Source organism: Microbacterium sp. X-17 (genome assembly GCF_039615055.1).
This window is the reverse complement of record NZ_JBDHNI010000012.1, coordinates 1-87620: the sequence shown is the minus strand read 5'-3', so window position 1 is coordinate 87620 and position 87620 is coordinate 1. Positions and strand designations below refer to the sequence as shown.

Genomic DNA, 87620 nt, shown 5'->3' with positions numbered 1-87620 from the left:
GGTGTCTGGGTTCACGACATAGGCGACAGTTGATAGGTGACACATGAGTCGCGTCATAGGCGACAGTCGCTCTCGTGTCGAAGAACCGGGTCGCCGTTTTGAAGGTCGTTTCCAAGCAGCTCACCGTCGCCGCGGCGTCGGCTGAGTATGGGATGAGCCGCCAGCATCTACATCGACTCCTTGCCCGTTATCGCCAGGGCGGCTTGGACGCGGTCGAGCCGCGCTCTCGGGCACCACATACCAGCCCGCAGCAGACCGCCCCCGAAGTCAGGGAGCGGGTCGTGCAGCTGCGGCAAGAGCTGATCGGGAACGGGTTGGATGCCGGCCCGGCCACCATCGCATGGCACCTCGAGCACGAGGGCCTACCCGCACCATCCACCTCGACCATCCGGCGCATCCTCCACGAGGCCGGGCTCGTGGTGCCCGAGCCGCGCAAACGACCACGCTCCTCCTATATCCGCTTCCAAGCCGCGCAACCAAACGAGACCTGGCAGTCCGACTTCACCCACTGGCGCCTGGCCGACGGCACCGATATCGAGATCCTGAACTGGCTGGACGACCACTCCCGCTACCTGCTGGCCTGCACCGCCCACCGCCCGGTCACCGGAGACGATGTCGTCGCCATCTTCTTGAACACAACCGAGAACTACGGCGTCCCGGCCTCCACCCTGACCGACAACGGACGCGTTTATACCGCCCGCTTCGGCGGCGGCCGCAACGCCTTCGAATACCTGCTCCCGCTCCTGGGCGTCACCCAGAAGAACGGCTCACCAGGCCACCCGCAAACCCAGGGCAAGATCGAACGCTTCCACCAAACGCAGAAACGGTGGCTCGCAGCCCGCCCCGCCGCCCACGACCTCGCCGAGATGCAAGCCCAGCTCGAAACCTTTCGCGACCACTACAACGAGCAACGCCCCCACCGCGCCCTGAACCGATCAACACCCGGGCAGGCCTACCGGGCAACCCCGAAGGCCCTCCCCGCTGAACCCCGCACCCCTGGCCACTACCGGATCCGCTACGACCACGTCGACCAGCACGGCAAAATCAGCCTCCGCCGCGCCGGCCGCATGCACCACCTCGGCATCGGCGCCGACCACCGCGGCACCCGCGTCCTCGCCCTCGCCGACGACGCCACCATCACCGTCATCGCCCTACACACCGGCGAGGTGCTCTCCACCCACACCATCGACCCCACCCGCAGCTACTGGCGCAACCAACAGAAGGAGCCCGGCCGATGGCCGGGCTCTCTCTGAGTAACCAATGTCGCGACTCATCTGGAACACATGTCCCGACTCATCACATACGTGGCGAGTGAGGGATTCGAACCCCCGAAGGCTACGCCGGCTGATTTACAGTCAGATCCCTTTGGCCGCTTGGGTAACTCGCCAGTGCGCCGCAAAGGCGCCATGTAAGGATACTCGGCGCGCGCCGTCTCACGAAATCGGCCGGACCGCACCCACGACCGCACATCTGCCTCCCGCGAATTCGCACCCAGCAGAACCACGCGACAAACGGCGACCCCCGGTCGCAGGATTGCGCCATGACCACTCCTGAGACCATCTCCCCCGTGCAGCGGCTGCTGGAGGAGCGCATCGTGTTCCTCGGCACCGAGGTGAACGACGAGTCGGCCGGCGAGGTCTGCGCGCAGCTCCTGCTGCTCGACTCCATCGCCTCCGATCGCGACATCTTCCTCTACATCAACTCGCCGGGCGGCTCCATCACCGCGGGGTTCGCCGTCTACGACACGATGAACTTCGTGCGCGCCGACGTCGCGACCGTCGCGTTGGGGTTCGCGGCCTCGATGGGGCAGTTCCTGCTGTCGTCCGGCGCGCCAGGCAAACGCTATGCGCTCCCGAACTCGTCCATCGTGATGCACCAGCCGCACGGAGGCTTCGGCGGCACGAGTGCCGACATCCAGACCCAGGCGAAGCAGATCCTGCACTTCAAGCGCAGGATGGCGGAGCTGACCAGCGAGCAGACCGGCAAGACCGTCGAGCAGATCATCGAGGACGGCGACCGCGACCGCTGGTTCACCGCCGACGAGGCCAGGGACTACGGCTTCGTGGACGAGGTCATCGGCTCGACGCGAGCGCTCGCCGGCTGAAAGCGTGTCCGGAAGCTCAGGCAGCCAGCAGCACAGGCCGCGCGACGTCGGACACCGCGTGCTCCGCCACCGTCTCCGCCTGAACCCGCTCAGGCACCAGGCTCAGCACCTCGACGCGCGCGAACTCCGACACGACCTCCGACAGCAGCTCCCCCTCCGTCACGTCGAGCACCCGGCACAGCGCCGCGAGGATCTCCGACGACGCCTCCTTGCGGCCGCGCTCGATCTCCGACAGGTACGGGATGCTGATGCGCGAGGTCTCCGAGAGCTCGCGCAGCGTCGCGCCCCGCTCGGTCCGCAGCCGGCGGAGCACGGAGCCGATCGCGTGCCGCATCAACATGCCTGAAGCCTAAGCCGGACGCCCGCGTCCGCGCCGATCCGATTTTCGGATTCCGCCCACAGCAGAATCCGAACCGCCCCGCGCGACTTCGCGACACTCCCCGGCGCCTGCCGCCGATGTCGGTGGCCGCGCGCACAATCGGGGGCATGAGAACGTTGGAGATTTGCGAACGATGCGACGGGACGGGCGCCGACCCCCGTCAGCACTCCGAGGAGATCGCCGTCTGCGTCGAGTGCAACGGTGACGGCTGCCACGTCACCTACTACGCCGAGCTCCAGCAGACGGCCTGACCGGCAGGACGCGCGCCGCGCGTCGCCCGTAGACTGGATGCCGTCCGGCCCGCTCCGATCGCCGGACACCTGCGCGGGAAGGAACAGTACAGTGGCAGACTCCTCGTTCGACGTCGTCAGCAAGGTCGACAAGATGGAGGCGGACAACGCCGTCAACCAGGCCCGCAAGGAGGTCGAGCAGCGCTACGACTTCAAGAACGTGGGCGCATCGGTCGAGTGGAGCGGCGAGCAGATCCTGCTCAAGGCCAACACCGAGGAGCGCGTCAAGGCGGTCCTCGAAGTCGTCGAGTCCAAGTTCATCAAGCGCGGCATCACCCTCAAGTCGCTCGACACCGGCAAGCCGTACGCGTCGGGCAAGGAGTTCCGCATCGAGGTCGGGCTCAAGAACGGCATCGAGCAGGACGCCGCCAAGAAGATCAACAAGCTGATCCGCGACGAGGCGCCCAAGAGCGTCAAGTCGCAGATCCAGGGCGACGAGCTCCGCGTCAGCTCAAAGAGCCGGGACGACCTCCAGGCGACAATGGCCCTCTTGAAGGGCGCCGACCTGGACGTGGCCCTGCAGTTCGTGAACTTCCGCTGAGCGCCCCCCGCAGCCAGCGGGCGACCTGCCCGTAGGCCGCCACGCGCGCCTGCTCCTGCGACAGGAACACGTCGTGCAGCGCGCCGTCGATGCGCGCGACCGTCACGGTCGGCGCGAGCCGCAACGACCGCACGGCGATGTCCTGCACCAGCAGCACGACGTCCGAGCTCAGCATGTCCGTCGTCCAATACGGCAGCAGCGTCGAGCGGGCCGACAGCAGCGTGAGCACCGGGACGTCGATCGCGAGACCGGCCGCGACCCGCGTGTGCCCGGCGAGGATGGCGGTGAGCCACGCGGGATGCACCGCGAACCCGCGCACGGGACGCCAGGTCAGGTCGTAGTCCCACTCGCCGTCCAGCGTCCGCGACACCGACCGCGTATAGAAGCCGAGGTCGACGTTCGGCATGGCGGCCTTCGGCTCCAGCCGCGACTGGAGGTCCATGAGCGGCGCGAGCATCGCGCGCCCGGCCGAGTGCGCCTGGAACTCCAGCCACGGGCTGTTGAGGATGAGCGCCGACGCCCGGCCGGGATGCCGGTCCGCCCACAGGCTCAGCGTGAGGCCTCCCGTCGAGTGGCCGAGCAGGATCAGCCGGCGGTGCGGGCGCTCGCCCTCCGCGTGGCCCATCGCACTCAGCGCCGCCTCGATGTCGGCGTCGTACGTGTCGAGCGAGTCGATGAACCCGGGAGTCTGGCCGGGGCGGAGGCTGCGGCCGTACTTGCGCAGGTCCAGCGCGAAGAACCGCGCCCCCTGGTCGTGCCAGAAGCGCGCGAGCCCGGTCTGGAAGAAGTAGTCCGACCAGCCGTGCACGTACAGCACGTCGGTCTCGTCGGCCGGACGGCCGGGCCGGAGGTCGGCCAGGTGCGGCCACGGCTCGTAGCGCACGAGCGTCGCGACGACCTCGCCCTCGGCGTCGTGGCCGAGCGGGAGCGTCGCCTGCTGGAACCCGGCGCCGAGGACGTCGGGGCGCCACTCCACTGGGCCGACCATGCCTCCAGCGTGCCAGATGGGAGGGCCGGGACGCGAGAGGCGTCCGCCGCGACGCCGGCCTACTCCGCCGCCGTCGCCTCCACCGCCGCGCCGTTGGACGCGCGCAGCATGTCCTCGCGCGGGACGACCTTGATCCGGGCGCGACCGCGCTCCGCGCCGAGCGCCTGCTCGTGCGCGTCGAGGTTGTGCCAGCCGTTCAGATTCGTGTACTCCACACCTCGCTCGCGAAGCAGGTTCTCCACAGATTCCTCGGAGGGGTCTGCGGGAGACCACCAGTTGCCCTGATCGTTGATCACATGCTTGATCGTCTCCATCGCATCCGACTTCGTGTGACCGATGAGGCCCACCGGGCCCCGCTTGATCCACCCCGTCGCATACACGCCGTACATCCGCTCGTTGTCGCGGTTGCGCAGCACCTGGCCCTCGTGGTTCGGGATGACGCCGTGCTTCTTGTCGAACGGGATGCCGGGAAGCGGCGAACCGAAGTAGCCGACCGCGCGGTAGATCGCCTGGATCTCCAGCTCCCGGATCTCGCCGGTGCCGCGCACGCCGCCCGCGCCGTCCGACTCGGTGCGCTCGTACCGGATCGCGCGCACGTTGCCGTCCTCGTCGGCGAGCACCTCCAGCGGCTTGGCGTAGAAGTGCAGGTGCAGGCGCCGGGAGGCCGCGCCCACCTCGCGCTGCCGCCACTGCTGCAGCACGCGGTCGATGACCATCACCTGCTTGTTGCTCGCGATGGCGTCCTTGGAGTGCTCGTCGTACTCGAAGTCCTCGTCGTAGACGATCATGTCGACGTCGCGCAGCTCGCCGAGCTCGCGCAGCTCCAGCGGCGTGAACTTCACCTGCGCCGGGCCGCGGCGGCCGAAGACGTGCACGTCGGTGACCGGCGACTCCTTCAGGATGTCGTAGACGTTGTCGGGGATCTCCGTCGGCAGCAGGTCCTCGGCGTGCTTCGCCAGGATGCGGGAGACGTCGAGCGCCACGTTGCCGTTGCCGATCACCGCGACGGACTTCGCCTCCAGCGGCCAGGTGCGCGGCACGTCGGGGTGGCCGTCGAACCAGCTCACGAAGTCGGCCGCGCCGTACGAGCCGCCGAGGTCGATGCCCGGGATGTCGAGGGCGGAGTCGTGCACCGCGCCGGTGGCGAAGATCACCGCGTTGTAGTGGTTCTTGAGGTCGTCGAGCGTGATGTCGACGCCGTAGGTGACGTTGCCGAAGATGCGGATGTCGCCGCGGTCGAGCACCTCGCGCAGCGCCGTGATGATGCCCTTGATGCGCGGGTGGTCGGGGGCGACGCCGTAGCGCACCAGCCCGTACGGCGCCGGGAGGGCCTCGAACAGGTCGATCGAGACGTCGAAGCCGCGCTCCGCCTTGAGCAGGATGTCAGCGGCGTAGATCCCGGCCGGGCCGGCGCCGACGATCGCCAGTCGCAGTTTGGTCATGCGTTGATTCCTTCGTGCTCAGCTCGAACGTTCGACGATCGTGTCGGCGAACCGCACGAGCGCCTTCTTCACGGGGCCGTCGGGCAGCGGATCGAGCGCCTCCACGGCCTCCCGGGCCCAGCGGTGCGCCTCCTCGAGGGTCTCCGCCGTGACGGGGTGCTCCCGGAGCGCGGCGATGGCCGCGGTGGCCTCCGGAGTGATCTCGCCCTCCTCGGCCGTGCCCATGACGTCGCGCTCGAGCCGTTCGAGCAGGGCGCGCGCCTCGGGGTCGGCGTCCGCGCGCTCCCGGAGCTTCAGCACGGGGAGCGTCGCGACGCCGGCGCGGAGGTCGTTGCCCGGGGTCTTGCCCGTCTCGGCCACGCCGACGGACGAGAGGTCGATGACGTCGTCGATGAGCTGGAACGCGACCCCGATCTTCTCGCCGAAGGTCACGACGGGCTGCTCGTACGCGGTGTCGGCGTTCGAGAACGCCACGCCCATCTGGGCGGCCACGGCGATGAGGGAGCCGGTCTTGTCCTGCAGCACCCGGACGTAGTGGGCGATCGGGTCCTCGCCGTCCTGCGGGCCGATGGTCTCGTGGAGCTGGCCGAGGCACAGCCGCTCGAACGTGTCGGCCTGGAGCTGGATGGCGCGCTCGCCCAGCGCGGAGACGAGCTTGCTGGCCCGGGCGAACAGGAGGTCGCCGGTGAGGACCGCGACGGAGTTGCCCCAGACGAACTGCGCCGTGGGCACACCGCGCCGCATCTGCGAGTCGTCCATGACGTCGTCGTGGTACAGGGAGGCGAGGTGGGTGATCTCGACGGCCTGCGCGGCCTGCAGGACCCGCGGGGTGTTGCCGTCGCCGAGCTGCGCCGTGAGGAGGGTGAGCATCGGGCGGACGCGCTTGCCTCCGGCCTCCAGGAGGTACCGGGTGGTGACGTCGGCGAGGTTGTCGGCGAACCGCATCTCGCGGTGCAGCGCCTCCTCGACCTGTGCCAGGCCGTCGTCGACGGCGTTGGCGACCTGCCGGTCCTCGCCGCGGACGAAGATCCGCTCGGTCAGGCCGAGCTGGCTGCTGAGCGACGCGGGGCGCCGCACGGCCGGAACGCTGCGTGCCACTTACTCCCCCTCGGATGGGACGGCGGACGTGGGCTTCTTCGCTGCGGGCTTCGTCGCTGCGGGCTTCGTCGCGGCAGACTTCGTCGCGGCAGGCTTCGTGGCCGCCGGCTTCTTGGCCGCCGGCTTCGCCACCTCCACCGGCTTCCACCCGCGATGCAGCGCGACGATCCCCGCGGTCAGGTTGCGCCAGGCCACGCGCTCGAAGCCGGCCTCGCGCATCCACGCCGCCAGCGCCGGCTGGTTCGGCCACGCCTCGATGGACTCCATCAGGTACTCGTACGCCGCCGGGTTCGAGCTCGCCACGCGGGCCAGCACGGGCATCCCGTAGCGCAGGTAAGCGCCGTAGCCCGCACGGATCGCCGCCACCGGAGGCTGGGAGAACTCGCACACCACGACCCGGCCGCCCGGCTTGGTCACCCGGTAGAACTCGGCGAGCGCCGCCCGCGGGTCGACAATGTTGCGCAGACCGAACGAGATGGTGACCGCGTCGAACGTGTCGTCGTCGAACGGGAGCTTCGTGGCGTCCGCCTGCACGAACCGGACGAACGGGTTGCCGGCCTGCCTGCGCCGGCCGACCTCGATCATGCCCTCGGAGAAATCGGCCGCGACCACGCTGGCCCCGTTGCGCGCCAGGGACGCGCTGGAGGTGCCGGTCCCGGCCGCGACGTCCAGGATCGTCTCGCCGGCGCGCGGCCCGACGGCTCGCGTCGTCGCCAGCCGCCACAGCGTCGCGTTGCCCATCGAGAGGACGGTGTTGGTCCGGTCGTAGTGGGTCGACACCTCATCGAACATGGCGGCGACCTGGGAGGGCTGCTTGCTGAGGTCGGCCTTACTCACCCCCCCAGCTTAGGCTGCGCCGACATGCCGTGCATTTCGGGGCGTCGCACAGCGCCTCCGGCACCGGGCCAACGCCCAGCGGCCGCGCAACCGGCGCCCAGCGGCCCGGGCGTAGGCTGGTCCGGTGACCGCACCCTCGACCACCCGCCGGGCTACGGGCGTGACCGCCCTGTCGGTCGAGACCACCCCCCTCGACGACGTCCGGCATCTCGTTCCCTTCCTCGACTCCCGCCGGCCCCTCGTGTGGATCCGCAAAGGCGAGGGGATCGCCGGCATCGGGGAGGCGCTGCGGCTGGAGTTCCGCGGCCCGGACCGCATCCGGCAGGCGTCGGACGCGTGGCGGGCGACCGTCCAGGCCGCGACCGTGACGGACGCTGTGCGCACGCCGGGCACCGGCCTGGTCGCGTTCGGGACCTTCGCGTTCGACGACGAGAGCACGGCCACGAGCGTCCTGATCGTGCCGCAGGTCGTCCTCGGTCGCCGTGGCGGCCGCAGCTGGATCACGCGGATCACGCCGGTGGACGACTCCCCCGCGGCGGCGAACGCAGCCGACCCGCGGACGCAGCGCGGCACCGCCCGGGACCTCCCGCGGCCGATCGCGTTCGGCGACGAGTACCGGCTCAGCCTCCTCCCCGCCGGACTGGACGAGGGCGGCTACGAGTCCGCCGTCGCGACCGCGGTGGAGCGCATCCGCGAGCACGACCTCTCCAAGGTGGTGCTGGCCCGGGAGCTGTCGGCGCACCTGCCGCTCGAATCGGACGTGCGGCGCGCGCTGGTGGAGCTGGCCCTCGGCTACCCCGACTGCTGGACGTTCGCCGTCGACGGTCTGGTGGGGTCCTCCCCCGAGACGCTGGTGCGCGTGCACCACGGCACGGTGACCGCGCGCGTGCTCGCCGGCACGATGTCCCGCGGCCGCGACGCCGAGAGCGACCGCGCGTCGGCGCTCGCCCTCGCGGGTTCACCGAAAGACCAGGACGAGCACCGCTTCGCCGTCTCCAGCGTGCTGGACGCGCTCCGCCCGCACAGCGCGGACCTCGGAGCGAGCGACGAGCCGTTCACGCTCAAGCTGCCGAACCTCTGGCACCTCGCGACCGACATCGCCGGCACCCTCAGCGACGGGTCGAGCTCGCTCGACCTCGCGGACGCCCTCCACCCGACGGCCGCCGTCGCCGGCACGCCGACACCAGAGGCACTGGCGCTGATCCGCGAGCTGGAGCCGTTCGACCGTGGACGGTACGCCGGACCGGTCGGCTGGGTCGGCGGCGACGGCGACGGCGAGTGGGCGATCGCCCTGCGCTGCGCGCAGCTCGACGAGACCGGCGACCTCACCGCCTATGCGGGCGCGGGCATCGTGGCCGACTCCGACCCCGCCAGGGAGTACGCGGAGACGACCATGAAGTTCCGCCCTATCGTCGAAGCCTTCGGCTGAACGCTAGCTCGCCGCCAGCCGCGCCTTCTCGACCTGCACGTCGTAGTCCGGCGCCGGCCACTCCAGCTCCAGGTCCTCCAGGGCGTGGATGAGTAGGTGCTGGACCGCGAGCCGCGCGTACCACTTGCGGTCGGCCGGCACGACGTACCAGGGCGCGTACGCCGTCGACGTGCGGTCGAACACCACCTGGTACGCGTCCTGGTAGCTGTCCCAGAGCAGCCGCTCGTCCACGTCGCCGGTGGTGTACTTCCACTGCTTGTCGACGCGCTTCAACCGGTCGCCCAGGCGCTTCTTCTGCTCGTCCTTGCCCAGGTTCAGCATCACCTTGATCAACGTCGTCCCCGACTCCGCCAGCTCCAGCTCGAAGTCGTTGATCGCGCTGTAGCGGCGCTCGATCTCCTCCTCCGGAGCGAGCTTGCGGACCTTGCCGATGAGGACGTCCTCGTAGTGCGAGCGGTCGAAGACGCCGACCTCGCCCGCCGCCGGCACATGGCTCCAGATCCGCCAGAGGAAATCGTGGGCGAGTTCCACGTGCGTCGGCTTCTTGAAGCCCGCGTACCGCACGCCGCCGAGGTTCATCTGCCCGACGACGTGGGTCACGATGCCGCCCTTGCCCGCCGTGTCCATCGCCTGCAGGACGAGCAGCACGCTGCGCCGGTCGCCGAGCGTCCCCGCCGCGAACAGGCGCTCCTGGAGGTCCGCGAGGATCGCGGCGCCCTCGGCGAGCGCCGCCGCGCCGTCCTTCTTGCGTCCGTCGAAGCCCGGCGTCGCCGCGGTGTCGCTTCCGGCGAGCAGGAAGCCCTCGCCGACGCGCAGCAGCGGGTCCGGGTCCTCGGCCCAAAACGTCTCGCGTCCCATGTCCCCTCCTCGCCCCTGGATCGCACCTTCCTCGGTGGACCGTCCCGCCGATCGTACGACGCGATCAGACTCCTGCCGCGTCGAGCACCGGCTCGAACGCATCCGGCCGGTGCAGGACCACCCGCGTCCTCACTCCGTCCGGGAACAGCCGGGACACGTCCTCCGGCCGGGCGCGATCGTCCACGATGACGTCGATGGTCTCCCGCCAGCGCCCGTCCGGCATCCGCTGGAGCGTGGCCTCCCACGTCAGTCCCGGTGTCTCGCGGGCCTGCAGCCGCAGGTGGATGCCGACCGCGCGCCTCCGGCCGAGCAGCGACAGCAGGCCGCGGTAGATCGCCGCGCGCCGGGTCGGGGCGAGCCAGGGTCCGAGCGCGCGGACCAGCACGTCCGCGCTCCACAGGATCGTCGTCGCGAGGCCGCCGCGCGACTGGTAAACGTCCACCGCGTAGACGCCCGCCAGCCGGCGCAGCGACTGCCGGAGCGCGCCGCGCGTGATGCCCTCGTCCACCGTGCTGTGCAGGTACAGCGGGACGGCGGGCTGCGCCGTCAGGCTCCCCGCCCGCAGCGCCGAGCGGTCGTGGACGCGCTGACCGGGGCCGAAGAACGGCCGCAGCTCGCCCAGGAGCACGGCCACGGCGTCGCCCGGCGGATCGGTCTCGATCGCGCCGGCGGTGTCGGCGTACGCGATCGCCTGGTGCAGCGCGCCGAGCCGGAAGCCGGGCGCGAGCGCCGGGCCGGCCTTGACGGTGACCAGCACCCGCGCGCCGTCGAGGTCGAGGCGCACCGGGTTCTCCCGGCCGTCGATGCGCGGGACGAGGTCGAGCACGTGCTCGATCGCGAGGGTGCGGATGCCGGCCGGGATGGGCAGGCGCCCCAGCGGCGTTCCGGCGACGACCAGGTGCGTCACGGCGAACCCGGCGGCGTGCGCCCGCACCGCGACCTGCGAGGCGACCATCCCGCCGAGGCTGAACCCCGCCAGCACGACGGGCTCGCCCGGGCGGATGCCGGCCTCCCGCATCGCCTCCAGCGCCGCCCGCGTAATGGTCGCCTCGTGCTCGCCGCCGATGACGAGGTCCGCCGTCAGGTCGTTCGGCGCGATGCCGGGCCGCGGACTCCAGGACTTCGTGCTCGGGAACTGCACGATCCAGTGCCGGACGCCCTCGTGCTCGCGCTCGACCAGCCGGATGACGCCGGTGTCGATGCGCTCGTCCAGGTCGGGGTCGCAGAGGTCGTCGATCTCGCGCTGGCTGAGCAGCAGGTCGCGGAGCGTGTGCACGGACCGGCGCCGCATCGCCCCGGCGGCGAGCCCTGGCTGGCCGAGCGGGTCCGGCGACGGGCCGAGCTCCAGGCCGAGCAGCCCGGCCGGCACGTCGGGGAGGCCGGGCGTCGGCGTGTAGTCGTCGCCGCGCCCCGGGTCGCCCCACCAGGTCAGGAAGTCGTGCAGGAGCGGGAACCGGCGCTCCAGGAGGTCGTCGTAGCCGAGCAGCACCGCGTCGTGCCCGTCGCGCAGCAGTCCGCGCCTCCGGCCGAGGGCGACCGTCTTGCGCAGCAGCGCCGGGAGGGTGAAGACGGCGAGGTAGGGCCGGGCGCGCCAGCGCGGCAGGACGATACCGACCAGCCCGATCAGGAGGGCGACCGGCGCGAGCACCCAGCCTGCGAGCCTGGCCAGCCCGCCGGTCAGCCGGGGCGCGGCCGTGAGGTAGAGCGCGCTCAGCGCCGTGCGCCGGGCGCGGCGGCGGCGCGGCGCGGGCACGGGGAACGGATACATCACGCGCGACGCGCGCTGCACGGCGAACCAGCTCCACTCGGCGGCGAGCGCGAGCAGGGCGACCGCGGCTCCGACGACGACCGCGACGGCGCCGAGCGCCAGCAGCGCCAGCCCCGCCGCGAGCGCGACGGGGACGCCGACGATCAGGCCGATCACGAGGGCCGCCCAGCCGCCGGGCGTCCTCCCCCGCCACACGCGAGGGGGCAGCTGGCTGAGCATGCGGTCAGCCTAACCGCGCCCACCGTCGCGACGGCCGAGCACTGCCGTCTAGCCAGGTGAGCCACGGCGCGGCTACGGTGTGCACACCGATCGAGAGGAGCCCGTCGTGAACGGTTTCTGGAACTTCATCTGGCTGATCTTCTGGGCGTTCGCCTTCGTCGCCTACCTGATGGTGCTGTTCACGATCCTGGTCGACCTGTTCCGCGACGAGAAGCTCAACGGCTGGTGGAAGGCCGTGTGGGTGATCTTCCTGATCTTCGTGCCCTTCCTCACCGCGCTTGTGTACCTGATCGCGCGCGGTCGCGGCATGGCGGAGCGCAACGCCCGGGACCGCAGGACCGTCCCGGAGGACACCGACTACTACACGCACCCCACGCCGTCGGCGACGCCGGCCGCCGACATCGAGCAGGCGAAGGCGCTCCTGGACAAGGGCGTGATCAGTCAGAACGAGTTCGACGCGCTCAAGGCGAAGGCGCTCGGCAACCGTTTCTGAGCGCATCCCGGGGCGATTTTGAGCGGAACTCAGCCGCTTTGTGAGCCCGGCAGGCTATCCTGCGATACGACACGCCTGACTTCATCACGCGATGGCCTTGCATCCGACGCAGGTGGATGTAATATTCATGTATGCCTGTACCCATCGCAGAGGCCGTCAGTCCCCGACGGCTCATCCGGGACGAAGTTTTCGTCCGTCTACTCGACGCAATCGTCGACGGGGACCTCACGCCAGGAGAGCAGCTCTACGACGCTGAGATCGAGAAGTGGGTCGGGGTCTCCCGCACCCCCGTCCGCGAGGCCCTGAACCAGCTCGCGGCCATGGGGCTCGTGGAGATCATGCCCCAGAAGCGCACCCGCGTCACGCCGATCGACCCTGTGCGCCTCCGCGCGCTCATCGACACCGTGGGCAGCCTCCTCGTCGGCATCGTGCGCGACGCGACGCCGCTCCTCACCGACGACGACAAGGATGCCCTCCGCGCCTGCAAGGAGCAGCTGGGCGACGGCGACGACATGGCGCAGCTCGTCAAGGACCGCGTGCTCACCGACGGCTTCGTCAACGTCTTCCTCCGCCGCCTCGACAACCGCACGCTCGCGAAGCTGTTCACGCGCCACCTCCCCGAGGTGCGCCGCGCGCTGATCGCGGCGCCGTCGTCGAAGGCGTACACGAAGGGCGCGCCGCACCTCGCGTCCGCCGTCGACGCGGCCATCGCCGGCAACGGCGCCAAGGCCGCCAAGGGCGTGTCCGAGTTCTGGAACAAGGGCCTCGTCACCGTGGTGGACGAGTTCGCAAAGGAGACCCGCTGATGCCGCTCCCCGTCAAAGACTCCGCCCCCGTCGAGCGCCAGCTCCTGCGCGACGTCGTCTACAACCGCCTCTACGAGGGCATCCTCGACGGCACGCTGGAGCCGGGCGAGACCCTGCTGGACGAGAAGCTCACCGCCTGGCTCGGCGTCTCCCGCACGCCGATCCGCGAGGCGCTGATGAAGCTCGCCGACATCGGCCTGGTCGAGATGGCGCCGAACCGCTACACGCGCGTCGCGCCCATCGACCTCCGCGCCATCGACGAGGCGATCTACACGACCGGCCTCCTGCACGAGTACGCGGCCCGGACCTCGGTCCCCGGCCTCGACAGCGCGGCGCTCGGCCGTCAGGACAAGGCGCTCAAGGAGATCCGCAAGGCCGCCAAGTCGAGCAACCTCCCGGCCCTCGGCCGCGCGGTGAACGACTTCTTCCTGGAGTTCGAGCGCAACAGCGGCAACGACGTGCTGCTCGCGATCAGCGAGGGTCTGAGCCCGCAGGTGCTGCGCTACGTCGCCGTGTGGAAGCGCCCGTTCGACACCGACGAGCTGCCCGCGCGCGTCACCGAAATCCACGACGCCGCCAAGGCGCACGACGGCGAGAAGGCCGGCGACCTGGTGCGCGCGCTGTACGCGCCGACGCTCGCGCAGTTCCTCTCGGACTACCGCCGCAGCGACGAGGACATCGAGGAGAGCCCCGTCGTCTGAGCGACACCCGTGACGTGCCCGGCGCCTGTCTCAGGCGCCGGGCACGCGTGCGTGAGGGGTCAGTACTCCGCGTCGACGGCCGCGCGGCCGGAGACCACCGACCGGATGTACGACGCGACCTTCTCGTGCTCCGGGTGCACGACGTAGCGCTGGAGAGCGGCCTCGTCCTCGAAGTCGCTGACGAGCACGACGTCGAACTCGTTCACCGGCAGGGAGTTGATCCCCACCTCGAAGCGCAGGATCTCCGGGACGACGGCGGGCAGGGACTCCAGCCCCGCCTTGATGCGGGCGGCCTGGTCGGCGCGCTCCGCCTCCACGGTCGACGCGAGCTTCCACATGACGACGTGACGCAGGGTCAACGGGCCTCCTCCAGCAGGGCGGTGCGCAGGCGCGCCTGGTCGACGCGCCAGTAGGTGTGCTGCCGGCCGTCCACGAGCACGACCGGGATGTCCTCCACGTAGCGCTCGTGCAGCTCGGCGTCGTCGAGGATGCTGAGCTCCTCCACGCGCACCTCGGGGGCGCCGGCGGGGAGGTCGCCGATCACGGAGCGGATCGCCTCCCGTGCGTCGTCGCAGAGGTGACAGCCCGGCTTGCCGATGAGCGTGATGGTGACGGTGGACACGTGATCCAGCCTAACCCGCGGGCGCATGCAGGCTGCGCCCTTGGGCATGCAGAAAGCGCCGACCCTCACGGACCGGCGCTCGAGCAGCAGACGCTGGGGTCTACTTCTTGTTGCGACGCTGGTGGCGCGTCTTGCGAAGAAGCTTGCGGTGCTTCTTCTTCGCCATACGCTTGCGACGCTTCTTGATAACGGAACCCACGTAGACCTCACAAAGTTAGGGGTTTGCCGCGAAAGACGCGGCGACACGAGCAGCCAGTCTACCCGACTTCACGCCGAGTCCGCGACGCCGCCGTCCAGGTGGGGCCGCACAGCCTCCAGCGTCTGCGCCACGGCGGACTCCGGAACGCGGAACGAACGGCCGAAACGGATCGCCGGGAGCTCACCGGAGTGGACGAGCCGGTAGACGGTCATGCGGGAGACGCGCATCATGTCGGCCACCTCGGCGACCGTCAGGAAGCGCACCTCGCGAAGAGCGTTCGAGCCCCCATCGTGAACCATGCGGTGTCCCTTTCTTGCCCGTCATCGTACTCGGGTCGTGACGACGGGGAACTAGGGAACTCTAGTCTCTGCGCAGGCTCCGACTCCAGCGCCGGATCAGTCCCTGCGCCACTTCTTCGGGGTGACGCGCTCCACCCGGCGGCGGGTGTCGGCGAGCACCTTGCCGACCGTGCTGGCGAACTCGCGCGTCTCGTCGGCGAGCTGCACCGAGTAGGCGGACAGGTCGACATCGGACGCGGTGAACGGGATGACCCAGTCCTCCACGGCCTCCAGCGGCGTGGGGTCGAGGCGGTAGTAGCGGTGCTGCCCCTCCTCACGGACCGCGACCAGTGACGCCTCGCGCAGCACCTTGAGGTGCTTGGACACGGTGGGCTGGCTCAGCTCCAGCGTGGCCACGATCTCCGACACCGAGATCTCCCCGACGGGACGCGCGTCATCCGAGTTGCGGTCGAGCAGCACTTTGAGGATGTCGCGCCGCGTCGGGTCGGCGATCACGTCGAAGATGTCGGCCATTGCACCAGGCTAGTCGTACGGGTGTCGGAGTACCATGTCCGAAGCTGTCGGTCCGAGACTGTCGGGAGGAACGGACGATGCGCACGACGTCGCCGGTCCGGCGCGGGCCCGCTGCCGCCGGTGGTCGTTTCCGGGCGGCGCTGAACGGCTTCGCGCAGCGCAGCCCGTCGCGGTTCGCGATCCTCGTCTTCACCCTGCTGATCCTCGTCTTCACCCTGCTGTTCTCGCTCCCGATCGCGTCGGCGTCCGGCACCTGGACCGGCCTGGCCGACTCGCTCTTCACGGCGGTGTCGGTGATCTGCGTGACCGGGCTCGCGACCGTGGACATGGCGACGCACTGGTCGGTGTTCGGCCACCTGCTCGTGTACCTCGGCGTGCAGGTCGGCGCGGTCGGCGTGCTGACGATGGCGAGCATCCTCGGGATGGTCGTCTCGCGCCGCCTGGGCCTGCGCGCCAAGCTCATCGCGGCCAGCGACAGCAACCCGCTGCGCATCCACGCCGGTCCCGTCGCCGAGGGGCAGGCGGTGCGCCTCGGCGACGTGGGCAGGCTGCTGCGCACGGTCGCGATCAGCATGGTCGTGATCGAGGGCGGGGTCGCGTTGCTGCTGTTCCCGCGCATGCTGATCGCGGGGATGGACGTCGGCACCTCCATCTGGGAGAGCCTGTACTACTCGGCGATGGCCTTCACCAACACCGGCTTCGCGCCCAACACCGAGGGGCTGACGCCGTTCGTGGAGGACTACTGGTTCCTCGGCGCGCTCATGATCGGCGTGTTCCTCGGCTCGATCGGGTTCCCGGTGATCCTGGCGCTGGCCTCCAACCTGCGCAAGCGCCGCCGACGGTGGTCCATCCACGTCAAGCTCACGCTGCTGACGTCGGCCATCCTGCTCGTCGCGGGAGCTGTGCTGTACATCGTGCTCGAATACGACAACCCCAAGACGTTCGGGCACCTGGACGCCGGGCACACGGTGTTCCAGTCGTTCTTCCTGTCGACGATGACGCGCTCGGGAGGCTTCGCCACCATCCCGATCGCGGACCTGCACGGGTCGAGCCTGCTGGTGACCGACATGCTGATGTTCATCGGCGGCGGCTCGGCCTCCACCGCGGGCGGCATCAAGGTGACGACGCTCGCGGTGCTCTTCCTCGCGGCGTTCGCCGAGGCGCGCGGCGTGGAGTCGATGGACGCGTTCAAGCGGCGCATCCCGATCGACGTGCTGCGGCTGTCGGTGGCGGTGGCGCTGTGGGGCGCGACGATCGTGGCGGTGTCGAGCATCCTCATCCTGCAGATCACGAAGGCGCCGCTGGACCACGTGCTCTTCGACGTCATCTCCGCGTTCGCGACCTGCGGCCTGTCGACCGGGCTGACCCAGGGCCTGCCTGACCCCGGGGTCTACGTGATGGCGGCCACGATGTTCTGCGGGCGCGTTGGTACAGTGACTCTCGCCGCGGCGCTGGCGCAGAGCCAGCGCAAGCAGCTCTACCAGAACCCCGAGGAGAGGCCGCTCGTTGGTTGACCGGATCAAGCACAACGCGCCCGTCCTCGTGATCGGCCTCGGCCGCTTCGGCGCCGCGACGGCCGGGCAGCTCGACCGGCTGGGCCGCGAGGTGCTCGCGATCGACACCGACGCCGCGCTGGTCGGGAAGTGGGCCGACCGGGTCACCCACACCGTGCAGGCGGACGCCCGCTCGATCGAGGCGCTGCGCCAGCTCGGCGCGGAGGACTTCTCCATCGCGGTCGTCGCGGTCGGGTCGTCGATCGAGGCGAGCGTGCTCATCACCGCGAACCTGGTCGACCTCCACGTCCCGCAGATCTGGGCGAAGGCAATCTCCCAGTCGCACGGCAAGATCCTGGAGAGGATCGGCGCCAACCACGTCATCTACCCGGAGGCGGAGGCCGGCGAGCGGGTGGCGCACCTGGTCTCGGGCCGGATGCTCGACTTCATCGAGTTCGACGACGACTTCGCCCTTGTCAAGCTGTACCCGCCCAAGCCCATCCAAGGCGTCGACCTCACCACCTCCGGCGTGCGCAGTCGCTACAACATCACCGTCGTCGGCGTGAAAAGCCCAGGCAAACCCTTCACCTACGCCACCGCCACCACCGTCCTCACCCCCCACGACCTCATCATCATCTCCGGCACCTCCACCGACATAGAACGCTTCGCCGCCCTCGACACCTAACCCCCCCCTCCTCACCCCCCTCCAACAATTCCGGAGTTGTGTACGCCTGCAACCGGCGTGTTGCGTGCATAACTCCGGGAGAGATGGCGGGGCTGTGGAGAAGTCGGAAGCGCGATCGCCGGCGCGGCAGGGTGTTGGGATGGAGACATACGACGGGCTGGTGGAGCAGACGGGGTTCACGGTCGAGCAGGGCCGCGCAGCAGGGCTGACGCGGCGACAGCTCGATGGCGGCGGACTGCAGCGACCGTTTCGGGGCGTGCGCACTGTCGGCGTCGAGTATCGCGACCACCGCGACCTTTGCCGCGCCTACGCAGCGTTCGAGCGTGGGCAACACACGTTCAGCCACCAGTCCGCAGCAATGATCCACGGCTTTCCCCTGCCGCACTGGGCCGTCCCGAAAGAAATCCATGTCGCCGTGTTCGCTCCGGCGAAGCCTCCGCAGATGGTGGGGGTCGTCGGCCACGAGTTGCGCGCGGCGGGCCACAAAGTGGTCAACGTCGATGGCTTGCGCGTGACTGCCGCCGAGGACACGTGGGCGCAACTCTCGCGGACCCTTCCGTTCGAGGATCTGGTCGTCATCGGCGACTGGCTCGTGACCGGCGACGAGCCGCACTCGAACATCGCGTCAGCGTGGGCGATGGCCGATCTCGATAGGGCCGTCCGCCACCACGCTCGGCGCCCGGGCATCCGTCGGCTACGTCTAGCTTTCGAGGCCGTCCGGTACGGGCCGCTCTCGCCTCAGGAGACACGCCTCCGTCTGCTTCTGGTCAGCGCAGGACTGCCTGAGCCCGAGTTGAACTACCGCGTCCTCCGCGACGGTAGGTCAGTCGCAATGGTCGACCTCGCTTTCCCGGAGCGACGTGTCGCGATCGAATACCTGGGCGACATCCACCGCACCGACCGAAGCGCATTCCGCGAGGACATCGCGAGAAGAGAGCGCCTCACGGAGTGCGGCTGGAACGTCGTCTTCCTCACTGCAGACGACCTGAAACCTCCCGTACCCCGCGCCCTCCTCACCGTCCGCCGAGCACTAGCGCGATCAGTTCCGGAGTAATGCACGCCCCCAACCGGCGTGTTGCGTACACAAATCCGGAACGGATTGCTCGCGGGCTAGGAGGCGGCGAGTTCGCGGGCTCGGGCGAGGGCGGCGGAGGTGGCGCGGGTGAAGAGGGCGGGGAGGTCGGCGTCGGCGAGGACCGCGATGGCGCGCTCGGTGGTGCCGTTGGGGCTGGTGACTCGGCGGCGGAGCTCGGCGGGGTCCTCGCCGGAGGAGACCAGCAGCTCGGACGCGCCGAGGAAGGTGCCGTTCACGAGCGTCCGCGCCTGCTCGGGCGTGAAGCCCTTCTCGATCGCGGCGGCGGTCAGCGCCTCCACCAGGAAGAACACGTAGGCCGGGCCCGAGCCGGAGATGGTGCTGAGCGCGTCGAGCTGCGACTCCGGCACCTCCACGACCTCCCCGACCGTCTCGAACAATGCGCGGACCAGCGCGAGGTCGTCCGGCTCGGTGCGGGTGCCCGGGCTGATCCCGGTGACGGCCTTGCCCACGACGGCGGGCGTGTTCGGCATCGAGCGGACCACGATCACCGACGGCGGCAGCAGCGACTCGAAGGTCTTGATGGTGACGCCCGCCGCCACGCTCACGACGATCGCGCCCGGCGTCAGCGAGTCCGCGATCTCGTGCAGGAGGTCGGGCACCATCCCGGGCTTGACGGCGACGATCACGAGCTCGGCGCCGTCCACCGCGGCACGGTTCGCGTCACCGTCGTGCTCGGTCGAGTACGCGGTCACGCCCGGGATGCCGGCGAGCTCCGCAGCGCGCGCCTTCTTCCGGTTGGTGACCCGGATGCCGCCGTCCACCGTGACTCCCGGCGCGGTCAGGCCGGAGAGGATGGCGCGCCCCATCGAGCCCGCCCCGAGCATCGCGATGGTGGGCAGCGTGACGTTCTTCGTGTCGCTCATGCGCCCCATCCTAGGATGAGGTCATGAGCGCAGAAGGTGGCACCAGGGCGATCGTCGCGGCCTTCGCCGCCAACCTCGGGATCGCCCTGACCAAGTTCATCGCGTGGGCGTTCTCCGGCTCCTCCTCGATGCTCGCGGAGGGCGTGCACTCGGTCGCCGACTCCGGCAACCAGCTGCTCCTGCTGCTCGGCGGACGCCAGGCCAAGAAGAAGGCGGACAAGGAGCACCCGTTCGGCTACGGCCGCGAGCGCTACGTGTACGCGTTCGTCGTCTCGATCATCCTGTTCTCCGTCGGCGGCGTCTTCTCGCTCTACGAGGGCGTCGAGAAGCTGACCCACCCGCATCCGCTGGAGAACTGGTGGCTCCCGCTGCTGGTGCTGTTCATCGCGATCGGCCTGGAGTCGTTCTCGCTGCGCACGGCGGTGAAGGAGTCGAACCCGCTCCGCAGGGGGATGTCGTGGCCGCAGTTCATCCGCCGCGCCAAGGCCCCCGAGCTGCCGGTCGTGCTGCTGGAGGACGTGGCCGCGCTGACCGGCCTGGTGTTCGCCCTGATCGGCGTCGGGCTCACGATCATCACCGGCAACGGCGTCTGGGACGGCGTCGGCACCGTCCTGATCGGCCTCCTGCTGGTCGCGGTCGCGATCGTCCTGGGCATCGAGACCAAGAGCCTCCTGGTCGGCGAGGGCGCCTCCGACGTGGATGTCGCCGCCATCGAGCAGGCGATCCTGGCCGGCGACGAGGTCGAGCGCATCATCCACATGCGCACCCTCTACCTCGGCCCGGACGAGCTGCTCGTCGGCGCCAAGCTGGCCGTCGCGGGCGAGCAGAACATGCTGGAGGTCTCCGCCGCGATCGACACGATCGAGCGCCGCATCCGCGACGCCGTCCCCGTCGCCCGGGTCATCTACATCGAGCCGGACGTCTGGGTCGACCCGAACGAGCAGCACCCCGCCACCGACACCATCATCGTCAAAGGACTCGAGTGACCCGCACCGCGCTGATCCTGCAGCACGACCCGTCCATCCACCTCGGAAACATCGGGCCGGTCCTCGTGGAGCACGGGTACGACCTGCGCATCGTCGACGTCACGACGCAGGATGTGTCCGCGCTGGACCCGCAGGAGGCCGACATCGTCGTCGTGCTCGGCGGCGAGATGGGCGCGTACCAGACCGACGAGTTCCCGTTCCTGGCCGCTGAGCGCGACCTGCTTCGCTCCCGCCTCGACGCCGAGCGGCCGACCCTCGGCGTGTGCCTGGGCGCGCAGCTCATGGCCGGCGCCCTCGGCGAACGCGTCTACAAGGGCGACACCATGCAGATCGGTTACCGCCGGGTCGAGACGACGGAGGCCGGCGCGGCGTCGCCCATCCGGCACTTCGACGGCGTGCCGGTGGTGGAGTGGCACGGCGACACGTTCGAGTTGCCCGAGCGGGCGACCCGGCTGGCGTCCTCCAGCGACTACTCGAACGAGGCGTTCGCGATCGGGGGCTTCGCGCTGGCGGTGCAGTTCCATCCCGAGGTGACGGATGAGATGCACGAGCAGTGGGTTGCCGACGGCTACAACGAGCTGGACGAGCACGCCCTCGATCCCGAGGCTCTCCGCGAGGACCGCGAGCTGTACTCCGCCCGGATGCAGGAGGCCTCCCGCGCCGCCTTCTCCGAGTGGCTGGAGGCGCTGCCCCGCTAGCCAAAGACCAATCAGCGCCGTGCGCGGAAGAAGTCGAGAAGGAGGTCGGCGCACTCCTCGGCCAGCACCCCGGGGTACACCGACACCTGGTGGTTGAGCCGCCGGTCGCGGAGCACGTCGTAGACCGAGCCGGCGGCGCCGGCCTTCTCGTCCCAGGCGCCGAACACGACGGTCGGGACGCGCGCGGCCAGCACCGCGCCGGCGCACATCACGCACGGCTCCAGCGTCACGACCAACGTGCAGCCCTCCAGGTGCCAGTCGTCACGCGTCGCCGCCGCCGCGCGCAGTGCCAGGATCTCGGCGTGCGCGGTCGGATCGCGGTGCAGTTCGCGCTCGTTGCGTCCCGTCCCGATGACCTCGCCGTTCTCGTCCAGCACGAGCGCCGCGACCGGGACATCCCCGGTGTCGAAGGCGAGCCGGGCGTCGGCGACGGCGCGGCGCATCCACATCTCGTAGTCGGCGGGGACTGCCAGGCTCACTCGTCCTCCTCTGGCGGGTTCGGGTCACGGCGGGTTCGGCTAGCCTTGAGCCTATGCGAGTGCACGTAGCGGACCACCCCCTGATCACCCACAAGCTCTCCGTGCTCCGCAACAAGGAGACCCCGTCGCCCGTGTTCCGGGCGCTCACGGAGGAGCTCGTCACCCTGCTGGCCTACGAGGCGACCCGCGCCGTGCGCGTCGAGCCCGTTCAGATCGAGACGCCGGTCACCACGACCATGGGCGTCACCCTCAGCCAGCCGCGTCCGCTGGTCGTCCCCATCCTGCGCGCCGGGCTCGGGATGCTGGAGGGCATGGTCCGGCTGATGCCGACCGCCGAGGTGGGCTTCCTGGGGATGGCGCGCAACGAGGAGACGCTCGAGCCGACCACCTACGCCGAGCGCCTGCCGATGGACCTCTCCGACCGGCAGTGCTTCGTGCTCGACCCGATGCTGGCCACGGGAGGCTCGCTGGGGGCCGCGATCGACTTCCTGTTCAAGCGCAACGCCGTCGACGTCACGGCCATCTGCATCCTCGCCGCGCCGGAGGGCCTGGAGGCCCTGGAGAAGGCGACGGTGGGCCGCGACGTGACCATCGTGCTGGGCGCGCTGGACGAGCGATTGAACGAGAACGGATACATTGTGCCCGGTCTCGGCGACGCAGGAGACCGTCTGTACGGCACTGTGTAGGGTGTCGAGCCCCTCCGCAACATTCCGTAACGATTTGACACGACGTGTCACGGGACGGTTTACTTCTCAACATGACTGACAACTCGCGCACCCTGACCTCCTTCGAGGCCCCTGGGGATGCCGGCATGATGATGCCCGGCCGCGACTCGGTCATGTGTTGCCGAATGTGTCGCTAATCTGACGACCCTTTCGCCGAGCGGTCGCCCTCCGACGCAGACGAGCGTCGGCTCCGGGCACAGCTCCCCGGGCGCGCCACACGAACGCACCCGTGCATCAGTCCCTTTCTGAACAGGGACACCTCGTCACACCGGAAAACCCGCATCCGGCGCACCCTCCTCGGCAGATCGCCGCAGGAGAGCAGCCGCACCCGGGTCCGGACGCATCATCATCACCGAAGGACTCCCCTCCCATGTCTCTCGCAACCGTCGACACCTTCCGCCCCGCCACCCCCGTCGTCCCGGCCGCCGCTGCCGCTCCGGCACCCCGCCTCCGCGCCGTCCCCGAGGGGACCGAAGCCCGCGGCTTCGTCCTCTACGTCGGCATCGACGAGCTGAAGGCCGCGGCCTCCGGCACCGACCTCGGCCGCATCGTCGAGGCGCTCAAGCAGCTGACCGCCGAGCTGGCCCCGGCCTCCGAGACCTACGCCGCCGTCGCCCTGGCCCCTGCCGGCGCCGGCGGACGCGATGTGGATGTCGTCCGCCTCGCCCTGCAGGACCCGGCCGCGATCGCCAAGCACCGCCACACCGCGACGGTCGACGAGGACGAGGACCGCGCCGCCTCCGGCGTCGTGGTCGACATCTCGCGCAAGCGCCTCATCCTCGACAACCAGACCGTCTCGCTCACCTACAAGGAGTTCGAGCTGCTGCAGTACCTGGTGCTGCGCGAGGGCCGCACCATCGAGCGCGCCGAGCTGATCTCCTCGCTCTGGTCGAACGCGGACGAGGACGAGATCCCGAACGAGCGCACCATCGACGTGCACGTCCGCCGCCTGCGCGCCAAGCTGGCGCGCTACGAGGACATCGTGCGCACGGTGCGCGGCGTCGGCTACCGCTTCGATCGCCACGCGGACGTCTCCATCCGCCACGCCAGCGCCCCGTCCCCCGACCTCTTCTGAAACCAACAGTTCCGGAGTTGTGTACGCTTGCCGACGGCGTGTCGCGTACACAACTCCGGAACTGATGGTGGGGGTCAGGGGGTGCGTTGGTAGGCGCGGAAGGCGGTGGTGGCCAGGGCGGCCATGAGGACCGCCAGGGCGGCCAGGAGGGCGACGTGCGCCCAGAGGGCCGCCCAGTCGGGCGCGGCGCTCAGGGCCTCGCGGCCGACGATCACGGCCCACTCGAACGGGTTGTAGGCGGCGACGTTCCGCACCCACTCCGGCGACAGCTTCGTGTTCATGATCGCCGAGCTGAGGAACATCAGCGGCAGCGTGATGAGCTGCGAGATGCCGATCAGCGCGGTCTGGTCGCGAGCGAGGAGCGCCACCGCGTTCGAGAACGAGCAGAACACCGCCGTGAGCAGCACCACCCCGAGCAGGAGGAGCAGCATCCCGCCCAGTCCGCCGTCGAACCGAGCGCCCGCCCAGAAGGCGATCCCCACCACGATCAGCGACTGCACGACGGCGAGGATCGACTGGTAGACGAGCGTCGAGACGATCATCGCGCCGCGGTTCGTCGGCGACGTGAGGAAGCGGTCCATCACCCCGCGGTCCATGTCCTGGATGTACACGGTCCCGGACCATGCGCTCCCGAACAGCGCGAGCATCATCACGACACCCGGCGTCAGGTACTCCAGGTAGCTCTGCCCGACCCCGAACCCGGGGATCTCGATGACGGACTTGAAGAGCTGCCCGAACAGCAGCAGCCAGATCACCGGCTGCACCAGGTTCATCACCAGGAAAGCGGGCATCCGGATCACCCAGCGGAGCTGACGCGCGGTGAGCAGCAGCGTGTGGGTCAGGAATGTCGGGCCGGGGCGGCGCGCGGTGCGCACGGGCGCGGTGGCGATGGCGGTCATGATGCGGTCTCCAGAACGTGCTCGGCGGACTCCTGCGCCCGCGTGAAGGTGCGGCCGGTGTGCCGCAGGTAGACGTCGTCGAGGCTGGGCCGCGCGACGGTGGCGGAGGCGACGGCGACCGCCGCGGCCTCCAGTGCGGCGAGCGCGGCCGGGAGGGTGGCAGCGCCGTTGTCCGCGCGGGCGCGCAGTGTCCGGCCGTCGCCGCCGACCTCGCGGAGGGCGTCGACCCGTTCGAGAGCCGTGAGGGCGGCGAACGGGTCGGCGTCCGGCGACAGCTCCACGATGACGGCGTCTCCGCGGAGGCCGTTCTTGAGCTCCTCGGGAGTGCCACCCGTGACGATGCGGCCGTGGTCCACGATCGCGAGCCGGTCGGCGAGGCGGTCGGCCTCGTCCAGGTAGTGCGTCGTGAGGAGGACCGTGAGGTTCTCGGCTCCCGTCATCCGCTCCAGCTCCGCCCACAGCTCGGCGCGAGCCTCCGGGTCGAGCCCGGTGGTGGGCTCGTCCAGGAAGAGCACCTCCGGCCTGTGCATGAGGCCGATCGCGACGTCCAGCTTGCGCGCCATGCCGCCGGAGTACGTCTTCACCTGGCGCTTGGCGTGCTCGGCGAGGCCGAAGCGGTCGAGCAGCTCGCGGGAACGGGCCTTGGCGTCGCGGCCGCTCATCCCCTGCAGCCGCCCGGCGAGGACGAGGTTCTCGGCGCCGGTGTCGTTGGGGTCGGAGACCGGCTTCTGCGCCACGAAGCCGATCGCACGGCGCACCCGGCCCGGGTTGCGGTTGACGTCGATCCCGGCGACGAACGCAGTGCCGGCGTCGGCGCGCGCGAGCGTGGACAGGATCTTCATGGTGGTGGACTTGCCGGCGCCGTTGGGGCCGAGCAGTCCGAAGACGGTGCCGGAGGCGACCTCGAAGCCGAGGTCGTCGACGGCGCGGACGGTGGGCTTGCCCCGGCCTCCGCTGTAGGACTTGACGAGGTGCTCGGCGGCGATCGCCGAGCCGTTCTGTGGTGCCACGGGTGGCTTCCTTTCATCTCGGGCAGCCACCGTGGCGGGCATATCATGGGAAAAGCCCTCGGTGACTGTTGACGCAGGTTCCGCAAGGAACGAATCGAAGGTGTGGATGGCCGGAGAGTTGCCGCTCTCCGGCCATCGTTCTGTCATCACGACCCCAGCAACTCGGTCACCTCCTGCCCGAAGTCGCCTGCCGCGATCCGCTCACGGATCTCGGCCATGTCGTGGCCCTGGCCGAACAGCTCCCAGAGCCGCTCCCACCAGTCGACGCCGCCGAGGGACCGGTCGCGGATGCGCGCGGCGAGGTCGGCGACGAACGCCCGCTCGGCCTCCATGATCGCGACCCGGTAGCGGGACTCGATCATGAACAGCTCGGGGAGGGGCATGGCCAGCGCCGCCTCGTAGACCCGCGCCCGCTCCGCCAGCTCGGCATCGAGCAGGTCGCGCCGGCGTTCGAGGAGGTCGGCCGCGACCTCCGGCGAGAGCATGGGCAGCAGCGACAGCCCGGTCTCGATCGCGGGGTACTCCTTGACCGGGAACGCGATGAGCTCCCGCATCCAGTCGTCGGCCTCCGCGCGCCCGGCCTCAGTGATCTCGTACACGACGCGCTCAGGCCGGTTGCCCTCCCGCTCGGTCTGCGCGACGCGCACGAAGCCGTGCTTCTCCAGCGACTTGATGACGGCGTAGAGGGAGCCGAAGTTGAGGCGGATGCTGTCCTCCTTGCCGCGCTCCCGCATGGTGGTCGTCATCTCGTACGGGTACATCGGCTTCTCCCAGAGGCAGGCCAGGACGGCCAGCGCCAGGGGGTTGGACACCGCACGCTTCGCCATTACTCACCTCCGAATACTTTGGTTAGAGTATTCGGTTTGGAGTGGGGAGTCAAGCACTCCTCTCAGACCGACCTGTCCACCCTCAGGAAGGGGATAACCGCCCCAAAGCCAATTCGCAGCAAAAATAACGACTTGATAACTAGCACCCGTTACCTCTTCGTTATATAGTTCAAGAGCAATGGTTGTTTGCTGTGGCAGCCATCGCGGAATGTGATTGCAGGACACTCTTGGTGCAAGGGAGAGGGCCGGCCGCTAGCCTCTGCGGCCGGCCCTCAATCTTTTGAGATCGACCGTCCTCTCCCTGCCCGAAACGAATGCTCGCGCGAATGCCGTGCTGGCACGGATGAGCGCTGTCGGCGCATGATGAGAAGATGCGAACGCATCGACTACTCGAGCGCGAAGGGGTGGCGTCATGAGCACGGGGACGACCGCGGCCGGTTCGGCCAAGCGATCCAGAACGACCGCGGTCTCGGCATGGGAGTCGCTGTTCCGCGCGCAGGTCGCCGTCATGCGGACGCTGGCGGCCGAGTTCCCGACCAGGGACATCTCCTTCAACGAGTACGACGTCCTCTTCAACCTCTCCCGGCAGGCCGACCGCTCGCTGCGCCTCCGCGACCTCAACAAGCACGTCCTCCTCACCCAGCCGAGCGTGAGCAGGCTCGTCGACCGACTGGTCGACCGCGGGCTCGTCACAAAGGGACCCGAGCCGTCCGACGCGCGCGGGACGGTCATCACGATGACCGACACCGGGTTCGAGATGTTCCGCCGCGTCGCGTTCGACCACATGCGCTCGATCGCCGAGCGGGTCGGCACCCGGCTCGACACCGAGGAGCTGGAGCAGCTCGCCGCCCTGTGCGACAAACTGCGCGGCGACGCCTGACGGCCGCTTCTCCTCCACATGCTCGTTCCTGAATAAGTTCTCCACAACGCGGGCGGACCCTCGGGGACCCGACATGGGGCGCGCGTATCATTGCGCGCATGACGGCTGACGGACGCAGAAGATGGAAGTGGGCGCCCGCGCTGCTCGGATTCGTGGCACTGAGCGGTGTCGCCGGGCTCCTCGCCGCCGCGGCGGTCACTCCCGCCGTCGCCCTCACCGGATCGGCCGCGGACTCGACCATCAGCGTCTTCGACGGCCTCCCGGAGTACATGAAGGTGGAGCCGCTGGCGCAGGCGTCCACCATGTACGCGACCTCCGGCGGCAAGCCCGTGCCGATCGCCACCTTCTACTCGCAGAACCGCGTGGAGGTCGGCTGGGACGCCATCTCCCAGAACCTCAAGGACGCGGCGATCGCGACGGAGGACCCGCGCTTCTACGAGCACGGCGGCGTCGACGTCACCGGAACGCTCCGCGGCGCGGTGCTGACCGCACTGCACAAGTCGGTGCAGGGCGGCTCGTCCATCACCCAGCAGTACGTCAAGAACATCCTGGTCCAGCGCTGCGAGAACAAGCAGCCCGACCCGACCGCGACGGACGCGGTCCAGAAGAAGCAGTACAAGGTCTATCAGGCCTGCTACAACGACGCGACGGCGGTCGACCCGGTGCGCAAGCTCAAGGAGATGCGCTACGCGATCGGGCTGGAGAAGGAGTACTCGAAGAACGACATCCTGCAGAGCTACCTCAACATCGCTCTGTTCGGAGGCCGCGTCTACGGTGTCCAGTCGGCGGCCGAATACTACTTCGGGGTGTCCGCAGCGGACATCTCGCTCCCCCAGGCCGCGACGCTCATCGCCATCCTGAACAACCCGGACAACCTGCGCATCGACCAGCCGGCCAACAAGGACAACGGCGCGGCGAACGGCTACGCGGCGACCCTCGCCCGGCGCAACTACGTGCTGGACCGCATGCTGGTGAACGGCAAGATCACCAAGGAGGAGCACGACGCGGCGAAGGCGACCAAGATCGAGCCCAAGATCAGCCAGATGTCGAACGGCTGCATGACGGCGCAGCAGTTCAACGCGGCGTTCTTCTGCGACTACGTCGAGCGCACCATCGAGCAGGACCCGATCTTCGGCAAGACAGCCGACGACCGGTCCAGCTACCTGACGCGCGGCGGGCTCAAGATCTACACGACGCTCAACCTCGACCTCCAGACCCAGGCGCAGCAGGCGGTGTCGTCGTACATCCCGCCGACCAGCCCCAACCTCGACCTCGGCTCGTCCAACGTCTCCGTGGAGGTCGGCACCGGCCGGATCGTCACGATGGTCCAGAACAGGCCCTACGACAACACCGCCGCGCCGGCCGCAGGGACCACGGCGGTCAACTACAACACCGACTACGACTACGGCGGCTCCGAGGGCTTCCAGACAGGTTCGTCGTACAAGGCGTTCGACCTGCTCGAATGGCTGAAGGAGGGCCACACCCTCAACGAGTCGGTGAACGGGACGGTTCACACGTTCCCGCAGACCGCCTTCCACGAGAGCGACCCCTGCAACGACATCGGCGGCTCACCGTGGAACGTCGCGAACGACGAGGGTGAGTCGGTGACCTCCACGTCCGTCATGCAGGCGACGGCGGCCTCCATCAACTCGATCTTCGCGATGATGGCCACCAAGCTGGACCTCTGCGGCATCAAGGAGGGCGCGCAGGACCTCCTGGTCCACGGCGCGGACGAGGCCACCAACCGGTTCATGGCCAACCCCTCGTCGGTGCTCGGCACGAACTACATCGCCCCCATCACGATGGCGACCGCGTATGCGGGCATCGCCAACAACGGCAAGGCCTGCAGCCCGGTCGCGATCGACAAGATCATCACCACCGACGGCGCCGAGCACGCGGTGCCCAAGACCCAGTGCTCGCCGACCCCGATCGATCCGGGAGTGGCGGCGGCCGCGATCTACGCCCTGCAGGGCGTGCTCCGCGGCGGCGGCACCGCGGCCTCGGCCAACCCGAACGACGGCGTGCCGATCTTCGGCAAGACCGGAACGACGGACAACTCGGTCGAGAACTGGCTGGTGACGTCCACGACGAAGGTCGCGCAGGCCACCTGGGTCGGCAACATCTCGGGCGGCGTCGCCCTCCGCGGCCAGACCTTCCAGGGCATCGGCGGCGGCAACGTCAAGTTCTCGATCGTCAAGCGCATCCAGACGGCGCTCGACGCCGCGTACGGCGGGTCGGCGTTCCCGGCGCCGCTCGCGAAGTACCTCGGGGCGACGACACCGCCGAAGGCCGCCGCGCCCAAGGCGCCTGCCGCGCCGGCGCCTAACCCGGCTCCGGCGCCCCCTGCGCCCCCGGGGGGCAAGGGCAAGGGCGGCGGACACGGCTGATCGGCTGAGCCCGCGCCTGCTCCAGCGGGCGGGGTCAGGCCGGCCGGCGCTCCCCTGAGCGCTCGGCGACCGTCTTGACGCCCTGCAGCATGGCGACCCAGTTGTCGCGGGAGTGCCGGGCGGCCTCCACGGTCGGGTTGTTGTCCTGATCGAGCGTGACGTGGGTGCCCTCCGGGGTCGCATCGAGCTCGAAGTGCAGCGCATGGTAGTTCTCCGGGATGTCGGGCAGCCCGCTCAGGGGGCTGAAGTGCGTGAGCACGATCCGCCACGGCTCGTCACGGTCGTCCAGTTCGATGACCCGACCGTGGTCCTCGAACGTCTTGCCCTGCCACTCGCCGCGCCAGACGATGCGCGAGCCGAGCCTCCAGTCGGAGACGACCTCCGCCCCGAACAGGATCTCGGGATGGGAGCCGCTGGTCGTCAGCAGGTTCCAGACCTCCCGTCGAGGCGCGCGGATGTCCGCCTCGGCTCTCGCGACGTAGTTCCCCATGACGCGCCACTCCCGCTCCCGTCGCCGCCTCGGGCGACGTTGACGCCCATCACACACCTCACGGCGCGGGGAGCACAACCCCGCGGCTCAGGCGTCTCCGAAGACGAGCGCCTCCCACGGCTCCACCGAGCCGGACACACCGCGGCCGGCCGAGTCGGCGAGATTGCCGAGCACGAGGGCCGCGCCCGCCCAGCCGTCCAGCTCTGCCGGGTCGTAGCGCGCGGGCTCGCCGGTCAGGTTGACGAGGACCAGCAGCCGGCGGCCGCCGCGCTCGCGCACGTACGCGAACAGCTGGGGATGGTCGGCCAGCACCAGGGTGAAGTCGCCGTCCGCGACGACGTCGGACCGGTGCCGGAGGTCGATCAGCCTCCGGTAGTGGGCGAACACCGAGTCGGGGTCCTGGCGCTCGGCCTCCGCGTTCACCTGCGCGTAGTCCGGGTTGGCCTCGATCCACGGCGTGCCGGTGGTGAACCCGGCGGCCGGCGCGGCCGACCACTGCATCGGCGTGCGGGCGTTGTCCCTGCTCGTCCGGCGCAGCGCCGCCATGACCGTGCCGGCGTCCTGGCCCTGGATATCGACGGCCTCCGCATAGTGGTTGAGCGACTCGATGTCGCGGAAGTCGTCGATGGACTCGAAGGGCACGTTCGCCATCCCGAGCTCCTCGCCCTGGTAGACGTAGGGCGTTCCGCGCATCAGGTGCAGCACCGTGCCGAGCGCCTTCGCGGAGGCGACGCGGTGCTCCGGCCGGTCGTCGCCGAACCGGCTGACGACGCGCGGCTGGTCGTGGTTGTTCCAGTACAGGCTGTTCCAGCCCACGTCGGCGAGGCCCTCCTGCCATTTGGCGAGGTTGCGCTTGAGGTCGAGCACACCGATGGGCCGGTCGTCCCACTTGCCGCCGGGCCCGTGGTCGAGGTCCACGTGCTCGAACTGGAACACCATGTCGAGCTCCGCGCGGGCCGGGTCGGTGAACAGGCGGGCCTGCTCGACGGAGACGCCGGGCATCTCCCCCACGGTGAGGATGCGGTCGGCGCGGCCCGCGAACACGCGCTCGTGCATCTCGTGCAGGAACTCGTGGATGCGCGGCCCCTGGCCGAAGAACGGGTAGCCGTCGCCGAACAGCCGCCCGGCCGGGATCTCGCCGTCGGGGAGCTCGACCACCTTCGAGATGAAGTTGATGACGTCCATCCGGAAGCCGTCGACCCCGCGGTCGAGCCACCAGTTCATCATGTCGTAGACGGCGTCGCGGACCTCCGGGTTCTCCCAGTTGAGGTCCGGCTGCTTGCGCGAGAACAGGTGGAGGTAGTACTCGCCGGTGGCCGGATCGAGCTGCCACGCGGGCCCCGAGAAGAAGGAGCCCCAGTTGTTCGGCTCGGCGCCGTGCTCGCCGGGCTGGCGGCCGTCGCGCGCCGGACGCCACCAGTACCAGTCGCGCTTGGGGTTGTCGAGCGAGGAGGCGGACTCGATGAACCACGGGTGCTCGTCGGAGGTGTGGTTGACGACGAGGTCCATGACCAGCTTGATGCCGCGCGCGTGCAGGCCGGCCAGCAGCTCGTCGAAGTCGTCGAAGGTGCCGAACAGCGGGTCGATCGCCCGGTAGTCGCTGATGTCGTAGCCGTTGTCGTCGTGCGGCGAGGCGTAGATGGGCGACAGCCACACGACGTCGACGCCGAGCTCCTGGAAGTGGTCGAGGTGCTGGATGATCCCGCGGAGGTCGCCGATGCCGTCGCCGTCACTGTCCGCGAAACTGCGCGGGTAGATTTGATACACGACCGCCGATTTCCACCATGTCTCGCTCACCCGCCCACCTTACCCGCGGGGGCGCGGGCCGCTCAGCGGACGCGGGGGGCGAGCACGACGCGCTCGCCAGTCCGCGCCGACTCCCGCGCCGCCAGGCAGACCCGCAGAGCGTCGATCGCGGCGGTCACCGGCGAGCGGGCCGGCTCGGCGCCGGTGTCGACGCACTCCACGAAGTACCGGGCCTGGGCCGCGAACGCGTCGCCCGGAAGGTCGGCGAGGGCGTCGATCCCGCGGTCGCCGACGACCTCCAGCGTGGTGCGGAAGGGCGTGCCGGCCGGGAGGTCGGAGACCGCGAGGAGCTGGGCCACGCCGCCGGAGGCGTACTCGACGGTGATCGCGGCCGGTGTCCCGAACCCGTCGCCCGGCGCCCGGACGGCGCTGACCGCGACCGGCTCGCCGAGGTACGCGTTCGCCTGGTCGACATCGTGGATGGCGAAGTCCACGATCATCCCGCCGGAGCGGGACTCGTCGGCCAGCCACTCCGCTCCGTCCGGAGCGGCCGACAGGCGCGACCCGACCACGGCGCGCGGGAGGCCGACCGACCCCGCCGCGACCCGCTCGGCGAGCGACGAATAACCCGCGAAGAAACGCACGACGTGCGCGACCATGAGGACCCCGGGCGCCCGGGCGGCGGCCGCGGCGACCCGCTCGGCGTCCGCGATCGTGAGCGCGATCGGCTTCTCCAGCAGCACGTTCTTGCCCGCGTCGAGCGCCTGCACGGCCAGGTCGGCATGCGTGGGGGTCGGCGTGCAGATCGAGACGAGGTCGGCTCCGGGGTCGGCGAGCGCCTCGCCGAGGGAGGTCGCCCAGCGCGCGTCCGGCGCGGCCGGGAGGTCGGGGCGCGTGCGGGGCGACACCACCCAGCGGACCGGGACGCCGCACGCCGCCCAGGCCGCCGCGTGCACGTGGCCCATCCGTCCGGCGCCGACCACGATCGCGCCGTGCGGGGCGGCGGCCTCCCCGCTCATCGCACCGCGCGGTCGACCTGCGCGGGGTCGAACAGGGCGTCGAGCACGAGCCGTCCGGCGCCGCGGATGCCGGCCTCCTGCTTCGCCACGCTGACCGCGATGTCGAGCTGGTCGGTGATCATCGGCAGGCAGTCGGAGTAGATGGCCGAGCGGACGCCCGCGACGAACGCCTCCGCCTCGCCGAGGATGCCGCCGAGCACCAGGCGCTGCGGGTTGAAGAAGTTCATGATGGTGGCGAGCACGCCACCGGTGCGGAGGCCGGCCTCCCGCAGCATGAGCGTGGCGAGCGGGTGCGCGTCCCTGGCGAGCGCGAGGACGTCGCGGGTGTCGGCGACCTCCACGCCGGCCCCGCGCAGGGCCTGCACGATGGCGGCGCCCCCGGCGACGGCGTCCAGGCAGCCGACCCGGCCGCAGGAGCACAGCACCTCGGGCGCGCCCGGCACGGTGACGTGGCTGATGTCGCCGGCCATGCCGTGGTGGCCGCGGTAGACGCCGCCGAACGCGACGATCCCGCAGCCGATGCTGGAGCCGGCCTTGACGAAGACGAGCTGGCCGTCGGCCGTCAGCGCGTCCGGCGTCTGGGCGGTGGCGTCGAACTCGCCGAGCGCCATCAGGTTGGCGTCGTTGTCGACGGCGACGGTCAGGCCGGTGCGGGAGGCCAGCGCGGCGGCGACGTCGAGGCCGTTCCAGCCGGGCATCCGCGACGGCGAGACCATCCGGCCGGTGGTGGAGTCGACCGGGCCGGGCATGCCGATCCCGATGCCGCGCAGCTCCTGGCCCGGCGCCCCGTGCATCGCGCGGAGCTCCTCGGCGCTCGCGGCGATCCAGGCGAGGACCCGGTCGGGTCCCGATCCGATGTCCATCGCCTCGGTGCGGGAGGCCAGCAGCCGCCCGGACAGGTCGAACAGCCCGAAGGTGGCGTGGTGGGAGCCGAGGTCGGCCGCGGCGACGACACCGGAGCCGGCGTCGACCTCCAGGGCCCGCGGGCGACGGCCGCCGTGCGAGACGCCCTCCCCCGCCTCCCGGAGGAACCCGGCGGCGAGCAGCGCGTCCACCCGCTGAGCGACGGTCGAGGGCGACAGGCCGGTGTGGCGGGCGATGTCGGCGCGGGAGCCGGCCCGGCCCGAGCGGACGAGGTGGAGGATGCCGCCGGGTGTGGCCGGTGCGTTCCCCGCCGCGGTGTACGTGCCGCTCATTTCAGCGCATCCCCCTGTTCGCACGCATCCGTCGCGTGCACGTCTCGGTTGAGAATACTGTACCGACTTTCTTCGATTTCGAACCAACCAAGTTCGAAATTGCAAGAACATGACTTACTTAGTACGCTCATCGCATCCCGACCGATGACGATACGAGGAACCGATGGAAACACCGAACGCTCGCCCGATGGTGAGCCTGCGCGGCGTCGACAAGCACTTCGGCGACCTGCACGTCCTCCGCTCGATCGACCTCGACGTCGCGCCGCGCGAGGTCGTCGTGGTCGTCGGGCCCTCCGGCTCGGGCAAGTCCACGCTCTGCCGCTCGATCAACCGGCTGGAGACCATCGACGGCGGCGAGATCCGCGTCGACGGCGAGCTGCTCCCCCAGGAGGGCGCCGAGCTGGCCCGCCTCCGCGCCGAGGTCGGCATGGTGTTCCAGTCGTTCAACCTGTTCGCGCACCGCACCGTCCTCGACAACGTCGCCCTCGCGCCGATCAAGGTGCGCAAGGTGAAGAAGGCCGAGGCCGAGCGCCAGGCGCTCGAACTGCTCGACCGGGTGGGCATCGCCGACAAGGCGGGCAGCCACCCCGCGCAGCTCTCCGGCGGCCAGCAGCAGCGCGCCGCCATCGCCCGCGCGCTCGCGATGCAGCCCAAGGTGATGCTCTTCGACGAGCCCACCAGCGCGCTCGACCCCGAGATGGTCGGCGAGGTGCTCGACGTGATGACCTCCCTCGCCCGGGAGGGGATGACGATGATCGTCGTCACCCACGAGATGGGCTTCGCACGCCGCGCCGCCGACCGCGTGGTCTTCATGGACCACGGGCAGATCGTCGAGCAGGCGACGCCCGCCGAATTCTTCGACTCGCCCCGCACCGAGCGGGCCAAGTCGTTCCTGGCGTCCGTGCTCTCGCACTGACGCCGCCGCACCAACGCTCCACAGCACCACAAACCGTCCGAACTCAGAAAGGGATGCAATGACCCGCAGCACGACCCGCACGACCCGCCGCCGGGCCGCCTTCGCCGGCGCCCTGCTCGCGGCCGTGACGCTCGCCGTCACCGCCTGCTCCTCCGGCACCTCGGCCCTCCCCGGCGACGGAGCCGGCTCCACGGCCAAGACCGACACGGTCTTCTCCGGCGCCCCCGTCGCCAAGGCGGCCGCGATCATCCCCGGCTCGACCATGGAGAAGATCAAGAAGCGCGGCAAGCTCATCGTCGCCGAGGCGCTCGACGCCCCGCTGCTCTCGCAGCAGGACCCGACCGACCCGAGCAAGGTCACCGGCTTCGACGCCGACCTGGCCAAGCTGCTCGCGATCTACATCCTCGGCAAGCCGAACGTGGAGATCGTGCCCCCGGCGTCGGAGACCCGCGAGGCCATGCTCCAGAACGGCACGGTCGACGTCGTCTTCAACACGTACACGATCACCGAGCAGCGCGCGACGCAGGTCGACTTCGCCGGCCCGTACTTCGAGTCCGGTCTGTCGGTCGCGGTCAAGAGCGACAACAAGACCATCAAGAGCGAGAAGGACCTCGACGGCAAGAACGTGATCGTCGGCGCGAACACGCCGGCCGTCACCGAGGTGCCGAAGGTCGCCCCGAAGGCCACGGTCACCGCGTTCGGCACCGACCCGGCCGCCGTCCAGGCGCTCATCCAGGGCCGCGGCGACGCGTACGTGCAGGACTACACCCTGCTCGCCAGCGACGCCGCCAGCGAGAAGCAGATCAAGGTGGTCGGCCAGCCGTTCACCAAGGAGCCCTACGGCATCGGCCTCCCGCACGGTGACAGCGACTTCAAGTCGTTCGTCAACACCTGGCTGAAGACAATCCAGAAGGGCGGCCAGTGGGGCCAGGCGTGGAAGACCACGCTCGGCACCGTGACCGACTCCGCCATCCCGACCGCGCCGGAGATCGGCTCGGTCCCGGGTTCCTGACCCGACCCAGAGTTCCCGAGCGGCACACGCTCGGGAGCCCCCGGGCGGGGCCGGTCCGCCGGCCCCGCCCGCCCCTCAGACATTCCTCACGAGTGAGCGAGCGATGAACCCCCTGATCGACAACCTCGGGCCGCTGCTGCAGGCCCTCGGCACGACGCTGATGATGGCCGTCGTGGCCGGCGTCGGCTCCATCGTGCTCGGCGTGCTGGTCACGATCGCGCGCGTGAGCCCGATCCCGGTGCTGCGCACGGCGGCCTTCCTGTACGTGCAGTTCTTCATCAACGTGCCGCTGCTGGCGCTGCTGCTGCTCGCCGTGTTCGCGCTCCCGGACGCCGGCCTCCTGCTGCCGCTGACGCCGACCGCGATCATCGTCCTCACCGTCTACGAGGCCGCCTACGTCGCGGAGGCCGTGCGCTCGGGCGTCAACACCGTCCCGGTCGGGCAGGTGGAGGCCTCCCGCGCCCTCGGCTTCACCCTCGGCCAGTCGCTGCGGCTCGTCGTCGTGCCGCAGGCGCTGCGCGCGGTCGTTCAGCCGATCGGCAACGTGATGATCGCTCTCGCGATGAACACCGCACTGGCCGCCGCCGTTGGCGTCGTGGAGCTGACCGCGGAGGTCAACAAGATCAACCTCGTCGCGGCGCAGCCCATCCTCATCTTCTCCGGCGCGGGCATCCTCTACATGGCGATCGCGCTGGCCATCGGCCTGACCGCCGGCTGGGTCGAGCGGAAGGTGGCGATCGCCCGATGACCGCACAGCTCTTCCCCGACCGTCCGGCGCCAGTACGCGCGGCACGCCCGAAGCGTCCACGCCGGGCATATGCCGCCGCGTTCATGTACGACGTCCCGGGCCCGCGCGGGCGTCGCCGCATCCTGCTCGGCACCGTGCTGAGCTGCCTCGTCATCGCCGGGCTGCTCGGCTACGGCCTCTGGCAGTTCGCGTCGCACGGGCAGCTCGCGCCCGAGCGCTGGGCGCCGTTCACCGAGTGGCCGATCTGGAACTACCTGCTGGTCGGCCTGCTCGGGACCCTGGAGGCCGCCGCGATCGTCGCCGTGCTCGGCGGCCTCCTCGGGGTGCTCCTCGCTCTCGGCCGGATCAGCCGGCTGCGTGCGGTGCGGTTCCTCTGCGGGCTCTACATCGAGATCGCGCGCACGGTGCCTGTGCTGCTGGTGATCTACCTGATGCTGTTCGGCCTCCCGCAGCTCGGGATCAACCTGCCGGTGCTGTGGAAGCTGGTCGTCCCGCTGACGATCGCCAACTCGGCGGTGTTCGCGGAGATCGTGCGCGCCGGCATCCTGAGCCTCCCCCGCGGTCAGCGCGAGGCGGCGCTCAGCCTCGGGATGCGGCCCGGCCAGGCGATGCGGTTCGTGGTGCTGCCGCAGGCCGCGCGGAACGTCGCGCCGTCGCTGGTGACGCAGTTCGTGAGCCTCCTGAAGGACACCTCGCTCGGCTACATCGTGGCGTTCACCGAGTTGCTCTACCGCGGCCAGGTGCTGGCGTCGTACCTGCACCTGCTCATCCCGACCTATGTCGCCGTGACGGTCATCTACCTGGTCGTCAACGGCAGCCTCTCGGCGTTCGCCTCCCGCCTGCAGCGCGGGCCCCGTCGCCGCCCCTCTGCACAGCCAGCGCTCCCGGCCCTGCCGGCGGCCCCGCACCAGGAAGAGACCCATGTCTAGCACCACCCCCGTCGCAGGACTCGCCGAGCTCGCCGCCGTGCGCCGCTCCGGGCTGATCGAGAGCCGCCACTTCGGCAGCCTCGTCGCCCTCGACCCGGACGGCGGGACGCTGCTCGAGCTGGGCGACCCGGACGCGGTGGTGCTGCCGCGCAGCACGGTCAAGCCGCTGCAGGCGCTCGCGTGCCTCACGGCCGGGGCGGCGCTCGCCGGGCCGTCGTTGGCCATCGCCGCCGGAAGCCACACCGGCGAGGACGAGCACGTGCGCGTCGTCCGCGACATCCTGGCTGCGGCCGGCGTGGACGAGTCGGCCCTGGGCTGCCCGGTCGACCGGCCGGAGGACGAAGGCACCTTCGAGCGGATGATCCGCGCCGGGGAGCCGCGCAGCCGCATCCGGATGAACTGCTCCGGCAAGCACGCCGCGATGCTGCTGGCCGCCGCCGCGAACGGCTGGCCGACCGACGGCTACCTCGACCCCGCGCATCCGGTGCAGCAGCACGTGCGGGAGACGATGGCCGCGCTGACCGGCGTCCCGGTCGGGCACGATGCGATCGACGGCTGCGGCGCTCCGCTGTTCGGGACGACCGTCCGCGGCGTCGCGCGCTCGTTCGGCCGCCTCGTCACTGCCGCGCCCGGAACCGCCGAGCGGGCGGTCGCCGACGCGATGCGCGAGCACCCCTTCTACGTCGGCGGCAGCGGGCACCAGAACTCGACGCTGATGGAGACCGTCCCCGGCGCCCTCGCCAAGGGCGGGGCCGAGGGCGTCATCGGCGTCGCGGCGGCCGATGGCACGGCCGTCGCGATGAAGATCGTGGACGGCAGCCCGCGCGCGACGACGCTGATCGCCCTGCGCGTGCTGGAGGCGCTCGGCACCGACATCTCCGGCGCGGGCGCGCTGGTGGACCTCCCGGTGCTCGGCGGCGGCGTGCCGGTCGGGCGCATCGAGGTCGGCGCGGACCTGGCGTCGGCGCTGGAGCGCGTCGCGTGAGCGGAGTCCTGGTCGAGATCTGCCTCGACGATCTCGCCGGCGTGCGCGTCGCCGAGGACGCGGGCGCCGACCGCATCGAGCTGTGCAGCGCACTGTCCGACGGCGGCCTGACCCCGTCGATCGGCACCGTGGCGACCGCACTCCGGTCGGTCGCGAGGATGGGCGTCAACGTCCTGGTGCGCCAGCGGGCAGGCGACTTCGTGTTCGATGCCGACGAGCTCGCGGCAATGGTCGCCGACATCCACGCGGTGCGGGCGCTGCCGAACCCGCAGGGTGTGGTGGTCGGCTTCGTGGTGGGCGCGCTGCGGCCCGACGGGTCGGTGGATGTGGACGCGACCCGCGCGCTGGTGGCGGCGTGCGGGGACGCACCGGTCACCTTCCACAAGGCCTTCGACCAGGTCCCGGACCGCGCCGCGGCTCTCGAGGAGCTGGTCGGACTCGGGGTGGCGCGCGTCCTCACCGCGGGCGGCGCGGCCTCCACACTGAAGGGGGCCGACGAGCTCGCCGCGCTGGTCGCGCAGGCGGGCGAGCGGATCGTGGTGCTCGCCGGCGGCGGCGTGCGGCCCGCGAACGTGGCCGAGCTGGTCGGCCGGACGGGGCTGCGGGAGGTGCACCTGCGAGCGGCCACCACCGGGCGGAGCGGTTCGCTCGTGTCGAGCCAGTACGACCCGGGGCACCGGCAGGTGACCTCGGGGGCGATCGTCGCGGCCGTGGTTGCGGCGGTGCGGGAGGCGGCGGCGTGAGCGAGACGACGTTGGCGGCAGTGGTTGCCGACCACCAGGGCGACAACAGCGCCTCCCCGGACTCCGGAGCCCCGGTCGTCCTCGCCGTCGACCTCGGCGGGACCGCCATGAAGGGCGCCGTGGTCGCCGAGGGAGGCGCCGTGGTCGCCGAACTGACCCGTCCCACGCCCGGGAGCGACATCCTCGGCGCGCTCGTGACGCTGTTCCACGACCTCCGGACAGCCGCCGCTGAGCTCGACGTCGTCGGCGCGGGCGTCGCCACCCCCGGCATGCTCGACGAGCAGCGCGGCGTCGTCCACTACGCGTCCAACCTGGACTGGCGCGACGTGCCACTGCTCGACATCCTCCAGGGCGAGCTCGACCTCCCTGTCGCGGTCGGGCACGACGTCCGCGCCGCCGGGCTGGCCGAGCGCACCTTCGGCGCGGCCCAGGGGTCGGACGACTTCGTCCTCGTCCCGATCGGCACCGGCGTCGCCGCCGCGCTCGTGACCGCGGGCGGGACCATCACCGGCGCGACCGGCGCGGCGGGCGAGTTCGGCCACATCCCCGTCGTCGCGGGAGGGGAGCAGTGCACGTGCGGCCAGCGCGGCTGCCTGGAGGTCTACATGTCCGGGGCCGGAGTGGCGCGACGCTACCGGGAGGCCGGGGGCGACGCGCTCAGCACCCGCCGGATCGTGGCGCGGCTGGGCAGCGACCCACTGGCCGACCGTGTGTGGGGCGAGGCCGTCGACGTGCTCGCGCAGGGCCTCACCATCCTCACCCTGCTGCTCGACCCGAAGGTGATCGTGCTGGGCGGCGGAGTCTCGCACGCGGGCGACGCGCTGTTCGGCCCGCTGGAACGCGGCGTGTCGGCCGGCCTCGCCTGGCGGGAGGCCCCCGCGATCGTGCGAAGCGGCCTGGGTGGCGACGCAGGCCGCGCGGGCGCCGGCCTCCTCGCTTTCACCGCCGCGCGCTAACGCGCCGCAACCTCCGCCCCACATTCGTGCCGAATGGCGCGAATCCCGCCGCCGAACGCGCCATTCGTGCCAAATCCGCGCGACGGTAGCCTGGTGGGATGCTCACCCCGCCGATCACCGCGAAGAAGCCGACCGAACGCAGCCACCACGGGGACGTGGTCGTGGACGACTACGAGTGGCTGCGCGACAAGGACGATCCCGCGGTCGTCGCCCACCTCCACGAGGAGAACGCGTACACGAACGCGCGCACCGAGAAGCTCGCCGTGCTCCGCGAGCAGATCTTCGACGAGATCAAGTCGCGCACCCGCGAGACCGACCTGAGCGTCCCCACCCGCGAGGGCGACTGGTGGTACTACACGCGCACGGTCGAGGGCAAGCAGTACGGCATCCACTGCCGCGCCCCCATCGCCGGCCCCGACGACTGGGAGCCGCCGGCGCTGGACGAGCGCGCGCAGCAGCACGGCCTCCCGGGCGAGCAGATCCTGCTCGACGACAACGCGGAGGCCGAGGGGCACGACTTCTACGCGCTCGGCAGCTTCGACGTCAGCACGGACGGCACCCGGCTGCTCTTCGGCGTCGACACCGAGGGCGACGAGCGGTACACGATCCGGGTCCGGTCGCTGGCCGGCGATGGCACGGCGTTCCCCGACGAGATCGCGGGGACGGGCGCCGGCGCGCTCTTCGACCCGAGCGGCGAGTACCTGTTCTACACGACCGTGGACGACGCCTGGCGGCCGGACACCGTGTGGCGGCACCGGGTCGGCCAGGGGCCGGACGGCGAGGCCGACGCGGAGGTCTTCCACGAGCCGGACGAGAAGTACTGGATCGGCGTCGGCCTCACCCGCAGCCGCCGGTACCTCGTCATCGAGGCCGGCTCCAACATCACCAGCGAGAGCTGGCTGCTGGACGCGGGTGACCCGACGGGCGAGTTCCGCGTCGTGTGGCCGCGCACGGAGGGCGTCGAGTACGACATCGAGCACGTCGTGGCGGGAGGCCGCGACCGGCTCCTGATCGTGCACAACGACGGCGCCGTCAACTTCGAGCTGGTCAGCGTCGCGGCCGACGACCCGCAGGGGCCGCGGCGGACGCTGCTCCCCCACGACCCCGCCGTGCGCATCGAAGGGGTGGACGCGTTCCGCGACTTCGTCGCACTCGAGTACCGCCGGGAGGGGATGACCCGCCTCGCGGTCGCGTGCCTCCCGGCCCCGACGGAAGGCGGTGTGGTCGGCGACGTGGACGACATCCTCCACGAGCTGCACTTCGACGAGGAGCTCTTCACCGTCGGCGCGGGCGGCAACCCCGAGTGGACGCAGCCGTTCCTGCGCCTCGGCTACGGAAGCTTCGTCACCCCGTCGAGCGTCTACGACTACGACGTGCGCACGCGCCAGCTCACCCTGCGCAAGCAGCAGCCGGTCCTGGGCGAGTTCGAGCCGGAGCTGTTCGAGCAGCGCAGGGAGTGGGCGACCGCGGAGGACGGCACGCGCGTCCCGATCTCGCTCGTCTACCGCCGCGACCTGGTGACCCCCGGCGAGCCGGCGCCGCTCGTGCTGTACGGGTACGGCTCATACGAGGCGAGCATGGACCCGTCGTTCGGCATCCCGCGGCTCAGCCTGCTCGACCGCGGCGTGGTGTTCGCGATCGCGCACGTGCGCGGCGGCGGCGAGCTCGGGAGGCTGTGGTACGAGCACGGCAAGAAGCTGCACAAGAAGAACACGTTCACCGACTTCGTCGCGGCCGGGAAGCACCTAGTCGACCAGGGCTGGACGACGCCGTCGCAGCTCGCCGCGCAGGGCGGGAGCGCCGGAGGCCTGCTGATGGGTGCCGTCGCCAACCTCGCGCCGCGGCTGTTCGCCGGCGTGCTGGCGGAGGTGCCGTTCGTGGACCCGCTGACGACGATCCTCGACCCGTCGCTGCCGCTCACGGTGATCGAGTGGGACGAGTGGGGCGACCCGCTGCACGACGAGGACGTGTACTACTACATGAAGTCGTACGCGCCGGTGGAGAACATCCACAGGACCGCGTACCCGCGCATCCTCGCCGTCACGAGCCTCAACGACACGCGCGTGCTGTACGTCGAGCCGGCGAAGTGGGTCGCGAAGCTGCGTGAGGTCGGCGCCGACGCGCTGCTCAAGACCGAGATGGCCGCAGGCCACGGCGGGGTGTCCGGACGGTACGCCGCGTGGCGCGAGCGCGCGTTCTCGCTGGCGTGGCTGCTGGACGTGGTGGGGGCCCACCCGACCGGCGAGTAGGCCGCCGCCAACGGAGGAGACCCGCGCCGACACGCCGCCCCGCCGCAGCGAACGGAGGGGACCCGGGCCCACCAGCGGCGAAAGTCCTCCGGTAGCAGCACCGTTGGCAGCGGAGGAGACCACGGCAGCGCGACGACGAAAGTCCTCCGGTAGCCGCGATTCGAGACGCGTCGCGGGCGGAAATCCTCCGTTAGCCGCAGGGTAGGCAGCGGAGGATATCCCGGCCGACACGCCGCTCCGCCGCAGCCAACGGAGGAGACCGGGGCCCGCCAGTGGCGGATGTCCTCCGTTAGCCGCGGCGTTGGCAGCGGAGGAGATGGGCGCCGGGCGGCGGCGGATGTCCTCCGGTGGCTGCGATTCGGGGTGCGTTGGGGGCGGATGTCCTCCGTTAGCTCCGGCGTTGGCAGCGGAGGAGATTCGGGCCGACACGCTGCCCTGTCGCGGCTAACGGAGGAGTCTCGGGCTGGGGTGGGGTGGATGTCCTCCGTTAGCTGCTTGGCAGCGGAGGAGACCTGAGGGCGGGGTTGGGGGTGCTCCGGGTGCGGGTGGGGGCGCGGGTCAGCCGAGGTCGTCGGGGTCTTTGCCGGTGCGCTCGCCCGACTCGAGGGTGTCGATCGCGGCGAGGTCGGCGGCGTCGAGGTCGAAGCCGAAGACGTCCAGGTTCGAGCGGATGCGTTCCGGTGTCGACGACTTCGGGATGACCACATTGCCGAGCTGGAGCTGCCAGCGGATGACCACCTGCGCCGGGGTCACCCCGTGCTTCGCGGCGAGGCCCGCGAGCAGCGGGTCGTCCAGCACCCGGCCGCGGGCGAGCGGCGACCACGACTCCGTCACGATCCCGCGCGCCTCGTCGTACGCGCGGACCTCCCGCTGCGGCAGCCACGGGTGCAGCTCGACCTGGTTCACCGCCGGCACGGTGGCGGTCTCGGCTGCGAGGCGGTCGAGGTGGTGGGTGTGAAAGTTGGCGACGCCGATCGAGTGTGCGCGGCCCTCCGCCTTCAGGTGCTCCAGCGCGCGCCACGTCTCCACGTACTCGTCGCGCTGGGGCGCCGGCCAGTGGATCAGGAACAGGTCGACCGCGTCGAAGCCGAGGCGCTCCAGGCTCGCGTCGAACGAGCGCAGCGTCGAGTCGTAGCCGTTGTCGGTCCACCACACCTTCGTCGTCACGAACACGTCGTCGCGCGGCAGACCGCTGCGCCGCACGGCCTCCCCCACGGCGCGCTCGTTCTCGTAGAACGTCGCCGTGTCGATGTGCCGGTACCCGGCCTCCAGCGCGGTCAGCACCGCGTCCACTGTCTCGTCCTCCGGGATCTTGTAGACGCCGAAGCCGAGCTGGGGGATGCGATTGCCGTCGTTGAGCGGTACCTGGGGGATGTTCGGCATGGGTTCATTCTCCCCCGGTCGCGGCGTAGGGATGGGAGGACAAAAGGAGACGACATGACCTACGACGACAAGCGGGTGGCATTCCTGGTCGGCCCGGAGGGGATCGAGCAAGCGGAGCTGACGGAGCCGTGGAAGGCGGTGACCGAGGCGGGGGCGAGTGCGACGCTCATCTCGAAGGACTCCGGCACGGTGCGCGCCTACAACCACCTCACCCCGGCGGACGAGTTCCCCGTGGACCTCACACTGGACGCCGCGTCGGCGGACGACTTCGACGCGCTGGTGCTGCCCGGCGGCGTCGCCAATGGCGACCAGGTGCGCACGTTCCCGCGTGCGGTCGCGCTGGTGAAGGCGTTCGCGGATGCCGGCAAGCCGATCGCGGTGATCTGCCACGGCGGCTGGGTGCTCATCGAGGCCGGAGTGGTCGAGGGGCGGACGCTCACGAGCTGGCCGAGCCTGCAGACCGACTACCGCAACGCGGGAGCGACCTGGGTGGACGAGGAGAACGTCGTCGACGCCGGGCCGTTCACCCTGGTGTCGTCGCGGAAACCGGACGACCTGCCCGCCTTCAACCGGGAGCTGCTGAACGTCCTCCGGTGACGTCGGCCTGCGCCCCGCCTCCGCGCCGCGTGGACGTTTCCTGGCAATGGCGACATGCGGGGTTGCGCTTCGGCGCGGACCGCGGGACCGTGGGCGACTCCTGGAGGACCAACGAAAGGAGAGCACGTGCTCACCCTGACCGAGAACGCCAGCACGATCGTCAAGACCCTCACCGACCAGGCGCCGCAGGACGACGCCGGACTGCGGATCAGCAGCAGCAACCCGCAGAACACCGCGTTCGCTGCGGCCGTCACGCCCGAGCCGGAGCCCGCAGACCAGGTGGTCGAGTCCGCCGGGGCACGGCTCTTCCTGGAGCCGGGCGCCGCTGTCGCCCTCGACGACAAGGTGCTCGACGCCCAGGTGGACGAGCAGGGCGCAGTGAGCTTCGCGATCGGCGCCCTCGCCTAGCGAGAGCCCACGCGACGACCAGAGGCCGGCGTCCGCGCGACGCCCGCCTCCCCGGCCCCGGTGCCCCGTGCACCGGGGCCGAGTCGCGTCTGTGCATAAGTCGTGTCCGGGCGCATAACTCGTCCGGGCACGGCGGTTCGCCGTTGTCAATCGCGTCGACCGGGATTTCCCCCGGTGTTTTGCTGGTGATGTGCGGGCGGACCGCTCAACCCCGAGACCGCCCGCACACCAACTCCTCGTCGCCGCGTCAGGTCACGGGCGGACGCTGCGGCTCGCCCGCGTCGATCAGGAACTCGACGGCGGTCGTCCACAGCGGGACGATCTTGATGGGCGGGATGTCCTCCTCGCCCGCGAAGTGCACGGCGAAGTGGACCTCCGGCTCGCCCTTGACCGGATCGGCCGTGGCGATCAACCCGAGGTAGCCGTCGTCCTCCATCACCCGCCACCGTGTGATGGACTCCGGCTCGGGCATGATCCGCACGCTGTGGCCGCCGTAGTCGTAGGTGGGGCCGGGCGGGAGCGCGGCGCGGGAGTCGATCGTCATACTGATGTTCTACGACCGCCTCCCGCACCGGCTCAACTCGTTCACATTTCGAACGATTCGGGGTAAGGGACGCGCCCGCTACGCGGTCGGGACCTCCTCGGCCGAGGCGTCGGCTTCGGTCTCTTGCTCGGCGGCGGCGCCCCGGAACTGGGTCATGTACAGGTCGTAGTACGCGCCCTTCTTCGCGAGGAGGGTCGCGTGGTCGCCCTGCTCCACGATGCGGCCGTGCTCCATCACCAGGATGGTGTGCGCGTCGCGGATGGTGGAGAGGCGGTGCGCGATCACGAACGACGTGCGGTCGCTCCGCAGCGCGGCCATCGCGTGCTGCACCAGCAGCTCGGTGCGGGTGTCCACCGACGAGGTGGCCTCGTCGAGGATGAGCAGCGACGGGTTCGCGATGAACGCCCGCGCGATCGTGAGCAGCTGGCGCTCGCCGGCGGACACGTTGCTGCCGTCCGCCTCGATCTTCGTGTCGTACCCGTCCGGGAGCTGGCGGACGAACCGGTCGACCATCGTCGCCTTGGCCGCAGCCACGACCTCCTCGTCCGTCGCGTCGAGCCGGCCGTAGCGGATGTTCTCGCGGATCGTGCCGGAGAACAGCCACGCGTCCTGCAGCACCATGCCGACCTGGCCGCGCAGCTCGGCGCGGGACAGGTCCGTCGTGTCGATGCCGTCCAGGCGGATGGTGCCGCCGTTCAGCTCGTAGAACCGCATGATCAGGTTGACCAGCGTGGTCTTGCCCGCGCCGGTCGGACCGACGATCGCGACCGTGTGGCCGGGCGCGACCGAGAGCGACAGGTCGCGGATCAGCTCGGTCTCGGGGTCGTACGAGAAGTCCACGCCATCGAGCTCGACGCGGCCATCGGCGCGCTCGGGCAGGTGCTGCGTCTCGACGTCGGCCGACTGCTCCTGGGCGTCGAGGAACTCGAACGTGCGCTCCGCCGAGGCGACACCGGACTGGAGCATGTTCGCCATGCCCGCGATCTGGCCGATCGGCTGCGAGAACTCCCGCGAGTACTGGATGAACGCGGTCGCGTCGCCGATGGTCATCTGACCGGAGGCGACACGGAGGCCGCCGACGACCGCGATCAGCACGTACGACAGGTACGAGACGAAGTTCATGGCCGGCATGATCATGCCGGACACGAACTGGGCGCCGACCGTCGACTTCCATAGCTTGTCGTTGCGCTGGTCGAACTCCTCGAGCATTACCGCGTCGCGACCGAAAGCGCGCACCAGGTCGAGCCCGGAGTACGACTCCTCGATGTGCCCGTTGAGCGCGCCGGTCGAGCTCCACTGCTGCTTGAACAGCTTCTGCGACCGGGTGCCGATCACCCCGGCGATCACCCCGGACAGCGGGATCGAGATGAGCGCGATGAGCGCGAGCTGCCACGAGACGATGAACATCATGATGCCGATGCCGATCACCGTCAGCACCGACTGGATGAGCTGCGAGAACGCCTGCTGCAACGCCGTCTGGATGTTGTCGACGTCGTTGGTCACGCGCGACATCAGGTCGCCGCGCTGCCGGGTGTCGAAGTAGCTGAGCGGCAGGCGGTTGAGCTTGCTCTCCACGTCGGCGCGCAGGCGGTAGATCACCCGCATCACGAGCGCGTTCAGCAGGTAGCCCTGCCACCACTGCAGGAGCGACGCGGCGACGTACATCGCGAGCACGATCGTGAGCAGCCGGCCGAGCTCCACGAAGTCGATCCCGTGACCCGGCACCAGTCCGGTCGCCGTGATCGTCCCGACAGCGCCCTTGAAGATCACGTCCGTGGCGTTACCGAGGATCTTCGGGGCGATCACGATGAGCGCCACCGAGACGACGACCAGCAGGGTCACGAACGTCATGGCGAGCCACTCGGGCTTGAGCAGCCCCATCAGCCGCTTGAACGACGGCCAGAAGTGCTCGGCCTTCTTGGCGGGCGTGCCGCCGAACATGTCGCCGTCGCCCTCGGTGGGCTCGTACTCGTACTCGAGCTCGAGCTCCTCGATGGCCGTCTCGACGCCGGCCTCGGTGAGGATGCCGTCCTGCTCCGCGGCGCCAGTGCGACCATCGGTGGTGCGGTTCTTCTTCTGGCGCGCCATCTCAGGCCACCTCCAGGCTCAGCTGGGACTCGACGATCTCGCGATACGTCTCGCTCGTCTCCAGCAGTTCGTCGTGGGTGCCGCGTCCGACGACTCTGCCGTCGTCGAGCACGATGATCTGATCGGCCTCCCGGATGGTGGAGACGCGCTGCGCCACCACGATGACGGTGGCGTCGCCCGTGGACTGCGCCAGGGCGCTCCGCAGGCGGGCGTCGGTCGCGACGTCGAGCGCCGAGAACGAGTCGTCGAACAGCAGGACCTTGGGCTCCGCCACCAACGCGCGGGCGATGCAGAGCCGCTGACGCTGACCGCCGGAGACGTTGGTGCCGCCCTGGGCGATGCGCTCATCGAGGCCGTGCTCCTTGGCGCGCACGAAGTCCTCGGCCTGGGCGACGCGCAGCGCCTCCCAGAGCTCGTCGTCCGTGGCGTCCGGCCGGCCGAACCGCAGGTTGCTGGCGACCGTTCCGGAGAAGAGGTACGGCTTCTGCGGCACCAGGCCGAGCACGCCCGAGAGCTGCTCCCGGCTCAGCGAGTCGACCGGGACGCCGCCGATGCGCACCTCCCCGCTCTGCGGGGTGAACAGGTCGGCGATGACCGAGACCAGGGTCGACTTGCCCGATCCGGTGGAGCCGACGATCGCGGTCACCTGTCCGGGCTCCGCGGTGAAGGCGACGTCGCTCAGCACGGGCTTCTCGGCGCCGGGGTAGCCGAAGGTGACTCCGGCAACCTCCACGCGGCCGTCGGCGGGGACGCGGCCGGAGCCTGCGCCGGCGCCGGTGGACGGCGCCGCGCTCAGCACCTCGTCGATGCGCTCCGCGCAGACCATCGCGCGCGGGATCATCATGGCCATGAACACGCCCATCATCACCGCGACCAGGATCTGCAGCAGGTACTGCAGGAACGCCGTGAGCGCCCCGACCTGGATGTCGCCCGCGCCGACCCGGTGGCCGCCGAACCACAGCACGGCGACCGTCGCGGCGTTCAGGATGAGCATGATGAGCGGGAACATCAGCACGAACACGTTGCCGACCTTGACCGAGATGCGGGTGAGCGCGGAGTTCGCGTCGTCGTAGCGCGCCGTCTCGAACTTCTCGCGGACGAACGCGCGGATGACGCGGATGCCGACGATCTGCTCGCGGATGACCCCGTTGACGCCGTCGATGCGCTCCTGCATCACGCGGAACATCGGCAGCAGCAGCCAGACCAGGATGCCGACCACCACGAACAGCACGGCGACGGACACCCAGACGAGCCAGGAGAGCCCGGCGTCCACCCGCACGGCCAGGACGATGCCCGCCACGCACATGATCGGCGTCGACACCATGAAGTTGAGCGTCATCAGCACGAGCATCTGCACCTGCTGCACGTCGTTGGTGTTGCGCGTGATGAGGGTCGGCATGCCCCAGCGCGCGAGGTCGAGCGCCGGGAGCGAGTCGACCTTGCGGTAGAAGGAACGGCGGATGTCGCGGCCCAGCGACATCGAGGAGCGCGCACCGAAGTACGTCGCCGTGATCGCCGCGGCGACCTGCACGAAGCAGACCATGAGCATCATGCCGCCGGTCGACCAGATGAAGTCGGTGTCGCCCTTGACGACGCCCTTGTCGATGATGTCGGCGTTGAGCGTGGGCAGGTAGAGGGCGGCGATGGTCGCGATGAGCTGCAGCACGACCACGGCCGCGACCGCGCCCCAGTACGGGCGGATGAACCGCAGCGCCAATCGAAGAAGAGTCACGGTGATTCCTGGTTCTGCTCTGGTGGTGTGATGTCGGGCGCACGCGCCGTCGGCCCCCGCCGACACAGGGCGCTGTGCGATGACCCCGTACAGCACCTAACGCTAGCGCGGACCGGCGACATCCGCCCCCGTGAGGAGACGCTGTTCACCGTCGGATATGACGCTATCCGGCACAGCGGTCAGCTTGTGACCGCATTCGAGATCTGTGGATATCAGGCCGGAGAGTAGAGGAGGTGGAGGACACCGTTCGCGTAGGCGTCGTACTGCCGCAGCCGCAGCTTCGCCTCGGGCGTGCCCTCCGGGAACAGCCGCGCGCCCGTGCCACGGACGATCGGGTACACGAAGAGGTGGAGGGCGTCGACCAGTCCGTCCGCGATCAGCGCGCGGACCAGCGAGCCGCTGCCGCTGATGTAGAGGCTGCCGCTCACGCTGTCCTTGGCCTCCCGCACCCTGTCGGCGTCGTAGCCGCCGAGCGACCGCGAGTTGGCCCAGGTCGCCTCCGCCGCCGCGTCATCGAGCGTCGAGCTGACGACGAGCTTCTCGGTGTCGTTGAAGAAGGGCGCCCCCGGGTCGTCGGCGGACGTGCGGGCGGACCAGGCCGGGGCGAACATCTCGAACGTGCGGCGCCCGAGGAGGATGCGCTCCGACGCGCCCGTGATGCGCGCGAGGTCGTCGCCCATCTCGGAGTCGAGCCCGTACTCGGCGGTCCAGCTCGGGTCTTCGAAGACGCCGTCGAGGGAGACGAACTCGTGCACTGCGATGCTGCCCATGCGGCCAGCTTAGGGGGCGCCTCAGGCCGTCGCCACCAGCCGGTCGAGACAGTCGTTCCATCCGGTGACGTGCTCCTGGACGGCGTGCTCGGTGGCGAAGCCGTCGTGGCGGACGGTGACGCGGGTGCCGTCCGCCTCCGGTGCGAGCTCGATCGTGACGGCCGTCTCGTCGTCCTCGCCGTCCCAGCGCCAGGTCGTGGAGAGCAGCCTGCCCTCCTCGGCCGCGGTCACGGTTCCGGTGATCCCGAGGTCGGCGACGTCCGAGCGGATGCGCAGCGCGCCTCCCGCCGTCGCGTCGATGCGCGCCTGCGGTTGCAGCCGTGGCGGCCAGAACCACGCTGAGAGCTCGACGGGGTCGGCGAACGAGCGCCAGACCCGCTCGGGAGGCGCCTGGACGACCCGCTCGACGGTGAGGCCGGCCACGATCACCCGTCCTTCCGCAGTTGCAGCAGGAGCTCCGGCGCCCTGGCGTCGAGGATGTTGCCGCCGATCCGCACGCCGACGCCCACCAGCACGCCGCCCAGCGCCACGCCGACGACCAGCGCGGCCCAGAGCCAGAGCGCGTCGCCGGTCACCAGCCCGACGATGAACAGGATGATCTCGGGCAGGCACAGGGCCGCGATCACGCCCCACGCGGCGAAGGTCGGGCCGAGCAGCGAGATGTTGGCGCCCGGCCGCGACCGGAACGGGTTGTCGCCCGGCTCCGGCACCGGGAACACCAGCCGCGCCGAGGTCACCGCGCACACCGCCGCCCCGGTGAGCAGGATGCCGAGCGAGAGGCCGATCAGGCCCGGGAGGATGTGCCACGTGTCGCCGACCGCCGCGCCGAAGAGCGAGATGAGCACGATCGCCGGCACGGCGAACGAGAGCAGCGCCGCCGCCCGGCCCCAGCGGTCCGCGCGACCGGGGACGGCCTTCGCGACGTGCAGCGCGAATGCGGTGGAGTCGTACGAGACGTCGGCGATCATCCCGATGCCGAGCGAGAACGCCACGACAGGAGCCCCGATCAGCGGCAGCGCCGACGAGTGGTTGAGGCTGGAGTAGAACCAGAACAGCACCGGCATCAGCGGGATCACGAGGAGCTGCCGCAGATAGCGCGGGTCTCGGAACCAGTACGTCAGGCAGCGGGCCGCGATCGCTCCCGACTGCGTGCCGGGCAGGATGCCGAACCAGCCGAGCTTGCCCTGGGCCCTGACGCGCGACGACGCGCGAGCCGGGGTCGTCAGCGACCGGGCGAGTCCCCAGCGCCACACCAGCCACAGCACGATGAAGGTCGCGACCGCGATCAGGAACCGCGCCAGCGCGCCGAGCGGGTCGCCCAGCGCGAGCTGCGACGGCACCGCCCAGACGGCGCCGAGCGGCGACCAGGACAGTCCGTCCGCGACGGCGGGCAGCGCGTCGGACGACGAGCGGAGGCCGCGCGTGATGCCGATGACGATCGGCCCGGCGAGGATGAGCGGGATGAGGATGAGCAGCCCGCTGGCCTCCCGGAAGCGCCGGCCGCCGGACAGCCCGCTCGACACCGAGGTGATGGCCCGCGACACGACGACGCAGGTCGCGGCCCCGAGCGCGCCCGTCACGAGGGCGACCACCGCGACGCCCGGGAGCCGGAGCCAGCTCAGCGAGGTCGCCAGCGACGCGAGCGTGGTCGCCGCCCCCGCGACGCCGACGACCGCGCTCAGCAGCATCCCGAGCATGAGCGGGCGCAACGGGATCGGGTAGACGGCGAGCTTGGCGGGGTCGAGGGTCTGCTCGATGCCGGACAGCAGCAGCGGGAAGACCGCCCAGCCGAGCACGGCGGCCGAGCCGCCGATGACGACCACCGTGCGGACCAGCTCGACCGGCGCGAACCCCAGCAGCACGAGGCCGCCGAGGACGACGACGAGCGCGATGAGCGCGTACACGCCGCCCAGGATGACGGCGACCAGCTGCGAGGTGCTGCGGCGGAAGGAGTTGCGGAGGACGAGCAGGCGCAGCCTTACGAGTGTCGCAACCACTCCGGCCCCTCCCCGACGCGCCGACCGCCGACCAGCTCCACGAAGCGGTCCTCCAGCGTGGAGCCCGCGCGCACCTCGTCCACGGTGCCGGCGACGAGCACGCGGCCCCCGTTGATCACGGCGACGTGGTCGCACATCCGCTCCACCAGGTCCATGACGTGCGACGAGACGATGACGGTTCCGCCGCTCCGGACGTAGCCGTGCAGGATGTCGCGGATGTTCGCCGCGGACACCGGGTCGACGGACTCGAACGGCTCGTCCAGCACGAGGACGCGCGGCGCGTGCACCATCGCGGCAGCCAGCGCGATCTTCTTCGTCATACCGGCCGAGTAGTCGACCACGAGGGTCCCGCCGGCGGACGCGAGGTCGAGGAGGTTCAGGAGGTCGTGGGTGCGCTCGATCGCCGTGGGCCGGTCCATGCCGCTCAGGAGGCCGGCGTACTCGACCAGCTGCTCGCCGGTGAGCCGGTCGAACAGCCGGACGCCGTCGGAGAGGACCCCGACCAGCGCCTTGCCGGCCAGCGGGTCGCGCCACATGTCGGTGCCGTGGATGAGCACCTGGCCGGCGTCGGGACGCAGCAGGCCGGTGACCATGTTGAGCGTCGTGGTCTTGCCCGCGCCGTTCGGGCCGACCAGCCCGTAGAAGCTGCCGGAAGGCACGTCGAGGTCGATCCCGTCGACCGCCGCCTTCGCCCCGAACCGCTTGTGCAGACCACGGATCGCCACCGCGACCGCATCGTCCTGCGTCATCGCACCTCCCCTGCGCCGCCGGAATCCGTCCGACACGCCCACCTCACCCTACGCGCAGCGCACCGCGCACACATCGCCCCCGTCGAGGGGCACCATCCTGACGCCGAAGGGCACGTAAACGCCCCTAAAAGTGCGCTTTAAGGGCGTTTACGTGCCCTTCGGCTGGGGGTCAGACCCGCTCGAACACAGCGGCGAGGCCCTGGCCTCCGCCGATGCACATGGTCTCGACCGCGAGCGTGCCGTCGAGGGCCGGGAGCTCGTGGGCGAGCGTCGCCAGCATCCGGAGCCCGGTGGCGCCGATGGGGTGGCCGATGGAGATTCCGCTGCCGCGCGGGTTGAGCCGCGGGTCCTCCGCGTCGATCCCCCAGTCGGCCAGGCACGCGAGCACCTGCACCGCGAACGCTTCGTTGAGCTCGATCACGTCGATGTCGCCCCAGGTGACGCCGGCGCGTTCCAGTGCGCGGTTCGCCGCGGGGACGGGAGCGACTCCGAACACCGCGGGGTCGTTGCCCGCGACCGCCCAGGACCGCAGCCGCAGCACCGGCACCAGCCCCAGAGCGGCGGCGCGCTCGGGCGTCGTGACGATCGCGCCCGCGGCCGCGTCGTTCTGGCCGCTGGAGTTGCCCGCGGTGACGGTCGCCGCCGGGTCCCCGCGACCGAGGATCGGGCGGAGGCCGGCCAGCGCCTCCAAGGTCGTGTCGGCGCGCGGGTGCTCGTCGCGGTCGACCACGACGTCGCCCTTGCGTCCCGGCACGGTCACGGGCACCAGCTCGGCGTCGAACGCGCCCGACTCCTGCGCGGCGACCGCGCGCTGATGCGAGCGCAAGGCCAGCTCATCCTGCGCGTCACGCGGGATGCCGTACTCGCGGCGCAGCGTCTCCGCCGAGCCGACGTTGCCCTCCGGCGTCGGGAAGTTGCGGCCGCCCACCGTCTCGCGGCCGCGCGCGAGAGCGTCGTGCAGCATGAGACCGCCGGGCGGGAGTCCGCGGCGACTCTGCTCCGTATAGAGAGGAGCGTTCGACATCGACTCTGCCCCGAGCGCGACCAGCACGTCGCTCGCGCCGGTCTGTACCTCCATCGCCGCGTTGATCACGGCCTGGAGGCCGGAGCCGCAGCGCCGGTCGAGCTGGTAGCCGGTCGTCGTGACCGGGAAGCCCGCGTTGAGGGCGGCGACGCGACCGAAGGCGGGCGCCTCCATCGTGGGATAGCCCTGCGAGCCGATCACGCCCTCCACCGCGGCCGGGTCGAGCCCGGTGCGGTCGAGGAGGGCGCGCAGCACGGTCTCGGCGAGCCACAGCGCCGAGACCGGGGCGAGCGCGCCGCCCATCCGGCCGACGGGCGTGCGCAGCGGCGAGCAGATGACGACCTCGCGCAGCTCAGGCATGCGCCGCCTCCGTCCCCGCGGTCACGGCTGCTGGGATGGTCAGCGGGGCGCCCGTGGCGGCCACCACGTCGTCCACGGTCACGCCCGGCGCGACCTCCTGCAGCACCAGACCGTCGTCGGTCACGTCGATCACGGCGAGGTCGGTGATGATCCGGTCCACGCAGCCGCGCCCTGTCAGCGGGAGCGTGCACTGCTCGACCAGCTTGGCCGAGCCGTCCTTGGCGACGTGCTCCATGACCACGATGACGCGCTCGGCGCCGTTGACGAGGTCCATGGCCCCGCCCATCCCCTTCACCATCTTGCCCGGGACGGCCCAGTTGGCGATGTCGCCGGAGGCCGAGACCTGCATGGCGCCGAGGACGGCGGTGGCGATGCGGCCGCCACGGATCATCCCGAAGCTCGCGGCCGAGTCGAAGTAGCTCGCGCCGGGCAGGACGGTGACCGTCTCCTTGCCCGCGTTGATCAGCTTCGGGTCCTGCTCCCCGTCCCACGGGTAGGGCCCGACGCCCAATATGCCGTTCTCGGAATGCAGTACGACGTGCACGCCCTCCGGCAGGTGGTTCGGGATGAGCGTCGGGAGTCCGATGCCCAGGTTCACGTACGAGCCGTCCTCCAGTTCGAGGGCGGCGCGGGCGGCCATCTCGTCGCGCGTGCGCGGCATGTCAGTTCCCTTCCGGTCGGGCACGGACGGTGACCTTCTCGATCGGGAGGTCCGCCGACTGCTCGGCGGTCAGCGCGATCACGCGGTCCACGTAGATGCCGGGCAGGTGGATGTCGTCCGGGCCGAGCACGCCCGGCTCGACCAGCTCGTCCACCTCGGCGATGGTGATGCGGCCGGCCATGCCCGCCAGCGGGTTGAAGTTGCGGGTCGACTTCTCGAAGCGCAGGTTGCCGTGCCGGTCGCCGACCGCCGCGCGCACCAGCCCGAAGTCGGTGCGGATCGCGGTCTCCAGGACGTACTCGCGGCTGCGGCCGAACACGTCGAACGGGCGCAGTTCCTTGGGCGCGCTCTCCTCCGCCACCGACCCGTCGGAGGCGTAACGGATCGGCATGCCGCCGTCCGAGACCGCGGTTCCGGCGCCGGTCGCCGTGTAGAAGGCCGGGATGCCGACGCCGCCCGCGCGCAGGCGCTCGGCCAGCGTGCCCTGCGGGGTGAGCTCGACCTCCACCTCGCCGCCGAGGTACTGGCGGGCGAACTCCTTGTTCTCGCCGATGTAGCTGGCGATCACGCGGCGGATGCGGCCGGCGGCCAGCAGCTCGCCCAGGCCCCAGCCGTCCACGCCGCAGTTGTTCGACACGACCTCCAGGCCGCCGACACCGCGGGCGAGCAGCGCGCGGATCGTCACGATCGGCACGCCGGACAGGCCGAACCCTCCGACCGCGAGCGAGGCGCCGTCCGGGATGTCGGCGACGGCCTCGGCGGCCGACGCATAGGTCTTATCCATCAGTCTCCTCCGTGAATACTTCGCGCATGATCGCCAGCGCGCCATTGGCCGCGGGCAGCCCCGCATACAGCGCCGTGTGGTGGATCACCTCAGCGATCTGCGTGCGGGTCAGGCCGTTGCGCAGGGCGGCGCGCACGTGCATCCGCAGCTCGTTCTCGTGACCCCCGGTGACCAGGCTGGCGAGGGTTGCGATCGACCGCTCCGGCCGGGTGAGCTGCGGCCGGGCCCAGACCTCGCCCCACGCGTAGCGGGTGATGAAGTCCTGGAAGTCCGCAGTCTCCGGGGTGATCGCCGCCGTGGCGCGATCGACATGGGCGTCGCCCAGCACGGCCCTCCGGACGGCCATGCCGCGCTCGAAGGCCGCCGCGGCGTCGATGTCGCGGCCCGCGAGCAGCGCCGCCAGCAGGGCAGCGGTCTCGGCGGGGTCCTCCAACGGGACGAGGTGCGCCGCGTGCGCCAGCTCCACGAAACGCGCGTCCGGGAGCGCCGCGGCGTCCTCTGCCATGAGCGCCGACGTGGTCACCTGGTCGTGCGCACCGGCGACGAGGAGCGACGGCGCGTGGAGGCCGGGGAGGGCGTTGCGGCGGTCGAACCCGCCGAGCGCCTCGCAGCACAGCGCGTACGACTCGTCATCGACATCGAGCAGGGTCTTCAGCGCGTGGCCGCCCGGGCCGTCGGGATGCGCGGCCAGGTATCCCGGCGCGAACCAGCGCTGCGCGCTCCCCGCGACCACGGACGCTGTGCCGGAGGCGCGCACCTGCGCGGCGCGGTCGGCCCAGCCCTCCGTCGTGCCGATGCGCGCGCCGGAGCAGAACATCGCCAGGCTGCGCACGCGCCCCGGTGCGGCGAGCGCGACCTCCAGTGCGACAGCTCCGCCGAGCGAGTCGCCTGCGATGTCGAACGCGCCGCCGCCGACCTCGTCCACGAGAGCCAGCACCGCCGCGGCGACCTCGGAGATCGTGAACGGCGCGCGCGCGGCGGGCGACGCGCCGTGACCGGGAAGGTCGACGCGCAGGATCCGCGGGGAGTCCGGGGTGGCGGACAGCCGAGCGACGACGCCGTCCCACAGTTCGGCGGTCGTGCCGAGGGAGGGCAGCAGCACCAGGAGGCGCGGCGCCGCGGCGGACGGGGAGGCCGCGGTCATCGAGCCGCGCAGTCGCGGGATGGTCATCAGTGCGCCTCTCGGTCGGGTTCGGCATGGGCACGGTAGCGGGCGACGGCGGCGTCCACGACGGCGCCCGCGGAGGCCAGGTCGGCCGCGTCGGAAGACGAGGCCGCACTCGTCGTGACGTCCGCCACCACCAGGTCGGCGACCGCGTGCGCGAGCACCTCCGCACTCTCGACCGCGACGCGCAGCAGCCCGCGCCAGGCCTGCCATTCGGCGTGCCACTCCCCCGCCGGCCGCGCGTCGTAGCTGAGCGCCGCGGTGTGGACGGTGGCGAGGAGGCCGGGGGCGCGGAGGCCGTTCGCGGTGAGCAGGACGGCGTCGACCGGGTTGTGCTTGTGCGGCATCGCGGACGAGCCGCCGCCGGTGGCGGGGAGGAGCACGCCGTCCCGCGCCGCCAGGCCGAGGTCGCGGCCGATCCGGCCGGCCACTGCGGCGACCCGCGCCGCGGCGTCCGCGATCGCCAGCACCGGGCCGCGGTCCGTGTGCCAGGACCGGCCCGGGTCGCTCAGCCCGAGGCGGGACGCGAGCCCGGCGCGGAGGGCCTGCGGGGCGTCGGCGCGGCTCGCGAGGCGCGCGAACGCCGCTCCCGTACCCACGGCGCCGCCGAGCTGGACGGGGAAGTCGAGCCGGTCGACGACCTCCCGCGCCGACACCACGGCGTCGAGCCAGGAGGCCAGGGACGCGCCGAGCGTCGTCGGCTCGGCCTCCTGCGTCAGAGTGCGCGCCAGCAGCGGCGTCGCGCGTGAGCGGACGGCACGCTCCGCGAGCTCCGCTGCCGCGGCCGCGAGGGCGTCCCGCGCGCGCGACAGGGACTCGCGGGACACCAGCACGAGCGCGGAGTCCACGATGTCCTGGCTGGTCGCCCCGCGATGCACCCGGCCCGCGTGCGCGCCCGCCTGCGCGCGGAGCTGCTCGACGAGCGCGATGACGGGCACTCCGGCCTCGCGCGCGCCCGCCGCCAGCCGCGCCGGGTCGATCGCGGCGGCGTCGAACCCGAGCGGCTCGTATCCGGGCCCGGCGGACGAGCCGTCGAGCTCGTCCCAGACTCCGACCAGGGCCTCCTCGACCGCGATCATGGCGGCCAGCACGTGATCGTCTGCGGCCGGAACACCCACTGCACCGGCCGGTTCGAGGAGACCCCAGTCGAAGGGCTCAGCCACGCCCGTCCCCCACGAAGTCGAGGAAGACGGTCTCGCCCTCGCCCTGGAGGCGGATGTCGAAGCGGTAGCTGTTCTCGCCGTCCGGGGTGGCGAGCAGCGTGGTCCGCCGCTCCTGAGGCACGGAGGCCAGGAACGGGTCGCCGTCTTCGAGGTAGGCGCGCGTGAAGAGGTGGTGCAGGAGACCGCGCGCGAACACGGTCACCAGCAGGTACGGGGCACGGCCCGGGGCGGGCGCGCCAGGCCGGACGGTCGTGAACGAGTAGTGGCCGGCCCGGTCGACGGCGGCACGCCCGAAGCCGGTGACGGTGTACCCGTCGCGCTGGAGGCTGCCCTGCCGGGAGATCGGCGCGCCGTCGGCGTCGGCGCCCCAGACTTCGAGGATCGCGTCGGGGACCGGCTCGCCGTCGCCGTCCAGGACGGTGCCGTGCAGGCGGATCGCGCCGTCCCGCCACGGCGGCGCGACCTCCGGGCCGCCCTCGTACGGCAGCGCGTAGCCGAAGAACGGCCCGACCGTCTGCGACGGGGTCTGCAGGTACTGCTCGTTCGTCTCAGGCATGGTCGCCCTCCTCCGGCTCCATCCAGGTCGCCTTGCCGCCGGTGAGGACGATGTCCCACCGGTAGCCGAGCGCCCACTCCGGCTCGCTCACGTCGTGATCGTACGTGGCGATCAGCCGCTCGCGCGCGGCCGGGTCGGCGATCGACTGGTAGATCGGGTCGAGCGCGAACAGCGGGTCGCTCGGGAAGTACATCTGTGTCACGAGCCGCTGCGTGAACGCCGACCCGAACAGCGAGAAGTGGATGTGCGCCGGCCGCCAGGCGTTGCGGTGGTTCCGCCACGGATACGGGCCGGGCTTGATGGTGACGAACCGGTACGAGCCGTCCTCTCCCGTGATGGCGCGGCCCACCCCGGTGAAGTTGGGGTCGAGCGGCGCGGGATGCTGGTCACGTTTGTGGACGTAGCGACCGGACGAGTTCGCCTGCCAGACCTCCACGAGCTGGTTGCGCACCGGCCGGCCCTCGCCGTCGAGCACGCGACCGGTCACGATGATGCGTTCCCCGAGCGGCTCCCCGCTGTGCTGGATGGTGAGGTCGCTCTCCTCCGCCGCGACATCGGTGTGCCCGAACGCCGGAGAGACGAGCTCGATCTCCTCCGGGTCGGCCCGCACCAGCTCGTGCGTGGGGTGACGCAGCCGCGAGCTGCGGTACGGCCCGAAGTCGCGCAGCGGGTGCGCGGGGAGTGGCCCGGCGTCCGCCGCAGCCGCGTGCGCGGCCGCGATCTCTGCGTTGATCTGGTTCTGCTCTTCGTTCATGGCATACCTCAGAAGGGGAGGCCCGCGTACTGCTCGGCGAGGGCCGCCTGCGCGTGACGCGATCCGGTGGTGTATTCCAGCTGACCGAGCTGGCTGCGGTAACGGAAGGCGCGGGCCGCCTCGTCGGGGACCTCCCGGTGGACGTGCAGCATCTCCGTCATCCACTGGGAGAACTGCTGCACCTTCCACTGCCGGGTGAGAGCGGCGCCGCTGTAGCGCTTCAGGAGGGAGTCGTCGCCGCCGAAGTGCGCGGCGAGCGATCGGCCGAGCAGGGCGACGTCGGCGATGGCCGAGTTGAGGCCCTTCGCGCCGGTCGGCGGGACGATGTGACCGGCGTCGCCGGCGAGGAACAAACGGCCGTGTTCCAGCGTGGAGGCAACGAAGCTGCGCATCGGCGTGATCGACTTCTCGGTGATCGTCCCCTCCTTCAGCGTCCAGCCCGGGACGCCGAGGCGGGTCTGCAGCGCCTCCCAGATCCGCTCGTCCGACCAGTCGTCGACCGACTCGCCCGGGTCGACCTGGAGGTAGAGCCGGGAGACCTCCAGCGAGCGCATCGAGTGCATCGCGAAGCCCTCCGGGTGCAGGGCGTAGATGAGGTCGTCGGTGGAGGGCGCGACGTCGGCGAGGATGCCGAGCCAGGCGTAGGGGTAGCTGCGCTCCAGGGCCTGGATGCCCGGGATGGCCGGGCGGCAGACGCCGTGGTACCCGTCGGCGCCGACGACGATGTCGCAGTCGATGCGCTCGGCGTCGCCGCCGATGGTGACGTACGGCGCGTCCGTGTCGACGGCGTGCGGCGCGACGCCCTCCACCTCGAACCGGACGTCGGATCCGACGCGGTCGTGCTCGGCGAGCAGGTGGCGCACGAGCGCCTGCTGGCCGTACACGGTGACGGTGCGGCCGATGAGGTCGACGAAGTCGAGGTGATGGCGCTCGCCCTCGTACTGGAGGTAGATGCCGTGGTGCGTCAGCCCGCGAGCTGCGAGGTCGGCGTCGAGTCCGAGGTCGCGCAGCACGTCGACGGAGCCCTGCTCCAGGACGCCGGCGCGCACCCGACCGAGCACGTACTCCCGGCTCTTCTGCTCGAGGATCACGAAATCGACCCCCGCTCTCCGGAGGATGTGCCCGAGCAGGAGTCCAGCGGGCCCGGCCCCGATGATGGCGACCTGGGTGCGCATAGTTCCGCCTTTCGCTTCGGTGGGAAGGTCGTCCCATCCTGGGCGAATCCTTCGGGCGCCTGACCGCGGTTTCCACTGAGCGGAAGAGATTCCTCCCGAGGATCACCTCTGCGGTTGCTCGTAGTCGAGCCCGAGGACCCCGGAGATGCCGCGCGCGGCCATCCGGACGCCGAGCGTGAACTGCGGCTCGGCCTCCCGCTCCGCGTGGGCGATGATCGAGACCGCGGCCACGACCTCGCCCGTGGCGTCCCGCACCGGCGCGGCGACGGAGAATGCGCCCTGCGTGAGCTCCTCGACCGAGTGGGAGACCCCGGTCGCGCGGATGCGGGCCAGTCGTGCGCGCAGCTCCTTCTCGCCGGTGAGCGTGTTGGGCTGGAACTTGCGCGGGTGGTCGGCGAGCACCTCCGCGAGCGTGCCCTCCGGCGCGTACGCGAGCAGCACCAGCCCGACGCCGGTGGCGTGGAGCGGGAGCCGCGACCCGACATCGCTGATGACGCGCACGGCGCCGGGGCCGGACAACCGCTCCAGGTAGACGGCGCCCAGTCCGTCGCGCACGGCGAGATGGACGTGCTCGCCCGTGGACTCCAGGAGGTCGTCGAGGTAGGGCCGGGCGGCCTGCCTGAGGCGGCGCGCGGTCGGCTGCCTGACCCCCAGCCGCCAGAGCTTGATGCCCACGCGGTAGCGGCCGTCCTCCCCGCGGATCAGGCCGCCCCACGAGACCCACTCGGCCAGGAGCCGGTGCGTGGTCGACACCGGGAGGCCGGCGCGACGGGCGATCTCACTGAGGGTCAGCTCGTCGCCGCGCTCGAAGGCGTCGGCGATCGCGAAGACGCGTTCCGCAACGCTGCGGTCGTCCTGAGCTCCACCGGCCATGCGGTCAGCTTAGGACCGCCGCCGCGGGCCGATCGGCGGCCGCGGCTTGTTATGTAGGTTTTTTCCTACGTATACTCGTCGCATGACCTCCGCCATCCCCGCCGTCCGCATCCAGACCGTCACCATCCCCGTCGCCGACCAGGAGCGCTCCCTGGCCTTCTACCGCGACGTGCTCGGCTTCGAGGTGCGCGCCGACGCCGCGTACGGCGGCGCCCGCTGGCTCTCGGTCGCCCCGGAGGGCAGCAGCGTCGACTTCACCCTGCACCTTCCATTCCCGGGTCAGGCCGGCCCGGGCTGGCAGCACGGCATCGTGCTGCACACCGACGACATCGCGGGAGTGGTCGCCGCCCTCCGCGCCGCCTCGGTGGAGGTCACCGAGCCGGAGCAGGTCGGCTGGGGCGTGCAGTCCCAGTTCGCGGACCCCGACGGCAACGGCTTCGTGCTCCTCCAGCAGGGCTGACGTGCCGACCCGCGCGAAGGACTCGGCGGCCGACCGCCTCTTCGGCGCGCTCGCGAACCCCACCCGGCGCGACATCCTCGACCTCCTCCTCGACGGCGAGCTCAGCGCGGGGGACATCGCGGCCCGGTTCGCGATGAGCCGGCCGTCGGTGTCCGAGCATCTGCGGGCGCTCCGCGACGCCGGCCTGGTGGCCGAGCGGACCGCCGGGCGGCAGGTGTTCTACGCGCTGACGGCCGAGCCCTGGGCGGAGCTGCGCGACTGGCTGGCGCCGCACGAGCGGTTCTGGCGCGGGCGGATGCGCCGCCTCCACGCGACCCTCGACGCGCTGGCGGACGCGACCGCCGACCCTATCCCCGACGAAAGCGAACAGCCATGACCGACCCCACCGCCTTCGAACACCTGGCCACCTTCGAGTTCGACGAGTTCCTCCCCCATCCGCCCGCGACGGTCTGGCGGGTGCTGAGCGAGCCCGACCTCCTCGCCGACTGGCTGATGCCCCACGACGGGTTCGCGCCGATCGTCGGCACGCGGTTCGCGTTCACCACCGAGCCGGTGCCGCAGACCGGGTTCTCCGGCCTCGTGGACTGCGAGGTGCTGGAGGTCGACCCGGGGCGGCGCCTGCGGATGTCGTGGGCCAGCGCGGGCACGGCGCTGGAGACGGTCGTCACCTGGGAACTGGTCCCGGAGGGCGACGGCACGCGCCTCCTGCTCACCCAGTCCGGCTTCGACCTCGACGACCCCGCCCAGGCGCGCGCCTTCCAGATCATGAACGGCGGCTGGCGGTCGCACGTGTTCCGCCGGATGACGGCGGCGCTCGACGCGCTGTGAGGAGGCCGCTCAGGCCTCCGCCGCGCGGCGGTAGACGTTGATCACGATCCCGGAGGCCGTCGAGCGCGACTCCACGAGCGCGAAGCGGGTGTACGGGAAACCGTCGCCGAACAGCTTCTTGCCCACGCCGAGCACGAGCGGATGCACCAGCAGCCGGTACTCGTCGATCTGGTCGTGCTCGGCGAGCGTGCGGATCAGTTCGGTGCTGCCCCAGACCCTGATCTCGCCGCCCGGCTCGCCGCGCAGCCGTTCGACTGCGCCCACTACGTCCGGGCCGAGCAGGTAGGAGTTCGTCCAGCCGACCTCCGTCAGGGAGCGGGATGCGACGTACTTGGGGATGCGGTTGTAGCGCCGGGTGAGCTCGCCCTGGAACCCCTCGGCGTCCTCCGGCCAGACTCCCCACGAGCCCGCGAAGAGCTCGTACGTCCTGCGGCCGAGCAGCAGCGCCTCGGTTCGCTTCTCCCACTCCTCGACGGTGCCGTCGTCGTCGTAGTCGAACTGCCAGCCGCCGTGCTGGAAACCTCCCTCCGTGTCCTCCTCGGGGCCGCCGGGCCCCTGGACGACGCCGTCGAGGGTGACGAACGACTGGACCACGATCGAAGACATGCGGCTCCTCCTTGTCGGTGAGGGTGTCGTACCCCGTCTACACCCCGAGGCGGGTGGAGGCAACAGGGGGCGTCGAGCGGATCAGTGCGCGTAGACGCTGCGGCGATGCCCCACGCGGAAGACGGTCACCAGGACCGTGTGGTCGACGACCTCGTAGAGCACGCGGTAGTCGCCCACCCGCAGCCGCCAGGCGTCGGTGAACCCGACGAGCCGGCGTGCTCCGCCGGGCCGCGGGTCGGTCTCGAGCCGGGTGACGGCCGAGAGCACGCGGTTTCGTGCCGTGGGGTCGAGCTTTCGGAGCTCCCGGGCCGAGGCCGCGGTGAACTCGACGGTGTACGTCACCCGTCGAACTCGGCCCGGAGGTCGCTGAGCGAGATGCGCTCGCCGGTGTCGGCGCGCTTGGCGGCGCGGAGCTCGCGGCGGTCGCGCTCCAGTTCGAGCTGCTCCAGCAGTTCGAGGTCTTCGACGCTGATCATGACGGCGGCGAGCTTGCCGTGCCGGGTGATCCCGAGCCGCTCGTGACCGAACTCGGCGCGACCGACGACGGCCGCGAGGTCCTGGCGGAGGTCGCGCGCGCTGATCGAAGCATCGAGAAGGGCCATGCAGCCATGCTAACCCATCTCTGCGTACATAGTTGCAATTATATGCATTGTGTACTTTTTGTACCTTTTTGGACCAGCCGTTCGATGAGCGGGGACAACCGTTCGGTCGATCCGCGCGCTGCGCCTCCCGACGAGGCTGGACCCATGACCGAGACCACCACGTCCCCCGCCGCCGCGCTCGCCACGGCCCGCCGCGCTGCACTCCGCCCGGTGCTCGTCCTGCTGGGATGCTTCGTCGCGATCAGCGCCGCTCTCCTCGGCTTCCTCGCAGTGCTCGCGGCAGTCGGCATCGGCGCGGACATCGCCATCTGGATCCGCGGCTCGTTCGTGCTCGCGAGCGGCGTGCTGCTGCTCGTCTTCGCCGCCTCCGCCGCCCGCGGCTCGCACAACGCACTGGTTCGGCTGCGGATCGTCTCGCCGATCGTGCTTGCCGCGATCGTCGTCATCGTGTCCATCCCCGGTTTCCTGCCGGACTGGGTGCGAGTCGAGCAGGCCGTGTGCGGCGCGCTCGTGCTGCCGGTCGTCATCATCGTCAACCTGCATCGGACACGAGCGCTGTTCCCCGCGAAAGCGGCGAACGCGTAGGGTCTGAACGTGATCGACTCGCGCTGGAGGACTGTCCTCACGGTCACGCCGTACGTCGTGCTGGCGGTGCTGGTCGCCTTCACGCTCGGGGTGCGGTGGGGCGACTGGGCGGCACTCGCGCCGACGCTCGTCCTTTCCGCGGTGACGGCGGCGTGGATCGTCGTCATGCGGCGGCTGCCGCGCAGGGTCCGCGAGCGGCCGCTCGTCGTCGCCGTCTTCATGACCGGGCTCATCGCGCTCAACCTGGCGCTGGTGCTCCAGGAGAGCTGGTTCGGGTTCCTGACGATCGCCACCTTCACCTTCGCGTACTCGATCGTGCCGTGGCCGCGGGAGCTGCTCGCAGTCGGCGCGACCGCCGTCGTCGCGGGGCTCGCACAGAGCTCCTCGCTGGAATTCGACCTGGCCGGGATCGTCGGGATGACCGGGATCCTGCTGCTCAACGTCGTCGCCATGTGCGGGCTGTCCTGGTCGCTGCGGCTCGCCGAGCGCCAGGTGAACCTGACCGCGACGGAGGTCGAGCGGTCACGCCTCGCGCGCGAGATCCACGACACGCTCGCCCAGGGCTTCGCGGGGATCGTGACCCAGCTGCAGGCGGCGGAGCAGGCGACGGACGACGCCGGCCGAGCGCGGCACACCGACGCCGCCCTCGCTCTCGCCCGCGACGGTCTCGCCGAGGCGCGCCGCTCGGTCCGCGCCCTCCGGCCCGCGGCCCTCGACACGATGCGACTCCCGGAGGCGATCGGGCAGCTCGCGCGCACCTGGTCCGAACGCACCGGCATCCCGGCCGACGTCACGACGACCGGCGACGCGAGCGCGCTGTCCACCGACGTGGAGGTCGCGCTGCTACGGACCGCCCAGGAGGCGCTCGCCAACGTCGAGCGGCACGCCGGGGCGCACCGCGTGCGGCTGACACTCCGGACGGACGGCACCGGAACCCGGCTGGAGGTCCGCGACGACGGCCGTGGTTTCGACCCGGCCACGCGGACGGTCGGGCCCGGCCGGGCGGAGGACGGCGGTTACGGCCTCGTCGCGATGCGCGAGCGCATCGAGTCGGTGGCGGGCGGCCTGGTGGTGGAGTCGCGGCCCGGCCACGGCACCGCGATCCGCGCGGAGGTGCCCGCGTGAGCGCGGCCGTGCGCCTGCTGGTCGTCGACGACCATCCCGTCGTCCGCGACGGCATCGTCGGCATGGTGGCCTCCGACCCGGCTGTGGAGGTCGTGGGCGAGGCGTCCGACGGAGCCGAGGCGGTCCGGCTCGCCCGGGCGCTCCTCCCGGACGTCGTGCTCATGGACCTGCGGATGCGCGGCATGGACGGGGTCGCCGCGATCCGCGAGCTGACCCGGCTCGGCCTGCCGTGCCGAGTGGTGGTCCTCACGACCTTCGACGGCGACTCGGACGTGCTGCCCGCGATCGAGGCCGGCGCGACCGGCTACCTCCTCAAGGACGCGCCGCGGGAGGACCTCCTGCGCGCGATCCGTGCCGCGGCGGTCGGAGACGCGGTGCTCGCGCCGTCCGTCGCGTCCCGGCTGGTCGGCCGGGTGCGGACACCGGAGGCGAACCTGCTGTCGCCGCGCGAACTGGAGGTGCTGGCGCTCGTCGCCGACGGCGCGACGAACCGCGTCGCCGGGGAGCGCCTGCACCTCAGCGAGGCGACGGTGAAGACGCACCTGCTCAGCATCTACGGCAAGCTCGGCGTCGGCGACCGGGCCGCGGCCGTGGCGGAGGGGTTCCGGCGCGGGCTGCTGACGCTGTAGGCCTCGCCCCCGGCGGTCAGCCGACGAGGCGGGCGAGGTTGTCGAGCTCGTTGGCGCGGCCGGCCAGCAGGCGGCCCGTCCACTCCTCGTCGTGCAGGGGCTCGACGCGCATGACGACACGCGTGCCGTCTCCCTCGGGGACGAGGTCGATCTCGGTGAGCTGCTCGTACGGCTCGTGATCGGGGACGAAGTCGACGAGCGACTGGTAGGCGATCCGCGCCGGCTCGCTCAACTCGGTGAAGCGCTTGCGCGACGCGGTGCTCAGCGGCATCCCGTTCTGCTCCATGAACGCCACCATCTCGGGAGCGACCGCCGTCATCGTGTAGACGAGCTCGCCGCCCTCCCGCAGGTCGAGGGCGGTCACGTCAGTTCGGAAGCCGTCCGGCGCCCACCACCGGGAGATGCCGTCCGGCGTCGTCCACAGTTCCCAGACCTGCGCCGGGGATGCGTCGACAGTGCGTTCGATGGTCTCCATGAGTCCGTACCTCTTTCGTGTCCGTGTGTTGTCGGTTGCTGCACACCACGTTATATTCGTCTAGACGAATGTGTCAAGCATTATCCTCAAGAGGTGGTCATGGACATCCAGCAGGCGCTTGCGGCGATCGGCGAGCCGACCCGCTACCGCATCGTGCGGCTGCTCGCCGCCTCGCCGCTGACCGTCGGGGAGGTCGCGGCCGCGCTCGGCGCCCTCCAGCCGCAGACCACCAAGCATCTTCAGGCATTGGAGGCGGCCGGGCTGGTCCGCATCCACGCCCTCGGCCGTCGCCGGGTCGTGCGCCTCGACCGCACCGGCCTGGAGACCCTCGCCGGCGCGCTCACCGGGATCGCCGCCTCGCTGCCCGACGAGGAGGCTGACGCGCTCGAACGGTACGAGCACGGGATCGCGGCCGCGGCAGCGGCGCTTGGCGCGGCGGCGGCCGAGGCAGCTGCCGGCGCGGACCGGCGAGGCGTCCTCCGATCGACGGTCGAACTGTCCCGCACCCTCGCCGCGCCTCCGGAGCGGGTGTGGGTGGCCTTCACCGATCCCGGAATCGCGGCGCTCTGGTGGGCCCCTCCGCACTTCGAGGTCGTGTCCTGCGCCGCCTCCGGGACGCCGGGCGATCCGGTGCGGCTCGTTCTGCGCGAGGGCGACGGCGCCGAGTACACCTCCGAGGGGCGGGTGGTCGCAGCGGACCCCGGGCGCACCCTGGTCTGGGAGCAGGCCCCGCTCGACGGCGGCGGCGCTCCGCTCTTCGACACCACGCTCACGCTCGCGCTCTCCCCCGCGACCCGGGAGGCGGGTCGCACACGGCTCGAGCTCCGCATCGACGCCGCAGCCGCCCGCGCGGACGCCGCACCGGCGCTCGCCGGCCTCCAGCCCGGGTGGGACGCCCTCCTCGACGGCCTGGAACGGCTGGTCCAGGCCGGCGAGGTCTGACCGAGGGGTTCTGCCGCCGCCCCGAAACGGGTAGGACGGATGGCATGGACATCGTGCTGGCGGTCCTCGAGCGCGGCGACGTCGCGTACGAGATCGAGTTCGAGCGCACGAGCGAGCCCCCGTTCGAGCTGCGCGTGCCCTCCCACATCGGGGGCGCGGCGGTGGTCGACGTCTTCGACCTGGTCGACGCGAGCGAGTGGCCGGTGCTGCTGCGCTACGCGTTCTCGGAGTGTGTGCCGGCCGTCATGGGCACGCCGGACGACCTCAACGCGGAGGACCTGGGCGAGGTCGACCTCTGAGCGAGGCCGGGGTCCCGGCTCAGAACAGGAACAACTGCCCCATCACCAGCACGAGGATGAGGAACACGACCACCACTCCGCCGATGATGACGAGCGTCCGCGCCGACATCCGCGCTATCCCGAACCCCACGATGAAGGGCAGCGCCAGGCAGCCGATCGCGATGATCCACCAGAACGCCTGGAAGCCGGCCTGCGACGCGGACGCCAGCCGCTCCCCGAACAGCTTCTGCGTCGCCGGATGCGTGGCGAAGGCGACGCTCGCCGACAACGGATAGGCGATGAGGACGGCCGTGATCAGTCCGGCGAACGCACCCCACATCCCGCGATGGGCACCGAGGTGCAGCGTCTCCTCCTGATGCGGCGCCTGCCTGCTCTTCGTGCTCATGGCGCACATGATAGCCAGCGGGTCGGTGTGCGCGGCAGCCCCGTCCTGCTGAGCGTGCGCGGCCGTGCCCGCCGCGCCGAAACAGGGTCAACTGTACGGTCTATTCTGCGGTTACCCTGGAGGAGTCACCGGCGCAGCGCACGCAGTTAGGGGGCGTCACGGACGCGCCGGGGTCTTACCCGAATGTCGTGTGGGAGTGGGGGAATCCGCTCCCATACGGCCGGGGGTGAGTGCCACACGCTCACTTGGTCGCATTCGGATGACTCGTGTGGACCTGCTCCAGGTAGACCACCTGCTCGTGGACATAGAACCAGATTCGAGCGTCGCCTTTCAGCGTCGGCTTGTGCTGCCAGCGCACGTGGGTGACTCCGTCGCGAGCGATCGTCCCGAGTTCACCTTTCAGCGGATAGTTGGCTGGAGTGACCATCAACGGCGTGCGCGTCAGGAAATCCCACGAATCGGCGAGCGGATTGCGGATCGTCGCGCACAGATCCGTCCATCCGCGCTGCGATGACACGCTGGCGAACCGGATGCTGTACTCACTGCGCTTGGTGGGCCTTTCGACCTTTGTCGGCCGTGCCACCTAGGGACGCTCAACCGGTGTTGCCGCATCCAGCCACTCGACCGGCTGGGCGCCCAGTCCGGCCGCGATAGCCGTCGCGGTCTCCTGCCAGGACGTCAGCTCGGCGATGGCGAGATGGGCTTGCCCGGTCGAGAAGGACGCACGGGCCGCGTCGAGCAGATCGTTCGCGCAGATGACCCGATCCGCCGGTGTGAGGGCGAGCATCCACGGCAGAGCGGTGGACATGCGATCCGCCAGGCTTCCGCGAGTGTCTGTCGCGACACCGATCAGCGTCGCCGCGAGCTGGAGCAGCCCGTCACGCGCAGACGCCTCGCGCTTGGACATCAAAACCAGGTCCTCGCCGTCGCGACGCGTGACCTCGACCGGTCGGTCCTCCGCCGCGGCGAAGACCCGGGTGGAGTGTCGACTCAGGTCGGATGACTGGAAGACCCGCTGGGAGTGGTCGGTGGCGAGCATGGGGCCAGTCTAGTTCAGAATTTGTTCTGAATTGTCGCCCGGTGGCGCACCACGAGGGATTCGAACCGCCGACCTTCTGGCCTGTTGCCTCCCTGATCCCGCGGGCAGCCCGCAACCTCACATCCGCAAAACAACCGTCCGCCCCACCCCCCGCGCATCCGCCGCCCGGTGCGCCGCCCACACCGCGTCGAACGCGATCACCTCCGGCTCGAACGCCCGCAGCCGGCCCTCCGTCACGTCCGCGAGCAGCCCCGTCAGCGTCCGCCGGTACTCCGGCCGCTTCCGCAGCACCCAGAACGGCACCGAGCACACGATCTCCCTCGGGTGCCCGAACCGCCGCAGCACCGCCTCCGCCGACCTGCGCACGGCGTCGTCCCGCTCGTGGCCCGCGCGCCCGGCGAACGCCGTGCGGACGACGACGCCGGACGGGGCGACAGCCTCGCGGACCAGCGGCGAACCGGTGTGGTCGATCGCGGCCTCCGCCCCGCCTCCGGTCTGTTCGCGGACCGACGCGGGCCAGTTGGCGTCTCGGTAGTCGACGAGGGTGACGTCCGCAGCGGACAGGCCGGGCGGTGGCGTCGTCCCCGTCCCGAGCACCGTCCGGCCGTCGCGCAGCGCGAGCTGGGCGGCGAGGGAGCCGACAGCTCCCGTCATGCCCTGGATGAGGACGCTTCGCGCAGGCCCGGCGTAGCGGAGGGCGAGGGCGGCGGTCACGCCGTTGAGCGGGAGGACGGCGGCGGCCTCCGAGGTCAGCGCGTCCGGGACGGCGACCAGGAACGTCGGCGACACCACGAGCCGGGTCGCGTGGGCGCCCATCCGGGGGAGCACCCCCGCGACGCGCGAGCCGGTGCGGAGGCCGAGCGCCGCCGACACCGCGGACTCCGTCTCCAGCACGCCGACGAAGTCGTAGCCGGGGACGAAGCCCGGTACCGGCTGGAGCACGTAGCCCCCGCGCCGGGCCAGCACGTCCGTCGACCCGAGCGCCGCATGCGTGACACGGACGAGGACCTCGTTGCCGCGCGGCCGGCGCAGCGTCTCGTGGGCGAGCGCGATGGCGGACGGGTCGCCGAAGCGGACCACGCGCGCCGCCATGCGTTCCACGGGACGCTCCGTTCGGCCTCCCATCGCCGTCAGCCGGCGCGGCCCTGCAGCAGCCCCGCGCGCTCGGGGTGCGCGTCGAACCAGTCCGCCACGTACCAGCACATCGGCACGATCCTCCGGTCGGAGGTGCGCTCGATATCGTCGACGGCGTAGGCGACCAGGTCGGCGGCGTAGCCGTGGCCGCGCTGCGCGGGGACCGTGAACGCCCGGGTCAGGGAGATGGACGAGCCGAGCACGCTGTAGTCGAGGACGCCGACGAGCTCGCCGTCGATCCGCATGGCGTAGCGGCTCGCGTCGGTCTCGTTGCTGAACTCCGTGGGCATGCGCCCATCGTACGTCCGTCGCGCCTCCCCGTCAGGAGAGGTATCGTGAACGAGGTGGGACCCGAACCCGCACCCCTCGGACTCCCGCGTGCACTCCGCGATGCAGCCACAGCAGGCCAGCCGCGTGCGACGACCGTCGCCCGCGTCGCGCACCCGAACCTGGAGCCGCACCCGTGCCGACCGACACCCCGTCGCCCGCCCTGTCCCCTGCCCACCAGGCCCTGCTCGAACAGGTCCCGATCGGCGAGCACTCCGTGATCGAAGCGGAGGTGGTCCCGTACGAGCACGAGGGCCTCCCGCTGGAGGGCTACCTCGCCAGGGACGTGCAGGCCGACGACCGCCGCCCGGCCGTGCTGATCCTCCACGACTGGCACGGCGTCGGCGACAACGTGCGGATGCGCGCCCAGATGCTGGCCCGCCGCGGCTACGTCGCGTTCGCCGCGGACCTGTACGGCGCCGACGTGCGGCCCAGCGGCGAGGAGGCGTCGGCGGTCGCCGGGCAGTACTACCGGGACCTCCCGCTGCTGCGCTCGCGCGTCGCCGCCGGCTTCAGTTGGCTGCAGCAGCACCCCGCCGTCGACCCGGCCCGGCTCGCGGTCATCGGCTACTGTTTCGGCGGGACCGCCGCCCTGGAGTTCGCCCGCACGGGGGCGCCGGCCCGCGGGGTGGTGTCGTTCCACGGCGGCCTGATCGCCCACGACCCGTCGGACGCGGCTGCGATCGCGGCCTCCCTGCTGGTGCTGAACGGAGGCGCGGACCCGGTCGTCCCCGACACGGCGGTCGCCGCGTTCCAGGACGAGCTGCGCGCCGCACCGCACGTCGACTGGCAGCTCACGACATACTCAGGAGCGCCGCACGCGTTCACCCTCCCGGGAGGCGACCGCTACCGCCCGCTGGCCGACGCGCGGAGCTGGCGGGCGCTGGCGTGCTTCCTGGACGAGGTGTTCGCTTGAGCTGATTGGCGGTCTGCGAGGCGGTCATGTAAGCTCTAACAGGCCCGCGCGGAGAACGCGACTGGGTCATGCGCCACTAGCTCAACGGATAGAGCATCTGACTACGGATCAGAAGGTTGGGGGTTCGAATCCCTCGTGGCGCACACTGGTTGAGACAGTAACGAAAACCCCGCTGAACAGGCAAAACGCCGAAACAGCGGGGTTTTTGCTTTGGGTCGATGCCGCGGAGCCTGCGCTGCGGAAGGCCGATTGACAGCAACCGTGACAGCAACCCGCCCGGACAAGGCCTCTGGCGAGGGTCATCAGATCGCCTCGGATTCGTCTGTGCCCAGTGCCATATCGATCGCCCGAGAGGCGTCGAGCAGTGCGCTCGGCATCACGTGCGAGTACAGATCCATCGTGACGCTCAGCGTCGAGTGCCCGAGCATATCCATGACCACTCGAGGCGAAACGCCCTGAGCCATGAGCAAAGACGCGCACGTGTGCCGGAGGTCGTGAAACCGGATTCGCCGAACTCCAGCCTTCATGATCAGCGCATCGAAGTCGCGCCGCAGGTTCGTCGGCTCCAGAGGGGTTCCGATCGACGTCGTGAACACCAGGTCGTAGCTGTTCGTCTCACCCGCCACGTGTCGCAGTTCCTCAGCCTGCTGCCGTCTTTGACGCTCAAGAGCCCTAACAACCATCGTGGGCATAGGGACAGTGCGGCGCGACCGCTGCGTCTTGGGCGGCCCGAACACCCGACCCGTGCCGGCACCGAGCCGCTGCATCGTGTGCCGGACGTGAATCAGGCGCTTGCTGAAGTCGACATCCGACCAGCGCAGCCCAAGGATCTCACCCCGGCGAAGCCCCAACCCATAGGCGATGGTGAACAGCGGGGCCAACCGGTGCGACTCGGCAGCGAGCCTGAACGTCTCGACTTCCTCCTGGGACCACGGTTTCGTTTCGACCTTCTCCCGGCGCGGCGCACGGGTCAGACTCGCAACGTTGCGACTCACCGCCTCCTCCCGGACGGCATCGGAGAGCATCGAACGCAGCACAGCGTGAGCAAGCTGCACGGTCCGTGCTGAGACCCCGGTCGCGGCGACCACCGCATGCAAGTGCCGCACATGAGTCGGAGTCAACGCTGTGAGCTTGATCCGTCCAAGCGTCGGAAGGATGTATTTGCGCAGCATCCACGCGTAGTTCGAGTGCGTCGAAGGTCGCAGCGTCCCACGAGTCGAATCGAGCCAATGCGCGGCATACGTGTCGACCGTCCAATCGCCGGTGAAGGCAGGAATGCCCTGCGCTGTCTGCTCGATCAAGTGCCGGAGCTTGGTGCTCACTTCCGCGCGCGTCCGGCCATAGACCTGCCGCCGCTTTCGTGAGCCGTCGGGCCGAAGGACATACGTCGCCCCGACCCAGCGGCCATCGTTGCGCTGATAGATCGAGCCTTCCCCGTTCGCGTTCTTGCTCATCGGGCCGCCGCCGCCGTCGCCAGTCGGTCGGCGAAGTCGCGCAACGCCGACACGGGGATGCGCCGACTCCGCCCGATCTTCACGGACGGGATCTCTTGCAACCGCATCAGGTCGTACAGCGTTGATCTGCCGACCCCCAGAGCCTCGGCCGCTTCCTCCGGCGTAAGCATCAACTTGTCCATCGTTCTCGCCTTTCTCTCACTGCTTCGTTGTGTCTGTTCTCGTCATGCGGCCCTGCCGCTCTTCCACTGCGCGTATTCGCGTGCGCGCGCGGCCGCCGCATCCGCTAGCGCTTTGTCGCCGTCACGGAGCCAGCCGGTGCCTTGGTAGGTCCAGGAGCCGACGACCAATGTTGTTTCTTCGCCTTCGTCGGCCATGAGCCGTGCTTCGAGGTCGCCGGTGTCGAGTGAGCTGCCATTTCGTGCCGCGTTCGCGCTCCATTGCTGGAAGCGGCGGCGGGCGCGGCGTAGCCGGCCGAGGGTGACGGAGTATCGGCGCGATTTGGTGGAGAAGTGGCCGCGGAAGCCGAGCATTCCCGACCATCGCCCGAGGAGCCCGTATGTGCTGTTCTTGCAGTCGTCGCAGAGGCGTCCGCGGTGATCATCGGCGGTTTGGGCGCACCCATGTTCGCAGCCGGCCAACGCTCGTGCGGCCAGCATCCGGCAGGCGCGTGTGAGGAGCAGGAGGTGCGGGCGCGGTTGCCTTGGGTCGAATCCGGCTGACTTGGTCGCGTACTTCGCGAGGTACGCCGCCACTTGTTCGGCCGTGACCTCATCCCCGGCGATCGCCCCAGGACGCACCGTGCGCACATCGACCTGAGATCCGAACCGCAGAAGCCGCGCCGTGTCATCAGCGTCCACTGGTGGAGCCGTTACCAGCACTGCAGCGGCAGCAGCTCGAACCGCCTGCTCGATTACGGCGGCGGGCGCAGGGGCCGGCGAGCCTTGCCCGTCTGAGCCGTCGAGCCGGATCAGCGCATGGAAATGCGCCGCGCCGCGGGCCTGGAACTCGGCAACCTTGGCATATTCGAGCCTGGCGACCGTGCGCAGCTCGGTGGCGGGCACGTGAAGCTCCGCGGCGAGCTCGCGGCGAAGCGCGATTGTGAAGCGGCGCCACAATTCCGGCGCGAACCACTGCCAGATCGCCGCCGTCTCACTGTCGTAGCAATCGGCGCACAGCGGGGCGCCGACGTCAGTGTCGTCGTTGTCGTGCTTTGCCCAGCACACCGAGGCTTGCCCATGCGGGCAAAATCCGGACTTCGTCCGGGGGCGGCAGGGATTCCCTCCGCGGGCAGAGTGGACGGCCCCGAACGATGGGGCGGTGAGGGTGACGAACAGAAGCGGGTTGGACGTCACCGACTCGGGTACGCCTTTGCCACCGTGCAGGCCGGTGGAGATCAATTCGAAGGTGTCGCGGGCGTAGAGGCGCGAGCAGGCGGGACAGACGTCTTCCCGCCGGTTCCCGCACGGTATGAACACCAACCCGAACGGCTGCTCCTGCGAGCTAAAGGACTCGACCAGTTCACCGGTGATGGCATCGAAGGTGTCAGCGGAGCCGCGGAGCCGGATCGGGTGGGAGCAGTTGCCGACTTTGGCGAGGGTGTCCGCGAGTGCGGGCATGGATTTGTCGGCGAGGCGTTCAGTGATCGAGTCGAACGCTTCCGCCGACAGTGCGCCGAGGTCGAGCGGAACCTCCGGGTCGTGACCCCAGAAGCCCCCCGCAGCCTCGGCGCGCCCGCTCATGCTGCCTCGGCCCCCGCGTCCGCGGTAACAATCTGTGAGGCCGCGATCTCGCAATGCGCGGCTCCCAGACAGAGCGCGATCTGTTGCGCGTGGTCAGCGGCCTTTCGTGTCAGAGCGGCGACAAGGCGTCCCCGAATGGCGAGATCGGCGGCCTCCTCGGTCTGGAAAGACCGCTCGATCCCCTGCGCCAATCGGGTCAGCACTTCGGCGAGGTTGTACCCGCCGGCCGCCTCCAGGTTCGCGAGAATTTCGCACGCTTCCGGAGGCGGCACCACTCTTCCTACGACTGCCACACTCAGGTGGTGCATCCCGTCGAACAGCTCGATACTGAGCTCACTCGTGCTGCGCATCATCGCTTCCGATCACTACCGGGGGCGCATAGGTCCGAGCCAGCTGGCCAATATCGGTGTCGGTGACGTGGAATGCCCGCGCCCGAGTCGGCGTCGCGTGCCCGTCTTCCATCACATAGGCGACCCCCGGCAGCGCGTCCGGGATCTGATCGCACATCGCCCCGGCGGCCCGTGCCCCTGAGCCGAGGATCATGTCGACTTGGCCGGCTTCGGCGAACCGCAGTCCGATGCGGATCGGGAACAGTTGCCGCAGGTTGACGACCTCTTTCGATGGGTCTTGGACGGCCGCGATGACGGAGACGCCGACAGCGCGGCCCTGCGAGAGGATCAGCGCGAGGAGCTGACTGACCTCGTTGGCGACCTTCCGATCAGTCTGATACGCCACCAATGACGCGAGCTCGTCGATCACGACGAGAATCAGCGGATCGTCCGGGGTTGGCTCGTGCTGCCGTGAGGTGCCGCGGAGCGCATTCGCCCGCCGGGTGAGAGTGGCGGCGGCATCCCGCAGCAGCGCCAAGGCACCCTCGCCTGTGTCGTAGGCGAACTTCGAGAACAAGGCGGTGCCCTGGCCGAATTCCATGCCGCCCTTCGGATCGATCACCCACGCCTGCACCCTCCCGTTGTGGATCGCTGGGCCAAGGGCGGAGAGAATCGACCACACAACCGACCCCTTGCCCGCACCCATCAGGCCCGCGACGAGGACATGGCGACCGAGAACCCGAACCGTCCACGGTGCCCCGTTCTCGCCGGAGCCGATGACGAGGTTGGCGAGGTCGGGGGCTGCGGCCGGCGACGGCAACGACAAGGGCTGACGCAGTTCGTCGGCGCGGCGCAGGCTCACTCGCACCCGCCCAGGACCGATCAGAGTCACCGTGACCGACTGCACGCCGAACGCGTGGGCGAGCGCTTCCGAACGCATCGACCAGTCGGCTAGGGTCTGCCCGAATACCAGGTCCACACCCAGTTCGTCCATCGACTGTCCGATCCGCACGCGACGCAGCCGAGGGACTACGGGCTCCTTGTCCAATACCGGGGCAAGGCCGAGGAGAGCGCACACCTGAGCCCACCGCGACCGGTAGGTGTGCCAGGAACGCCACCGCTTGCTCAGCGGCCGAACGAACGCGCGACGGAAGACGCGCGGCCACAACATCCACCAGAACAGGAGCAGGACCACGGATGCCGCGACGACTTTGAGGGCAACCCACGGGCCATAGATGTAGAGACCCACAAAGGCGGCGAGCACGGGGACACTGATCAGGGGGAACAGCGCCGCCCACCTAATCAGCGCGACCCACAGGCGGATCATGCCCCACGCGCACTTGGCGATCACCAGAAACAGAACCGTGAACAGCTCATCTGTGTCATCCGAGCCGAACGGATCCTTGCTCCGCGAGCTGACCATGACTCACGCCGCCCCCTGCTCGGCCTTGCCTGTGTTGTGAGCCGGCGCGATCTTTTCGGCTCGGAAGGACCACGCGATCCGGGGACGGTTGCCCGAGTCATCCACATACGGCAGCGCCGACAAGCCCTCGAAACGCACCGGAGTCCACGGAAACGGTGTGTTGTTCTTCGGTACCTCCGGCATCGTCGCAGACGCGAACTTGACCGAAACGCCGATGTCTTTCCGGGACGCATCGTCATCCATGTCGATCACCGTGCACTGCCACATTGGCAGCCCCGTCTCCTTGTCCCGCTGCTGCGGCTTGGTTCCGTCCGGGAGCGCTACGCCATTGAAGTCCGTCACCGGCTCGACATCGCCCCGCAGAAAAGCTCCCTTCGGAAACGCTGTCTCGTTCGTGATTCCAAAACGCCTCGAAATAGCCATGATCTAATCCCTTCGTTTAGGCCGCTAAACCCGGATCGCGATCGCGACGCCGTCTTTGATTTAGGGGTCTAAACCTGAAACTAGCCTTCTCGCAAACCGGCGTCAAGACCCCTAAACTTGTCGAGTGTCCTATGACGAGTTCGCCGATGTGCGACGCGACCCAGACCCGGTAAGTCGGGGCCGGCGCGCCACGGAACTGCTCGCCGTGTATCAACAGCGGTCGACCGAACTTGCTCGGCTTCGACATGAAGCGCTAGAGGAAGCACACGAGCAGTTGGGGATGCCGTACAGCCAGATCGCCACAGCGATTGGCATCACGAAAGGGCGCGTCACCCAGATTCGGACATCGGCCCCGAGTCGGGCTCGCGCGCTGTTCGGCGTCGGTCCGGTGACGATCGTCCTGCCGTACCGATACCAAGTAACCGACCGCGAACGTCCGTTGCTGGCAGCCGAGGACGTGGCAGCGGGCGAGCTCGCCAAGCAGTTGCTCGAGTCCTTCGGATTCGCAACGCGAACCGCTCAACTCGGTCCGGACGATCAGCACTTGCCCGAGGGAGATTTGTTCGTCATCTGTGGTCCGAAGTCGTCGCCCGCAGTTGCGCAGCTCTTTGAATCAGACCCGCGTCTCACAATGGCTGAGGACGGTTCCGGTTGGTTCATCGAGAACCGTGCCACGAACGAGCGGTACCGCTCACCACTCGATGAGGCGAGCGCGAGAGCGTCGGATACGGCTTACGTCGCACGTCGCACCGAGAGCACGCGGACGATTACGCACGTTGCGGGCATCCACGCGATCGGCTCGCTGGGCGCAGTCGAGTATCTGACGCAGCAGGCGATGGATCTCTACCAGGCGACCGCCGCACGCGACTTCTCACTGGTCGTGGCCAGCGACCACAAGGGACTCACGATCACGCGCACCGAGGCGCTGGAGCTGCCGTTGGTCTGGGGCGACTGATGCGCGTCGAAACGGCAATGCTGCCCGACGCGGGATCGTCACAAGACCGCATCTTCGTCACGCCGTCAGCCGTGTTCATGCTCGACGGGGCGACAGCTTTCGTCCCGGTTCCCGTCACTCCCGAACAGTATGTCGACACGCTCGGCGGACATCTAGTCGAAACCCTGACCACACAGCCGGCCACTGCACTTAGCGTCGCACTTGCCGACGCCATCGAGCAGACTGCACGGTGCCTCAAACTGCAGATAGGCAAGTCGCCATCGAGCACCGTAGCGATAGTCCGGCAGCAAGGGGAGATCGTCGACTATCTGGTGCTCGGAGATACGCAGATCGTCACTCCGGCGGGCATATTCGTCGATAACCGGATCGCTGACGTCGCCATAACCGAACGCGCGCGCTATCGCGATCGCCTTGCAACCGGAGGGGGATATGACCAGATCCACCGTGGTCTTCTGCGAGACCTACAAGCGAAGCAGGCCGAGCACCGGAATCGTGATGGAGGTTATTGGATCGCGGAGGCCGACCCCAGGGCGGCCGCTGAAGCTGCAACGGGATGGTTCGTCATTGATTCAGGTCGCTGGGCAGTCTTGGCAACAGACGGCGCCTACCGTCCTATGGCTCACCTCGTCCGCGATGACTGGGAAACGATTGCATACCGCAGCTCTGACGAGTTGAAGCAAACCCTCGCGTGCTTGGAGGGCTGGGAAAAGCACACCGATCCGGACGGTATCGAGTTACCCCGCGCAAAGCGCCATGATGATAAGGCGATAGCTGCAGTCAGGTTCTAATTGCACCCAGCGGCCCTCATCCGTATCGGCGCTATCAACTCCATCCTGCGCTCAAGGTCGAACTCCGAAGCGGCAGCCTCGCCGCGCTATATGAAGTGCTGCAGACGCACTTGCGCGACCTCAGCGTCGCCTATGGAATCTCGGGCCCGTTCCCGTGTAATACTCGCGACATGCCAGCGCCCATCTCTCAACGTCACGCCTTCTTGTCCTATGTCCACGAAGACAAGACCAACGTGGATCTGCTGCAGCAACACTTGGAGGCGGGCGGTGTGCAAGTGTGGAGAGACACACAGGACCTCTGGCCGGGCGAGGACTGGCAAGCGAAGATTCGCGCCGCCATCAAATCGGACAGCCTGGCCTTCATCGCTTGCTTCTCTTCCGCTACGGCGACGCGCGAAAAGTCTTATCAAAACGAGGAGCTGCGACTTGCCGTCGAAGAATATCGTCTACGGCCGCCGGGCCGCTCCTGGCTCTTCACGGTGCGATTCGACGAGTGCGAGATTCCAGCATTCCCCCTAGGTCCGGGCCAGACTCTCGACACGACGATCCAGCGCGTCGATCTCTTCGGCGACGGGGCCACTCGACAGACGATTCGATTGCTCCAGTCCGTTCAATCAGTGATGAACCCGGCTGGCGTAGAGACAGTTTCCACTGAGGCGGTCCGATCGGCGAAAAAGGCTGAAGGCGCTGATCGTGAGCGATCAGATCTAATGAAGACTTTGCTTCGTGACCCCGATGCAGACATTCGGTTGGATGACTTGATGCAAGGGGTGGGGCAGGAGGCACGAGACCAATTCAGCGACCCGAATGCTTTCCCCACCACGCTGCAGGACGAAACCTGGTCTGCACTCGCAACGGTATGGGTCGAGCACATCCACCAATACGAAAAGGGACTTCAGCCTTGCCTTGAGCTTGTCCGCCTCGCCGGCGGATATGGACTCGCTCGGCACAACGGTGCCTGGCGCCGGTTCATGGGGCTCTTTGCTTCATTGGTCGGTCAACAGACAAGCACGACCGCCCTCGCAAATCTCCGAGGATACCCGGCCCTAGTGGTCATGTACGTCGCTACGCTCGCCTCGATTTCCCGCGACAATTTCACGCCGCTAAATGGTTTTTTGGTCGAGCCCACGACTCGCGACCCGTACCGACCTGGGGACCGGATTCCCCTCCTGGTGGAAGTTGACACTACATCGGTGGCTCAACAAATGAACCCGATCGCGACCGCTCTCGCAATGTCGGACGAAGGGCGAGATATCGACGGATCGCTAATCGAGGGCCTCGTTCAGCAGACAGTTTCGTCCCGTTACACGCCGATGTCTGACCACCTCCACCATCTACTGCGGGACCTATTTGCTGACGATTTCGTCGACGACGACGACTACGCAGAAACGTTCGATCGCGCAGAGGTAATTCTGGACGCACTTGCGTTCGACGCAGCGGCTGCGGACAACCGGTACCCACGGGGAAGCTTGGGACGCTATACCTGGCGACAGAAGACGCGCCCAGTTGCTGTTGAAAAGCAGCTTCTTGATGAGCTTCTGCACGCGGGAAAGGGATGGTCGCCACTCATAGCAGGGCTCTTCGGTGGCTCAACCGAAAGGGCGACTGCGGCTCTCGAAAAGGTTGCGGAACACGCTAGCCGGCAACGCCAATCTCAGTGGCCCTGAGAAGACATTGCACTCGTCCAGGACCCGTCATCTGCCAACGGACGCTCCACGGCGCAGATAGTGGCGGCCTGTAGGTTTACACAAAAGGCTACAACCCCAGTGCGGTCGGGGGAGAAGGCGCGACGTATTGAGGAGGATGCATGCCCGTTCGGACACTTGGTGTGCTGTCGCTGACCAAATTCATCAAGTTTCAAGATGTGCTCGGGCACCTAGCGCTCCTTGTTCCTGGGGCAACAACCGCCCTAGATGTTCACGCGGACCCCATACTCGAACCGCTCTGGGATGACCTCGTTCAGTACACCCCTCGACCGGCGAATTCTCGTGCTGCAAGTGCGACCGCTGCCGAGGTCGTCGAAGACGACGAGCTACTGAGCGTTGTACGTTCCGGGCGACCGGAGGGACCTTTGCTCTTATGGTGCGCCCTGATGATCGCAGACAGCCGTCTCGATGCCGCTGCTCGGGAAGTGCTGACAGACGCTGATGGTCGATTTGTCGAGGGACTGCTGAACAAGGACGCGCTCACAGTCGCGCTTGCAAATCGGCCAGAGTTTGCGGACCCCAAGACAGTCACGAACCTGCTCAGAAACATGGACCAGGCCGGCATCTTCGTGCCCAAGCAAACAGGTCAGACGATCGTCGGAGTACAACAGTTCTTGCCGACCGCGTTCGTTGTTCCTCGTCTGCTGCGCCTCCTTCAGAATCGCGTCGAGTACTGGAAAGACGACACTCGGTTTTCGCCAGCCTCAGGTGCACATGCACTCGACTTCGCTCTCGCGCTTGGAGCGAACCATTGGCTTGGTCTAACGCGAGACGAGTTCATTCGCGGCTCGCGTGGTGCAGGCCCGAAGATTGCGCCAAGTAATCGGGGCCCGTTGCCTGCAGAGGTATCCGAGCTCGCAGGTCTGCTCACAGCTAAGCGACAAGTAGTCCTACAAGGGCCGCCGGGAACCGGGAAGACCCACTTGGCCACTGCATATATCGACTGGGCAACTAACAATCGGCGCCACGAGAGCCGCCTCCAGGCCATTCTGGACGCCCTTCCGCAGCGCGAGCGGACGCCCGTCCGCATTGCGGACGAAGTAGAGCGACTAGGGCTTTCCGCGCTCTGGGACATCGTGCAGTTCCACCCGTCCTACGAGTACAACGACTTCGTGCGAACGCTCGCTGCCGAGCCAGTACCGGGTGGTGTAACGTTCGTCGCCCAACATCGCATCCTTAGCTTGATGGCAGCGGTGGGCGTCGAACTAGCCGCGCGCGGCTCAAGCTGCGAGCTTGTACTTGTCTTGGACGAAATCAATCGCGGGAACATCCCAAGTATTTTCGGCGAATTGCTCTACGGCCTGGAGTATCGCGACCAGCCGGTTGCGACCGCCTACTCCGTGAACGGCGATGCCTCAATCGTGATCCCCAAAGGCCTAAGCATCATCGGCACGATGAACACGGCGGACCGCTCGATCGCTGTGATCGATTACGCCCTTCGTCGCCGTTTTGTCTTCATGACCGTGCCCGCCAGCAACGTCCCAATCAGAAGGCATCCAGGGTACGCAAGCGAGCGTCATCGTGACGCAGCAATCTTGCTCTTCGAGGCCGTTCACGACACGCTCAGTGGCTCGCTGTCTGGGATTCAAGTCGGCCCCAGCTATTACCTGCCCATGGGTGCGGTTGCAGACCTGGACGAGGCCCTTCGTGAACTCTCCTCGCGTTTCGTGTACGAGGTTCTCCCGCTGCTTGGAGAATACGTACTCGAGGGGGAGCTCGACGAAGGCGACCTGGCCTCGCTCTTGACGAAGCTCTCGATCGAATCTGCCGCTTCTGCAACCGAGCAAGTGAACGCGCTCCATGTCGCTCTTCTGGACTGGACGGCCCCCGCGCCAGTCGCCGCTCAGCAAGATTCGTCCGACATCGATGTATCGTCCATTGGCCAAACCGAAGGAGACGTCGAGCCTCAGTGAGCAGACGCATTGAGGTCATAGAGCTCAGCGAGTACGGCGAGAATGTCATCGACGATGAAGTCGCGCAGCTCGTCGATGAGGATTTCTGGGCGGCGCTTGGCATAACCATTAGCAAAAAGCCCGGCGATTCCGGGTGGACGGTGAAGGCCGACGCCCTGTCCGGCATCGCTCGTAGGACCAGCCGAGATCTCGATCTGACCGTGCACATCGAACCCAAGCTGTCTGGTGTCGACATGGTATTTTTGGCCGACTATGCCTACGGTCAGCGCGGCAATGCGCTTCGTCGACCAAAAGCGTCACGTGTTGGAGTAGACAGCGGGCACAAGGACCCCATCGCGACCTTACTAATCTGGTACGTGAACTCCGTCAACGAGTTCGCCACAAGGTGGCTTCGACGGACATACCGTAGCCAGCACGTGGTGCTTGACGGAAAGGTTCGCGGTCGCGTCCGTCTAAGCCGTTACATGGCCCGTAGCCTTACGTCCGGTAGAGCAAACGAGATTCCTTGTGTTGTAACGGAACGCACGATCGACACGCCAAACAACCGCGTGTTGAAGGCTGGTCTTCGCCGAGTCGCGAAGGTCGCCATGACCTTGCGAGTTGCGGCCGCGCGCCAAGCTGTCCTTCGTGCCGTGGCGAGGGCACTTCCCCGCTTCGCGGAAGTGACCGATGTGGAAGTCACCGCGGAGCATTTGAGAGCGACAAGCACTAGAGGACCCGAGCGGCACTACGAGAACATCCTCGCGACCACACTGGACCTTTTGGAAGGTCGATATCTAGGGCAGACCCTAGGGGAAGCGCAGGTCGATTCGTTCGTGTGGAACATGCCGCAGCTGTTTCAGGAGGCGCTTCGAGGCATCTTGGAAGCGACACCGGAGTTCACACTGGAAAGCGCGCCGCGCCCATCGGCAAAGTACTTCGACTCGGCGCGAGTGCGCCTTCGATCATCAAGAATCGATCCCGACTTCGTCCTTACAAGTCTCGAAGGCGTGACGCTCCTTGACGCGAAGTACAAGGATGCTCTCGGCATTGGGGGCACCGAAACCGACCTCGTACAGAGCTTCGCTGGCCCTCGTCTCCGCGTGTCTCGACACGACCTTTATCAGCTCGCGGCTTATAGGCAGCATGCGGCATGGGACGGGGCTCCCGTTGCTCTCGTATTCCCGGTGGTCGTCGAGGCCGATGACTGCCTGCCCAATCCATATGTGGTTGAAGGGCTTGGAAAACCAATATGGTTGTTGTTCCTTGACGTTGGCAATCGCGCGCGGGAGCATATGGCGGACTTCCTCGAGTCGGTTGCAGCGCTCCGCGTCGCACCTGGGTCTTCGGACTCGCCGGAGGACTAATTGTCGGTGGTTTACTCCAAGATCTAATCTTGATACCGATCAAGATCTAAATGGAGAAGCTGTGACTCTGACTGCGCCTGAGCGCCCCCGAACGCGAACCGAGCCGCTGCGAGAGGAAGTCGAAGCTGTACCTCTTCCCCAGGTGGATGGCGGGTTCAAGACTGTCCTCGCTGATCCGCCGTGGCGGTTCACGAATCGGACAGGCAAAGTCGCGCCAGAGCACCGGCGTCTGGACCGTTACAGCACGATGGACTTGGATGCGATCAAGGCTCTCCCTGTGAGCGAGATCGTCGCGAAAGACGCCCACCTCTATCTATGGGTTCCAAACGCCCTGCTCCCTGAAGGGATCGCAGTCATGGAGGCGTGGGGCTTTCGATACGTCTCGAACGTGATCTGGGCGAAGCGCCGCAAGGACGGGGGACCCGATGGCCGAGGCGTCGGATTCTATTTCCGGAACGTCACCGAGATTCTCCTTTTCGGCGTCCGCGGAAGCATGCGCACATTGCCGCCTGCGCGTTCCCAGGTCAACATGATTGAGACTCGCAAACGTGAGCACAGTCGCAAGCCTGACGAGCAATACCCATTCATTGAATCTTGCTCTCCTGGCCCGTTCTTGGAGATGTTCTCCCGCCATGCCAGAAAAGGCTGGACCGTGTGGGGAGACGAGTCGGACGAAGACATTGAGCCGCGCGGTAAGGCCCACCGAGGCTATGGAGGCGGTGATATTGAGACGCCGGTCGTCGGACGGTACGAACGCCTTGACGGAGAGGTGGCCGAAGCTTTAGGCGAACAGCTTCGGGCGTTCTACGAGACGGGTCTCAGCATTCGCGACCTGCAGAGAATCACCGGGTATTCCATTCAGCGCGTTCGCAGCCTTCTCGAGCGCGCTGGTGCCGACCTTCGCCCGCGTGGCGGGGCTCACTGAGGTCGGTTCGCTTCTGGTCAAGGCCATTAGGGCGTCGCACACGCGATCGCGACGCCCTCACTTCGTCGTTGTCTTCGCTGCGGGAACCAACCTGCGTTCTGCGCGCGATATGAAGACGACCCCGATCAGTAAGAGGGCCGCCCCCGCCCACGCCCATGCTTGGCCAGATGGGGTTCCAAAGCCGAATGCAAAACTCGCCAGGTAGCACAAGAAGCCCCCAACGTAGAACCCCCCGGAAAATGCCGCCAGCCTTGTGGCGGATTTTCGGGTGTCCGTCTTTATGGCCAGGTAACTGGTTATGAGGCGGTCGCGGTGGTTGATCAGTCCGTCTCGGGAACTGCTGTCCGGCTCAAGCTTCGAGATGATGTCATTGACCCGTTCGATTCGACGTAGCTTGCCGCTTTCGCGAACGATCGAGCTGACGTAGTAAGCGGCGCTGGCAAGGGCCAGAATTGCACCTGCTGCTGCTGGAAACCAGCCAATATTCATAGCGATATTTCTAGCAGCCATCGAGAATGACCCGTTCCGTGAGATTGAGACACCGGGTCGGACCGACCGGCGGGTTTCAGAAATCGCCTAATGCACAACGCTCGGATACGGCTTTCTGCTCACCCTTGAACGTGTGGCATGGCGGCGGCCAACTGATACGCTCGCGCACATGGATGAGGTCGTCGCCGATTGGGCTGATTTGCAGGTGAAGCATGGCTACAGGCTCCAGCCGCCGAACGATTTCGACCACGTTTACCAGGCGCAGTTCGCTGGGTGGGACGAAACTGCCACGCGGGCGCGCTTCCACCCGATGTCTCCCGAGCTGGGCAGGCAAACTCTAGAAATCACCGAAGAGGATGGCTGGGTGATCTTTCGCGCTTCGCGGCCGTTAGACGGACCAGCTGGCTGATGATCCGGTCAGACACGAGCGACGAGCTCGCGTCAGACTTGAAGCGGCCCTCGCCGGGAGGCAGCCCCGAGGAACGGGGTTCCTCGAAGCAGTGCACAAGGCTATAAGCGAAAGCCGCCCGCTCGCGTCAAGGGCGCTTCGCGTCGCTATGCGATCGAGCACGCTCGACCCTTGACCCAGCTCCATCCCGAACCTGCCGCAGTTCACACGCAGCAACGTCGGAACACGACCGCACCCGCAGGGGTCCCTCGGTGAGAACTTTCCGTACTGACTCAAGCGCGGCTCCGCCGCGCGGTGCGCCGCGGGCCGCGCTCTCTGTTCGCAAGCTCGCGTCGCACAGCCCGCAGCGCACCCCCGGCACAGAGCTCAGATTCGGCCGGCCAGACGCACCTATCGCCCACAGCGCTGAGCGACCCAGTCCCGAAAGACCAGGCCGCTCAGCTGACAGCAACCGTGACAGCAACCCGCCGCGATCCGGGTGCGTCCCAGGCGACAGCGGCGGACGAGTACCCGCGGAATTCCGCCGATCTTGGACGCACGCGGACGCAGCCGCTTTGCCTACGGATCAGAAGGTTGGGGGTTCGAATCCCTCGTGGCGCACACTTGTGATGAGTCGGGACATGTGTTCCAGATGAGTCGCGACATTGGTTACTCAGAGAGAGCCCGGCCATCGGCCGGGCTCCTTCTGTTGGTTGCGCCAGTAGCTGCGGGTGGGGTCGATGGTGTGGGTGGAGAGCACCTCGCCGGTGTGTAGGGCGATGACGGTGATGGTGGCGTCGTCGGCGAGGGCGAGGACGCGGGTGCCGCGGTGGTCGGCGCCGATGCCGAGGTGGTGCATGCGGCCGGCGCGGCGGAGGCTGATTTTGCCGTGCTGGTCGACGTGGTCGTAGCGGATCCGGTAGTGGCCAGGGGTGCGGGGTTCAGCGGGGAGGGCCTTCGGGGTTGCCCGGTAGGCCTGCCCGGGTGTTGATCGGTTCAGGGCGCGGTGGGGGCGTTGCTCGTTGTAGTGGTCGCGAAAGGTTTCGAGCTGGGCTTGCATCTCGGCGAGGTCGTGGGCGGCGGGGCGGGCTGCGAGCCACCGTTTCTGCGTTTGGTGGAAGCGTTCGATCTTGCCCTGGGTTTGCGGGTGGCCTGGTGAGCCGTTCTTCTGGGTGACGCCCAGGAGCGGGAGCAGGTATTCGAAGGCGTTGCGGCCGCCGCCGAAGCGGGCGGTATAAACGCGTCCGTTGTCGGTCAGGGTGGAGGCCGGGACGCCGTAGTTCTCGGTTGTGTTCAAGAAGATGGCGACGACATCGTCTCCGGTGACCGGGCGGTGGGCGGTGCAGGCCAGCAGGTAGCGGGAGTGGTCGTCCAGCCAGTTCAGGATCTCGATATCGGTGCCGTCGGCCAGGCGCCAGTGGGTGAAGTCGGACTGCCAGGTCTCGTTTGGTTGCGCGGCTTGGAAGCGGATATAGGAGGAGCGTGGTCGTTTGCGCGGCTCGGGCACCACGAGCCCGGCCTCGTGGAGGATGCGCCGGATGGTCGAGGTGGATGGTGCGGGTAGGCCCTCGTGCTCGAGGTGCCATGCGATGGTGGCCGGGCCGGCATCCAACCCGTTCCCGATCAGCTCTTGCCGCAGCTGCACGACCCGCTCCCTGACTTCGGGGGCGGTCTGCTGCGGGCTGGTATGTGGTGCCCGAGAGCGCGGCTCGACCGCGTCCAAGCCGCCCTGGCGATAACGGGCAAGGAGTCGATGTAGATGCTGGCGGCTCATCCCATACTCAGCCGACGCCGCGGCGACGGTGAGCTGCTTGGAAACGACCTTCAAAACGGCGACCCGGTTCTTCGACACGAGAGCGACTGTCGCCTATGACGCGACTCATGTGTCACCTATCAACTGTCGCCTATGTCGTGAACCCAGACACC

At 69.5% G+C, this 87620-nt stretch carries 98 protein-coding genes and 2 tRNA genes; 44 read left to right on the top strand and 56 right to left on the bottom strand.

Annotated features, from left to right (window positions below):
* Positions 1–74 precede the first annotated feature (74 nt).
* Entirely contained in the window at positions 75–1253 is a 1179-nt protein-coding gene (locus ABCS02_RS34045; protein ID WP_345839547.1) for an IS481 family transposase, read from the top strand.
* A gap of 52 nt (positions 1254–1305) precedes the next feature.
* Here the strand turns inward: ABCS02_RS34045 and ABCS02_RS34040 are convergent.
* Positions 1306–1387, bottom strand: a tRNA-Tyr gene (locus ABCS02_RS34040).
* 96 nt (positions 1388–1483) lie between these two features.
* Here ABCS02_RS34040 and ABCS02_RS34035 point away from each other — a divergent pair.
* Entirely contained in the window at positions 1484–2104 is a 621-nt protein-coding gene (locus ABCS02_RS34035; RefSeq protein ID WP_345840160.1) for an ATP-dependent Clp protease proteolytic subunit, read from the top strand.
* A gap of 16 nt (positions 2105–2120) precedes the next feature.
* On the opposite strand, the gene ABCS02_RS34030 is transcribed toward ABCS02_RS34035, so the two are convergent.
* The gene (locus ABCS02_RS34030) at positions 2121–2444 is read right to left on the bottom strand and encodes a helix-turn-helix transcriptional regulator (protein ID WP_345840154.1); all 324 of its coding nucleotides are present in this window, start codon (positions 2442–2444) and stop codon (positions 2121–2123) included.
* 146 nt (positions 2445–2590) lie between these two features.
* Between ABCS02_RS34030 and ABCS02_RS34025 the strand changes: the two genes are divergently transcribed.
* Entirely contained in the window at positions 2591–2734 is a 144-nt protein-coding gene (locus ABCS02_RS34025; RefSeq protein ID WP_345840153.1) for a hypothetical protein, read from the top strand.
* Between the two features lie 91 nt (positions 2735–2825).
* Positions 2826–3314 (top strand): YajQ family cyclic di-GMP-binding protein, encoded by a 489-nt coding sequence (locus ABCS02_RS34020; protein ID WP_345840152.1) that lies wholly within the window; start codon positions 2826–2828, stop codon positions 3312–3314.
* On the opposite strand, the gene ABCS02_RS34015 is transcribed toward ABCS02_RS34020, so the two are convergent.
* From ABCS02_RS34015 to ABCS02_RS34000, 4 genes are read right to left on the bottom strand one after another with little or no spacing between them, the layout of a single operon-like run.
* Positions 3220–4302, bottom strand: a complete 1083-nt coding sequence (locus ABCS02_RS34015) for an alpha/beta hydrolase (protein ID WP_345840151.1) — start codon at positions 4300–4302, stop codon at positions 3220–3222. The genes ABCS02_RS34020 and ABCS02_RS34015 overlap by 95 nt on opposite strands.
* 59 nt (positions 4303–4361) lie before the next feature.
* Positions 4362–5744 carry an FAD-dependent oxidoreductase gene (locus ABCS02_RS34010; RefSeq protein ID WP_345840150.1) on the bottom strand — a complete coding sequence of 461 codons (1383 nt, stop codon included), beginning with the start codon at positions 5742–5744 and terminating at the stop codon, positions 4362–4364.
* 18 nt (positions 5745–5762) lie between these two features.
* The gene (locus ABCS02_RS34005) at positions 5763–6821 is read right to left on the bottom strand and encodes a polyprenyl synthetase family protein (RefSeq protein ID WP_345840159.1); all 1059 of its coding nucleotides are present in this window, start codon (positions 6819–6821) and stop codon (positions 5763–5765) included.
* A 21-nt stretch (positions 6822–6842) separates the two neighbouring features.
* Complete coding sequence (locus ABCS02_RS34000) at positions 6843–7679, bottom strand: demethylmenaquinone methyltransferase (RefSeq protein ID WP_345840149.1); 837 nt, start codon at positions 7677–7679, stop codon at positions 6843–6845.
* Between the two features lie 124 nt (positions 7680–7803).
* Between ABCS02_RS34000 and ABCS02_RS33995 the strand changes: the two genes are divergently transcribed.
* Positions 7804–9108 (top strand): isochorismate synthase, encoded by a 1305-nt coding sequence (locus tag ABCS02_RS33995; RefSeq protein ID WP_345840148.1) that lies wholly within the window; start codon positions 7804–7806, stop codon positions 9106–9108.
* A 3-nt stretch (positions 9109–9111) separates the two neighbouring features.
* Here the strand turns inward: ABCS02_RS33995 and ABCS02_RS33990 are convergent, their stop codons facing one another.
* Positions 9112–9966, bottom strand: a complete 855-nt coding sequence (locus ABCS02_RS33990) for a PPK2 family polyphosphate kinase (RefSeq protein ID WP_345840147.1) — start codon at positions 9964–9966, stop codon at positions 9112–9114.
* Positions 9967–10030: 64 nt separating this feature from the next.
* Entirely contained in the window at positions 10031–11953 is a 1923-nt protein-coding gene (locus ABCS02_RS33985) for a hypothetical protein (RefSeq protein ID WP_345840146.1), read from the bottom strand.
* Between the two features lie 169 nt (positions 11954–12122).
* Between ABCS02_RS33985 and ABCS02_RS33980 the strand changes: the two genes are divergently transcribed.
* From ABCS02_RS33980 to ABCS02_RS33970, 3 genes are all read left to right on the top strand, one after another.
* On the top strand, positions 12123–12446 hold the full coding sequence (locus ABCS02_RS33980; RefSeq protein ID WP_345840158.1) for an SHOCT domain-containing protein: 324 nt from the start codon (positions 12123–12125) through the stop codon (positions 12444–12446).
* Positions 12447–12577: 131 nt separating this feature from the next.
* The gene (locus ABCS02_RS33975) at positions 12578–13252 is read left to right on the top strand and encodes a GntR family transcriptional regulator (protein ID WP_345840145.1); all 675 of its coding nucleotides are present in this window, start codon (positions 12578–12580) and stop codon (positions 13250–13252) included.
* Positions 13252–13953: a GntR family transcriptional regulator gene (locus ABCS02_RS33970; protein ID WP_345840144.1), complete on the top strand. Its 702-nt coding sequence runs from the start codon at positions 13252–13254 to the stop codon at positions 13951–13953. Before ABCS02_RS33975 ends, ABCS02_RS33970 begins: the two co-directional genes overlap by 1 nt.
* 59 nt (positions 13954–14012) lie before the next feature.
* On the opposite strand, the gene ABCS02_RS33965 is transcribed toward ABCS02_RS33970, so the two are convergent.
* The 5 genes from ABCS02_RS33965 to ABCS02_RS33945 form a co-directional block, all read right to left on the bottom strand.
* Positions 14013–14312, bottom strand: coding sequence for a Dabb family protein (locus tag ABCS02_RS33965; RefSeq protein ID WP_345840143.1), 300 nt, complete (start codon positions 14310–14312; stop codon positions 14013–14015).
* Entirely contained in the window at positions 14309–14575 is a 267-nt protein-coding gene (locus ABCS02_RS33960; protein WP_345840142.1) for a glutaredoxin family protein, read from the bottom strand. The genes ABCS02_RS33965 and ABCS02_RS33960 overlap by 4 nt, the downstream gene beginning before the upstream one ends.
* Before the next feature lie 100 nt (positions 14576–14675).
* Positions 14676–14774 carry an AURKAIP1/COX24 domain-containing protein gene (locus ABCS02_RS33955; RefSeq protein ID WP_003792170.1) on the bottom strand — a complete coding sequence of 33 codons (99 nt, stop codon included), beginning with the start codon at positions 14772–14774 and terminating at the stop codon, positions 14676–14678.
* 68 nt (positions 14775–14842) lie between these two features.
* Positions 14843–15073 (bottom strand): helix-turn-helix domain-containing protein, encoded by a 231-nt coding sequence (locus tag ABCS02_RS33950; protein WP_345840141.1) that lies wholly within the window; start codon positions 15071–15073, stop codon positions 14843–14845.
* Positions 15074–15169: 96 nt separating this feature from the next.
* On the bottom strand, positions 15170–15586 hold the full coding sequence (locus ABCS02_RS33945) for a metalloregulator ArsR/SmtB family transcription factor (RefSeq protein WP_345840140.1): 417 nt from the start codon (positions 15584–15586) through the stop codon (positions 15170–15172).
* A 77-nt stretch (positions 15587–15663) separates the two neighbouring features.
* Between ABCS02_RS33945 and ABCS02_RS33940 the strand changes: the two genes are divergently transcribed.
* The 3 genes from ABCS02_RS33940 (at position 15664) to ABCS02_RS33930 (ending at position 18818) form a co-directional block, all read left to right on the top strand.
* Positions 15664–17100 carry a potassium transporter TrkG gene (locus ABCS02_RS33940; RefSeq protein ID WP_345840139.1) on the top strand — a complete coding sequence of 479 codons (1437 nt, stop codon included), beginning with the start codon at positions 15664–15666 and terminating at the stop codon, positions 17098–17100.
* Positions 17093–17764, top strand: a complete 672-nt coding sequence (locus ABCS02_RS33935) for a TrkA family potassium uptake protein (RefSeq protein ID WP_345840138.1) — start codon at positions 17093–17095, stop codon at positions 17762–17764. The genes ABCS02_RS33940 and ABCS02_RS33935 overlap by 8 nt, the downstream gene beginning before the upstream one ends.
* Positions 17765–17903: 139 nt before the next feature.
* Complete coding sequence (locus tag ABCS02_RS33930) at positions 17904–18818, top strand: hypothetical protein (protein WP_345840137.1); 915 nt, start codon at positions 17904–17906, stop codon at positions 18816–18818.
* Positions 18819–18874: 56 nt separating this feature from the next.
* Here the strand turns inward: ABCS02_RS33930 and proC are convergent, their stop codons facing one another.
* Entirely contained in the window at positions 18875–19723 is an 849-nt protein-coding gene (gene proC, locus ABCS02_RS33925) for a pyrroline-5-carboxylate reductase (RefSeq protein WP_345840136.1), read from the bottom strand.
* 23 nt (positions 19724–19746) lie between these two features.
* On the opposite strand from proC, the gene ABCS02_RS33920 reads away from it, so the two are divergent.
* Complete coding sequence (locus tag ABCS02_RS33920) at positions 19747–20709, top strand: cation diffusion facilitator family transporter (protein WP_345840135.1); 963 nt, start codon at positions 19747–19749, stop codon at positions 20707–20709.
* Complete coding sequence (locus ABCS02_RS33915; protein ID WP_345840134.1) at positions 20706–21407, top strand: glutamine amidotransferase; 702 nt, start codon at positions 20706–20708, stop codon at positions 21405–21407. Before ABCS02_RS33920 ends, ABCS02_RS33915 begins: the two co-directional genes overlap by 4 nt.
* Positions 21408–21418: 11 nt before the next feature.
* Here ABCS02_RS33915 and tadA read toward each other — a convergent pair whose 3' ends face one another.
* A complete protein-coding gene (gene tadA / locus ABCS02_RS33910; RefSeq protein WP_345840133.1) occupies positions 21419–21886 on the bottom strand; it encodes a tRNA adenosine(34) deaminase TadA in 468 nt (155 codons plus the stop codon).
* 53 nt (positions 21887–21939) lie between these two features.
* Here tadA and upp point away from each other — a divergent pair, with 53 nt between their 5' ends.
* Complete coding sequence (gene upp, locus ABCS02_RS33905) at positions 21940–22572, top strand: uracil phosphoribosyltransferase (RefSeq protein ID WP_345840132.1); 633 nt, start codon at positions 21940–21942, stop codon at positions 22570–22572.
* A gap of 409 nt (positions 22573–22981) precedes the next feature.
* On the top strand, positions 22982–23686 hold the full coding sequence (locus tag ABCS02_RS33900; protein WP_345840131.1) for a winged helix-turn-helix domain-containing protein: 705 nt from the start codon (positions 22982–22984) through the stop codon (positions 23684–23686).
* A 74-nt stretch (positions 23687–23760) separates the two neighbouring features.
* On the opposite strand, the gene ABCS02_RS33895 is transcribed toward ABCS02_RS33900, so the two are convergent.
* The 3 genes from ABCS02_RS33895 to ABCS02_RS33885 form a co-directional block, all read right to left on the bottom strand.
* Positions 23761–24585 carry an ABC transporter permease gene (locus ABCS02_RS33895; protein WP_345840130.1) on the bottom strand — a complete coding sequence of 275 codons (825 nt, stop codon included), beginning with the start codon at positions 24583–24585 and terminating at the stop codon, positions 23761–23763.
* The gene (locus tag ABCS02_RS33890) at positions 24582–25595 is read right to left on the bottom strand and encodes an ATP-binding cassette domain-containing protein (RefSeq protein ID WP_345840129.1); all 1014 of its coding nucleotides are present in this window, start codon (positions 25593–25595) and stop codon (positions 24582–24584) included. Before ABCS02_RS33890 ends, ABCS02_RS33895 begins: the two co-directional genes overlap by 4 nt.
* Positions 25596–25741: 146 nt before the next feature.
* Positions 25742–26422: a PadR family transcriptional regulator gene (locus ABCS02_RS33885; protein WP_345840128.1), complete on the bottom strand. Its 681-nt coding sequence runs from the start codon at positions 26420–26422 to the stop codon at positions 25742–25744.
* A gap of 412 nt (positions 26423–26834) precedes the next feature.
* Between ABCS02_RS33885 and ABCS02_RS33880 the strand changes: the two genes are divergently transcribed.
* The gene (locus ABCS02_RS33880; protein ID WP_345840127.1) at positions 26835–27302 is read left to right on the top strand and encodes a MarR family winged helix-turn-helix transcriptional regulator; all 468 of its coding nucleotides are present in this window, start codon (positions 26835–26837) and stop codon (positions 27300–27302) included.
* Between the two features lie 98 nt (positions 27303–27400).
* The gene (locus tag ABCS02_RS33875; protein WP_345840126.1) at positions 27401–29689 is read left to right on the top strand and encodes a transglycosylase domain-containing protein; all 2289 of its coding nucleotides are present in this window, start codon (positions 27401–27403) and stop codon (positions 29687–29689) included.
* 34 nt (positions 29690–29723) lie between these two features.
* Here the strand turns inward: ABCS02_RS33875 and ABCS02_RS33870 are convergent, their stop codons facing one another.
* The 4 genes from ABCS02_RS33870 to ABCS02_RS33855 all read right to left on the bottom strand — a co-directional run bounded on the left by ABCS02_RS33870 (position 29724) and on the right by ABCS02_RS33855 (position 34140).
* Positions 29724–30179 carry an SRPBCC domain-containing protein gene (locus ABCS02_RS33870; protein WP_345840125.1) on the bottom strand — a complete coding sequence of 152 codons (456 nt, stop codon included), beginning with the start codon at positions 30177–30179 and terminating at the stop codon, positions 29724–29726.
* Positions 30180–30266: 87 nt separating this feature from the next.
* The gene (locus tag ABCS02_RS33865; RefSeq protein WP_345840124.1) at positions 30267–31976 is read right to left on the bottom strand and encodes an alpha-glucosidase; all 1710 of its coding nucleotides are present in this window, start codon (positions 31974–31976) and stop codon (positions 30267–30269) included.
* Positions 31977–32008: 32 nt separating this feature from the next.
* Positions 32009–32944 (bottom strand): Gfo/Idh/MocA family oxidoreductase, encoded by a 936-nt coding sequence (locus ABCS02_RS33860; RefSeq protein ID WP_345840123.1) that lies wholly within the window; start codon positions 32942–32944, stop codon positions 32009–32011.
* Entirely contained in the window at positions 32941–34140 is a 1200-nt protein-coding gene (locus tag ABCS02_RS33855) for an ROK family transcriptional regulator (RefSeq protein WP_345840122.1), read from the bottom strand. The genes ABCS02_RS33860 and ABCS02_RS33855 overlap by 4 nt, the downstream gene beginning before the upstream one ends.
* Positions 34141–34303: 163 nt before the next feature.
* Between ABCS02_RS33855 and ABCS02_RS33850 the strand changes: the two genes are divergently transcribed.
* The 8 genes from ABCS02_RS33850 to ABCS02_RS33815 all read left to right on the top strand — a co-directional run bounded on the left by ABCS02_RS33850 (position 34304) and on the right by ABCS02_RS33815 (position 42678).
* Positions 34304–35056, top strand: a complete 753-nt coding sequence (locus ABCS02_RS33850; protein WP_345840121.1) for an amino acid ABC transporter ATP-binding protein — start codon at positions 34304–34306, stop codon at positions 35054–35056.
* 58 nt (positions 35057–35114) lie between these two features.
* Positions 35115–36068, top strand: coding sequence for a glutamate ABC transporter substrate-binding protein (locus tag ABCS02_RS33845; RefSeq protein WP_345840120.1), 954 nt, complete (start codon positions 35115–35117; stop codon positions 36066–36068).
* Between the two features lie 103 nt (positions 36069–36171).
* On the top strand, positions 36172–36816 hold the full coding sequence (locus tag ABCS02_RS33840; RefSeq protein ID WP_345840119.1) for an amino acid ABC transporter permease: 645 nt from the start codon (positions 36172–36174) through the stop codon (positions 36814–36816).
* Entirely contained in the window at positions 36813–37745 is a 933-nt protein-coding gene (locus ABCS02_RS33835) for an amino acid ABC transporter permease (protein ID WP_345840118.1), read from the top strand. The genes ABCS02_RS33840 and ABCS02_RS33835 overlap by 4 nt, the downstream gene beginning before the upstream one ends.
* Positions 37738–38730: an asparaginase gene (locus ABCS02_RS33830; protein WP_345840117.1), complete on the top strand. Its 993-nt coding sequence runs from the start codon at positions 37738–37740 to the stop codon at positions 38728–38730. The genes ABCS02_RS33835 and ABCS02_RS33830 overlap by 8 nt, the downstream gene beginning before the upstream one ends.
* Positions 38727–39473, top strand: a complete 747-nt coding sequence (locus ABCS02_RS33825; protein ID WP_345840116.1) for a copper homeostasis protein CutC — start codon at positions 38727–38729, stop codon at positions 39471–39473. The genes ABCS02_RS33830 and ABCS02_RS33825 overlap by 4 nt, the downstream gene beginning before the upstream one ends.
* On the top strand, positions 39470–40429 hold the full coding sequence (locus ABCS02_RS33820) for an ROK family protein (RefSeq protein ID WP_345840115.1): 960 nt from the start codon (positions 39470–39472) through the stop codon (positions 40427–40429). The genes ABCS02_RS33825 and ABCS02_RS33820 overlap by 4 nt, the downstream gene beginning before the upstream one ends.
* A 98-nt stretch (positions 40430–40527) precedes the next feature.
* The gene (locus ABCS02_RS33815; protein WP_345840114.1) at positions 40528–42678 is read left to right on the top strand and encodes a S9 family peptidase; all 2151 of its coding nucleotides are present in this window, start codon (positions 40528–40530) and stop codon (positions 42676–42678) included.
* A gap of 558 nt (positions 42679–43236) precedes the next feature.
* Here ABCS02_RS33815 and ABCS02_RS33810 read toward each other — a convergent pair.
* Positions 43237–44061, bottom strand: a complete 825-nt coding sequence (locus ABCS02_RS33810; protein ID WP_345840113.1) for an aldo/keto reductase — start codon at positions 44059–44061, stop codon at positions 43237–43239.
* Positions 44062–44115: 54 nt separating this feature from the next.
* Between ABCS02_RS33810 and ABCS02_RS33805 the strand changes: the two genes are divergently transcribed.
* Positions 44116–44658, top strand: a complete 543-nt coding sequence (locus ABCS02_RS33805; protein ID WP_345840112.1) for a type 1 glutamine amidotransferase domain-containing protein — start codon at positions 44116–44118, stop codon at positions 44656–44658.
* Positions 44659–44784: 126 nt separating this feature from the next.
* A complete protein-coding gene (locus ABCS02_RS33800; RefSeq protein ID WP_345840111.1) occupies positions 44785–45066 on the top strand; it encodes a Fe-S cluster assembly protein HesB in 282 nt (93 codons plus the stop codon).
* A gap of 247 nt (positions 45067–45313) precedes the next feature.
* Here ABCS02_RS33800 and ABCS02_RS33795 read toward each other — a convergent pair whose 3' ends face one another.
* The 16 genes from ABCS02_RS33795 to ABCS02_RS33720 form a co-directional block, all read right to left on the bottom strand.
* On the bottom strand, positions 45314–45610 hold the full coding sequence (locus ABCS02_RS33795) for a hypothetical protein (protein WP_345840110.1): 297 nt from the start codon (positions 45608–45610) through the stop codon (positions 45314–45316).
* 78 nt (positions 45611–45688) lie between these two features.
* Positions 45689–47551, bottom strand: coding sequence for an ABC transporter ATP-binding protein (locus tag ABCS02_RS33790; protein ID WP_345840157.1), 1863 nt, complete (start codon positions 47549–47551; stop codon positions 45689–45691).
* Between the two features lie 148 nt (positions 47552–47699).
* A complete protein-coding gene (locus ABCS02_RS33785; protein WP_345840109.1) occupies positions 47700–49430 on the bottom strand; it encodes an ABC transporter ATP-binding protein in 1731 nt (576 codons plus the stop codon).
* Between the two features lie 212 nt (positions 49431–49642).
* The gene (locus ABCS02_RS33780) at positions 49643–50200 is read right to left on the bottom strand and encodes a dihydrofolate reductase family protein (RefSeq protein ID WP_345840108.1); all 558 of its coding nucleotides are present in this window, start codon (positions 50198–50200) and stop codon (positions 49643–49645) included.
* A gap of 21 nt (positions 50201–50221) precedes the next feature.
* Positions 50222–50623, bottom strand: coding sequence for an SRPBCC domain-containing protein (locus tag ABCS02_RS33775; RefSeq protein ID WP_345840107.1), 402 nt, complete (start codon positions 50621–50623; stop codon positions 50222–50224).
* Between the two features lie 2 nt (positions 50624–50625).
* Positions 50626–52197, bottom strand: coding sequence for a transporter (locus ABCS02_RS33770; protein WP_345840106.1), 1572 nt, complete (start codon positions 52195–52197; stop codon positions 50626–50628).
* A complete protein-coding gene (locus ABCS02_RS33765) occupies positions 52179–52946 on the bottom strand; it encodes an ABC transporter ATP-binding protein (RefSeq protein WP_345840105.1) in 768 nt (255 codons plus the stop codon). The genes ABCS02_RS33770 and ABCS02_RS33765 overlap by 19 nt, the downstream gene beginning before the upstream one ends.
* Before the next feature lie 169 nt (positions 52947–53115).
* Complete coding sequence (locus tag ABCS02_RS33760; RefSeq protein WP_345840104.1) at positions 53116–54330, bottom strand: acetyl-CoA C-acetyltransferase; 1215 nt, start codon at positions 54328–54330, stop codon at positions 53116–53118.
* Positions 54323–54991, bottom strand: coding sequence for a CoA transferase subunit B (locus tag ABCS02_RS33755; protein ID WP_345840103.1), 669 nt, complete (start codon positions 54989–54991; stop codon positions 54323–54325). The genes ABCS02_RS33760 and ABCS02_RS33755 overlap by 8 nt, the downstream gene beginning before the upstream one ends.
* A 1-nt stretch (position 54992) precedes the next feature.
* Positions 54993–55775 (bottom strand): CoA transferase subunit A, encoded by a 783-nt coding sequence (locus ABCS02_RS33750; RefSeq protein ID WP_345840102.1) that lies wholly within the window; start codon positions 55773–55775, stop codon positions 54993–54995.
* Entirely contained in the window at positions 55768–56946 is a 1179-nt protein-coding gene (pcaC, locus tag ABCS02_RS33745; protein ID WP_345840101.1) for a 4-carboxymuconolactone decarboxylase, read from the bottom strand. The genes ABCS02_RS33750 and pcaC overlap by 8 nt, the downstream gene beginning before the upstream one ends.
* Positions 56946–58103 (bottom strand): lyase family protein, encoded by a 1158-nt coding sequence (locus ABCS02_RS33740; protein WP_345840100.1) that lies wholly within the window; start codon positions 58101–58103, stop codon positions 56946–56948. Before ABCS02_RS33740 ends, pcaC begins: the two co-directional genes overlap by 1 nt.
* Positions 58096–58659, bottom strand: a complete 564-nt coding sequence (gene pcaG, locus ABCS02_RS33735; protein WP_345840099.1) for a protocatechuate 3,4-dioxygenase subunit alpha — start codon at positions 58657–58659, stop codon at positions 58096–58098. The genes ABCS02_RS33740 and pcaG overlap by 8 nt, the downstream gene beginning before the upstream one ends.
* Positions 58652–59413, bottom strand: coding sequence for a protocatechuate 3,4-dioxygenase subunit beta (gene pcaH, locus ABCS02_RS33730; RefSeq protein WP_345840098.1), 762 nt, complete (start codon positions 59411–59413; stop codon positions 58652–58654). Before pcaH ends, pcaG begins: the two co-directional genes overlap by 8 nt.
* A gap of 8 nt (positions 59414–59421) precedes the next feature.
* On the bottom strand, positions 59422–60588 hold the full coding sequence (locus ABCS02_RS33725; protein ID WP_345840097.1) for a 4-hydroxybenzoate 3-monooxygenase: 1167 nt from the start codon (positions 60586–60588) through the stop codon (positions 59422–59424).
* A gap of 102 nt (positions 60589–60690) precedes the next feature.
* A complete protein-coding gene (locus ABCS02_RS33720; RefSeq protein WP_345840096.1) occupies positions 60691–61461 on the bottom strand; it encodes an IclR family transcriptional regulator in 771 nt (256 codons plus the stop codon).
* Positions 61462–61543: 82 nt separating this feature from the next.
* Here ABCS02_RS33720 and ABCS02_RS33715 point away from each other — a divergent pair, with 82 nt between their 5' ends.
* From ABCS02_RS33715 to ABCS02_RS33705, 3 genes are read left to right on the top strand one after another with little or no spacing between them, the layout of a single operon-like run.
* A complete protein-coding gene (locus ABCS02_RS33715) occupies positions 61544–61921 on the top strand; it encodes a VOC family protein (RefSeq protein WP_345840095.1) in 378 nt (125 codons plus the stop codon).
* Between the two features lies 1 nt (position 61922).
* Complete coding sequence (locus tag ABCS02_RS33710) at positions 61923–62297, top strand: metalloregulator ArsR/SmtB family transcription factor (RefSeq protein ID WP_345840094.1); 375 nt, start codon at positions 61923–61925, stop codon at positions 62295–62297.
* Entirely contained in the window at positions 62294–62749 is a 456-nt protein-coding gene (locus ABCS02_RS33705) for an SRPBCC domain-containing protein (RefSeq protein ID WP_345840093.1), read from the top strand. The genes ABCS02_RS33710 and ABCS02_RS33705 overlap by 4 nt, the downstream gene beginning before the upstream one ends.
* 9 nt (positions 62750–62758) lie before the next feature.
* Here ABCS02_RS33705 and ABCS02_RS33700 read toward each other — a convergent pair whose 3' ends face one another.
* The 3 genes from ABCS02_RS33700 to ABCS02_RS33690 form a co-directional block, all read right to left on the bottom strand.
* Entirely contained in the window at positions 62759–63355 is a 597-nt protein-coding gene (locus ABCS02_RS33700) for a dihydrofolate reductase family protein (protein WP_345840092.1), read from the bottom strand.
* Positions 63356–63436: 81 nt separating this feature from the next.
* Complete coding sequence (locus tag ABCS02_RS33695; RefSeq protein ID WP_345840091.1) at positions 63437–63697, bottom strand: type II toxin-antitoxin system RelE/ParE family toxin; 261 nt, start codon at positions 63695–63697, stop codon at positions 63437–63439.
* Positions 63694–63957: a type II toxin-antitoxin system Phd/YefM family antitoxin gene (locus ABCS02_RS33690; protein ID WP_345840090.1), complete on the bottom strand. Its 264-nt coding sequence runs from the start codon at positions 63955–63957 to the stop codon at positions 63694–63696. The genes ABCS02_RS33695 and ABCS02_RS33690 overlap by 4 nt, the downstream gene beginning before the upstream one ends.
* A gap of 144 nt (positions 63958–64101) precedes the next feature.
* On the opposite strand from ABCS02_RS33690, the gene ABCS02_RS33685 reads away from it, so the two are divergent.
* Genes ABCS02_RS33685 through ABCS02_RS33675 form a run of 3 tightly spaced genes read left to right on the top strand, consistent with a single transcriptional unit; the run spans position 64102 to position 66296 of the window.
* The gene (locus tag ABCS02_RS33685; RefSeq protein ID WP_345840089.1) at positions 64102–64542 is read left to right on the top strand and encodes a hypothetical protein; all 441 of its coding nucleotides are present in this window, start codon (positions 64102–64104) and stop codon (positions 64540–64542) included.
* Positions 64543–64551: 9 nt separating this feature from the next.
* Positions 64552–65667, top strand: coding sequence for a sensor histidine kinase (locus ABCS02_RS33680; RefSeq protein WP_345840088.1), 1116 nt, complete (start codon positions 64552–64554; stop codon positions 65665–65667).
* The gene (locus tag ABCS02_RS33675; protein ID WP_345840087.1) at positions 65664–66296 is read left to right on the top strand and encodes a response regulator transcription factor; all 633 of its coding nucleotides are present in this window, start codon (positions 65664–65666) and stop codon (positions 66294–66296) included. The genes ABCS02_RS33680 and ABCS02_RS33675 overlap by 4 nt, the downstream gene beginning before the upstream one ends.
* A gap of 16 nt (positions 66297–66312) precedes the next feature.
* On the opposite strand, the gene ABCS02_RS33670 is transcribed toward ABCS02_RS33675, so the two are convergent.
* Complete coding sequence (locus ABCS02_RS33670) at positions 66313–66771, bottom strand: SRPBCC domain-containing protein (protein WP_345840086.1); 459 nt, start codon at positions 66769–66771, stop codon at positions 66313–66315.
* 99 nt (positions 66772–66870) lie between these two features.
* Here ABCS02_RS33670 and ABCS02_RS33665 point away from each other — a divergent pair, with 99 nt between their 5' ends.
* Entirely contained in the window at positions 66871–67713 is an 843-nt protein-coding gene (locus ABCS02_RS33665; protein ID WP_345840156.1) for a metalloregulator ArsR/SmtB family transcription factor, read from the top strand.
* 44 nt (positions 67714–67757) lie between these two features.
* Complete coding sequence (locus tag ABCS02_RS33660; RefSeq protein ID WP_345840085.1) at positions 67758–68012, top strand: hypothetical protein; 255 nt, start codon at positions 67758–67760, stop codon at positions 68010–68012.
* A gap of 19 nt (positions 68013–68031) precedes the next feature.
* Here the strand turns inward: ABCS02_RS33660 and ABCS02_RS33655 are convergent, their stop codons facing one another.
* The 5 genes from ABCS02_RS33655 to ABCS02_RS33635 all read right to left on the bottom strand — a co-directional run bounded on the left by ABCS02_RS33655 (position 68032) and on the right by ABCS02_RS33635 (position 70860).
* Positions 68032–68397, bottom strand: a complete 366-nt coding sequence (locus tag ABCS02_RS33655; protein WP_345840084.1) for a hypothetical protein — start codon at positions 68395–68397, stop codon at positions 68032–68034.
* A 241-nt stretch (positions 68398–68638) separates the two neighbouring features.
* Positions 68639–68980 carry a hypothetical protein gene (locus ABCS02_RS33650; RefSeq protein ID WP_345840083.1) on the bottom strand — a complete coding sequence of 114 codons (342 nt, stop codon included), beginning with the start codon at positions 68978–68980 and terminating at the stop codon, positions 68639–68641.
* Positions 68981–69436, bottom strand: a complete 456-nt coding sequence (locus ABCS02_RS33645) for a prevent-host-death protein (RefSeq protein WP_345840082.1) — start codon at positions 69434–69436, stop codon at positions 68981–68983.
* 117 nt (positions 69437–69553) lie between these two features.
* Positions 69554–70528 (bottom strand): hypothetical protein, encoded by a 975-nt coding sequence (locus ABCS02_RS33640; RefSeq protein ID WP_345840155.1) that lies wholly within the window; start codon positions 70526–70528, stop codon positions 69554–69556.
* 38 nt (positions 70529–70566) lie between these two features.
* A complete protein-coding gene (locus ABCS02_RS33635) occupies positions 70567–70860 on the bottom strand; it encodes a GNAT family N-acetyltransferase (RefSeq protein ID WP_345840081.1) in 294 nt (97 codons plus the stop codon).
* A 173-nt stretch (positions 70861–71033) separates the two neighbouring features.
* On the opposite strand from ABCS02_RS33635, the gene ABCS02_RS33630 reads away from it, so the two are divergent.
* Complete coding sequence (locus tag ABCS02_RS33630) at positions 71034–71813, top strand: dienelactone hydrolase family protein (protein WP_345840080.1); 780 nt, start codon at positions 71034–71036, stop codon at positions 71811–71813.
* A 70-nt stretch (positions 71814–71883) separates the two neighbouring features.
* Positions 71884–71956 (top strand) — tRNA-Arg (locus tag ABCS02_RS33625).
* A 159-nt stretch (positions 71957–72115) separates the two neighbouring features.
* Here the strand turns inward: ABCS02_RS33625 and ABCS02_RS33620 are convergent.
* The 6 genes from ABCS02_RS33620 to ABCS02_RS33595 are packed head-to-tail and all read right to left on the bottom strand — an operon-like array spanning position 72116 to position 77184.
* Positions 72116–73267, bottom strand: coding sequence for a site-specific integrase (locus tag ABCS02_RS33620; RefSeq protein WP_345840079.1), 1152 nt, complete (start codon positions 73265–73267; stop codon positions 72116–72118).
* Positions 73264–73449: a helix-turn-helix domain-containing protein gene (locus tag ABCS02_RS33615; protein ID WP_345840078.1), complete on the bottom strand. Its 186-nt coding sequence runs from the start codon at positions 73447–73449 to the stop codon at positions 73264–73266. Before ABCS02_RS33615 ends, ABCS02_RS33620 begins: the two co-directional genes overlap by 4 nt.
* A gap of 42 nt (positions 73450–73491) precedes the next feature.
* Positions 73492–75009: a replication initiator gene (locus ABCS02_RS33610; RefSeq protein ID WP_345840077.1), complete on the bottom strand. Its 1518-nt coding sequence runs from the start codon at positions 75007–75009 to the stop codon at positions 73492–73494.
* Complete coding sequence (locus tag ABCS02_RS33605; RefSeq protein ID WP_345840076.1) at positions 75006–75362, bottom strand: hypothetical protein; 357 nt, start codon at positions 75360–75362, stop codon at positions 75006–75008. Before ABCS02_RS33605 ends, ABCS02_RS33610 begins: the two co-directional genes overlap by 4 nt.
* A complete protein-coding gene (locus ABCS02_RS33600; protein WP_345840075.1) occupies positions 75343–76761 on the bottom strand; it encodes a hypothetical protein in 1419 nt (472 codons plus the stop codon). Before ABCS02_RS33600 ends, ABCS02_RS33605 begins: the two co-directional genes overlap by 20 nt.
* A gap of 3 nt (positions 76762–76764) precedes the next feature.
* On the bottom strand, positions 76765–77184 hold the full coding sequence (locus ABCS02_RS33595) for a plasmid replication, integration and excision activator (protein ID WP_345840074.1): 420 nt from the start codon (positions 77182–77184) through the stop codon (positions 76765–76767).
* Between the two features lie 124 nt (positions 77185–77308).
* Here ABCS02_RS33595 and ABCS02_RS33590 point away from each other — a divergent pair, with 124 nt between their 5' ends.
* From ABCS02_RS33590 to ABCS02_RS33565, 6 genes are all read left to right on the top strand, one after another.
* Positions 77309–78139, top strand: coding sequence for a hypothetical protein (locus ABCS02_RS33590; RefSeq protein ID WP_345840073.1), 831 nt, complete (start codon positions 77309–77311; stop codon positions 78137–78139).
* Entirely contained in the window at positions 78139–78927 is a 789-nt protein-coding gene (locus ABCS02_RS33585; protein WP_345840072.1) for a hypothetical protein, read from the top strand. The genes ABCS02_RS33590 and ABCS02_RS33585 overlap by 1 nt, the downstream gene beginning before the upstream one ends.
* A gap of 170 nt (positions 78928–79097) precedes the next feature.
* Positions 79098–80594 carry a toll/interleukin-1 receptor domain-containing protein gene (locus ABCS02_RS33580; protein ID WP_345840071.1) on the top strand — a complete coding sequence of 499 codons (1497 nt, stop codon included), beginning with the start codon at positions 79098–79100 and terminating at the stop codon, positions 80592–80594.
* A gap of 425 nt (positions 80595–81019) precedes the next feature.
* Positions 81020–82546 carry an AAA family ATPase gene (locus tag ABCS02_RS33575; RefSeq protein ID WP_345840070.1) on the top strand — a complete coding sequence of 509 codons (1527 nt, stop codon included), beginning with the start codon at positions 81020–81022 and terminating at the stop codon, positions 82544–82546.
* On the top strand, positions 82543–83892 hold the full coding sequence (locus ABCS02_RS33570; protein ID WP_345840069.1) for a hypothetical protein: 1350 nt from the start codon (positions 82543–82545) through the stop codon (positions 83890–83892). Before ABCS02_RS33575 ends, ABCS02_RS33570 begins: the two co-directional genes overlap by 4 nt.
* A 61-nt stretch (positions 83893–83953) precedes the next feature.
* Positions 83954–84817, top strand: coding sequence for an MT-A70 family methyltransferase (locus ABCS02_RS33565; protein ID WP_345840068.1), 864 nt, complete (start codon positions 83954–83956; stop codon positions 84815–84817).
* Between the two features lie 57 nt (positions 84818–84874).
* Here ABCS02_RS33565 and ABCS02_RS33560 read toward each other — a convergent pair whose 3' ends face one another.
* Positions 84875–85306, bottom strand: coding sequence for a hypothetical protein (locus tag ABCS02_RS33560; RefSeq protein WP_345840067.1), 432 nt, complete (start codon positions 85304–85306; stop codon positions 84875–84877).
* A gap of 169 nt (positions 85307–85475) precedes the next feature.
* Between ABCS02_RS33560 and ABCS02_RS33555 the strand changes: the two genes are divergently transcribed.
* Positions 85476–85715 carry a hypothetical protein gene (locus tag ABCS02_RS33555; RefSeq protein ID WP_345840066.1) on the top strand — a complete coding sequence of 80 codons (240 nt, stop codon included), beginning with the start codon at positions 85476–85478 and terminating at the stop codon, positions 85713–85715.
* Positions 85716–86367: 652 nt separating this feature from the next.
* Here the strand turns inward: ABCS02_RS33555 and ABCS02_RS33550 are convergent.
* A complete protein-coding gene (locus ABCS02_RS33550) occupies positions 86368–87546 on the bottom strand; it encodes an IS481 family transposase (protein WP_345839547.1) in 1179 nt (392 codons plus the stop codon).
* Positions 87547–87620: the final 74 nt, after the last annotated feature.

Bases quoted from the DNA above. Each gene is read 5' to 3' on its own strand.
- ABCS02_RS34030 (WP_345840154.1), bottom strand. From the start codon at position 2,444: ATGTTGATGCGGCACGCGATCGGCTCCGTGCTCCGCCGGCTGCGGACC.
- ABCS02_RS34025 (WP_345840153.1), top strand. From the start codon at position 2,591: ATGAGAACGTTGGAGATTTGCGAACGATGCGACGGGACGGGCGCCGAC.
- ABCS02_RS34015 (WP_345840151.1), bottom strand. From the start codon at position 4,302: ATGGTCGGCCCAGTGGAGTGGCGCCCCGACGTCCTCGGCGCCGGGTTC.
- ABCS02_RS34010 (WP_345840150.1), bottom strand. From the start codon at position 5,744: ATGACCAAACTGCGACTGGCGATCGTCGGCGCCGGCCCGGCCGGGATC.
- ABCS02_RS33990 (WP_345840147.1), bottom strand. From the start codon at position 9,966: ATGGGACGCGAGACGTTTTGGGCCGAGGACCCGGACCCGCTGCTGCGC.
- ABCS02_RS33985 (WP_345840146.1), bottom strand. From the start codon at position 11,953: ATGCTCAGCCAGCTGCCCCCTCGCGTGTGGCGGGGGAGGACGCCCGGC.
- ABCS02_RS33980 (WP_345840158.1), top strand. From the start codon at position 12,123: ATGGTGCTGTTCACGATCCTGGTCGACCTGTTCCGCGACGAGAAGCTC.
- ABCS02_RS33975 (WP_345840145.1), top strand. From the start codon at position 12,578: ATGCCTGTACCCATCGCAGAGGCCGTCAGTCCCCGACGGCTCATCCGG.
- ABCS02_RS33970 (WP_345840144.1), top strand. From the start codon at position 13,252: ATGCCGCTCCCCGTCAAAGACTCCGCCCCCGTCGAGCGCCAGCTCCTG.
- ABCS02_RS33950 (WP_345840141.1), bottom strand. From the start codon at position 15,073: ATGGTTCACGATGGGGGCTCGAACGCTCTTCGCGAGGTGCGCTTCCTG.
- ABCS02_RS33945 (WP_345840140.1), bottom strand. From the start codon at position 15,586: ATGGCCGACATCTTCGACGTGATCGCCGACCCGACGCGGCGCGACATC.
- ABCS02_RS33940 (WP_345840139.1), top strand. From the start codon at position 15,664: ATGCGCACGACGTCGCCGGTCCGGCGCGGGCCCGCTGCCGCCGGTGGT.
- ABCS02_RS33930 (WP_345840137.1), top strand. From the start codon at position 17,904: ATGGAGACATACGACGGGCTGGTGGAGCAGACGGGGTTCACGGTCGAG.
- proC (WP_345840136.1), bottom strand. From the start codon at position 19,723: ATGAGCGACACGAAGAACGTCACGCTGCCCACCATCGCGATGCTCGGG.
- ABCS02_RS33920 (WP_345840135.1), top strand. From the start codon at position 19,747: ATGAGCGCAGAAGGTGGCACCAGGGCGATCGTCGCGGCCTTCGCCGCC.
- upp (WP_345840132.1), top strand. From the start codon at position 21,940: ATGCGAGTGCACGTAGCGGACCACCCCCTGATCACCCACAAGCTCTCC.
- ABCS02_RS33900 (WP_345840131.1), top strand. From the start codon at position 22,982: ATGTCTCTCGCAACCGTCGACACCTTCCGCCCCGCCACCCCCGTCGTC.
- ABCS02_RS33895 (WP_345840130.1), bottom strand. From the start codon at position 24,585: ATGACCGCCATCGCCACCGCGCCCGTGCGCACCGCGCGCCGCCCCGGC.
- ABCS02_RS33885 (WP_345840128.1), bottom strand. From the start codon at position 26,422: ATGGCGAAGCGTGCGGTGTCCAACCCCCTGGCGCTGGCCGTCCTGGCC.
- ABCS02_RS33880 (WP_345840127.1), top strand. From the start codon at position 26,835: ATGAGCACGGGGACGACCGCGGCCGGTTCGGCCAAGCGATCCAGAACG.
- ABCS02_RS33875 (WP_345840126.1), top strand. From the start codon at position 27,401: ATGACGGCTGACGGACGCAGAAGATGGAAGTGGGCGCCCGCGCTGCTC.
- ABCS02_RS33870 (WP_345840125.1), bottom strand. From the start codon at position 30,179: ATGGGGAACTACGTCGCGAGAGCCGAGGCGGACATCCGCGCGCCTCGA.
- ABCS02_RS33860 (WP_345840123.1), bottom strand. From the start codon at position 32,944: ATGAGCGGGGAGGCCGCCGCCCCGCACGGCGCGATCGTGGTCGGCGCC.
- ABCS02_RS33855 (WP_345840122.1), bottom strand. From the start codon at position 34,140: ATGAGCGGCACGTACACCGCGGCGGGGAACGCACCGGCCACACCCGGC.
- ABCS02_RS33850 (WP_345840121.1), top strand. From the start codon at position 34,304: ATGGAAACACCGAACGCTCGCCCGATGGTGAGCCTGCGCGGCGTCGAC.
- ABCS02_RS33845 (WP_345840120.1), top strand. From the start codon at position 35,115: ATGACCCGCAGCACGACCCGCACGACCCGCCGCCGGGCCGCCTTCGCC.
- ABCS02_RS33840 (WP_345840119.1), top strand. From the start codon at position 36,172: ATGAACCCCCTGATCGACAACCTCGGGCCGCTGCTGCAGGCCCTCGGC.
- ABCS02_RS33835 (WP_345840118.1), top strand. From the start codon at position 36,813: ATGACCGCACAGCTCTTCCCCGACCGTCCGGCGCCAGTACGCGCGGCA.
- ABCS02_RS33830 (WP_345840117.1), top strand. From the start codon at position 37,738: ATGTCTAGCACCACCCCCGTCGCAGGACTCGCCGAGCTCGCCGCCGTG.
- ABCS02_RS33815 (WP_345840114.1), top strand. From the start codon at position 40,528: ATGCTCACCCCGCCGATCACCGCGAAGAAGCCGACCGAACGCAGCCAC.
- ABCS02_RS33810 (WP_345840113.1), bottom strand. From the start codon at position 44,061: ATGCCGAACATCCCCCAGGTACCGCTCAACGACGGCAATCGCATCCCC.
- ABCS02_RS33805 (WP_345840112.1), top strand. From the start codon at position 44,116: ATGACCTACGACGACAAGCGGGTGGCATTCCTGGTCGGCCCGGAGGGG.
- ABCS02_RS33795 (WP_345840110.1), bottom strand. From the start codon at position 45,610: ATGACGATCGACTCCCGCGCCGCGCTCCCGCCCGGCCCCACCTACGAC.
- ABCS02_RS33790 (WP_345840157.1), bottom strand. From the start codon at position 47,551: ATGTTCGGCGGCACGCCCGCCAAGAAGGCCGAGCACTTCTGGCCGTCG.
- ABCS02_RS33780 (WP_345840108.1), bottom strand. From the start codon at position 50,200: ATGGGCAGCATCGCAGTGCACGAGTTCGTCTCCCTCGACGGCGTCTTC.
- ABCS02_RS33765 (WP_345840105.1), bottom strand. From the start codon at position 52,946: ATGACGCAGGACGATGCGGTCGCGGTGGCGATCCGTGGTCTGCACAAG.
- ABCS02_RS33760 (WP_345840104.1), bottom strand. From the start codon at position 54,330: ATGCCTGAGCTGCGCGAGGTCGTCATCTGCTCGCCGCTGCGCACGCCC.
- ABCS02_RS33755 (WP_345840103.1), bottom strand. From the start codon at position 54,991: ATGCCGCGCACGCGCGACGAGATGGCCGCCCGCGCCGCCCTCGAACTG.
- ABCS02_RS33750 (WP_345840102.1), bottom strand. From the start codon at position 55,775: ATGGATAAGACCTATGCGTCGGCCGCCGAGGCCGTCGCCGACATCCCG.
- pcaC (WP_345840101.1), bottom strand. From the start codon at position 56,946: ATGACCATCCCGCGACTGCGCGGCTCGATGACCGCGGCCTCCCCGTCC.
- pcaG (WP_345840099.1), bottom strand. From the start codon at position 58,659: ATGCCTGAGACGAACGAGCAGTACCTGCAGACCCCGTCGCAGACGGTC.
- pcaH (WP_345840098.1), bottom strand. From the start codon at position 59,413: ATGAACGAAGAGCAGAACCAGATCAACGCAGAGATCGCGGCCGCGCAC.
- ABCS02_RS33725 (WP_345840097.1), bottom strand. From the start codon at position 60,588: ATGCGCACCCAGGTCGCCATCATCGGGGCCGGGCCCGCTGGACTCCTG.
- ABCS02_RS33720 (WP_345840096.1), bottom strand. From the start codon at position 61,461: ATGGCCGGTGGAGCTCAGGACGACCGCAGCGTTGCGGAACGCGTCTTC.
- ABCS02_RS33715 (WP_345840095.1), top strand. From the start codon at position 61,544: ATGACCTCCGCCATCCCCGCCGTCCGCATCCAGACCGTCACCATCCCC.
- ABCS02_RS33705 (WP_345840093.1), top strand. From the start codon at position 62,294: ATGACCGACCCCACCGCCTTCGAACACCTGGCCACCTTCGAGTTCGAC.
- ABCS02_RS33700 (WP_345840092.1), bottom strand. From the start codon at position 63,355: ATGTCTTCGATCGTGGTCCAGTCGTTCGTCACCCTCGACGGCGTCGTC.
- ABCS02_RS33690 (WP_345840090.1), bottom strand. From the start codon at position 63,957: ATGGCCCTTCTCGATGCTTCGATCAGCGCGCGCGACCTCCGCCAGGAC.
- ABCS02_RS33685 (WP_345840089.1), top strand. From the start codon at position 64,102: ATGACCGAGACCACCACGTCCCCCGCCGCCGCGCTCGCCACGGCCCGC.
- ABCS02_RS33670 (WP_345840086.1), bottom strand. From the start codon at position 66,771: ATGGAGACCATCGAACGCACTGTCGACGCATCCCCGGCGCAGGTCTGG.
- ABCS02_RS33665 (WP_345840156.1), top strand. From the start codon at position 66,871: ATGGACATCCAGCAGGCGCTTGCGGCGATCGGCGAGCCGACCCGCTAC.
- ABCS02_RS33660 (WP_345840085.1), top strand. From the start codon at position 67,758: ATGGACATCGTGCTGGCGGTCCTCGAGCGCGGCGACGTCGCGTACGAG.
- ABCS02_RS33655 (WP_345840084.1), bottom strand. From the start codon at position 68,397: ATGAGCACGAAGAGCAGGCAGGCGCCGCATCAGGAGGAGACGCTGCAC.
- ABCS02_RS33645 (WP_345840082.1), bottom strand. From the start codon at position 69,436: ATGCTCGCCACCGACCACTCCCAGCGGGTCTTCCAGTCATCCGACCTG.
- ABCS02_RS33640 (WP_345840155.1), bottom strand. From the start codon at position 70,528: ATGGCGGCGCGCGTGGTCCGCTTCGGCGACCCGTCCGCCATCGCGCTC.
- ABCS02_RS33635 (WP_345840081.1), bottom strand. From the start codon at position 70,860: ATGCCCACGGAGTTCAGCAACGAGACCGACGCGAGCCGCTACGCCATG.
- ABCS02_RS33620 (WP_345840079.1), bottom strand. From the start codon at position 73,267: ATGAGCAAGAACGCGAACGGGGAAGGCTCGATCTATCAGCGCAACGAT.
- ABCS02_RS33615 (WP_345840078.1), bottom strand. From the start codon at position 73,449: ATGGACAAGTTGATGCTTACGCCGGAGGAAGCGGCCGAGGCTCTGGGG.
- ABCS02_RS33610 (WP_345840077.1), bottom strand. From the start codon at position 75,009: ATGAGCGGGCGCGCCGAGGCTGCGGGGGGCTTCTGGGGTCACGACCCG.
- ABCS02_RS33605 (WP_345840076.1), bottom strand. From the start codon at position 75,362: ATGATGCGCAGCACGAGTGAGCTCAGTATCGAGCTGTTCGACGGGATG.
- ABCS02_RS33600 (WP_345840075.1), bottom strand. From the start codon at position 76,761: ATGGTCAGCTCGCGGAGCAAGGATCCGTTCGGCTCGGATGACACAGAT.
- ABCS02_RS33595 (WP_345840074.1), bottom strand. From the start codon at position 77,184: ATGGCTATTTCGAGGCGTTTTGGAATCACGAACGAGACAGCGTTTCCG.
- ABCS02_RS33585 (WP_345840072.1), top strand. From the start codon at position 78,139: ATGCGCGTCGAAACGGCAATGCTGCCCGACGCGGGATCGTCACAAGAC.
- ABCS02_RS33580 (WP_345840071.1), top strand. From the start codon at position 79,098: ATGCCAGCGCCCATCTCTCAACGTCACGCCTTCTTGTCCTATGTCCAC.
- ABCS02_RS33575 (WP_345840070.1), top strand. From the start codon at position 81,020: ATGATCGCAGACAGCCGTCTCGATGCCGCTGCTCGGGAAGTGCTGACA.
- ABCS02_RS33560 (WP_345840067.1), bottom strand. From the start codon at position 85,306: ATGAATATTGGCTGGTTTCCAGCAGCAGCAGGTGCAATTCTGGCCCTT.
- ABCS02_RS33555 (WP_345840066.1), top strand. From the start codon at position 85,476: ATGGATGAGGTCGTCGCCGATTGGGCTGATTTGCAGGTGAAGCATGGC.